100 protein-coding genes and 9 pseudogenes (2 of these 109 only partly in view) are annotated in these 115,343 nt (G+C 48.8%); 39 read left to right on the forward strand and 70 right to left on the reverse strand.

Going from position 1 to position 115,343, the window contains the following annotated elements:
• The 8 genes in view from RS889_RS17905 to RS889_RS17940 are tightly spaced (at most 22 nt apart) and all read right to left on the reverse strand, a layout consistent with a single transcriptional unit that may run on beyond the window.
• On the reverse strand, positions 1 to 602 hold the 5' portion of the coding sequence (locus tag RS889_RS17905; protein WP_315708208.1) for a DUF2817 domain-containing protein. Its footprint begins 451 nt before the window's first position; only the first 602 of its 1,053 coding nucleotides appear in the window; it begins with the start codon at positions 600 to 602; its stop codon lies off the left edge, out of view.
• Positions 603 to 616: 14 nt separating this feature from the next.
• A complete protein-coding gene (locus RS889_RS17910; RefSeq protein ID WP_315708209.1) occupies positions 617 to 1,327 on the reverse strand; it encodes a heme oxygenase-like domain-containing protein in 711 nt (236 codons plus the stop codon).
• On the reverse strand, positions 1,324 to 2,382 hold the full coding sequence (locus RS889_RS17915; protein ID WP_315708210.1) for a hypothetical protein: 1,059 nt from the start codon (positions 2,380 to 2,382) through the stop codon (positions 1,324 to 1,326). The genes RS889_RS17910 and RS889_RS17915 overlap by 4 nt, the downstream gene beginning before the upstream one ends.
• A gap of 3 nt (positions 2,383 to 2,385) precedes the next feature.
• Complete coding sequence (locus RS889_RS17920) at positions 2,386 to 3,537, reverse strand: pyridoxal phosphate-dependent aminotransferase (protein ID WP_315708211.1); 1,152 nt, start codon at positions 3,535 to 3,537, stop codon at positions 2,386 to 2,388.
• Entirely contained in the window at positions 3,534 to 4,496 is a 963-nt protein-coding gene (locus RS889_RS17925; protein WP_315708212.1) for an NAD(P)-dependent oxidoreductase, read from the reverse strand. The genes RS889_RS17920 and RS889_RS17925 overlap by 4 nt, the downstream gene beginning before the upstream one ends.
• Positions 4,497 to 4,509: 13 nt before the next feature.
• Entirely contained in the window at positions 4,510 to 5,286 is a 777-nt protein-coding gene (locus RS889_RS17930) for a hypothetical protein (RefSeq protein ID WP_315708213.1), read from the reverse strand.
• Positions 5,287 to 5,299: 13 nt separating this feature from the next.
• On the reverse strand, positions 5,300 to 6,238 hold the full coding sequence (locus RS889_RS17935; protein ID WP_315708214.1) for a U32 family peptidase: 939 nt from the start codon (positions 6,236 to 6,238) through the stop codon (positions 5,300 to 5,302).
• Positions 6,239 to 6,260: 22 nt separating this feature from the next.
• On the reverse strand, positions 6,261 to 7,316 hold the full coding sequence (locus RS889_RS17940; RefSeq protein ID WP_315708215.1) for a phosphotransferase family protein: 1,056 nt from the start codon (positions 7,314 to 7,316) through the stop codon (positions 6,261 to 6,263).
• Positions 7,317 to 7,716: 400 nt separating this feature from the next.
• Here RS889_RS17940 and RS889_RS17945 point away from each other — a divergent pair, with 400 nt between their 5' ends.
• Entirely contained in the window at positions 7,717 to 8,997 is a 1,281-nt protein-coding gene (locus RS889_RS17945) for an enolase-like domain-containing protein (RefSeq protein ID WP_315708216.1), read from the forward strand.
• 264 nt (positions 8,998 to 9,261) lie between these two features.
• Here RS889_RS17945 and RS889_RS17950 read toward each other — a convergent pair.
• Both RS889_RS17950 and RS889_RS17955 read right to left on the reverse strand, forming a co-directional pair.
• Positions 9,262 to 10,370 (reverse strand): IS3 family transposase gene (locus RS889_RS17950; protein WP_315708217.1). Its coding sequence is split into 2 segments (ribosomal slippage): positions 9,262 to 10,118 and positions 10,118 to 10,370, totalling 1,110 coding nucleotides; the frame shifts between segments, so codons are not numbered across the junction.
• Positions 10,371 to 10,429: 59 nt separating this feature from the next.
• Entirely contained in the window at positions 10,430 to 10,753 is a 324-nt protein-coding gene (locus RS889_RS17955; protein ID WP_315708218.1) for a DUF4145 domain-containing protein, read from the reverse strand.
• Positions 10,754 to 10,800: 47 nt separating this feature from the next.
• Between RS889_RS17955 and tnpA the strand changes: the two genes are divergently transcribed.
• The 3 genes from tnpA (at position 10,801) to tnpC (ending at position 13,062) form a co-directional block, all read left to right on the forward strand.
• Complete coding sequence (gene tnpA, locus RS889_RS17960; RefSeq protein ID WP_315707916.1) at positions 10,801 to 11,106, forward strand: IS66 family insertion sequence element accessory protein TnpA; 306 nt, start codon at positions 10,801 to 10,803, stop codon at positions 11,104 to 11,106.
• 41 nt (positions 11,107 to 11,147) lie between these two features.
• A complete protein-coding gene (gene tnpB / locus RS889_RS17965; RefSeq protein WP_315707917.1) occupies positions 11,148 to 11,447 on the forward strand; it encodes an IS66 family insertion sequence element accessory protein TnpB in 300 nt (99 codons plus the stop codon).
• Positions 11,448 to 11,532: 85 nt separating this feature from the next.
• Positions 11,533 to 13,062 (forward strand): IS66 family transposase, encoded by a 1,530-nt coding sequence (gene tnpC, locus RS889_RS17970; RefSeq protein ID WP_315708219.1) that lies wholly within the window; start codon positions 11,533 to 11,535, stop codon positions 13,060 to 13,062.
• A 4-nt stretch (positions 13,063 to 13,066) separates the two neighbouring features.
• Here the strand turns inward: tnpC and RS889_RS17975 are convergent, their stop codons facing one another.
• The gene (locus tag RS889_RS17975; RefSeq protein WP_315708220.1) at positions 13,067 to 14,128 is read right to left on the reverse strand and encodes a ParB/Srx family N-terminal domain-containing protein; all 1,062 of its coding nucleotides are present in this window, start codon (positions 14,126 to 14,128) and stop codon (positions 13,067 to 13,069) included.
• Between the two features lie 389 nt (positions 14,129 to 14,517).
• A complete protein-coding gene (locus tag RS889_RS17980; RefSeq protein ID WP_315708221.1) occupies positions 14,518 to 14,910 on the reverse strand; it encodes a hypothetical protein in 393 nt (130 codons plus the stop codon).
• Positions 14,911 to 15,166: 256 nt separating this feature from the next.
• On the opposite strand from RS889_RS17980, the gene RS889_RS17985 reads away from it, so the two are divergent.
• The 3 genes and pseudogenes from RS889_RS17985 to RS889_RS17995 form a co-directional block, all read left to right on the forward strand.
• The gene (locus RS889_RS17985; protein WP_315708222.1) at positions 15,167 to 16,132 is read left to right on the forward strand and encodes an Abi family protein; all 966 of its coding nucleotides are present in this window, start codon (positions 15,167 to 15,169) and stop codon (positions 16,130 to 16,132) included.
• Positions 16,133 to 16,617: 485 nt separating this feature from the next.
• Positions 16,618 to 16,929, forward strand: a complete 312-nt coding sequence (locus RS889_RS17990; RefSeq protein ID WP_315708223.1) for a hypothetical protein — start codon at positions 16,618 to 16,620, stop codon at positions 16,927 to 16,929.
• Positions 16,930 to 16,993: 64 nt separating this feature from the next.
• Positions 16,994 to 17,077 (forward strand): annotated as a pseudogene (locus tag RS889_RS17995) (hypothetical protein); the annotation flags it as partial.
• Positions 17,078 to 17,418: 341 nt separating this feature from the next.
• Here RS889_RS17995 and RS889_RS18000 read toward each other — a convergent pair.
• The 6 genes and pseudogenes from RS889_RS18000 to RS889_RS18025 form a co-directional block, all read right to left on the reverse strand.
• A complete protein-coding gene (locus RS889_RS18000; RefSeq protein ID WP_315708224.1) occupies positions 17,419 to 17,925 on the reverse strand; it encodes a site-2 protease family protein in 507 nt (168 codons plus the stop codon).
• Between the two features lie 500 nt (positions 17,926 to 18,425).
• Positions 18,426 to 18,652: pseudogene (locus RS889_RS18005) on the reverse strand (transposase); the annotation flags it as partial.
• A 654-nt stretch (positions 18,653 to 19,306) separates the two neighbouring features.
• Positions 19,307 to 20,131, reverse strand: a complete 825-nt coding sequence (locus RS889_RS18010) for an alpha/beta hydrolase (protein WP_315708225.1) — start codon at positions 20,129 to 20,131, stop codon at positions 19,307 to 19,309.
• A gap of 334 nt (positions 20,132 to 20,465) precedes the next feature.
• Positions 20,466 to 20,663: pseudogene (locus RS889_RS18015) on the reverse strand (transposase); the annotation flags it as partial.
• A 58-nt stretch (positions 20,664 to 20,721) separates the two neighbouring features.
• Positions 20,722 to 20,937, reverse strand: a pseudogene (locus RS889_RS18020) (IS3 family transposase); the annotation flags it as partial.
• Positions 20,938 to 21,349: 412 nt separating this feature from the next.
• Positions 21,350 to 21,787 carry a bifunctional diaminohydroxyphosphoribosylaminopyrimidine deaminase/5-amino-6-(5-phosphoribosylamino)uracil reductase RibD gene (locus RS889_RS18025; RefSeq protein WP_290181884.1) on the reverse strand — a complete coding sequence of 146 codons (438 nt, stop codon included), beginning with the start codon at positions 21,785 to 21,787 and terminating at the stop codon, positions 21,350 to 21,352.
• Positions 21,788 to 21,903: 116 nt separating this feature from the next.
• Between RS889_RS18025 and RS889_RS18030 the strand changes: the two genes are divergently transcribed.
• Positions 21,904 to 22,290: a hypothetical protein gene (locus RS889_RS18030; RefSeq protein ID WP_315708227.1), complete on the forward strand. Its 387-nt coding sequence runs from the start codon at positions 21,904 to 21,906 to the stop codon at positions 22,288 to 22,290.
• 38 nt (positions 22,291 to 22,328) lie between these two features.
• Here the strand turns inward: RS889_RS18030 and RS889_RS18035 are convergent, their stop codons facing one another.
• The 5 genes from RS889_RS18035 to RS889_RS18055 are packed head-to-tail and all read right to left on the reverse strand — an operon-like array spanning position 22,329 to position 27,024.
• The gene (locus RS889_RS18035) at positions 22,329 to 23,858 is read right to left on the reverse strand and encodes a conjugal transfer protein TraG N-terminal domain-containing protein (protein WP_315708228.1); all 1,530 of its coding nucleotides are present in this window, start codon (positions 23,856 to 23,858) and stop codon (positions 22,329 to 22,331) included.
• Positions 23,859 to 23,869: 11 nt separating this feature from the next.
• Positions 23,870 to 24,223 (reverse strand): hypothetical protein, encoded by a 354-nt coding sequence (locus RS889_RS18040; RefSeq protein ID WP_315708229.1) that lies wholly within the window; start codon positions 24,221 to 24,223, stop codon positions 23,870 to 23,872.
• Positions 24,223 to 25,638 carry an integrating conjugative element protein gene (locus RS889_RS18045; protein ID WP_315708230.1) on the reverse strand — a complete coding sequence of 472 codons (1,416 nt, stop codon included), beginning with the start codon at positions 25,636 to 25,638 and terminating at the stop codon, positions 24,223 to 24,225. The genes RS889_RS18040 and RS889_RS18045 overlap by 1 nt, the downstream gene beginning before the upstream one ends.
• Positions 25,639 to 25,651: 13 nt before the next feature.
• Positions 25,652 to 26,623: a TIGR03756 family integrating conjugative element protein gene (locus RS889_RS18050; protein ID WP_315708231.1), complete on the reverse strand. Its 972-nt coding sequence runs from the start codon at positions 26,621 to 26,623 to the stop codon at positions 25,652 to 25,654.
• Positions 26,620 to 27,024: a TIGR03757 family integrating conjugative element protein gene (locus tag RS889_RS18055; RefSeq protein ID WP_315708232.1), complete on the reverse strand. Its 405-nt coding sequence runs from the start codon at positions 27,022 to 27,024 to the stop codon at positions 26,620 to 26,622. Before RS889_RS18055 ends, RS889_RS18050 begins: the two co-directional genes overlap by 4 nt.
• A gap of 301 nt (positions 27,025 to 27,325) precedes the next feature.
• Between RS889_RS18055 and RS889_RS18060 the strand changes: the two genes are divergently transcribed.
• Both RS889_RS18060 and RS889_RS18065 read left to right on the forward strand, forming a co-directional pair.
• Positions 27,326 to 27,577: a type II toxin-antitoxin system Phd/YefM family antitoxin gene (locus tag RS889_RS18060; protein WP_315708233.1), complete on the forward strand. Its 252-nt coding sequence runs from the start codon at positions 27,326 to 27,328 to the stop codon at positions 27,575 to 27,577.
• Complete coding sequence (locus tag RS889_RS18065; protein ID WP_315708234.1) at positions 27,574 to 27,861, forward strand: type II toxin-antitoxin system RelE family toxin; 288 nt, start codon at positions 27,574 to 27,576, stop codon at positions 27,859 to 27,861. The genes RS889_RS18060 and RS889_RS18065 overlap by 4 nt, the downstream gene beginning before the upstream one ends.
• Before the next feature lie 376 nt (positions 27,862 to 28,237).
• Here RS889_RS18065 and RS889_RS23870 read toward each other — a convergent pair whose 3' ends face one another.
• The 3 genes and pseudogenes from RS889_RS23870 to RS889_RS18080 all read right to left on the reverse strand — a co-directional run bounded on the left by RS889_RS23870 (position 28,238) and on the right by RS889_RS18080 (position 30,732).
• Positions 28,238 to 28,726 carry a DUF2976 domain-containing protein gene (locus tag RS889_RS23870; RefSeq protein ID WP_425475160.1) on the reverse strand — a complete coding sequence of 163 codons (489 nt, stop codon included), beginning with the start codon at positions 28,724 to 28,726 and terminating at the stop codon, positions 28,238 to 28,240.
• A 622-nt stretch (positions 28,727 to 29,348) separates the two neighbouring features.
• Positions 29,349 to 29,651: a putative quinol monooxygenase gene (locus tag RS889_RS18075; RefSeq protein WP_315708235.1), complete on the reverse strand. Its 303-nt coding sequence runs from the start codon at positions 29,649 to 29,651 to the stop codon at positions 29,349 to 29,351.
• Between the two features lie 64 nt (positions 29,652 to 29,715).
• A pseudogene (locus tag RS889_RS18080) lies at positions 29,716 to 30,732 on the reverse strand (NADP-dependent oxidoreductase).
• A 91-nt stretch (positions 30,733 to 30,823) separates the two neighbouring features.
• Here RS889_RS18080 and RS889_RS18085 point away from each other — a divergent pair.
• Complete coding sequence (locus tag RS889_RS18085) at positions 30,824 to 31,726, forward strand: LysR family transcriptional regulator (RefSeq protein WP_315708236.1); 903 nt, start codon at positions 30,824 to 30,826, stop codon at positions 31,724 to 31,726.
• Between the two features lie 185 nt (positions 31,727 to 31,911).
• Here RS889_RS18085 and RS889_RS18090 read toward each other — a convergent pair whose 3' ends face one another.
• Entirely contained in the window at positions 31,912 to 32,043 is a 132-nt protein-coding gene (locus RS889_RS18090; RefSeq protein WP_315708237.1) for a PerC family transcriptional regulator, read from the reverse strand.
• A 115-nt stretch (positions 32,044 to 32,158) separates the two neighbouring features.
• Positions 32,159 to 32,320 (reverse strand): HNH endonuclease, encoded by a 162-nt coding sequence (locus tag RS889_RS23700; RefSeq protein WP_345785305.1) that lies wholly within the window; start codon positions 32,318 to 32,320, stop codon positions 32,159 to 32,161.
• 431 nt (positions 32,321 to 32,751) lie between these two features.
• On the opposite strand from RS889_RS23700, the gene RS889_RS18100 reads away from it, so the two are divergent.
• From RS889_RS18100 to RS889_RS18110, 3 genes and pseudogenes are all read left to right on the forward strand, one after another.
• Complete coding sequence (locus RS889_RS18100; protein ID WP_315708238.1) at positions 32,752 to 33,183, forward strand: DUF29 domain-containing protein; 432 nt, start codon at positions 32,752 to 32,754, stop codon at positions 33,181 to 33,183.
• A gap of 202 nt (positions 33,184 to 33,385) precedes the next feature.
• Positions 33,386 to 33,538 carry a hypothetical protein gene (locus RS889_RS18105; RefSeq protein ID WP_315708239.1) on the forward strand — a complete coding sequence of 51 codons (153 nt, stop codon included), beginning with the start codon at positions 33,386 to 33,388 and terminating at the stop codon, positions 33,536 to 33,538.
• Positions 33,507 to 33,692 (forward strand): annotated as a pseudogene (locus RS889_RS18110) (multidrug transporter subunit MdtN); the annotation flags it as partial. The gene RS889_RS18105 and the pseudogene RS889_RS18110, both read left to right, overlap by 32 nt.
• On the opposite strand, the gene RS889_RS18115 reads toward RS889_RS18110, so the two are convergent.
• The 5 genes from RS889_RS18115 to RS889_RS18135 form a co-directional block, all read right to left on the reverse strand.
• A complete protein-coding gene (locus tag RS889_RS18115) occupies positions 33,671 to 34,366 on the reverse strand; it encodes a hypothetical protein (RefSeq protein ID WP_315708240.1) in 696 nt (231 codons plus the stop codon). The pseudogene RS889_RS18110 and the gene RS889_RS18115 sit on opposite strands and share 22 nt — an antisense overlap.
• A gap of 615 nt (positions 34,367 to 34,981) precedes the next feature.
• Positions 34,982 to 35,980, reverse strand: a complete 999-nt coding sequence (locus RS889_RS18120) for a fimbrial protein (protein WP_315708241.1) — start codon at positions 35,978 to 35,980, stop codon at positions 34,982 to 34,984.
• 11 nt (positions 35,981 to 35,991) lie between these two features.
• On the reverse strand, positions 35,992 to 38,517 hold the full coding sequence (locus RS889_RS18125; protein ID WP_315708242.1) for a fimbria/pilus outer membrane usher protein: 2,526 nt from the start codon (positions 38,515 to 38,517) through the stop codon (positions 35,992 to 35,994).
• A gap of 19 nt (positions 38,518 to 38,536) precedes the next feature.
• Positions 38,537 to 39,214, reverse strand: coding sequence for a fimbrial biogenesis chaperone (locus RS889_RS18130; protein ID WP_315708243.1), 678 nt, complete (start codon positions 39,212 to 39,214; stop codon positions 38,537 to 38,539).
• A 57-nt stretch (positions 39,215 to 39,271) separates the two neighbouring features.
• Entirely contained in the window at positions 39,272 to 39,784 is a 513-nt protein-coding gene (locus tag RS889_RS18135; protein WP_315708244.1) for a fimbrial protein, read from the reverse strand.
• 331 nt (positions 39,785 to 40,115) lie between these two features.
• Between RS889_RS18135 and RS889_RS18140 the strand changes: the two genes are divergently transcribed.
• The 4 genes from RS889_RS18140 to RS889_RS18155 all read left to right on the forward strand — a co-directional run bounded on the left by RS889_RS18140 (position 40,116) and on the right by RS889_RS18155 (position 48,093).
• Complete coding sequence (locus RS889_RS18140; protein ID WP_315708245.1) at positions 40,116 to 42,938, forward strand: ATP-binding protein; 2,823 nt, start codon at positions 40,116 to 40,118, stop codon at positions 42,936 to 42,938.
• Positions 42,939 to 42,942: 4 nt separating this feature from the next.
• Positions 42,943 to 44,166, forward strand: a complete 1,224-nt coding sequence (locus tag RS889_RS18145) for an EAL domain-containing response regulator (RefSeq protein WP_315708246.1) — start codon at positions 42,943 to 42,945, stop codon at positions 44,164 to 44,166.
• A gap of 115 nt (positions 44,167 to 44,281) precedes the next feature.
• Entirely contained in the window at positions 44,282 to 47,431 is a 3,150-nt protein-coding gene (locus RS889_RS18150; protein WP_315708248.1) for a response regulator, read from the forward strand.
• On the forward strand, positions 47,431 to 48,093 hold the full coding sequence (locus tag RS889_RS18155; RefSeq protein WP_315708249.1) for a response regulator transcription factor: 663 nt from the start codon (positions 47,431 to 47,433) through the stop codon (positions 48,091 to 48,093). Before RS889_RS18150 ends, RS889_RS18155 begins: the two co-directional genes overlap by 1 nt.
• 66 nt (positions 48,094 to 48,159) lie before the next feature.
• On the opposite strand, the pseudogene RS889_RS18160 reads toward RS889_RS18155, so the two are convergent.
• Positions 48,160 to 48,386, reverse strand: a pseudogene (locus tag RS889_RS18160) (IS66 family transposase); the annotation flags it as partial.
• A gap of 303 nt (positions 48,387 to 48,689) precedes the next feature.
• Between RS889_RS18160 and RS889_RS18165 the strand changes: the two are divergent.
• Positions 48,690 to 49,394 (forward strand): acyl-homoserine-lactone synthase, encoded by a 705-nt coding sequence (locus RS889_RS18165; protein ID WP_315708250.1) that lies wholly within the window; start codon positions 48,690 to 48,692, stop codon positions 49,392 to 49,394.
• On the opposite strand, the gene RS889_RS18170 is transcribed toward RS889_RS18165, so the two are convergent.
• The gene (locus RS889_RS18170; protein ID WP_315708251.1) at positions 49,311 to 50,054 is read right to left on the reverse strand and encodes a helix-turn-helix transcriptional regulator; all 744 of its coding nucleotides are present in this window, start codon (positions 50,052 to 50,054) and stop codon (positions 49,311 to 49,313) included. The genes RS889_RS18165 and RS889_RS18170 overlap by 84 nt on opposite strands.
• A 779-nt stretch (positions 50,055 to 50,833) precedes the next feature.
• Here RS889_RS18170 and RS889_RS18175 point away from each other — a divergent pair.
• Entirely contained in the window at positions 50,834 to 51,028 is a 195-nt protein-coding gene (locus tag RS889_RS18175) for a transposase (RefSeq protein WP_315708252.1), read from the forward strand.
• A gap of 64 nt (positions 51,029 to 51,092) precedes the next feature.
• Here RS889_RS18175 and RS889_RS18180 read toward each other — a convergent pair whose 3' ends face one another.
• The 4 genes from RS889_RS18180 to RS889_RS18195 all read right to left on the reverse strand — a co-directional run bounded on the left by RS889_RS18180 (position 51,093) and on the right by RS889_RS18195 (position 54,030).
• Positions 51,093 to 51,398, reverse strand: coding sequence for a hypothetical protein (locus tag RS889_RS18180; protein ID WP_315708253.1), 306 nt, complete (start codon positions 51,396 to 51,398; stop codon positions 51,093 to 51,095).
• Between the two features lie 447 nt (positions 51,399 to 51,845).
• Positions 51,846 to 52,640, reverse strand: a complete 795-nt coding sequence (locus RS889_RS18185) for a molybdopterin-dependent oxidoreductase (protein WP_315708254.1) — start codon at positions 52,638 to 52,640, stop codon at positions 51,846 to 51,848.
• Entirely contained in the window at positions 52,633 to 53,226 is a 594-nt protein-coding gene (locus RS889_RS18190; protein WP_315708255.1) for a cytochrome b/b6 domain-containing protein, read from the reverse strand. Before RS889_RS18190 ends, RS889_RS18185 begins: the two co-directional genes overlap by 8 nt.
• A gap of 177 nt (positions 53,227 to 53,403) precedes the next feature.
• Complete coding sequence (locus RS889_RS18195; RefSeq protein ID WP_315708256.1) at positions 53,404 to 54,030, reverse strand: hypothetical protein; 627 nt, start codon at positions 54,028 to 54,030, stop codon at positions 53,404 to 53,406.
• Positions 54,031 to 54,278: 248 nt separating this feature from the next.
• On the opposite strand from RS889_RS18195, the gene RS889_RS18200 reads away from it, so the two are divergent.
• From RS889_RS18200 to RS889_RS18210, 3 genes are all read left to right on the forward strand, one after another.
• A complete protein-coding gene (locus tag RS889_RS18200; RefSeq protein WP_315708257.1) occupies positions 54,279 to 54,950 on the forward strand; it encodes a heavy metal response regulator transcription factor in 672 nt (223 codons plus the stop codon).
• On the forward strand, positions 54,947 to 56,374 hold the full coding sequence (locus RS889_RS18205) for a heavy metal sensor histidine kinase (protein WP_315708258.1): 1,428 nt from the start codon (positions 54,947 to 54,949) through the stop codon (positions 56,372 to 56,374). The genes RS889_RS18200 and RS889_RS18205 overlap by 4 nt, the downstream gene beginning before the upstream one ends.
• Before the next feature lie 209 nt (positions 56,375 to 56,583).
• Positions 56,584 to 57,204, forward strand: a complete 621-nt coding sequence (locus tag RS889_RS18210) for an FMN-binding negative transcriptional regulator (RefSeq protein WP_315708259.1) — start codon at positions 56,584 to 56,586, stop codon at positions 57,202 to 57,204.
• A 317-nt stretch (positions 57,205 to 57,521) separates the two neighbouring features.
• On the opposite strand, the gene RS889_RS18215 is transcribed toward RS889_RS18210, so the two are convergent.
• The 4 genes from RS889_RS18215 to RS889_RS18230 all read right to left on the reverse strand — a co-directional run bounded on the left by RS889_RS18215 (position 57,522) and on the right by RS889_RS18230 (position 63,732).
• Positions 57,522 to 59,453, reverse strand: a complete 1,932-nt coding sequence (locus RS889_RS18215; protein WP_315708260.1) for an FAD-binding monooxygenase — start codon at positions 59,451 to 59,453, stop codon at positions 57,522 to 57,524.
• Positions 59,454 to 59,582: 129 nt separating this feature from the next.
• Positions 59,583 to 60,848 carry a gallate dioxygenase gene (locus tag RS889_RS18220; RefSeq protein ID WP_315708261.1) on the reverse strand — a complete coding sequence of 422 codons (1,266 nt, stop codon included), beginning with the start codon at positions 60,846 to 60,848 and terminating at the stop codon, positions 59,583 to 59,585.
• A 17-nt stretch (positions 60,849 to 60,865) separates the two neighbouring features.
• The gene (locus tag RS889_RS18225) at positions 60,866 to 62,242 is read right to left on the reverse strand and encodes an MFS transporter (protein WP_315708262.1); all 1,377 of its coding nucleotides are present in this window, start codon (positions 62,240 to 62,242) and stop codon (positions 60,866 to 60,868) included.
• A gap of 263 nt (positions 62,243 to 62,505) precedes the next feature.
• Positions 62,506 to 63,732 (reverse strand): LysR family transcriptional regulator, encoded by a 1,227-nt coding sequence (locus tag RS889_RS18230; RefSeq protein ID WP_315708263.1) that lies wholly within the window; start codon positions 63,730 to 63,732, stop codon positions 62,506 to 62,508.
• Between the two features lie 135 nt (positions 63,733 to 63,867).
• Between RS889_RS18230 and RS889_RS18235 the strand changes: the two genes are divergently transcribed.
• From RS889_RS18235 to RS889_RS18245, 3 genes are read left to right on the forward strand one after another with little or no spacing between them, the layout of a single operon-like run.
• Positions 63,868 to 64,611 carry a PIG-L deacetylase family protein gene (locus RS889_RS18235; RefSeq protein ID WP_021014688.1) on the forward strand — a complete coding sequence of 248 codons (744 nt, stop codon included), beginning with the start codon at positions 63,868 to 63,870 and terminating at the stop codon, positions 64,609 to 64,611.
• Positions 64,608 to 65,327, forward strand: a complete 720-nt coding sequence (locus RS889_RS18240) for a 4-carboxy-4-hydroxy-2-oxoadipate aldolase/oxaloacetate decarboxylase (RefSeq protein WP_021014687.1) — start codon at positions 64,608 to 64,610, stop codon at positions 65,325 to 65,327. Before RS889_RS18235 ends, RS889_RS18240 begins: the two co-directional genes overlap by 4 nt.
• On the forward strand, positions 65,327 to 66,409 hold the full coding sequence (locus RS889_RS18245; RefSeq protein ID WP_315711110.1) for a 4-oxalomesaconate tautomerase: 1,083 nt from the start codon (positions 65,327 to 65,329) through the stop codon (positions 66,407 to 66,409). The genes RS889_RS18240 and RS889_RS18245 overlap by 1 nt, the downstream gene beginning before the upstream one ends.
• A 204-nt stretch (positions 66,410 to 66,613) precedes the next feature.
• Here RS889_RS18245 and idi read toward each other — a convergent pair whose 3' ends face one another.
• The 4 genes from idi to RS889_RS18265 are packed head-to-tail and all read right to left on the reverse strand — an operon-like array spanning position 66,614 to position 69,482.
• On the reverse strand, positions 66,614 to 67,159 hold the full coding sequence (idi, locus tag RS889_RS18250; RefSeq protein ID WP_315708264.1) for an isopentenyl-diphosphate Delta-isomerase: 546 nt from the start codon (positions 67,157 to 67,159) through the stop codon (positions 66,614 to 66,616).
• 51 nt (positions 67,160 to 67,210) lie between these two features.
• A complete protein-coding gene (locus tag RS889_RS18255) occupies positions 67,211 to 67,441 on the reverse strand; it encodes a non-oxidative hydroxyarylic acid decarboxylases subunit D (protein WP_315708265.1) in 231 nt (76 codons plus the stop codon).
• Positions 67,442 to 67,452: 11 nt separating this feature from the next.
• Positions 67,453 to 68,880, reverse strand: coding sequence for a non-oxidative hydroxyarylic acid decarboxylases subunit C (locus tag RS889_RS18260; RefSeq protein WP_315708266.1), 1,428 nt, complete (start codon positions 68,878 to 68,880; stop codon positions 67,453 to 67,455).
• Between the two features lie 2 nt (positions 68,881 to 68,882).
• Positions 68,883 to 69,482: a non-oxidative hydroxyarylic acid decarboxylases subunit B gene (locus tag RS889_RS18265; protein ID WP_315708267.1), complete on the reverse strand. Its 600-nt coding sequence runs from the start codon at positions 69,480 to 69,482 to the stop codon at positions 68,883 to 68,885.
• Positions 69,483 to 69,694: 212 nt separating this feature from the next.
• Here RS889_RS18265 and RS889_RS18270 point away from each other — a divergent pair, with 212 nt between their 5' ends.
• The 4 genes and pseudogenes from RS889_RS18270 to RS889_RS18285 form a co-directional block, all read left to right on the forward strand.
• Positions 69,695 to 70,108 (forward strand): MarR family winged helix-turn-helix transcriptional regulator, encoded by a 414-nt coding sequence (locus tag RS889_RS18270; protein WP_315708268.1) that lies wholly within the window; start codon positions 69,695 to 69,697, stop codon positions 70,106 to 70,108.
• A gap of 249 nt (positions 70,109 to 70,357) precedes the next feature.
• Positions 70,358 to 72,685 carry an alpha-xylosidase gene (gene yicI, locus RS889_RS18275; protein ID WP_315708269.1) on the forward strand — a complete coding sequence of 776 codons (2,328 nt, stop codon included), beginning with the start codon at positions 70,358 to 70,360 and terminating at the stop codon, positions 72,683 to 72,685.
• Between the two features lie 13 nt (positions 72,686 to 72,698).
• A complete protein-coding gene (locus RS889_RS18280) occupies positions 72,699 to 74,126 on the forward strand; it encodes a glycoside-pentoside-hexuronide (GPH):cation symporter (protein WP_315708270.1) in 1,428 nt (475 codons plus the stop codon).
• Between the two features lie 64 nt (positions 74,127 to 74,190).
• Positions 74,191 to 74,310: pseudogene (locus RS889_RS18285) on the forward strand (integrase core domain-containing protein); the annotation flags it as partial.
• 92 nt (positions 74,311 to 74,402) lie between these two features.
• On the opposite strand, the gene RS889_RS18290 reads toward RS889_RS18285, so the two are convergent.
• From RS889_RS18290 to RS889_RS18300, 3 genes are read right to left on the reverse strand one after another with little or no spacing between them, the layout of a single operon-like run.
• Complete coding sequence (locus RS889_RS18290; protein WP_315708271.1) at positions 74,403 to 75,254, reverse strand: MBL fold metallo-hydrolase; 852 nt, start codon at positions 75,252 to 75,254, stop codon at positions 74,403 to 74,405.
• A gap of 25 nt (positions 75,255 to 75,279) precedes the next feature.
• Complete coding sequence (locus RS889_RS18295; RefSeq protein WP_315708272.1) at positions 75,280 to 75,606, reverse strand: hypothetical protein; 327 nt, start codon at positions 75,604 to 75,606, stop codon at positions 75,280 to 75,282.
• A 7-nt stretch (positions 75,607 to 75,613) separates the two neighbouring features.
• Positions 75,614 to 76,153 (reverse strand): sugar ABC transporter, encoded by a 540-nt coding sequence (locus tag RS889_RS18300; protein ID WP_315708273.1) that lies wholly within the window; start codon positions 76,151 to 76,153, stop codon positions 75,614 to 75,616.
• Positions 76,154 to 76,310: 157 nt separating this feature from the next.
• On the opposite strand from RS889_RS18300, the gene RS889_RS18305 reads away from it, so the two are divergent.
• Positions 76,311 to 77,195 carry a LysR substrate-binding domain-containing protein gene (locus RS889_RS18305; RefSeq protein WP_315708274.1) on the forward strand — a complete coding sequence of 295 codons (885 nt, stop codon included), beginning with the start codon at positions 76,311 to 76,313 and terminating at the stop codon, positions 77,193 to 77,195.
• Positions 77,196 to 77,415: 220 nt separating this feature from the next.
• On the opposite strand, the gene malM is transcribed toward RS889_RS18305, so the two are convergent.
• From malM to malK, 3 genes are all read right to left on the reverse strand, one after another.
• Positions 77,416 to 78,315: a maltose operon protein MalM gene (gene malM / locus RS889_RS18310; protein WP_315708275.1), complete on the reverse strand. Its 900-nt coding sequence runs from the start codon at positions 78,313 to 78,315 to the stop codon at positions 77,416 to 77,418.
• Between the two features lie 228 nt (positions 78,316 to 78,543).
• Positions 78,544 to 79,839 carry a maltoporin gene (locus RS889_RS18315; RefSeq protein WP_021014673.1) on the reverse strand — a complete coding sequence of 432 codons (1,296 nt, stop codon included), beginning with the start codon at positions 79,837 to 79,839 and terminating at the stop codon, positions 78,544 to 78,546.
• 32 nt (positions 79,840 to 79,871) lie between these two features.
• Entirely contained in the window at positions 79,872 to 80,981 is a 1,110-nt protein-coding gene (gene malK, locus RS889_RS18320) for a maltose/maltodextrin ABC transporter ATP-binding protein MalK (protein WP_315708276.1), read from the reverse strand.
• A 441-nt stretch (positions 80,982 to 81,422) separates the two neighbouring features.
• Here malK and malE point away from each other — a divergent pair, with 441 nt between their 5' ends.
• The 3 genes from malE to malG all read left to right on the forward strand — a co-directional run bounded on the left by malE (position 81,423) and on the right by malG (position 85,185).
• Positions 81,423 to 82,637, forward strand: coding sequence for a maltose/maltodextrin ABC transporter substrate-binding protein MalE (malE, locus tag RS889_RS18325; RefSeq protein ID WP_315708277.1), 1,215 nt, complete (start codon positions 81,423 to 81,425; stop codon positions 82,635 to 82,637).
• Positions 82,638 to 82,698: 61 nt separating this feature from the next.
• A complete protein-coding gene (gene malF, locus RS889_RS18330) occupies positions 82,699 to 84,273 on the forward strand; it encodes a maltose ABC transporter permease MalF (RefSeq protein ID WP_315708278.1) in 1,575 nt (524 codons plus the stop codon).
• Positions 84,274 to 84,294: 21 nt separating this feature from the next.
• On the forward strand, positions 84,295 to 85,185 hold the full coding sequence (gene malG, locus RS889_RS18335) for a maltose ABC transporter permease MalG (RefSeq protein WP_315708279.1): 891 nt from the start codon (positions 84,295 to 84,297) through the stop codon (positions 85,183 to 85,185).
• A 306-nt stretch (positions 85,186 to 85,491) separates the two neighbouring features.
• Here the strand turns inward: malG and malQ are convergent, their stop codons facing one another.
• On the reverse strand, positions 85,492 to 87,582 hold the full coding sequence (malQ, locus tag RS889_RS18340; RefSeq protein ID WP_315708280.1) for a 4-alpha-glucanotransferase: 2,091 nt from the start codon (positions 87,580 to 87,582) through the stop codon (positions 85,492 to 85,494).
• A gap of 10 nt (positions 87,583 to 87,592) precedes the next feature.
• Positions 87,593 to 89,998 carry a maltodextrin phosphorylase gene (gene malP / locus RS889_RS18345; RefSeq protein WP_021014666.1) on the reverse strand — a complete coding sequence of 802 codons (2,406 nt, stop codon included), beginning with the start codon at positions 89,996 to 89,998 and terminating at the stop codon, positions 87,593 to 87,595.
• 296 nt (positions 89,999 to 90,294) lie between these two features.
• On the opposite strand from malP, the gene malT reads away from it, so the two are divergent.
• Together malT and katG are read left to right on the forward strand one after the other, a co-directional pair.
• Complete coding sequence (gene malT, locus RS889_RS18350) at positions 90,295 to 93,018, forward strand: HTH-type transcriptional regulator MalT (RefSeq protein ID WP_315708281.1); 2,724 nt, start codon at positions 90,295 to 90,297, stop codon at positions 93,016 to 93,018.
• Positions 93,019 to 93,395: 377 nt separating this feature from the next.
• The gene (gene katG / locus RS889_RS18355; RefSeq protein WP_315708282.1) at positions 93,396 to 95,570 is read left to right on the forward strand and encodes a catalase/peroxidase HPI; all 2,175 of its coding nucleotides are present in this window, start codon (positions 93,396 to 93,398) and stop codon (positions 95,568 to 95,570) included.
• Positions 95,571 to 95,822: 252 nt separating this feature from the next.
• Here the strand turns inward: katG and RS889_RS18360 are convergent, their stop codons facing one another.
• The gene (locus tag RS889_RS18360; RefSeq protein ID WP_315708283.1) at positions 95,823 to 97,721 is read right to left on the reverse strand and encodes an aspartate:alanine exchanger family transporter; all 1,899 of its coding nucleotides are present in this window, start codon (positions 97,719 to 97,721) and stop codon (positions 95,823 to 95,825) included.
• Positions 97,714 to 99,096 carry a glutamate decarboxylase gene (gene gad, locus RS889_RS18365; protein ID WP_315708284.1) on the reverse strand — a complete coding sequence of 461 codons (1,383 nt, stop codon included), beginning with the start codon at positions 99,094 to 99,096 and terminating at the stop codon, positions 97,714 to 97,716. Before gad ends, RS889_RS18360 begins: the two co-directional genes overlap by 8 nt.
• Before the next feature lie 557 nt (positions 99,097 to 99,653).
• On the opposite strand from gad, the gene RS889_RS18370 reads away from it, so the two are divergent.
• Positions 99,654 to 100,301 carry a pentapeptide repeat-containing protein gene (locus RS889_RS18370; RefSeq protein ID WP_315708285.1) on the forward strand — a complete coding sequence of 216 codons (648 nt, stop codon included), beginning with the start codon at positions 99,654 to 99,656 and terminating at the stop codon, positions 100,299 to 100,301.
• A gap of 474 nt (positions 100,302 to 100,775) precedes the next feature.
• Here the strand turns inward: RS889_RS18370 and RS889_RS18375 are convergent, their stop codons facing one another.
• From RS889_RS18375 to RS889_RS18395, 5 genes are all read right to left on the reverse strand, one after another.
• On the reverse strand, positions 100,776 to 101,435 hold the full coding sequence (locus RS889_RS18375) for an O-methyltransferase (protein ID WP_315708286.1): 660 nt from the start codon (positions 101,433 to 101,435) through the stop codon (positions 100,776 to 100,778).
• Between the two features lie 74 nt (positions 101,436 to 101,509).
• Positions 101,510 to 102,139 carry a LysE family translocator gene (locus RS889_RS18380; RefSeq protein ID WP_315708287.1) on the reverse strand — a complete coding sequence of 210 codons (630 nt, stop codon included), beginning with the start codon at positions 102,137 to 102,139 and terminating at the stop codon, positions 101,510 to 101,512.
• A 183-nt stretch (positions 102,140 to 102,322) separates the two neighbouring features.
• Positions 102,323 to 103,612 carry a chloride channel protein gene (locus RS889_RS18385; RefSeq protein WP_315708288.1) on the reverse strand — a complete coding sequence of 430 codons (1,290 nt, stop codon included), beginning with the start codon at positions 103,610 to 103,612 and terminating at the stop codon, positions 102,323 to 102,325.
• Positions 103,613 to 103,806: 194 nt separating this feature from the next.
• Positions 103,807 to 105,123: a type II toxin-antitoxin system HipA family toxin gene (locus tag RS889_RS18390; protein ID WP_315708289.1), complete on the reverse strand. Its 1,317-nt coding sequence runs from the start codon at positions 105,121 to 105,123 to the stop codon at positions 103,807 to 103,809.
• The gene (locus RS889_RS18395) at positions 105,117 to 105,446 is read right to left on the reverse strand and encodes a helix-turn-helix transcriptional regulator (protein WP_315708290.1); all 330 of its coding nucleotides are present in this window, start codon (positions 105,444 to 105,446) and stop codon (positions 105,117 to 105,119) included. The genes RS889_RS18390 and RS889_RS18395 overlap by 7 nt, the downstream gene beginning before the upstream one ends.
• 453 nt (positions 105,447 to 105,899) lie before the next feature.
• Here RS889_RS18395 and RS889_RS23875 point away from each other — a divergent pair.
• Positions 105,900 to 106,145, forward strand: a pseudogene (locus RS889_RS23875) (EamA family transporter); the annotation flags it as partial.
• A 51-nt stretch (positions 106,146 to 106,196) separates the two neighbouring features.
• Here the strand turns inward: RS889_RS23875 and RS889_RS18405 are convergent.
• Positions 106,197 to 107,441: an aromatic amino acid transport family protein gene (locus RS889_RS18405; RefSeq protein ID WP_315708291.1), complete on the reverse strand. Its 1,245-nt coding sequence runs from the start codon at positions 107,439 to 107,441 to the stop codon at positions 106,197 to 106,199.
• A 991-nt stretch (positions 107,442 to 108,432) separates the two neighbouring features.
• On the opposite strand from RS889_RS18405, the gene RS889_RS18410 reads away from it, so the two are divergent.
• Positions 108,433 to 109,332 carry a Rossmann-like domain-containing protein gene (locus RS889_RS18410; RefSeq protein WP_315708292.1) on the forward strand — a complete coding sequence of 300 codons (900 nt, stop codon included), beginning with the start codon at positions 108,433 to 108,435 and terminating at the stop codon, positions 109,330 to 109,332.
• A gap of 90 nt (positions 109,333 to 109,422) precedes the next feature.
• Here RS889_RS18410 and tsaA read toward each other — a convergent pair whose 3' ends face one another.
• The 7 genes from tsaA to RS889_RS18445 all read right to left on the reverse strand — a co-directional run.
• Positions 109,423 to 109,896: a tRNA (N6-threonylcarbamoyladenosine(37)-N6)-methyltransferase TrmO gene (gene tsaA / locus RS889_RS18415; protein WP_021014653.1), complete on the reverse strand. Its 474-nt coding sequence runs from the start codon at positions 109,894 to 109,896 to the stop codon at positions 109,423 to 109,425.
• 126 nt (positions 109,897 to 110,022) lie between these two features.
• The gene (locus tag RS889_RS18420; RefSeq protein WP_315708293.1) at positions 110,023 to 110,751 is read right to left on the reverse strand and encodes a DUF1295 domain-containing protein; all 729 of its coding nucleotides are present in this window, start codon (positions 110,749 to 110,751) and stop codon (positions 110,023 to 110,025) included.
• 18 nt (positions 110,752 to 110,769) lie between these two features.
• A complete protein-coding gene (locus RS889_RS18425; protein ID WP_315708294.1) occupies positions 110,770 to 111,849 on the reverse strand; it encodes a prodigiosin biosynthesis protein PigM in 1,080 nt (359 codons plus the stop codon).
• A complete protein-coding gene (locus RS889_RS18430) occupies positions 111,839 to 112,546 on the reverse strand; it encodes a 4'-phosphopantetheinyl transferase superfamily protein (protein ID WP_315708295.1) in 708 nt (235 codons plus the stop codon). The genes RS889_RS18425 and RS889_RS18430 overlap by 11 nt, the downstream gene beginning before the upstream one ends.
• On the reverse strand, positions 112,515 to 112,829 hold the full coding sequence (locus RS889_RS18435; RefSeq protein WP_021014649.1) for an REDY-like protein HapK: 315 nt from the start codon (positions 112,827 to 112,829) through the stop codon (positions 112,515 to 112,517). The genes RS889_RS18430 and RS889_RS18435 overlap by 32 nt, the downstream gene beginning before the upstream one ends.
• A 13-nt stretch (positions 112,830 to 112,842) precedes the next feature.
• The gene (gene pigJ / locus RS889_RS18440) at positions 112,843 to 115,155 is read right to left on the reverse strand and encodes a prodigiosin MBC biosynthesis protein PigJ (RefSeq protein WP_315708296.1); all 2,313 of its coding nucleotides are present in this window, start codon (positions 115,153 to 115,155) and stop codon (positions 112,843 to 112,845) included.
• On the reverse strand, positions 115,152 to 115,343 hold the final stretch of the coding sequence (locus RS889_RS18445; RefSeq protein WP_315708297.1) for an AMP-binding protein. The gene runs 1,284 nt beyond the window's last position; 192 of the gene's 1,476 nt are visible here — the last part of the coding sequence; the start codon falls outside the window, past its right edge; it ends in the stop codon at positions 115,152 to 115,154. The genes pigJ and RS889_RS18445 overlap by 4 nt, the downstream gene beginning before the upstream one ends.

The following is a 115,343-nucleotide window of genomic DNA, read 5'->3' on the forward strand; positions in this document are numbered from 1 at the left end:
AATTGTAGGGCTAACGTCTGGAATATCTCCCGAACCGCGAGATTGCTTTGCGAAGGTTGTACTCCTCCATAAAAGAGGCCTTCAGCATGATGATACTGTCCGCTGGTAATCACAGACTGCACGTGAGAAAGGCCATCTTGTCCAATCCATTGCATTAATGCTTTGGCGAGTTTTGATTTATCTGGGAGTTTCTGCCAGTCAGGACAGATGATATTGCGCGCTCGCTCGTAACCCGCATTACGTTGTATAGAATTACCACCAATAAAATTTCTATTGAGATCAATATTGATCTCATTGACGCGCCGCATTTCATGCATTCCCCAAGGATTAACAGCATGCACGAGACAAATTGCCAATTGTTGTGGCGTCGGGAAATCTCTCAGGATCGCCTCCTGAATAAGCGATCCCGCCCCCCCCTCAATGCCATGTACACCTGAAAGAATGACGATACAGGTACTAGCTTGCAGATTCCCGAGCAGTGTATACGTTAAATTCAAAGCACAGCCGTCTTGTCCTTGGACAATAGGTATATGTTTTAAGGCCAACCCGCGTTGCTCTGCTATACGGCAAAACTCATCTCTGCGTGCGGTATACATGCTCATTTCAAATCACTCCATCAAGCTACGTTAACAATATTGGCTTTATCAAACGTCAGCTGATAAAGCTCTTCGTAATACATTACGAATAATTTGTAGACATTATCGATATGAGTCAAAATCTTTTCTTCATCTTCAGGAAGAGTCGCGGTTTTTACTAAAACATCCCAGACAAAATCGATATGATCGTCTTCAGCATCATGATCAACATGAGCTCGTTGACCTCTGACATATTCTTTTCCCATTACTTTTTCAATATTATTTATAATGTCAGGCTGTGTTTTTTCAGAAGCTGATTCAATAAAATAGGAGCTACACAAAGATGCCAGCGGACGGCCTTCATGTTCAAACCCATAATAAAAATAACCTTGAAGTAATTTGGTGGATAAAAGTGGTTCAGTAGAATAAACCTCATTTTTAGAGACTCCGACTTTCTTCAGATCCGAAGCAAACAGGGCATCATGAAGCATTTCATCGCCTGTATATTCACACCAGCGCTTCGCAAGCGGAGGATTATGTTTAGTGAAATAGTGAATAGTTAGTCCATCAATGGTACGTTTCATGCGTAAACGTAGAATGATCTCAATAAGATTACGTTTGTAATATTCAATATTAATTTCTTTCCCATCTTTCTGATGGCAAGCACCCGATACCGTCTCTAAAAAAGTATTTATAAGGCTAGCAATCAAACTATCTACTCGAGATCTAAATTCACTATGATTATTACTCATACTACCCCCTCAATAGAGTTAATATCTGATTTGTTGAATGAAAAGTACTTACCTTTACCAGCAAGCCAATCGTCGAGTCCATCACCACGCATTAATGCAAACTCCAGTGCATAGCTATGATGAATCAGATTAGTACAAATAATCATAAAAGCTTCGTTGCTAATATAAGTTTCTAACTGAGCAAGCTGGATCTCTAGCTCTTGTGCCGATAAAACCTGCCCGTTTGGAATTCCTTGATTCAACCACTGTGAAATATCATTAAATAATACCTCAGCAGCAGATGGATAAGGACTTTTCTTAACAGCCATCCTGAGTTCTTCTAATGCAGGAGGCCAGCTAAAATCACACAACGCAAAGCGTGCAGTTTTTTCCTGTAAATAATTAGCTAGTTGTGCAGAGTTATCATACTGAAAATTACGTGCTATATCCTGAAAAAGGCTTTGACGTTCCTGTTTACTAAAAATAATACCAGACTCACGGATAATATCTGCAGGTTCATCTGCCGTATGCACGAATTTAAATAAACGATTATGGCTTTTTAAAATCGCACGTAGCTGCTCAGGCTTATGCAATTCTGGTAATGAACTACCTTTAAGCGACTGAAGACGTACTGTTCCCGGTAACTCACATTTACTGCTGTTATCGCGAAAAATAACTATTGTACAGTCCTCACTGGTAAGTAGTTTTTCATTAAGAAAAATACGGTCCAATGAAAATTGATTTAATTGATAACGCCAGTCCTCTCGCATAGTCCAGTGATTATAGCGAAATTCTCTCCAGACGATAGGGATGAAATTATGTTTTATTAAATAATCCAAAGCAAGTTGAGATTTACGCGCCATAAATGAGTCTGGTTTAAATACCAGCACAGCTATATTTTGCAAAATCCCTACTGTATTTTCATTGAATGTGATATTTGCATCCCTCCATGCCTCTCTAAAATACACATCGCGAGAGTAGAATTCCTTTTTCTCTGGCATTACAGTTAAACCATGCCATTGATCATGACCGACTTCATTAACGATATCATCTGAGGTGCAGTAAATTAGTGACATTGCCTACCTTCGATTAAACCATGGTATAATTACTTCTGATGCCGATATAATCGTAGACAAATCAGCAGCAAATGAGAATCGGATGAAATTATTACCATTGTAAGGATCAAAATCCACCCCAGGGGTGATAGCCACACCGGTTTCCTCAAGCATTTTTTTACAAAATGATACACTGTCGTTTGTTAAATGTGAAACATCAGCATATATATAGAACGCACCCTGCGGATAGGTAATATTATTTAAGCCACACTTCCTCAGCGCGGTGTATAATATATCTCGCTTCTGCTTATAACCCGCTACGTATTCGTCCATTTGCTGGTATGCATCAAACGCTTTTGTAGCACCTACCTGACTAAGCGTAGAAGTAGATATAAACAAGTTTTGAATTAACCGCTCAACTGTTCTAATCCAGTTATCCGGTACAATCATCCAGCCAATACGCCAGCCTGTCATAGAGAAATATTTTGAAAAACTGTTTACTACAATTACATTTTCTGAATATTTCCGAGCACTAGTCGCTTTTTCTTTGTATGTAATCCCATGGTAAATTTCGTCTGAAACTAGACATATGTCCCGCTGATCGCAATACGTCACCAACTCGCTGAGAACCGCAGAGTCATACATCGTGCCTGTAGGATTGTTTGGCGATGAAACGATGACACCAACAACTGATTGTGCCAGATCGTCGAGGTGCTGCGAGGTTATCAAATAATCGCTATCCGCATTGACATTAATATCTACCGGCACGAGCTCCAGAGCTAGTAAGATATTACGATAGCAAGGATAACCTGGCACGGGTACAGCAACACGATCACCTTTATTAAACCCAGTTAAAAAAGCCAGGATAAAACCTGCAGATGACCCTGATGTTACGATAATATTGTGCGCAGGAACTGATAAGTCGTAAAAATCTGTATAATGCTTAGAGATACTTTCGCGCAGTGCAGTAAGCCCTGCAGCTACCGTGTAACCTAGTTTTTCTTGCGGCAATGCAGTCATTAGTGCATCGATAACAGGCAATGGCGCCGGTGTGCCTGGCTGACCAACTTCAAGATGCCAAACGACTTCTTCGCGAGCTTCGCGCTCAGCAGCAGCCTGCATAACATCCATTACGACAAAAGGTGAAATGTCAGACCGCAAAGATAATGGTTTCACGCTTTACTCTCCTGTATTGATTGAACGGTAGTAGCCTCATGGATATAACGTCTTAACGTATCGCCCCGACGAGCTATAACAGTCTGGGTCCAAGCTGAAATATGTGGAGTCATTATCACGTTATTGAGTAGGCTGAAGTCCTGCCACGCTGGGCTGGAAGTCTCATGTGCCTCTGCGGGGTAGAATTGCCATACATCAATCACTGCGCGACCAATTACTCGCTTGCGGCAAGCATCAGCTAGTGCGTCATAGTCAACACACTCGGATCTGGCTACATTAATGAGCAGCGAATCCGATGACATCAAACTCAAAGCACGGTAATCAATCATATTTCGGGTTTGTTCATCAACGCTACATGCCACAATCACAACATCACATCCATTGAGAAAAGCGTCCCGTTCAGCCCGTGGGAAAAATTCAACAGAACCAGCACCTTCAAATTTAAATCTTGTCAGGCAACGACACTTCGAACCGAAAAGCGTAAAAATCTCAGAAACCTTACGTCCAATTAGGCCGCCGCCAATTACCCCTACAGTGAGCTCACTAAGCTGTTTGCGAGCTTTTCCTCCCAACCGAGAGCAATCCGTCCAGTCATAGTGGGATTTGAAATTTTCGCCAATACTGTCCAAATCTCGAAAATAGGTAATAACATGGCTCAAAATATATTCTGTTACCGCCATTTCATGTGCTGCACAGGTTAATACCTTCACATTTTTTGGTACTTGTGAAAAATTTATCCTATCAACACCAACTCCAGGCACCAAAATTCTTTTCAGACTACTGCTTGCAAAGCGGTCATCAAATACCATCGATACTAAAATATCAGCACACTCACAATGAGATATAATATCTTCATCGCTTGTAGATTCATTTATAAATATTAGCTGATGTTGTTCTGAGCTTAAATTAATTTTTTGGCCAAAATAGCATGCCATGAAACCAAAAAAAACTATTTTCACACAAACCTCATCATTAAGTAACTTTAAATCGACTATATAACTGAGTGCGCGCATTTGCATCGGGGAGGTATAATATACAGATCATCCTGTCAACAAGCGTCATATTATTTAAAAAAAAGACATTTATGGTATTATCCCGACATAGCGGCATCTCCTGGTAAAAGTCACTAGGAACCAAACCGCTTGCATTGTAGACAATACCATTATCTTTATTGTACTCATAACCGGGATGAAGATAGTTCGCCAACTCTGTCGAAAACTTACTTAACTCATAGTCATTACCCAATGATATTCGTGGGAAAAAGACAGCATTATCTATATCTGAGAACGAAGATATTATCTTGAATGAACGAGGGTTGACCGTCTTTAATATAATATACTTATAGTCCAAGCCCACCTTTTTCGATAGCACAGAAAATAAACTTTGTAATATACAAAAAGTGACACGTGTTCCATGGCAACGTTCTGATATCAACAAAGTGTAAAGCATAACGCACGTTTTCCCGGCCACTGTTATTATATTACAACTCAAAAATCCACAACAATTATTAGTTTTTTTATCATAACAGAATAAGCAAAAATCAGTATTTGAAATAGTTTCTGGTTTTGCCATAAAGTAGTTTGTAACTTTATACTGAGGCATAGCCAGCGCAAGTTGTGTAATTGCCTGCTCCACATAATTTGCATCTGGTCTTGTTGCACCGAAAATATCTACATAAACCGATCCTGCTTGTACCATCTCTTGAAGACCAGTACATCTGAGTGGTTCGTTAAAAACGTTCTCATTCATCGTAAGAGGGCCATTACATTTGCTGAGGCAAACAAACTGTTGTGTCTGTGCTATCGATTTTTTGTAGTTCAGGCGCAACCTGTTTGAGATGGTCGAGTACAAGCCCTAAACGGCGAACGCGTTCTTTGGCAACAGGAGCCCCAACACTGTCGTACGGATGAGATTGTGCACTAGCTCCGACTTTAAGATACATTGGAGCGGCAATCTGAGCCAATTCGCCCACCTCATAAAAACGTAAATATCCACCTTTTGAAGCATACACATCAATAGGAATGTCGATAACTAGGTCGGGGTTGAATCGGCGAATTTCATACATAGTCGCAAGTGATAGATCATGCGCTGTAGTAATGCTATCAGCACCGGCATCATCCATCAGGCGAGCGATTAAAGCATTCGTTACCATGCAATGTGAAGATGTTTTAAACTTCATATTGGCAGGTAGAATTTCTTTATTTCGTAGATCGTTGAGGATAAATAATACGCCAGGATCGTAAACTATTAATCCGCGGCAACCCAACTCGCTTAGACGTAAAGCCTCCTCAATTGAGTGGGCAATTGCATCATTGTTGTTAAGTTGACGTCCTTGCTCCATACCAAATTGAGTTCGATAAAATGATGATTTAACGTCATATTCGGGACGTGGCCCCAAACCAAATAGCATGCCATATTTATTTTCATAACACAGATGAAGCATCTCTTGAATTTCCTGATCGGATAATAAAAAAGAGCCATGTGTTTCATTAAACCTAGTGCAATATGTTTCATTCTCATGAAGTGCCGAAACTATAGTATCGAGCATCATCATATTATTCACTGCGGGTATTTCAACGCCATACTGCCCACCTTTAGGAAACGAGCGACCTGAAGGTTCTAATGTAATATCGTCAGAAAAAGGGAAACCATTTTCTCGCAGAATGCTCCGCGCTCTATCAGCACTTCTTTTTAAGCTCATATTTAATCCTTTAGACAAAAAACTACATTGATGATGAAATTTCATTAAGGACAAAATCAATAGTAAATAAGTTCTTAGATAATAGGGTTAGCGCTTGCTTTCGGATTAATTTTTTATGGTGATCATTCAGATAAGTAAGCGTCGATTTTCCATCAATTCTAGCTAGCATCATTACTGGAATTAGGGTTGCAATACGCCTCTCCAGTTTATTACGGTTTTCCCAATTCACTTCACGCAAGTATGTTTCGGTAAGCACTCTGGCAAGCAGTATAAATTTAATATCCCCCAATCGATAAAATTTTATCAAAAGGTGGTTTAGACAAAATGCTATATCAAAAGCAGGGTCGGCATAGCACGCGCATTCTGCATCTAAAAAAATCGGTGTTGCATTACGACATAGAATATTTTTAGGACTTAGATCACCATGTATCACTGCGATGCGATTGGAAATTACTGACTCACCAATTTCGGTAAGACGCTCAGTCATTTCTGGATAAATATCAATAAGCGAAAAAATATACGGTTCAATACGAGTAGCACGTAGAATACCTGAACTGTCAAACTGTTTTTCGTAAAATTCATTAAAGGCCGTATATTGGTGAAAACGAGCAATTTCATGGCCTAGTTTTTTTACAAATGAAAGATCAAAACATGCTGAAAAAAGCTGCCTTTGCCAAACACTAGCATCTGAAATGTCAATATAATGGGTGATTAACAGTGGTTTGCTCTCATCAAAATAACACACTTTTGGAACACACTGCGGTGAGACCTGAGCAGCCATATTCAGCCATAAATATTCATATTTAGCTCGTTTTAATGGCGCTGACCAGTTTTTTCTAACACGCAATGTGGCCAATGGTTGTTTTATTACATAGCGATTACTGCTATTTTCCTGCGGGCAGTCAAGGAGCCACACATCTGAAGATATACCACCAATAATTCTCTTAACGGTCCCATTTATATGAGGCTCGATGCCTGAATGTGAGACCAAGTCCAACACATATTCAGCTTCTTTGTTATCCACTTCTACAACTTCCCCAGTTTGGGGAAATGAAAAATCTGTATCCATTAGAGCCATAGAATCATCCATATGAGATCAGAAGCTAGTTATTTAATGACCACATTCACATTGATTTTTTGAATCTATCCGATGCCGTTTAACAAGTAAATATCTTTTTTGTAATTTTTTTGCAAAAAAAATTGATTAGCCCCAAATAAATTCACAAAAAAGCAACACAAACAGTATCTACATGTTTTTTATTAGTTTTTTATGAATGTAATGACATTTTATTACAAATATCCCTCCATTTAATCTAAAAAAAAGTGCTTTCTTCCTTTTTTTTACAAGAAAAACCCTCGACAACACTCATTTGTAACATTAGATTTACTAATGAAAATTTTCTTCTAGCATTCCTTCAATCATTTTTCTCTTTCGAAGTTGTTAATCAATCAGCATGTGAAAACGAGAAGATTTGTCTATGGCTCAGAATAGAATCACAGCATTAACGGCTCGCCGAGTGTGGAGTTCTGCGGGTTTACCTGCACTTGAAGTCGAAGTTTTTATAAGCAAGCATATGTCGGCTAGAGCAATAACTCAGTCAGGTCTTTCTGGCGGCTACGTTGATCCGATATTTAATAGCGAGAATGTATGTAAACAGTTATATAAAATTTTGCACTCGAAAGTAGAATATATCATTAAGGAGCTAGCACCACTTGTAGTGGGTCAGTGTGTGGATAATCAAACATTAATCGACACCATATTGTGTCAGTGCTGGCAAAATAATACTCTCTCTCATGCCGACACATCAGCAATTTCTCTAGCAATTGCCGATTTGGCTGCAAAGAGCTATGCCATTCCATTATGGAAATACATCCAACCTGAACACGGTTGCTCACTTTTACCTTTACCAGAAATTGAGATTTTCGGTGGTGGAGCCCATGCCAGTCATGCTTCAACAGTGCAGGATATTATGATCATTTCCCCTGGAGCTGAAAATTATGAACATGCACTTTATCTCGGTGCCGAAGTCTTTCAACGTGTAAAAGCCAGTTTAGTTCAGAAAGGTAGATCAACCGGATTATGTGAAAAAGGTGGACTTTGGCCCAGCTATGATAACTTTCGCCATGCCCTGGATATGGTGACTGAAGCAATAGCGTATTCAGGTCTTACGGTAGGGCGGGATATTGGCATTGCTATTGATTTCGCTTCCGATGGTTTTTATGACTCAGGGAAATACTGGCTCAATGGAATTAAGGAGGTAGGGCAAGACTCACAGCAGTATATGGATACACTGAATTCACTTGTTGAAGAGTTTCCAATTCTGTCGCTTGAAGACCCTATGGCGACACATGATAAAACTGGTTACTGCGAATTGATGAGTGCTTTGGGCAATCGGATACAGATAATTAGTGATGATCTTCTAGATTCCGATCCATTACTAGTTGCATCCCCTCAAACCAAAATGCTATGTAACGCTATTATGATTAAACCAGCGAAGTCAGGTACATTGACCCATACGATTTCGGCGTTACATCATGCTCGCAGCAATGGCTGGGGAGCAATCATGGCGGGAAGATCCATTGATAGTGAAGATGTGGGTGTAATGCATCTTGCTGTTGGTCTGGGAATCGGCCAGTTCAAGATCGGTTCGCTGGCACGTTCAGAGCGCAGTGCGAAATTCAATGAAGGTATTCGTATTGCCGAAGCTGCACATGGACTAACGTTTGGCGGTCATACCGAGCTTCCGCGAAAAGTTTAAACTAAAGAGTGTGATTCTGACCTGCCCCCAGGATTAGATACAACGCTCAGTGAATAGACCCCAGTTTCCTAGACGGTTCCGTGCCTCATGAACCAGGCACTTTCATAAACTGCAGGGGATTGACCCTCACAGGCACTGTGGAGAAGATAATGCCCTGCTGAAGCAGCGTGATGACCTGTACCGGACGGCGCAGAAAGCCCATCCTGAGCGGTGGTCAGGGAGAACGAGAAACTGGCAGGCCCGGTAATGTAGTCCCTCCCGTTTTTAGTACCACCGCCAATGAGGATCTCCGGCCAGTTTTTGCCTCGCATAGATAACGGGTGGCATATCACCCAGTGAGCTATGCGGACGTTCTTCGTTATATTCTGCGCGCCAGTCTTCTGTTAGCACACGGACTTCTGACAGTGTTCTGAACAGATACATATCGAGTATTTCTGTTCGTAACGTTTTGTTAAATCGCTCAATAAATCCGTTTTGCATTGGCCTGCCTGGCTGAATAAAATCGAGTATCACGCCGTGCAACTCTGCCCATTCGGCTAAAGCAGCGGCTGTAAGTTCTGGCCCGTTATCGCTGCGTATAAATGCCGGATAGCCTCTTTCAGCACTTAACCGCTCCAGGATGCGTACAACGCGATGAGCCGGTATATTCAAATCAACCTCGATTGCCAGCGCTTCCCGATTAAAATCATCGACGACGTTAAATAACCTGAATCGCCGCCCGTCGATCAAGGCATCACTCATAAAATCAACTGACCAACAGTGGTTCATTTTATGCGGAATAACCAACGGCTGTGGATGCCTATTAGGTAAGCGTTTTTTTCCTTTACGCCGAAGGTTCAGTTTTAATAATCGGTAGACCCGGTAAACCCGTTTTGCATTCCACAGTAATCCTGCTTGGCGTAACTTATTGAACATGAGGCCAAAACCATAAGCCGGATACTGATGCACCAATTTTTGCAGTGCCTCGACCACGGGCAGATCCCGTGCCGTGTTCGGAGAATAATGCAACAGGCTTCGACTTATACCGATAATCCGGCACCCGCGTCGTTCGCTGGTCTGATGTTCCGTCATGACGTAACGCACCCACTCACGCTTTTCGGGTACCGCTAAAGTTTTTTTGAAACAACATCCTTAAGAATTTCATGATCTAAGATCAAGGAGGCATACATCTGCTTTAATCGGCGGTTTTCCTCTTCCAGCTCTTTCATTCGTTTGATATCAGAAGACTCCATACCGCCGTATTTAGATTTCCAGTTGTAATAGCTGGCTTCCGACACGCCGTTTTCGCGGCACACATCCTTAACATGCCGACCCCCTTCAACTTCTTTTAGAACTCGCAGGATCTGAGTTTCAGTGAAACGCGCTTTCTTCATGATGAGCCTCCTTTGGTTGTATTTTAACCAGAGAACTCTATCAAGCAGTAAGACTAAATTCAGGGGGGACTACAAGTTAGCGCACCTTTTTCTTCTAACCGATTGATAACAGATAATATTTTTACAGACAATTTATCTTCGTCTTTCAATCGCTGGTTGTTATCATGCCTAGTTACTGGGTTTCCCGATTTCTTTTCACGTTCAACATAATCATCACAACTAATTTCAAGGAATACCCTAAACATTATTGCAGCAGCATTTGGGCATTGATTAACCAATATTTCCTTACGCAGCTCACGGTATATTTCATTTATTTGGCTATTGGAAATACTCAAAGGCCATGGACAGAGAAACGTAAGCGCCAATTTAACCCCACCTACCAATAATACCACCCTCGCGGCATAGTGCTCCTAACCACAAGGAGCACATTATGACATCTCACGAAAAACAGCAATACTGGTCTCAACTCTTTGTACAACAAGCTCAAAGTGACCTCTCCATTACCAATTTTTGTAAAGCCCACCAGATTAATATCGGCACCTATTATTACTGGAAACAAAAACTCAGCGACCACTCATCCACACTGCGGATTCACCCAGTACGCGTACAAGAATACCGCGACTTATCGCCTCATGGGGTGGTGATACTCTCACTGCCTTCCGGACTGTCGGTCGAACTGCCCGCCGACTTACCCGCTCACCACATCCAGAGCTGGGTTAACGCGCTGCTATGTTAGTCCCCCATTCGGGTATTTACCTCGTCTCCGGTTCTACCGACATGCGCAAATCAATTGATGGATTGTCTCTGATCGTCGCCGATGTGCTGGAGATGGATCCACTGAGCCAAGCCTGGTTCATCTTCTGCAATCGCGCGCGCGATAAAATCAAAATCCTCTTCTGGGATACCAACGGCTTCTGGCTCTATTATCGACGCCTGGAAAAAGGCCGCTTCAAATGGCCAGCACCCAAACCCGATAATGCGATACACATCAGCCAGGCTCAGCTCCATTGGCTCTTGTCGGGGCTCACTATCGAGCATGCTCAAGCGCATAAGCCGCTGCATCACTTAAACGTGTGACCGGTAAAACTGATCGTCATTTGTCACTTGAACGATCCTTTTAGGCTGTCACACTTGACTCATCTTATTACGATGAGCCTTGACCATGACTGACTTGCCCGATGATGTTGACCAACTGAAAGCCATGTTGCTGCAACTTCAGGCCGAAAATGGCTCGCTCAAAGAGGCACTTCATACGCAAGCAGAAGCGGTGGTTGAACTTGAAAATCGGCTTCAACTGCTTATTGAGCAACTCAACCTAAGCACATCCAGACGCTTCTCGGCCCAAAGTGAGCACGTGCCTAAAGGCACCTTCAACGAAGCCGAGCAACAACATGCCATCAGCAAACCTGCGCCAGCACACCACAAAAAAGGTCGTAAACCGCTACCCAAAGCGCTTGAGCGTGACGTCCACACTCACACGCTGAATGCGCCGCACTGCGAATGTTGTGGTCATGAGCTGCATCCCTGTGGCGTCGAAACGTCTGAGCAGTTAAAAATCATCCCACAACACGTCAGCGTCATTCGTCACGAACGTACCAAATACGCATGCCGCCACTGTGAGTCCACCGAAATGCGCAGCAAAATCGTCACCGCGCCCAAGCCACCGAGCATGATCCCCAAAAGCATCGGCTGTCCAGAAACCTTTGCCGCCGTGGTCACCGCTAAATATGTTGATGCGTTGCCGCTCTATCGCCAGGAAGAGATATTAAAACGCAGTGACATTGAACTGAGCCGCACAACATTGGCCAACTGGTGCGTGCAACTGGGCAGTAAAGTTGGGGTCATCATTGAAGCAATGAAAGGTCACTTGCTGGCTGAGCCTCTCATCTGCGCCGATGAAACCACCGTGCAAGTGCTCAATGAACCGGATAGAAAAGCCCAGAGCCAATCGTACATGTGGGTTTATCGCAGCGGTGAGTTCGAAGCGGATCCGGTGGTGATTTACGATTATCAACCGAGTCGTGCGGGTCTGTGTGTCCAACACTTTTTAGGTGACTACGCCGGGTATTTACTCACCGACGGTTACGCTGGATACGACACATTGAAAACCGTCACTCAAGCAGGATGCTGGGCTCATGCCCGGCGTTACTTCGTTGATGCGCAAAAGTCGCAGCCGAAAAAGAAAGCCGGGCGAGTAGAAAAAGCGCTCAATTACCTCGGCAAATTATATGGAGTGGAGCGAGAAGCTAAAGCCCTCAGTCCGGACGAGCGACAGGCGCTGCGCCAGAAAAAAGCGGTGCCGGTACTGAATGAATTTTATCAATGGCTCGTTGAAACGCAGCCTGGTGTGGTGCCGAAAAGTACGCTAGGCAAAGCCGTTAACTACACGCTGAACCAGTGGATGAAACTGCAAACCTACCTTGAAGATGGGCGACTGAGCATTGATAATAACGTGACCGAGCGAGATGTCCGCCCGTTCACCACGGGCCGCAAAAACTGGATGTTCTCCCAATCGGTGGGCGGTGCCATCGCGAGCGCGAATCTGTACAGCCTGGTGATGACCTGCCGCGCCAACGATCTCAATCCGTATTACTACTTCATGCATCTGTTCCGCGAACTGCCTAAACGGACATCGAACGATGATCTGAATGATTTACTGCCGTGGAATGTGGTGATCAGCGAAGCTGAATAAGGCTTCACCGGGTAACTCGGCGCTTACAGAGAAACTTCCTTGCTCTTGATGACGGTTTGGCTCTCGGTTTATTAATTGTCTCTTGAGAGCCACTGTTTTGGTCTTCATTTGCCGTGTTCTTTCCGACCTCAGTACCATCATCGTTGCGTGCTCCCTCTGCTGATTTTGGCTCTTTAGTATCATTTTCTCCTTTGTTTTCTGAAGATACATCAGGCAATTCTTTCTGGGATTTTTGTTCAAGTTTCAGAGGGGCTAATTCAGGGGGAAGGTGGGATAAAAATGTTTCACGTTCTGAATCACCACGAATGTCATTGACATTATACCCTTCATTTTTAAAGAGACTTATAGCAAATTCTAAGCTTGGTGCTATGAATTGAAGTGGTAACGAGGGATGAATGAGGTGACTAATTATTTTTATTTGAAAAGCCGTCTGCGCTCTCTTCGAAGAAAATAATCGCGTCAAAGTAGTTACAGGAATAGAGAAAACGTCACTTATCGTGCATGTAGAGAAAAACTTTGGGTTGTCACGTATCATGTTTCTAATCTGTCTTCCTACAGATTCTATGCCAGTCTGACGTGCTCTTCTCTCATCACGAATATCACTATCCCAGTTAACACGACCCACACCATTGTTTTGACCCGTATGCTTCAGTTCTATCCAGAGATCGCCAGCTTCCCTGGACTCCACAACGCTAAATTCGACATCAGTAGGTAGCTGCTGGCTGTGAGTTGCATTCAAAGCTATAAAACTTTTAACAAGCCTTTCATCTGGACACAGGTCGGGTTTGAGTAAAAGCTTCATTGCTGTCAAACGCCTGTTACCTTCTAGCACAACATAACCCCCACTCCCATCAGTATCTGGAGTGACAAGCTGAAGTTCGGTAGGATCTAATCCATTTTTAGCTATATGTTCTGCAAGCCTTAAAATTTTACGAGCATCTTCAGGATCAGCCATCAGTAGCTCTATAGCTTCCCTTTGATTTTGAGCAATATCGCCACCAAACCTAACATTCTCTTGATCAAGTTTAACCAAATCAAGGGTGATAAGCTGAATCGTTCTTCTCATATTTATTTACCCAAAGATAAAAAAGTAAGGCACACTGATGCCATTGTGTTTTTTATGAATTGCTGGTGATTTTTGTCATATTAAGCTCATAAACCCTGCAGTTGCAATGTCAACATATTAGTTTCCTTACTCTAAAAACACATTACAATAATTCGCCAGCCGTAAGAGACCAGCATGTGCTTGAGTGCTAATAAACGTTATGAAATCAGTGGTAGCAGAACGAGCCACCCGGTCGCCAGATCAAAAAGCAGACCGGGACGTTCGTTGCTTATCCAGCTCCGTGTATATAAAAGACGGGTAAGTCGAAATGTCCAGGGCCAGACAAATTTCACTGCTAGACATAGCTTCGGCAATAAATTATCGTGACGCATCACGATAATTGATAATTATCAGTCTTCAACCATCCTGTAGCTGTAACGCGACGTGCCAACCGATTCGGCCAGTTTATCTAACCTGGCTTCTGCTGTTGATCTGGACAGCCCTTTTTCGACTGTTTGCCACCGAGCATTAGCCTTACGCTCCTGGATAGACCAGGATTTGCCAGAGTCATCATTTTTCGTGACGAACATTCGGGCCAGTTGCTCCTGGAGTGCCTGAATTTCATCGCGGGCGGTGGCCAGTTGCTCCCGGAGTTCGGTTATAGTGTCCGTTTCACTTTTTAGTGATGGCTTGATAGCTAGCTTTTTCCGTTCACGATAACGCCGGGCACGTTCTGCGTCCGATTGGGCGGTTCCGGTTCGTGGACGTCCACGAGTTGGCTGTGTAGTTCTTGTGGTTGGCATCGGATGGCACCGGGAAGATAAGTTGGTGTTATTTATTTTACGTGACGCGTCACGATAAATCAATAAATGGACAGAATGCCCTGACTGTCCAAGTGGTGCGGGGGAATTACGGGTGTCTGTCTAAGGTGAACACCGATGAAGTCTAGTGATTGACGACCCCGTCAAAATAGCATAGTATTTATGTCAATGACGCCTGCAACAACCCTTCGGGGAAGTTAGTAGGCTTTTTTTTTGCCTATTCAGGGATGATGCCGAGATGCCGACAACCCTTTACAGCAAGCTCTACCGTGCACCTTACGATCTTATCAAGGACTTAAAGCGTAAAAAGCTTGAATTTCTCGACGAGGCTGAAGCAGAGAAGACCCTGAGCCAGATCAGCTATTATCATTTCAAAATATATCTTCATCCGCTGTTAGATCCGGCAAGTCCGGGAGGAAAACATTACAGGAAGGATGAATATTTTGAATATGGACTTGAGTTGTATCGATTTGACGAAAAACTCAGGGCATTGTTGTTTGGCATGATTGCACGTCTGGAGGTAAAGCTTAGAAGCAGGCTCGATCATGCGCTTTCTGCCTATTCAAATAATCCGTTCTGGTATCTGGATGACACATTTTTCTATACGGGAGGTGGAGGTCATGCCTATATAGATAAAACACGCAGTAACATTCAGTACGACTTCTCTCAGGAACAGGAACTGTACGCCAGAAATTATCGCCAAAAATACCATAATAACGTTCATGCGCAATTCTCTGACCTCCCGCCCTTCTGGATTGCCAGCGAATTAATTACTATCGGGTGCCTGTTTAGAATATTTGACGCTATCGATCATGGTTATTTTCGACGTCTGGCTGCACCAGATAACGCTCTACTAGACAATCTGGCGAAAGAGTTTGGTGCGAATAATTTTAAGGTACTGACAAACTGGGTTCGACGTTTGCGTGACGTGAGAAACCGTTGTGCACATCACAGTCGCCTTTGGAATGCAAAACTAGCTACGCCGAGCCAGATCGTCGGGGAGCTGAAAATTACTGAGACACATCAGAAACGACCATACCTGACCGTCTGCGTAATGCATAAAATGATAAAGACTCTTGGGCTGAACGGTATAGATCTCAAGGGGGATATTTTGCGCCTTTTTGCTAACAACCATGCTGCTCAGCTATATATGCCTGAAACAGGCTTTCCATCAAACTGGGAAACAGATCCATTCTGGAATTAGACACGGCAGCGCAAAGGCCGTGAATCAACAGGCATCCTGGACAAAATTACCTAACTGTCCAGGGCGCGGAGAAATTAACAAAACTGGCTAAAACCCGTTTGTTATAGACTAATAGCAAGGCCGTTTGCACGTAAATAGGATGGTGAAATATTAGGAGAAGATTCAATTATTCAAACGGCTGATTCTGATACAAAGATAAAATTTCATGATAATTCGATTAACATTACTATACCCAAAGGACGGGCCATTAATGTCCGTTCGGTTCGCTTTGCTGTTTCAGAAAAAAAAGTGCTAATAATTATGGTTGATGATAGCCCCGTTATCATCAAATTTAATAAATGAGGTACTAAATGGGATTTGAAGTCCAATGGAACGAAAATGAACGGCCAGTTTTGAACGATAAATGCATCGAACCACCTGACCAGTCTGACTTGGATTTAAACTGATTTTGTCAAAATGCTCATTACAGAATCACAGAGGGAAAAATGATTAGTTCGATACTTACAATACTAAAACCTGTTATTTCAATACTGAAACCTGTTTTTAAAACAGTAAGTTACATTAAATATTACTTTGATCTCAAAAAAGCGGAGCCATGGACATTTACCATTGCCACCAAAACAAATGTTGGATCAATGCTCTATACGACAGGCCGAGTAGTCTCAATTAATCTGTGGCAGGTTGTGATTGACGGATATCAGGTCAACAACCCGCTGTCTACTTATGGTGAATTCGCCATCAAACTGTATTCAATTTGCGGAATTACACCTTCGGATCAATCCGTTGTAGGGGTCTGAAGCCCAACCGTACGAAAACGCACGCCAAGTATATCGGTCATTGGACTATGTTAATGCCATCCGGTATAAAATGACCTGTGCTCTGGCAAACAAGCTGGCCAGAATAGCCTGGGCACTGGCGGCACGACAACAGACGTCCCATGCCTAAAGTCAACAAGAATAATGATTTTAAACAGCCGCTTATCTGGTTTTGCAAATACTGATTATTGATAATACGAACGGCCAACCGACCTGTTAAGGAACCTGTAAAACGGAAAGGCTCATCTGAAGCCGTATATTTTCTAGAGGTTCATCAGGCGCGGAACTCATCGAGGCGCGGACAATTAAGCTCATTTAGACGCCGCTGGTCACTGGCACCAATACTGAAATACCATCACTCATGCCCATGTCCTTATTCTTGTCCCACAGCCGTGTTGCTGCAGCTCGACTCTTGTCCGGGAGATCCCGTTTCTAAAAACGCTCCACGAATCCGGATGATGCGCAATACGGTCAGGCGTCAAGGGTACGCCTGCCCTGACGCATGGCCAGCAGATGCTTGATAATTTTGTGGCCGTCGGTCCTGCAGGACAGCGGGTTGAAGTTACACAGCGTATTCATGCCCACCATGGCGAGATAGAGCCAGGTTTCGGGCCGGTCTCCTGCCAGCAGGTACACGCCAATTCCCCCCGCGAGTTCGGCCAGCGGACCGCTGAGGGTGGCTATTGTCACTTTCCAACGCGGCGCGTCGTCCGCGTAGGCGTAGGTTACCTGCCCACCAGGTACCGGACCCAGCATGAACCGAGTATGCCCCAGCGAGAAGGACAGTAAGCACGGCCGACCCAGCACAAAGGCGATCACCTTAGTCCCCAGCGTGCGGGCCATCAGCGCATGGCCAGACTCATGAAACAGCGAGGTTAACATTATCATCGCATACAGCAGCGCCGCGAATGTCAGCGGGGTGTTTAATACCGTATACCCCAGCAGGGTTAAGAAATCATGCAAGAACGTCTCGAGCATCAATTGTTTTCCTATCGTGTTTTACTCGGCGCGATGCCGTGTTTGCTGCTTCACATGGGACCCTCGAAGAGAACCAAGTCCGCCTCCGTGCTTTCTTTGTCAGCCAGGTCTAGGTGCAATGCTCTGCCTGGCCACGGAAACAACGACGCTCAGCTTGGCCCCATTATTTCCCCGCCGGATAGTTATTTTTTCATCACACGCGCACGAAGGTTCCGCGCCACGTTATCTCCACATGTAATTACCGACGGACCACCGCCTCGCTTCCGACTTTTACTATAGGCAGGTCTTCGGAAGTGCACCAGTCAAAAACGGGCCGTTTTGCCCCCGCCCCCCTCCGTCCGGGCATTACGTAGGCAGTGATACTACATCTAGTAGCTAGATTAAGTTTATAAACTACTACATGTAGTAATTGGCACCAAATTCAGTAAACCACTTCAATCTCCGAGAGCCATGGATTGCTGAAACAATCCGCAGTCCCCATTCTGACCATGACGGTAAACCTGGGCGGACTGACGGCGGGAATAATGAACGTTAACGCTTTCGCATTCTGATGATGTCATAAGCTGCTGTTGTTTGCTGCGCCAGGCAAAAGCTGTGATTCATACAGGCTGAGTTTCCGGGCAGCGACGACGACACCGATGCGCTCTGCCAGTTTCAGTGCTTCGTTGCGAAATTCAGGCGAATGTTGCTTACGGGGCTTTTTGCTGGTTAGTGGTGGTTTTGTCATGAGTCATCTCTGGTTGAAAGTTTACTCACTTAGCCGCGTGTCCACTATTGCTGGGTAGGATCAGTGAGCTTCGACAATGGCTCAATTCTGAAATTGTTGCAGGATGGAGTGCACAGCCGGATTGGCCAACGGCTGAGACCAAAACGATATGGACTGATTTTGTGCAAAGTTTTAGCCCAACAGAAAACCGTACTTGGGAAGAGCGTAGATACTGGGCAAACGTAGCTTGGTTCGGTGTTCCGCCGCCGCGGAGACGCCAGTGCAAATTTATCATGAGGTGGGGCAGCCACGTGTCTTGGCTGCAGATGGCAAACCTCTTGGTTCTATACCGGCAGCACTCAATTCCGCGAGAAGTGGGCCGTTGCGTGCCCAAGTGGCTCAAGACTTCACACGGATCGACCTTACTTACTTAGGACCTGCGGATTTATTACAGGAATAAATAACAAAGAGATCTCCTTCCTGAAAATAGCCCCAGTCTAAACTGAGGTATTCAGTCTTTCTTTTCTCTTACAAAGAGGAATATCACCATGAAAAAGACTCGTTATACCGAAGTAAAAATTAATTTTTCGCTTCAAAGGTGCATTATTGGTGGATGAAAAAGCTTATGCCAAACAGGTTTTTTGTTGAATGCTACCGATTTTAATAAAAATAAAATTACAGTAAATTAATAAATTCTTTCATTTGATAACCATCTGGATGCGAAAGATCATTAAGTATTGTAAAGTGATTAGTCCCAGGTACAATGATTTTTTTTACGTGCTCGCCTATTTCTTTACATGCCGCTAAGTATTCTTGTGAATGTCGTTTTAGTTCCATTAACTCATTGTTTCCTATTGATATTAATGTTTTTGCTCCTTTGTTTGCATTGAATAAAGGGCTATATTTCATAACTTCTTTTGAAGACAGTTTTAATTTTTTCTGTAGCCAGCTTAGACTAATTGGTTCTAGGTCAACGATAGCGCTTAACATGTGAACGCCACTTATAGCAGGGTGTGAACGATACATTGCTGCCAAGTGACCACCGGCAGAATGCCCGCTAAGGTACAAAGGGCATCCTGCAATACCTAATTTGTTTTCGTCTGCAGCAAGATGATGAATTAATCTTCCAATTTCTTCAACTATCTCGGTCATTGTTGCATGTGGCGCTAGCGAATATTCGGCAAGGACAACATTCATGTGATGTGCATGAGGGCCTTCAGCTATAAATGCAGTTTCTTCTTTATTGCTACTGCTCCAGTAGCCTCCGTGAATAAATACGTAGGTTGGAGCATCTGGTATACCACAGGTAAGGAAATCGTAGCGTTCGCGGGGGCGAGTACCATAGTTGAGGTCGCGAAGCCAGTTTTGACTGCTATATGAGTGACGGCTCCGCTGCTCAAAATCGGTTAAGACAGCAGAAAAGTTCACGGTAGCACCAGCTACATCATAGGCTGCATCGAGTTGCGAGCGATCCATTCCTTTGTACAATATTGCATTCATAATTATGGCCTTTAAAAGCAAACAGCAGGAGGTAAATTGTTCTGCTTGGTGTTTTTACCTTTCTGGAAGTCGACAGTGACGTAGTTATAAATTGTTAATGCTTATAACCATAAGTAGTTAAAAACATTTGGATTATGAACACTATTTACTACTTTTGCGCACTATGTCATCTCATTAGTGCTACTCTGGGAGATACGGAAAAATTCCTTGATCGATATTAACGTAAATGGTGCTCACCGGATGGTCAATAAATGGTTCTGAGTGATAAGTAAAAGACCACCTCCTAAGGAGGTGGCTTTACACGACGCCTTCTGGAAGGGGGGCAATATCCGAGTTAATTCTGTAACAACTCCATTTGTTGTTCGATCTCTTGCTCCTTCTTATCCAGATGCCTCACGTATCGCCTGATAATCTCTTCGCTTACTCCAACCGTATCGACAAAGTATACCTTTGCCCAAAAATGATTGCCCCATAGTTTCTTTCGTATATGGGAAAAACGGTTGTAAAGACGAATATCGCTCCGTCCCTTTAAGTGTCGCTACCCATGTAATTATGACCCACCGGGGGTGTGGATGTTTTCCTGGATTGCTTTATTGTGCGATCCCGAGTTGCCGACGGTACATTTCCGGGCTGACTGCGCCCAACGATAATTTAATACGCCGTTCGTTATACCACCTGATGTAAGCATCTACATGCTGCATGAAGATTTCAGGTGTTATGCCCAACCATTCGCGACCATAATACATTTCATTTTTTAACCTGCCGAAGAACCCTTCACATGCAGAATTATCTGGCGAACATCCTTTACCATGTCAGATGAGCGGGATAGAATCGTTAGTGAATGGCTCAAAGAGCATCCGAGGAAGGGACTCCCTGTACCTTGGGTAGCAGAAAAATGGCGAGATAGTGATTGGGCTATTGCTCAAATTTGTGGCCGCGATGACAGATTATCGATTGAGCAGGTACGATCGATATGCGAACTTGCCAAAGAATATTCAGCCGAGGAAATTTTCGCTCATATTGGTGCAAAGGACGTTGCTCAGGTTAATCGTGGACTTGAAGGCAAAACATATTCACGGATTGAGTAGCGTGGAGCATTACCAGAGCAGAAAATCAATCAGCTAACAATATCGTCAACTCAGGCGCATTTTCCGTTCGCTGCTGGCTAACAAGCAGCGTATGCCCTTCGGCTTTATGGGCGTTTTACCGAACAGGCCGCTAACATAGCGTTTCGGAGCTGATAAGGTAGGGAGAAAGCCACGCTTTTACATCTTCGGCTAGTATGCCCGTTTCGACATCTATACCAGCACTTTTTAAAATTTGTATACCAGCACCCTGATTACGAGGATCGGTATCGAGGATACCGACTACAACTCTCTTGGGTCTCTGATTCGATAATGCTATTGCACATGAGGGGGTCCTCCCGGCAAATGAGCAGGGTTCAAGGGTGACATACACGTCACACTCGCTGAGATCGCCTGTGAAAAGCGATAACGCATCAGCTTCTGCATGATATCCTCCGGGCTCACGCGTATATCCCTCCGCCACAATTTCGCCATGACGAACTATCACACACCCTACCGGTGGGTTAGGCAGACAATTTGGCAGAGCTTGTTGTGAAATACAGAGCGCCTTTGCCATAAATTTCTTATCCATTTCACCTATTCTCTCTATGTCCCGAAGTAGAACAAACTACAGCAGTTTTGGCACAATGCGTACAGAGCATTGTCTCTTATTAGGTTAATAAAACTGGCATTGCTAAAAAGCTGAGTATGAGTAAAGAAACTTCATATCGTTATCTCAGAGCAAGGATTGAAAACGGTCGCTTTTCAAGCATAATTATATTAACCTGTAAGAATAATTACTTTTTTAAAAAGGATATTATTTTGAAAAGTAAGCAAAATTTTTTGAAAGATGAAAAATCCGACTGGGACATCGAGCTGGGTTTACTTGAGCAAAATTCTTACTCCGCTGATTTGAAAGAAGCTGCAAGCGCTACTTTCAAAGTAGCAAGTACTGTGCTTTCTTTTTTACCAGATAAGAAACGCCGCAGTTCTTCTCTCACTGACGGGTTGTATGAAAATACCTCAAACGATGGCTGGCAACACGGCTCTCAAGGGTATGGTTTTTACATGAATGGTATGAAGGATAAAGATTAAAAACCGGCAACACCGGCTTTTAATCTCAAATTGATAACTTATCCTTTGCCTTTAGTAGCTGCAGTTTTAACAGCGCCGACCGCAACTTTACCTCCTTCACCACCTGCTTGCTGTGGCATTTTCGCTCCAGTGTTCATTGCGGAGTCAACCATGTTACCTATATGAGCTCCCGCCCATCCAAGTGATCCAATCCAAAATGCCGGGAAAACAACATACATCATCCCCAACACCATATTCATGATCCAGCCATCACGCGGTGAACTCATAAATTCCACAAGAGGGGCACTAAGATTTAACATCCCCTGTTCTGCCATGGTTTGGTAGAGAATGGTAATGAGTCTGTCATCGAGCCACCCTGCCAGTTCCCACCAAAACGTGATAAACATCAGAGCAAACAGTGCAAACGAAATGGTCACCACCGTCTTCGGCTCATAGGCGCTGAACATCATCAGCACCGGGATCACGATGATGATCATCATTTCCAGGAGTGCTTGGATCATCGGCAATGCCTGCTTCAGCGCATCAAAGCCGGGTAAGGCTTCCGCCTGCTTTAGCCCTAAACCTATTGAAGAGACAAGCCGGGTGACGTTGCCAGTCAACCCGGAGGCCGTATCACTACTACCAACGGCGTAAGTTTCTCCGCTACCCGATAAACCGACATTACGGGGACTCACCAGCCAACGCAGCGCCATCTCTTCCCACTGCGTTTTACTGAATTGCCGTTGCAGCCCTGCCTTTGTTGAATCATCGATATTGGCCAATACCCTTGTTTTGAGACCGTTGATACTGTCAGACCACCACTGTTTACAGGTCGGATAGCCGCCTTTTCCCACATCGGGATAACCGCTGTCCCTGACGTTGTCATAGGGCCACTGACTGCGTGGTTCAATAGACGTGTAGTAGTCATAATAACCGGCTGTATTAAGAAAATAGCTGCTGCCAATCCACCCCACGGCGTTGATGGTGGCATCACTCAGCTGGCTGTTGCTGTTCTTAAGCTTAAAGTACGAACGGGAGTAGCACTGGTCGGCAAAATCCTGCACTTCCTGTAGCACGATGGGGTCCCGAATTTTGGTATTCTGCACGTCAAAACGCAACTGGCGGAGCTGGTCGCCACAGGGGATTGACGCAATCATCGCCTGCGTGATGCCTTTGGAAATCAAATGCAGAAGGTACCACCACACTGGCACCTCGGCCGTCTTTCCGGCGAAATCGTTGACCAGCCCTTTATAACCGGAGTTCTGTGGTGTGGGTACGCTAACCCCACACTGTTTCGCCCGCGAACTGTCAAATTTAATGGTGTTGATATCAACGGGCAGCAGCGGAATGCAGCAGAACAACATCACGCAAAATGACACGTAGAGTGCATGCTCAACCCGCGGCAATGCCAGAACACCTTTATTACCCTCATCGGCCCCCTCTTCCCGCACCTTCAGCCAGATACCCAGCACTTTGAAAACCAGAGGAAGGGCGAACAACCCCGTACTGAGAAGAATGTTCCACAGTGCGTTGTTCAGCATCCAGCCGAACAACACCAGAAAATACTCCAGAAAACTATTAGCCGTCATGACATCCCCCCTTATGCCAGTATGGAACGCCAGGCGGCGAGTTCGAGAACCACGATAAACCCCACTGCCGTCCACTCCAGACGTCGAAGTGATCCCCCCAGAGACTTTTTAACGACCGCTGGGCGCACGAGACAAAACCAGACCCAACCCAGCACGACATACAGCGTCAGCCGCCACACAAACAGACCGTAGCGGCTGGCACTCAGCCAGTGCCGTACTTTTTGCCCATCCGGGTCAAATTCAAACAGCACTGAGGCGAACAGAAACAGACCGGTGGTCAGTGCCACCATCACCAGAAAAATCAGCACGAACTGGCCCGTCCGACCCAAACGACGCTGCTGTTTTTGTGACGTCGGTGTCCTCATTATTGCGCTCCTGATTTTTGGCTCATGTTGCTAAAACCCTGGTCCTGGCTTCCGCTGTGCTGCTGCAGACGACTGTCCTGATTGCGTGCGCCCTGGCGTTCCAGGGTAGTGAGCAAGCTGTTATTGCTGATAGATTTCCGCAGCGCCATTTCGTTACTCAGTGCAGCAAGCTCCCGGTCCAGCGCATCGATACGACGGTCACCTTCCGCCAGTGCTTCTGGCTGGTCAGCCGCATTCGGTTCAGACTGACCGGTGGTCAACATGCGGCGCATGGTCAACGCCTGCTCCACGGTGTCAGACATGGCCAGCTCTCCTGCGAGGCGCTGTACCAGTGCGGCGCTGTCCGGGTCGTCTTTCAGAGACTGGATGACCCCGCGGGTCACCACCAGGCTGCCCGTTTTCAGTTTGGCCAGGTTATCGGCGGTGGGCGCTTCTGAGCCGCCGACCAGTTTGTCTAACTGCTCGAGGTTCTCTTTGGTGGCATCTTCAAGCATGGGGGAGAAACCTGTGCCGGCGACAGTGCTGCCGGCGGCGTTTTCATCTCCTCCGCTGCCGCATTCACTGGCCTCACGGCACGTCCGGATAGACCGGTCGCCCAGCACTTTCACCACGGCTGCCGCCGCGTCCTCCGAGTTTGAGTAGCGCTGGCATACCGAACCGTTGCAACTGGATGTTCCCACGGTGCTGTTACTGGTGACCGGCAGATTGTTCATCATGTTGTAGCCGGCTTTGGCGAGGTCATGCGTCGGCTTAATCGACGGTTGCCCTTTGCCACCGCGTTTCTGTCCCCCAATCCAGGTAGCCCCGTCCTCACCGGTCGCTTTCTGCAGTTTCTGGTCACTGCTGACCGCATCACCGTCACTTGAGGCGACGATGTCCTTGTACTCCTCGGTCACGGCCGCCTGCGTCCACTTGTTTCCCATCGTGTAGTCAGCCATTTTATTGGCCAGGTTCTGACAGTTCAGTTTGGCTTTATCAAAACTCAGGCCAGCCTGAAGCACACCGTTGGTCAGCATTTCATACAGACCCGGATTAGCACGCTGTATCACCATCGCCGGCATGCTGGCCACCGCACCGGTGGCGCCCTGAATAACTGTACCCATCAGGTCTTTAAACCCGCTGGTCACACCATTAAGCTGGTTACCCACTGTCGTTTTAATGTCGAAGTTGCCGCACATCAGGTCACTGCTCAGACCACCGCTCATCCCCAGGCGCGTCATGCTGTTGCGGGACGCGGGCGGAGATATCACCGAGCCCCCGCCAATCGAGTAAAACAGGCCATCACTGATAGCCCCGTTGGCGGAGACGCCACTTGCAGAGGCGGTGACCTCGGCATATGCAGACGAAACGCCGCCGGTCAAGATAACCAACAACGTCAGTGGCAGAAGCGGATGGGTTTGTTTTTTCTTTTTCATAGCGTAAATCTCACTAAAAGTCGGTGCTAAAGAGGAAAGTCTGCCCACGACGTTTGCAGCAGCTATAGGGTTGCCAAAGCGTCCAGGCGTAGTTACCGTCCTCGGCCACAATTGCGCCGGTATCAGGGAAAACGGCACAGGTGGTCGACAGCGCCGGAGAAAGGCGTTGCCATTTATGGTTCTGAGTACCGGTATTCTCTTTTACCGGCTCCGGGGGCCAGTAACCTGGTGACCGCTGACCAACGAGCGGCTGATAAACGTGAAGCTGGCCGGTGCGGGTGATCACATCGGCCACGCGCTGAGCGACAACGGCCGCAGATTTATAGCTGTCTTCCTGCGTGACAAAACCACTGCGCGGGTAAATATTGCCCCACATGTTGGCGCTTGCCTGACTGCCGAGTTCACGTTGACCAGGGATGAGTGCTTCCGGGTACAGGGCTTCAGGCAGACCACTGCGCCATACCAGAGCATCCAGCGAACTGACAAAGTAAGGAACAAAAGGTGTGGCGGCAGATTTGCAGGAATACCCGGCAATCTGTCCCCCGATAAGCGTGGTAGCCGGATGTCCATAGGCATCGGCATAATGAAAATGCAGATTTTGTTTGCGCAGCCCGGGCGCTTTCATTTCCTGCTGGCCGCCACCAGCGCTGACGCCGCCAAGCGCGCCAATAATGCCACTTTCCCCGCTGCCGGCCGCATCACTGACGGTGGCCATTTCTGTCCAGGGATTATCCCCCGGGCCGGAATACGCAGATACCACGGCTTCCGGGATAAAATGCTCAACTTTTACCGACGTTTTGACAGAACAACCAAAGGGAGTACACAGCAACCAATAGCAGATCCCCTTCACCTTCCAGCTGATGCAGGATACGCTGGCCGCGCTGGAAATCAGGCTGGCGGTATTGACGCTGGCCATACACAGCCCGCTGCCGGTCAGCAGTGTGACCAATAACAGCCGACGCGAACGCCACGCGGAGTGTGTCATTGGTTTGCCCCCCGCCAGTCCGTCATGTGCCGCATGGCCACATTGACGTCAGTGGTCCCGTAGACCACCCATTTATCGTCAAAAACAACCGCAGGGTATTTGGTCAGCCCCAGTGACCAGGCTTTCATCAGCCCCTGATACGCGCTGGCCAGTTGCTGTTGTTGCGATTTGAACGCTGGTGAGCTCAGAACATCGCGGGCCTGCTTTTCGGCAAGGGCGGGATTTGCCGGTAAGGTGCCAAAGATACCCGTCTGCACACGCTCAGGCGCATCGAGGTACACCACAGGAATATCAGGAGAAGAAGAGGTAACGGGATGGGTGCTATCAGTATAAATGACCGTGCTGGCACAAGCACCCGCAGACAGGCACAGTGCCGGCAAACAGCCGATGAGTCTTTTCATGGTGAACACTCCTTAAGCGGATAACCCGCCTAAGGTGCGTCGATACGGTATTCACGTCAGTAAACAACTCAATATCTGACAGTGAAAATTTATTCGGATTACTCGACCGCTTCCTGGGGGGTAAGCCAGAACCCCAGTTACCGAACTGAAGCCTCACAGCGGCTTTTTTGCCTCCCGTTTAATTTCCGCCGTACCTGGATGTTCAGGTAATTCTATCCATACTCAAACATCAAAAAGACTTGTTAACAGGTCCTTTTGGTTATATTGTAAAGACCTGTTAAACGGTCTTTACAGGTGTTATATGCCAAATATCATCCTAAGTGATACGAGTGCTAGTGTCAGCGAACTCAAGAAAAACCCTATGGAGACAGTCAACGCCGGGGATGGTTTTCCAGTTGCCATACTTAATCGCAACCAACCTGCTTTTTATTGCGTCCCTGCCGAACTGTACGAGAAGATACTTAATGCACTCGACGATCAGGAACTGGTCAAGCTGGTAGCCGAACGCAGCCACCAACCCCTGCTTGATGTGGATCTGGATAGCTATCTATGAGCTACGCGGTCAAATTCAGGGAAGATGCGCTGAAAGAATGGCAGAAACTGGATAAAGCCATTCAGCAACAGTTTGCAAAAAAACTGAAAAAATGCTGTGAAAATCCACATATTCCTTCAGCTAAACTGCGTGGAATAAAAGACTGCTACAAAATAAAACTTCGAATGTCTGGTTTTCGCCTGGTTTACCAAGTGATTGACGATAAAGTAATTATCGCTGTTGTCGCTGTGGGTAAACGGGAACGAAACGATGTTTATAATCTGGCTAGCGAACGGATGAGGTAATGTTCCTGCCAGAGCGCTAACTATTGGGCCACTATGATGACATTTGAACAACTCACCGCGCAGACCACCGCCAAAATCGCTGTGGTTGAATATGGCCGTTGCTTTACAAAAAATAACCGATATTCATAAGGTAAGGGAGTTTAACTGTAAGGTTGATAAATACGTCGCACGGTTTGATGACAAGTCAGCCATGAAAATGTTCCATTACTAAAAAGTAAACCGGACGCTTAATCCTGCCGAAGGCTTCCTCGCCTCCCTTTAAAAACAAGCTAACGCGCCTGCGGCCTGTTCAACTGGCGTCGTCTGCCCAAAAGATTTGAGCAGCCGTCGCCAGTTTCCGATCACCTCTCTTTTATCGTGACAACGTCCAGCGATTTCAGCAGCCACACATGTCGGTGGCATCCGGCACATTGATATACCACCGGGCCCCCCTGGCATATTCATTATCATCTGGCCAGACCGTGTTACCAGCGAGGGTGATCAACAGATCCAGCGTGGTACCGGCCTTATCCCCCAGATGGATGGAAAGGCAATTGAGCATACCCACTCGGTGCGGCCGTATGGAGAGAGTCACCGGTGAATGCAGGCGCTGACGGATATTATCTTTCAGCTTCATCAGCTGACGGTGATCACTTTCACCAATATACGCATCCCCTTGCGGTGGCACATCAAACATGACGGCAAGACTCATTTCATTATCGTTGACCACCTTCGTCATATACGGTGAGAGCAGAGGATTTGTGGTCACAATACCCTGACGGACGTGATGGAAACAGCTGATGGCCGAATTGGCGACCACAATGAAAGCAACTGCCGCTATCACCAGACCACCCAAGGTCAGACCATCACGCAGATAACCTTTGATGGTGGCATATGTACCGCTCCCGCCGCCGGAGGTCGGCTACTCGATTGACGGCAGGTCAGCCAGGGCATTGCCGACATAAAACAGGGTACTGCCTGCCAGCAACGCAAACCTGTTTCGAAAGAAAGTCATTAACTTCATTGAATTATCCTTACTTCAGTGGAAAAAGAAGAAGAGTGTCAGGAGCAGCAGCACAATCAGACGAATAGCCGTCTCCGCAGCTTGCTCATGGGAATGGATTTATCAGAGACGACGCGGTAGGCGGCCACCAGCACCCAGGCAACAAACAGAAAAATCTCCTGTGTGTTTAAAGTTGCGGGGAAAGACTGACGCAACCGAACAGGGAGAGCAGCAGGAAACTGTTTATGGCAGGATGAAAATTAAAATGAAAAAGTCAGATTCCAGAACGAATGTGGTTATACCAACACTTTGGGAATATGTGTTTCTTAACCGGGTGTGAAAAAGCAACTACCCCTGTCACTTTCTACTTCTACTTCTGCTATTGGAACAGTGCAACTCCCTACAGCCCCAAAGGGCAGTTACGAGCGTGAAGCGAACCTTGATAGTACAAATAGTACAAAAAACCAACAATAACAAAGTAAGATCAATTAACATCTAATTGTAATTACAATTCCATAAGCCCCCTTTCATTAAATACGTCATATTTCAGGATTGCTCCTTTCATTGAATTCTGCCATCGCTCAACAAACGCTACAGTATCGGCAGATTCAAGGTGGGCACTCAGTGCAACTTGATCTTTCCAACGCTCAGATATCAGCAATTTCCCTGCTAGACGATCCTCTACAGCGGCGTCGTACGAAATGTTTCCATCGCGCCTCCGCACGGATTTAGCCAGTAATTTTATATCGTCCATAAATTGCCCCAACACAGAAGGCTGGACGTAAACATAACCTAGAATAATTAGCATGTTATACCTTCATTTTCCTGCCACGCATATAACCTCAATGAATAGCAAGTCGGAGAAGTGAGAATCAAAAGTTCGTGAGCACAATCTTGCCCTGAATGCTTCCCAACGCAACGCGCTTATGAGCATCTGATGCCCTGGCTAAGGGATAGGTGCTATCAACAACCACCCGGATAATCCCTTTTTCCAGAAGATTACCGGCTTCAACGAGTTGCGCACCACTTGAACGAACTTGCGTTGATGACACAGTAATATTCTTTCTAACGGCCTCATTCTGGCCGGAAAAACCCAAAGGATTAACAAGAAATAATGCTCCGCCCTGTTTTATACAGCTTAGGAAGCGCTCCATGTTTGAACCACCAACAGCATCCAGAACGAGATCGACATTTTTTACTACGGTCTCGGCTGCTGTAAGGGTGTAATCGATGAACTCATCCGCGCCCAGGTTGCGTAAAAGTTCCTCATTTCGGGACGATGCCACGGCAATGACTCGCGCTCCTTTCCACTTAGCTATCTGTACGGCAAGATGCCCCACGCCACCACCGGCACCATTTACCAGCACTGTCTGGCCTTCCAATGGAACAGATGTATGCTAAAATCGCTGGAATGGATTTGGTGCGTCGTGACCCAGTTCAACAAGGAATTGCCAGGCCGTAAGAAGAGACATCGGCGCACCAGCAGCCTGAACATGTGTGATCCCCTGAGGTTTTAACGCCAGCTGTGATGCAGGAATGCTCACATAGTCTGCATAGGCACCGCTGCCATTCATTACCCCCTCCGGAAAACGCACCATTGAATAGACCTCATCTCCAGGGCTGAATGCAGAAACATTTTCACCGGCCTCTGCAACTACTCCTGATACATCAGTTCCCGGGATGAGCGGGAATGTTGGGTTTGGCCACCATTCAGGCGGAAGCGTCCGATAACCGTTCCGCAGATACCAGTCAGGCGGATTAAGGCTGGCTGCATGCACTTGAACAAGTACTTCGTCGCTTTCCACAAATGGCCGTGCCGCGTCTTCATACAACAGGTTCTCTGGCCCGCCAAAAGCATGCAGTTGTACTGCTTTCATTACGTCAGTCATCATAATCTCACTCTAAAAAGAACTCAGGTGACAAATAATATAACTACCCTCTAAGATTGATAATCAGGCTGAATTTCGCTTTAATTATGCCATGAAGGAACAAATAGGTTTTGAAAGACTCACGGGTCTTATTGCATTCGCTCGTGCTGGGTCTCTCGGCAGCTATACTGCTGCCGCCCGCTCGCTGTCAGTTTCACCATCAGCGGTAAGTAAGAGTATCCAGCGACTGGAGCAGCGTCTTGGTGTCACTTTATTTGCCCGAACCACACGCTCTCTGGTTTTGACTTCTGAAGGCAGTGAACTGCACGAGCGAGCATTACGGTTGTTGCGCGATGCTGAGGAGATTGAGCAGATAGCGAAGCGCGCACGTGCGAAGCCCTCAGGAACATTGAAAATTGCGGCCTCTTTTCCGATCGGTATTCATATGATCGCCCCGGTTATTCCGCAGTTCTGCGCACGTTATCCAAAAGTGACGATTGACTTACGGCTAAGCGATCGCGTGATAAGTATCGTTGATGAGAGTATTGATATTGCCATCCGACTCGGCGACCTCGCGGATTCAAATCTCCTGTCACGTCGCCTTTCTCCATATCAGATGGGTTGTTATGCTTCGCCTGAATATTTGGCCAAGTACCCAGCTCCAAGACACCCGAATGAACTAATAGGGCATAAAACGGTCAATCTGCGTTATCAAAATACTGGGCAGATTTTTCGCTGGCCGTTCCGGTTTGGAGAGCAGGAGATCGAAATTGTGCCTTCATCTAATGTCATCGTTGATGCAAGTGAAGCCGTTATAGCGGCAGTTGCTGCCGGTGCTGGAATAGGAATGGCCACGAGCTTTATGGCTGATTCGTTGGTAAAGAATAAAAAATTAGTTCCCCTGCTGACGGATTTTACCGTAGAGCGGCATAATATTTCGGCACTATGGCATGAAAGTCGTCGTTCTAATCCTGCTGTTCGGGCATTCCTGGATCATCTGTTTGGACATTTCTAAATGTTTTTAACCTGCGTGAGGATTTTCAGGGCATCAAGATGATGAAGGTCCGCTGGCACTTAGCGAACTGTCACATTTATTCTCCACAGATAAACAATGGCTTTAAGTCACTAATAACCTTCACTATATCGTAGCTGTTGTTTGTAGCGTTCACGATTTTCCCGACGACGCTGGCCGGGTGCTATCTACCCAGACATGTTCAAACAATGTTCGCGTCGCCTGACAATCGCCTCACGAGCAGAATCATCAACGGTGAGATCGAGCACGTCCAGCCAACGGCGTGCTGCCCGACGCCACCATCCACGCTTTTCAAGCATCTCAGCCTGATTATCCTTTAACGTCATGTTCATCGTCGAGTAGCGAGCACGTATTACTACGCGCCCGCCCGCTAAGAACCGTACGTGCGACTTTCACCGCATACGTCTCAAGCCTTTATAAACCTGCTTCGCAGGCCAGCTTGTTGACAGAAAGTTCGCGCTCATGAACCTCATGATGGCAAGAAGGATGGAGCAATACTCTATTTTCGACGACATCTCGACCACCCCGATGACGAGGAAGCAGGTTATGTTCCTGCCAGCCCGTTTCCTGAATGATTGGCGTTTACAGACTCGTAAGTGGACAGATAACGCCGGTGTCGAACGCTGGACGACTGAAATTATGGTCAAACAGCAAGGCACCATGCAGATGTTGGGCAGCAGTAGCCGCACCAACACAAGTGGAAACGGTCAGGTAATTATAACCGTTCCTTGGGCTCGGTTATGGCGTCTGTCGCAACGCGATTTATGCCATTTCCTGATGATGACGTATTAACCTTAACTATCCACCTTGTGGGGAGAATTTTCCCCTCAGGGTGGTTCTCCTTCTTTTTTGGCGTCAGCATTGTGATGTTTTGCTGCACGTTGTTGGCACCAACATCTGGATGTTCAGATGCTTTGCGCAAACTAATCTGCCAGTTTTGACTGGCGTTCGATTCTCTGACAGACTCACCTTACTAAAGGTAAGGTGCGCTGTTAGCAGAGGACACTATGACTAACCGTTATGATACTGATTTTTATGGCTGGACCAGGGAACAGGCAGATCTGCTGCGTTCTGGTCGCCTGAGTCAGTTAGACACCCCAAACCTTCTGGAGGAAATCGAGAGCATGGGCAATAGCCAACGAAGCGAGCTGGAGTCACGCCTTGAGGTATTGTTCCTTCACCTCCTGAAGTGGGCTTTCCAGCCTTCGCACCGTGGCCGTAGCTGGCAACTGACCATTGCAGAACAGCGTCGTAAAGTTGCCCGTCGCCTTTCTAAAAGTCCAAGCTTACAGCGTGAACTTGATGAGATGACAACAGATGCTTACGGTGATGCGATTTTGTCTGCCGCCAGAGAGACGGGAATGGATGAGAAAACTTTCCCTAAATCCTGTCCGTGGACGTTTGACCAGGTCATGGATAGCGAATTTTATCCTGATTAACGCAATGAATATCTCGCCGGCTTGTCCGGCGTTTTTCTCTATATTCTCCCTTAGAAAAGCCCGCCTCCAGCCAGCGTGTGTCCGCCCAAATTTCGATGACACTTTTTTTCTTGAGTTCCCGGAAAGAGTTTAGCGTTGTTCCATTTTGTGCCGCCGTCAGAATATCCGCCACTTATTAGGAATACTCTCACGGTGAACATTGATGGCACGACTGACCCTGAATCCTGGGCACAAACTGGCATGGCTAACGCTGTCATTGCTAACCGCCGGGTGCGCCAATAACGGCATTTCTGCTGCTGACGCACTGCCGCGTATCCCCACTAGACGCTCTGTTCAGCAGCACGGCTGCGTCTGAAGCGTTGGTCACAGCTCGCCGTGCTGCGCTTGCTATCGCGCAGAAGGAAATGGAAAATACTCAAATTCTGACTCCGTACAATGGCCTGGTGGTGAGCCTAAACGTCTCATCAGGAGAGTTTGTTATACTCGATCAGGCTATATTCACGCTTATTTGACGCGGTAACAGATTGGTCAGATATGGAAACTGGTCAGTCAGTTTACGTAAACCAGATATACGTCGAGAATACAACGTCTTACAGCTAACTCCAAGACGCTTTTCCTGTGTTATGATGTTTTCACCAAGCAGCTGGTTCAGTATAACATCCAGCTCCCGGGAAGTTATCCCCTCTCCCCGGATGCTATTCCGCTCCTGTTCAGCCAGCAGAGGGATCTGGCTCCATGTCTTCAACATACGGGCTAAAGACTGTAAGGAAATTTCCGGAGACGCTATCCGCATGGCTGCCAATGAAGCTCCTCCGCCAGTGAGTGCGCGCAGGGTACTGTACAACCACTCCGGCCGTGCCGTACTTAGGATAAGCACCGACAAAGGGTGGGAGTATAACCGACAGAGCAATGACAGTTCCTGCAAGGTGGTCAGCATGGATATCAGTTCATTCGGGAGGTAGACCACCACACGGCTGTCGGACGTCATTTTACAAAGCCTGTCAGCAAACCCATCTCTGTTACCCGTCATAATGATGATACAGCAACGTTTTTCAGCGTTCAGCAGCGTTTCAACGCCGCGTGCGGCACATGGGCAAGCAGTCAGCATATAATCTACAGTGGGACTGCGTATGTCATTAGCCAGGGAACTCTCTCCCGGACGGCAATGGCTTTCTGTCAACATATGACCTCCGGTTGCAGCATGTTCTGCCGCACTTTAAAGCAACCCTGGCGGGCAGGGTTGCATATGACATTTAGATAATGGTCCCGATCTGGATTTAAGACGGGAACATCTTGCTGTTGCGGTGCACCAAATATTATGACCAATCTGTTGTTTTAGCTTGTCATTGAATAATTAACTTAACTTTGCCTAATAATAAGGCGGTAACTTTATTTACGCTTTATTTATCCATTTATAAATAACAATACTATAGGAACCGAAACAAGAATTATTGAGAATGAACTTATAGAAACATCTTAAATAACATATTATCACTATCCAATATCAATTAAGTACATGGCCACAAATTATGAAAATAGCAACTCTAGCCCTAATAGATAATTTGCAATTAAGGAAACAATAAAATATAAAAATCGCCTGATTACAAAACATCATGGTGGATGTAATAGTTATCCATCCAGGCACCAAAAAAAATCATTCTTTCGCTATAAATCATCGTGCAAATATTTTATCCTCCAGTTCGAAATCAGACCAAAAAGTTCCGCCATGGCTTCCTAGCGTGGTGAACATATTTGCGTCCCGCAAGAATAACTGTCAATAATGAACCAAAATATGTTTTTACTGGTAAGTCATCGTAAAAGTCGCAACACTATTCGCAAAACCAGACTTAATCGTGCTTGATGTCTGGTAGTAACGAGCCTGTAGTGGAATGGTCAGCGTTGTGGAAGCTTCATTAATAAACAGGCGAGAGCCTAATACTAATGGGTCGTTTTTATAAAGGAGCTGGACAGCAACGCCTGTTGCGGTTCCTTCTATATTACTCAATTTAAGAAGCCCTTTTGACGCATTCTCTATATTCCCGTCAACCTGTAAACTGACCAACGTATTTGCCAGACAGGCTAACTCAATATTCACATTTTTCGTATTACTACTGGCGGGAGTAGTGTCAGTACCGTTAAATTCACTCTTTTTAACGGTGCCCATAGCGACGCTGATGCTGCTGTTGCTGACAGAACAACCTGTCGACTGGATATTAAAACTGTGAAAGCCAAAAGTTGATTCCGGAGATTGCCAGGAAGACTGATTGTTTCTCAATACCAGCCCCCCAGTTGTTTTCCCGATCACCGTTCCTGGGTTAGTAATCGGACCTGTTTTGTAAAAAACTATCCCCGACGTGGTGGATAAGCTTCCATTAATCATTCCGCTTGCGCTACACAGCAGCCGTGTATTGATATCACCACCAATCGTATTTGAACCATCCACACTCAATGCAAAAGAGTTACCATTACAGCCAGCAGCAAGTCCATAGATCGCATAACCAACCCCCGAAATGTTCGTACTGTAAACCCGGCGTCCGCCTATCGTCATCACATAACTGCCGTATGCTTTAACGCCAAGCTCCTGATAAGTCAGCTCTGGAGAAGTGTTCACACATGAAAAAGGTATTGTTTCTGGTAATGCCGCCCCCAGAATAGCCCCGACCGATGCATCACGGGCGACAGTTATAGTTGGGATCGACCTGATATTACTCGGGGACGGTGTTGAGCAGGTGTACGCCGCCGCCATTTTTGAAAACGACATCAGTAATGAAACACTCAAAAAAAGAATAATACGCATAATATCTCCTGTCATTGACAGACAACCGTCACACCAGGGACAGATGCCGAATTTGCTGTTAACCGGTAAGGGGCGCTGCATTGCCCGCCTTGCCATTTCACCTGAACCGTTCCCTGCTCAGGCACACCTGTCAGCCAGACTCGCCTCTGTTCATCCACAATACCTGCCACCGTACGCTTTTCATTCTGTACGCTGGCCGTAGCCCCAAAGGGGATACTGGCGCCCTGCAGGGTAAACATCGCCTTTTTCCCGGATGCCGTCGGAAAATCCGCCAGCGCCAGCGCGCCATTTGTCGGCACGATGGTGCGCGTATCGCCCAGTACGTCGATGTCCTCTCCCAACGACGCGGTATCCAGCGTTAATCGGGTTCGCTGATAAGGACTGACATAAGGCACGACGGCGTAACCCTGGTTGTTGGTGTATACCCCAGTGTTATTGAGTAGTTTCAGGTCAGCGGCATCTTCAGCCCGTACTAGCGCTGTTGTTTCGCCTAATGGTTGCGTCAATGTCAGTCCATAAGGATGGAGAACAATGCCCCCCTGTGCGCCATACGTGAACTGCTGGCTCTGCTGCGAATAGTTATAACCTGCCTGATATTCCCCCGTTCGCCCCTTGTAATTCATGGCAACATTACCCATAGTATCCGCATGCTGGCTGTTGTAACCCTGCTGCGCGCTCCATGAGAGGTTCTTACCGGCGAGAGCCGTTCCCGACAGACCAGTCATCATCGTCGTATCCCCCCGTTTATTACTGGTACCTGACATACTTAACCAACTGTCAGACAAGAACCTGCTCAGCGGAATTTGTACGGACAGCGAGAACGTCTGGTCACTGCTGTTAAAACGCGATGCCTGCGAATAGCCATAGTTCAGGGCATAATTGATCCCGTTATAATTGCTGCTATAACCCATATTAATTGTCCGGTCTTTATCGCCACCCCAGTAATGCTGCTCATAGGCTGACAGATACAGGTTGCCATAATCCCCCAGACTCTGATTGATGTTAGCCTGTGTTCGGCTACGCCTAGTATGGGTATCACGCCAGTTTTTATACGCTCGCTGTTCGTCTTTAGTCTGATAATCCGCTGGCATGCTGTCATAGAAATCACCATTGGCCTCGTTAAAATCATGGTAACCCGGAGTCGAGTAGCGATAGCCAAGGATGGTAAACGTCGTGCCGCTGGTGACCAGATCTTTCGAATACTGGAAACGGAAAGAACCACCTGTGTCCGTATCATAGGCAAACTGACTGCGAGAGAATGTTCCATCCAGCGATACCGATCCTAAGTCCCCAAGGCCTTTTCCTACCCCTAAAGCCACAGAGGCATAGTTATCAGAGAAAATGCCGCCGCCATAAACCGTTGTGGTCCACGGCAGGCCATATATGCCTGTTCCCTGAATAAAAGATGGTTCTTTGCCAGCGGCATCGCCTGAATGATATTTTCCGGCCGCTAGTGCATATTTAAAGCGCCCTTCACGCTGCATCACAGGCACAGCAGAAAATGGCTGCATCGATCGTCGTTCTGTTCCATCCGACTCGCGAATGATGATCTCCAGTTCCCCAGATGAGGAAGTAGGATATAAATCATCAATCGCAAAGGGGCCGGGTGGTACATATGACTGCCAGATAGTGCTCCCGCCCTGACGTATGGTGACCTGCGCATTGCTACGTGCTATTCCCCTGACAATCGGCGCAAACCCACGCTGACTCTCTGGCAGCATATTGTCATCGGAATAGAGTTGCAGACCGCGAAAGGTAAAGCTGTCGAAGACATTCGACTGCGTTTGTCCTTCCCCCATCACAAACTGACTTTTCAGCATTTTGATATCCCGCTGCAAAGAGGTACTGATATTGTCCCACTGACTACCGCCATGGCTGCTGCTGTAAGCACTGTAATTGCGCAGACGCCAGGCCCCTAAGTTAGCGCCAGATCTCAGGTTAAGATAATCACTACTGGCTGTTGCCGACGTGTTAGTGTTGCGTGTCGTCGCGCCTGAATAGCTGTAATTGAGAAACAGCATATTCAAACCATCATCCCATTCCGTTTCAGGAACATATCCCTGTGGGTTGCTGGCCACATATTGTTGTGGAACAGTAATGTTGAGCCGTCGCTGAGGAAAATCAAAATCAGTGTAGCTTTCAGGTAATAGCTGCTCAATCCCGGTGATATTACTGTTCATATCAGCCTGCATAAATTCGGGTGTTGCATGCTTAGCAACCCCCCACTGCAGCAGATCCCCGGCTGTTATCGCTGGCGTCAGTTTCGCATTCTGTAATGTAAACGTAATATCACGTTCAGCGACATAGCTTCCGTTAAGGTAAACGGATACAGCATAAACACCCGGAGCCTGCCCCCCTGCACGGCTGAATTGTGAAAGATCGATTCTCTGAGACGTATTACCACGGATCTCAATCGCATCCGGGGAAAAATAATCTTCCGCGCTAGCATTGGCTGCATAGAGATTAAGTAAAATCGCTGCAACAGACAGGACACGCTCTGGTTTCGGAAGTTTTTCATTATAATTAAATTGTCTCATAGGAATATCTTTTAAATTATTATAATGTGACTTCATGCTCAGCAGTTACACCGCCAAAGTCATTTATTGCACTCCACCTAATTTTATTTCCCGGCGTAGCGTTCTGGCCTAGCGATATTTCCTGTCCTGGCAATACCATAGGTGTGTTTTTTATTTCTTTACCGTTCACTTTTATATCGTAAAATGAAACGCTATAAGGTGTTGGATTAGAAACAACAAGCACGCCATTCTTTCGGGAAAATATCATTTTTTTCCATGCCGTTGCTGGATCCCCATTCAGACCAGCCGGTCGGTAAATGAGTTTCATCTTGGTTTTCACTGCAATAAGCAGTTCATTGCTGACATTACTGTTCTTGGCAGGAATACTTTTAATATTCAGCCAGTAAACCGACTCTTTATCCTGAGGAAGTTGGTTATGACTTAAAACCACCCGCACTGAATTTTGGGTACGAGGCTCCAGGCGAAAGAGAGGAGGTGTTGTCACAAACGTTTCATCATTATCATCTCCGTTCTCTTTCTTATTCACCCATGATTGAATAAGAAAAGGTCTGTCGCCAGGGTTACTGACACTAATGGACGTCTGCTTGCTGTCACCATTATAAATAACGCGAGTACCACCGATCTCCACGCCGGCATAAATAAACATTGGGAATAAAAATAGAAATGATAAAAGCGTATTTCGGGAAAATCGGAACATTTATAAATCCTGTGTTAAACAACACAGGGCCGTCACCAGCCCTGTGGTATTACAATATTATGGATATGCAATTGTGAAGGATGCTGTTGCGTTGGCACCGCCAGCGGTAACAGTATCCCCCGTAGCCATATATTTTGCGATATATGCCAATTCATTTGTACCAGTCGGTGACAGCGTTTTGGCGGCTGAAGCGGTACTAACCGGGATCAGTGTGCTACTGTCATCTTCATAGATAGCCACCCCAACACCTGCTGCTGTCTGTCCGTCATTAAGGCGTAGAATCGAGGAGTTACCCAGAGCGGTTGGACCATCGAAACGCACTTTTGCGGTAGTGTCAGGACAAGCAGTCAGTGAAATAGTAAAGCGAGTTGGTGATGCTGTTGACCCTGCACCATTAAAAGCACTACTTGACACCGTTCCCATTTCCACGGTCTGATTGGCGGAAGAAGTATCTACGGTACACGCTGTATCTGTAATGCTCCCATTAAAATTAATCGTTCCGTCAGCTGCACTGGCATATTGCGTCGAAAACAATGCCGCGATCGTGGCGATTAATAAAACTTTCTTCATGACATTTCCTTGGGAAAAAAATTAATAAACGATTGGTTGCATAACTTAACCGATATAAAACGGCTGCAACGCGTTACATATAGTGACGTGGTCAGTCCTATCTGTGTGCAGATTTAAGGCTGATAAGTCTGGTATGATTGATAGCAGGTGCTCATTGCCATCCGTTCACGAGGTGTATTATGAGGAATTTAGTTTAGGAATATATAAGGAATACCTTAAAAACTTATTTTTTATATTTCCATTCAGGAATCCTTAACAATCTTTACATTTAAATAAAAAGAATAAGGATTTCCTTATATAAAACTCTTTCCGCCATTTATATTATGGTGAAATGTCAAAGATTAAATATGATACTCGCTTATACTCATCACATCAGGCCCCGCGTCTGCCAAAGACATTGCTGTATTTATTTGCGATGGCGCTACTGTTTTGCATAGCTGTCGCGTCTATTTTTTATCTTTATTACACCGTCAACAATACGGTCTCAGACTATCGACGTCAGATGAATTCCGCTGCTTATAGCGCACAGTATTTCTTTAATAAACGCGAGTCCATGTTGCAATCAATGGCGACAGCTATAGTACTTTTACCGAAAGGATTTCAGGCTGAAAAAGTGCAAGACTCCATTACATTTCCAGAAGTTACCGTTCACCCGCTAAGTGGTAGCGGAAGTCCAAAAAACCATGGTGTAATGTTGACCTACAAAGACCAGGTTGAATTTGCACGGAGTAAAACCCAGCTTATTTATACGTCGGCTAAGACTGGCAAAACGACTACGGTATTATCGTCACAAAGTGACATGCTCAGAATAACGCCGGAAAGCGAACGCGAAATAGTGTCGTTTCTGTCAGATCAGAAATGGCTGACGGGGAATAATGGTGCGCTGCCTATCGCCTGGTTTAATCCCACCGGGGATGAAGATGACCGGCTTTACCTTTATACACCGGTGGATGTCACAGACCCAACGTCAGGTTGGTTGGGGCTCACTTTTAGCGGTATTACTTCCAGCATCGACTTTTCACCGCTACAGGGTGGCAAATACGACCTCATTGATCCGCAAGGGTTGCTGGCTTTACATGGAAACCATATACCCGGTCAGAATGTGTATTGGGTTGGAAGGTCCATTGCCGATACATTCGGTGTAGCCGGTGGACGATGGTTTCCAGAGTATCTGATATTACGTAAATCAGTAGGTCACGGTGGTTGGAGCTTGGCCTACTCCGTGCCCGTTTCTCAGTTAATTAAAACGAATCTGCCTGCTTTCCAGGCCGTAGGATTCATGGCTTTAATGCTCACGATATTTGTCGTGTTGAGTATTTGGTATCTGTCACGGCGAGTTTTACAACCGGCACTTAGCCAGTATTCCGCACTGATCGATAGCGAAGCGCTGAATCGAAAACTGATAGCGACAGCCCCGGTAGGTTTAGCTCTGGTGCGTTACAGAGACGCAGAACTTCTGTTTTTCAACGAGCTGACGCAAGTGTGGATAGAAAGCGACCGGGCGTGGTTTACCCGCATCTCAGAGAATAGTGAACCATCTATCACTCACGAAATTGTTCTGCAAGATGGACGCACAATTCAGCTGAGTTGTACGCCGACATTCTGGGGAGGAGAGGATGCCATTCTCTGTGTGCTCAGTGATATTTCCCGGTTAAAAGATACCGAACGCTCTCTGGTCGAAGCCAAAAGCGCGGCGGAATCGGCAAACCGGGCGAAAACCCTTTTTCTCACAACAATGAGTCACGAAATACGTACACCGCTCTATGGGATCCTGGGAACGCTTGAGTTATTCACACTCAGTGGATTACGCGGGCAACAGCGCGAGTATATGAAAACGCTGTTGCATTCATCATCGAGCTTGCTGCGCATTGTTAACGATAGTCTGGATCTGTCCAGTATTGAGGCCGGTCAGTTAACGCTGGAAAGCACGCCCTTCTCGCCCATGGAGCTTGCTGAGTTGGTAATTGAAACGTATGCGGCAAAAGCCGAGAACAAAGGTCTGCAGATCTACGCTATCTCTGATACCAGCGTCCCGCATCTGTTGACGGGTGATGCTACCCGGATACGCCAGGTACTGGATAACCTTATTAATAACGCGATCAAATTTACACTATCAGGCCATGTAGTGTTGAGGGTTTATGTCTCACAGCACCTTGGCGATAACGTCAGTATGGTCTTTCAGGTGGTGGATAGTGGTATAGGTATTTCATCCGAGCATTTGCCCCGATTGTTTGATCCCTATTTTCGCCCGGCAAACAAACTCTCCGGACAAGAGTCTGGTTCCGGTCTGGGGTTGTCTATTTGCTCGCGCCTGGCTCAGCTTATGCAGGGCAGGCTGTGGGCAATCAGTGAACGTAACCTGGGCAGCCGTTTTACCTTTGAGGTGACATTGCCCCTGGCGAATGACAACAACATACCGCCATTACCTAATCTGCTGCCAAAGCCTGTTTACGTCGATGGTGCAGTGCCTGAAATCGTCTACAACCTTTGCGAATGGTTACGCTACTGGGGAGCTCAGGCACTGCCTTTTCGCAACGTGACAGCCAGCGATTGCGCAAGGGGAATACTGATTCAGGCCTGGCCACCACCTGTTCATACATCAAACTGGCGGGGTAAGCGGATTATCGCGCTGCCGCCAACGTTAGGCCATGAACGCAAAAGTGAACATGACACCATTATTACTGGGGCTTACAGCGTGACCGCAATAGGACGCATAGTGCAGTCAATGCAGCACAGCATGATTCCCGAGGCACCGGTAGCAACCCCGTTTATTGCAGAAAAGTTTGGTTTACGTCTGCTGATCGTTGATGACAGCCCGATAAGTCACATGATTTTACGCGAGCAGCTTGAGCTGCTCGGGTGCACTGTCGCCCTGGCCAGTAATGGTCATGAAGCTATTGATTTCTCTGGTATTTCAACATTTAACGCCGTGATAACAGATTTGCGCATGCCTGATCTGGACGGATATGAAGTCGCCCGCAGGCTCCGGGAAAAGGGATATGCAGGGCAGATAATCGGCCTAACTGGTAACGCCTGCCAGAAGGAAGAAAAAGAAAGGGGATACGCGGCAGGGATGGACTACCAGTTGCGTAAGCCTCTGTCGCTATCACAGTTACGTGCGTTGTTGCGCACAATGAACAAAAGCAGGAGCTGACGTTATGCTGTCGAATTACAAAGTACTGGTTCTGGATGAGCAACCGCATAACATAATACACATCCATAGGATGTTACATGCAACTGGCCTCTTTGATGTCCACATTGCCAGCAATGCATCCGGGGCCCTGTCCCTGCTGGAAAATCACCATTTCCATCTGGCAATCATTGATATGAGTACGCCTGGAATGGATGGCCTTCAGTTTATTAGCGAAATCAGTAAACGGCAGATGAATACAATGCTGATGCTGGTCAGCTCGCATTCACGAAGCCTGATGAATAGCGTCAGTCTGGTGGCCAAAGAGCATGGTCTGGCCGTTATTGGTACCTTTCAGAAACCTTTTAGTGATGAGGCACTGCGACTCCTCCTGCAACAGATCAGGTCCACGGTGGGTGAAATCCCGACGAAAAACCGTGGTGATATAAGTACTCAACGCATATTCGATCAGCATATGGTTGAGAATGGCCTTAAGATGGGGGAGATAAAGGCCTGGTTCCAGCCAAAAATTGATTTAGACAATGGCAAAATTGTCGGTGCTGAAGCCCTGACCCGCTGGGATCATCCGGAGTATGGTTTCATGATGGCGGGCTCGTTTCTCGACGCGATACGCCGCTATACGCTCCAGAAAACGCTTTTATTCAGAATGTTGAATGATGCGCTTGATGCACATTTGCTGTGGCAACACAATGGATACACTGTGCAGGTATCTGTCAATCTTCCCGTTCCGTTGCTTAACGATCCACAACTTTCCGAGGAGTTGTTTCAACAGGTTGCCGCCCGAGAGGTTGAGCCAAAGAATATATGCTTTGAACTGCTGGAAGATGAGGCAATTTCTCAGCCTGTAAATTATTATATGGGGACCAGCAGGTTGCGTTTAAAAGGGTTCGGCCTGGCACAGGATGATTTCGGACGTGACTACAGCTCAATGTATAGCTTGATCTCCACCCCATTTACTGAACTGAAGATCGATAAGTCGTTTGTGAAGGGGGTTGCTGATGATGAGATCCGAAAAACAGCGTTGATCACGTCGGTACTACTGGGCAAACAACTGGGCCTGACCGTCACCGCAGAAGGCGTTGAAACCACACGTGACTTGCAGTTTCTTCGCGGTATCGGGTGTGACTGTGCTCAGGGATTTTTGATCTCGGCGGCCATTAGCGCGGAGGATTTTGGGCTGCTGCTGATCTCTGAAAGCAGTGATTTGTATTCGTTATCTTCGTTCGCTTAATAGGTTAATATTGGCTATGCAGGTGACCCCATTCAGTAAAATCACGCACAGCTCGCGTAGGCAGCACTGGGTTTTTTTTACCTTAATTCCTATAGTGATACTGCTGGCTGTCGGCATGTATTGGGGTACTCAGCGTGCCGTTGAACAGGAGCAACGTCGTTTTACGTTGGATTTTTCGACGCTGCTTGGCTACATCAACGAGCAGGAAACGTTCTTACGCCAGTTGCAAAAACAAAACGAACAACTGGCAACCCTGCCCTTCCTGCGGGTTGCCAGTTTTCATGAAGTATCATCCCCGGCTGACTGGAACAGCCGGTTGTTCGAAGGCCGGGAATCAGCCGTAGACATGCCATTTTCTCTGGCCTGCCAGGGGCAGAGGGACTGTCCTAATGTGCCAGGCTCTCTCTTTGCCATAGGTAGCTACCTGGCCGATTTCTACTCCTCTTTCTGGGCCTCTTCCTATTTTCCAGCAGCCGCTGTTTTCTTTGTTAATGAAGGTGACAGCGTCAGTATTGGTGTTCCTGCCGTGAATGCCAATGCGGGTTACGAGCCGATTAACGTGCAGACATATCGCGCAGTTACCGTTGCAGTACGTCAAAGGCTGCGAAGCACTCCCCATCAGGGCTGTCAGAATACAGGCAGTACAGATGATATTGTCTGGTTTAGATCCCCATCGCTTCCCGAGGGAATTATTGGTCTTATTCAGGCGGGTTTTCCCTCCGGCGTCTGGAGCAATTCTTCCCATCATCCCACTTGTATCTACGCCGCGACGCTGCTGAATCGCTCGCGGATCGGCGTGCTGGAGCGGACCGTGAATCCAGCACCCAAGCATTTGTTCTGGTTACAGCACCGGGACAATAACTGGCTATCCCATAAAGAACACAGCCTGTTAATAGGCAACGGTGAACTACCACAGCTTCCACGCCCGGGGTTGCACTATACTCTTCATGGGTTGGTGCTAAAAGTGACCGATCAGACGGAAAGCTGGACAGGTATCTATCGGATGAACTATTCCAGTTTTTTCAAAGATAACCTCTGGTTACCGTTAGGTACTCTGTTGATGTTATTACTCAGCACGCTGGGATACGTGTTCTATATGCGCTGGTATAACCGCCGCGTGATACTGCCCGCGCAGGAGGCTCAACGAGAAATACTGGAAAGCGACGCCTTCAACCGAACGCTAATCCAGACCGCCCCTGTGGCTCTGTGCCTCATTGCCCAAGACAATGGACACCTAGTTTTTGCGAATACTCTGGCACTGGACTGGCTGGGTGCAACGCAGGGAGAACCGCTACAAAATACGGAAGCAATGTTGACCTTGCTCAGCCAAGTTCAGCACGCGGTTCAGGATGGGTCGATTAAACGGCTTGCTATTTCCAGTGAACTAACACTTTATGTTGCTTATGCACCCACACGCTATATGCAACAGGATGTCACGCTCTGTGCATTTACGGATGTAAGTTCGCATGCGGAAATGGAACGCAACCTGACCCGAGCCAGGAAAGCGGCGGATGAAGCTAATGAAGCAAAATCCACATTTCTGGCCACTATGAGTCACGAAATCCGCACACCGCTTTATGGTGTGCTCGGTACGCTGGAACTGCTTTCCCTGACGCAACTGAACCATCAACAACGTCAGTATGTGGATCGCATTGAGGACGCCTCGCAGATACTGTTGCAGATTATCAGCGATATTCTGGACATCAGTAAGATTGAAGCCGGGCAGCTTCAGTTGGAACAGACTACGTTCAGCCCACGAGAATTAGTACAACGCTGCACTGGGACGTATGCGGGAATGGCTTCCCGTAAAGGGCTGCTGCTTTTTTCAGTCATAGCGACAGATATTCCCGCGAAGGTCAAAGGTGACCCGACACGGCTGCGCCAGATCCTGAGTAACCTCATCAGCAATGCCATCAAATTTACTGAGGCAGGGTTTGTCATTGTACGCCTGAGCCAGGTGAACAGCGCACCTTCAGGCACACGTATGTTAATGGAAGTATGCGACAGCGGCGTGGGCATCAGTAAACCCCGTCAGGAAAAACTCTTTACACCGTTCTACCTTGCTGACACTGAGCACAATATTTCAGGAGGGGCCGGTCTGGGGCTCTCTATCTGCGCACGCCTGGCCGAGTTGATGAACACCACAATTCAAATCAGAAGCGAATCTATGATGGGCAGTAAGTTTTTCTTCGAGTTAGAGCTCGAAACTGCGCCTGAAGAGGATCCGGTCAAACCTGAACTTAATCAGGCAAGAGTCTGGGTACGCACGCCTCACCCGGAGCTAACAGAAAATATCTGTGCCTGGTTAACCCACTGGGGCGCGAAAGCGATGGCAGTAGATGAGATACCAGAAACAGCTGATTCGTCTGCAGTGATGCTGGACGTCATACGCAGACCACATCACCTGACTGTCGACTGGCAGGGACACTACCTGCCGCTCTCTTTATCTGGTGATACCGGGACATCAGGAATAGATGCATACAGTATCAGCAGTATCGGATTTGGGGTTGACCACCTGTTACGCGACCAAACACATGTTCCCGCCGATGAATCAGAGTTGCCGCGTTTTCATCTGCGAATTTTGGTGGCGGAAGATAATCTGCTGAACCGGATTACACTACAGGAACAACTGGAAAGACTAGGGTGCGAAGTCACGCTTGCAGAAGATGGCGAAGAAGCGTTAGCGCTGTGGGATATTGACCCGCATGACATAGTGTTAACCGATGTAAACATGCCCTATATGAACGGCTATGAACTGGCCCGTAAACTTAGGTCAGAAGGCGTTAGCCTGCCCATTATTGGCGTGACTGCTAATGCCATGAGGGATGAAGAACAACGATGCCTTGAAGCGGGTATGAACGCCTGGTTGGTGAAACCGATTGGATTACGTGAGTTGGTTTCACTTTTACGCCTGTATCTTCCATACGGACAAATTGCTCCCCTGAGCGATGCTTACGGGATTGAGCTGAAAGAGCCCAATGTCCTTGAGAAGCATCGACGGCTTTTTTTGCAAAATATGTGGGATGACTGGCACGCTTTAGCATCCGGAGTCTCCCAGAAAAATGTGGAGGTGGTCATAATGATCCTGCACCGTATGCGTGGCGCCCTCGTCCTGGCGCAACAGCGGGAACTGGCGTCACGGATAGAGCAGCTTGAACTGCAAATGCAAACATCCGGACTGGATAAAGCCTGTATGGCTGAGGTGGTTACGATAGCAGAAGACATTAACATCCTGCTCGTTCATATCGAAACAGAATCACTATAATGAGAAAAGAAATAAAAAAACTACACGTTGTTCTGCTGGATGATCACCAAGTTGTCCTGGCAGGAATGAAGGACTTCCTGGATCAGGTGCCTAATGTGTGCGTCGACGCCACCTTTGCCACATCCGCCGCGTTAATAGAACATGTTCGTCAGAACAAACCTGACGTCATTATTACCGATTACAACATGCCGAAGGATGAGGTCCATACCGATGGTCTAAAATTGATCGCTTATCTTTTACGCACGTTCCCGGGGGTCAAAATACTGGTACTGACCATGATTACTAATCAGATGATCATCTCGGCACTCTACGACACGGGGGTCTCGGGTGTCTTACTCAAACAAGACCCACTGAGCGAAGTTTTGTCTGCGCTTCTCGCAGTGCGCGCTAACATCAGATACTACCCACCGTCATTTCAACAAGATATGCTTCGTGCTGAGCGTGAGATTTTTCTGCGCGAACGCGTAAATAGCCTGTCGCCCAGGGAATACGAAGTGTTACGCTATTATGTTGCCGGCGAATCGCTTTCCCAAATTGCCGAAAAACTGCATCGCAGTGCCAAAACAGTCAGCATTCAAAAGAACTCGGCAATGCGAAAACTGAATGTCACGTCAAATCAAGAATTAATCCGATTTTGCGTAGAAAATCATATTTTTGATTAATTTTTAATTTTAGCATGATGCAAAAATAATTACGCCATGCTGAAACAGGGGATGGAAGTTTTTTCATCCCAGACTGATCATCCGCAGAGCGTTTTCCGCAAGGTTATTATCTGCTTCTGTCCGGCCATCTTCTGCATAGTAAATCCGCGCTGCCCACTGGTTCAGCGCATAAACGAACGCCTTCGCCAGCGCTAAGTCCAGGGACAGAGTTTTCACCTTTCACGCTGCCAGTTTTCCAGTGATTTAAGAAGCGTTTTCGTTTTCATCTGGTGTTTGGCAAGCCGCTGCTCTGCCTTGTGCCTCTTTTTAGAAATGTCCGCAGTAACGGGGGCCCCCTGGGCAAAGCTAATCATTAACGATGACGTTAACGGTATGAAAATTGTTAATGAAGTATTGCTTCCTTTTCCAAATTTCATCTCTGGTTTTAATTATTTACTCTAAGAATAAAGAATGGGAGTTATTTATTTCAAATGAGTCTCGTTATGAAAACATTCTTGTCATGGGTTTTAAATTTACTTGTCACATAGGCTCTGATACAATTACTCGCCGTGCCCTATGACAACGTTGAAATATATTTTTATTATGGGAACGCTATAATGATAGACTTTTTTGATTTAGATTATGATTCATTATCCAAAAAGAGATCATCCGAGCTATTTTCGCTTAGAAAAAAAACGTTTAAAGATCGCCTTAACTGGAGAGTGAGTTGTGAGCAAAACATGGAATTTGATGTGTATGATAATAAAAATACCACGTATATCTTTGGTGTTTTTGAAGGGAGTATTATTTGCAGTTTGCGGTTTATAGAAACAAGATTCCCTAACATGATAATCGATACATTCAAACCCTATTTTACTCAATTGCATTTACCGGAGGGTAATCATATTGAAGCCAGCCGTTTATTTATTGATAAAGAGCGTATTAGAGCGCTTCACCTGCAACAACACCCGATCAGTTTACTTCTTTTTTTATCGATGATTAATTATGCAAGAAGTCTGGGCTATGAAGGTATTTACGCAATTGTCAGTCATCCGATGCTGATTATATTCCAACGCTCCGGTTGGCAAGTTTCTGTTGTTGAAAAGGGGCTTTCAGAGAAGCATCAGAATATTTATCTGATCCATATGCCTGTGGATGAGCATAACCAGCATCTATTGATAAAACACATCAACAAGAAATCACCCCTCTTGAATAACGCATTAAACGCGTGGCCATTATCATTCTGTGTCAGGGAGAATCGGTCTGATCAGTTTCAGCTCGACCCCAAGCCTTATGGCATGTTTGGCATTGGTAACACCTAGTTTTTTGACAGCATTACCCACATGATATTTTACTGTGGTGAGTTTAATCCCCAAGATAAGGGCGATTTCTTGATAAGATTTCCCCATGCTTGCCCAGTAAAGTATTTCATTTTCACGCTTGGAAAGTATTTCTTTTTGGTTTTTTTTATTAAATTGATGGGTGTCATTGATTTCTTGATAAAGTGCTATCAGTTTTTCATGCGTTGTTAATAACAACATTTGCAGGTCATTTTTCTTGTCGACTATTATCTTTTCTATATCATCATCGCAGGACTTGTCCATGATGATAGACAGAACAACCAGGTTGTGATTGTGGTCGTGAAGTACAAAGGTATACCCATTAATGACATCATAGTTTTTAGCCATATTAAAAATCTTGGGCATTTTTAATCCTGAGCTGATCATGATGTTTTCATCCCATAAAAAGGGGGTAAAACAGCATGATGCCGTGATTAGAACGGGATCGATAAATTGAAGATTATTTTTAGTATAAAAATCAAACCATTTCATTCTGTTGGAAATGATGGCGAAATCATTCGGATTCTTTTTATTCATTATGGCATAAGCGTATTTGATATTGTTAAATACTTTTAAATTTTTCTCCAAATAGTTTTTTATGGATATATTAATAGACGTATTATTAAAGAATGAATTAGACACCCAATTATCTCCTTGATAAAAACATATCGCAATCGTCATAGTATACCATAAGATCCTACTGTAGGATAATTGTCTGACAAGCATGAATGCCTATCAGAAAGTTACTCGGATATTTTATTCTGTAAAAATGAGCGTAATATGCTGATTACGATTGTATCATAATACACGATTCCGCCTAACTAACATCAATCAATAAATACCAGAAAGAAAAGAAAACTGGACAATCTGAATACGTCAGTATTCTACTTTATCAAGACTGAATTAAATAAAATCGTTAGCGTGTTATGTTATTTCTTTCTTTTTGAAGGCCATCATTGTTTGAATGCATGTGCATTTTTACCTGGTAAATAACAACAATATAGTTTATTTATAAAACGGCAGGGATGTAGGAAGAGTCTCACTCGTTTATCACAAAGTGAGACTAAAATTGACAGATTATTGACTATTCGTAATAATGGTAAAAATTTTCCCTGGTGTTGGCCAAAATGGCACCTGATCCTTTAAACGGGATCAGTTTTTTTTCACATTCAAAACACTTTATTCTTGTGCAGGAACAATAAAGTTTTTTATCAATGAATGATAGATAGACTAAAGTACAGTCTCACACTGTACTTTATTGGTAAAAGGTCTTCATTTCATCTTCTTCTATGGATTAATAGCTCGCTAATTCAGTGTAACCACCCGGCCACAGGGGGAGACTTCCTTCTTGTCAGATACTGATCTGTCCTTGATTTAATGCCCACCTTGTTTTCAAAGCAGTCAACGAAAGCGAGGTCCCTATGGCAAGACAACAATATACCCTGGAGTTCAAGCGCCGAGCCGTAGCATTACTGTTCGAAAGCGACAAGTCCGTAACCCGCGTGACGCAGCAACCTGATACCAAAGAGAATACACTCCATAACTGGAAAAATGCGGTTAGTGATTTTGAACTTTTGTTTTTGCCAAGGGATACCGCGATATCATCAGGAATATAATGATCTGATCCTGATTGCGGCCAAAAGTTCGATTTATTCACAAAACCCCTTTTTTTACGAGATATCAAAAAAGCGTGGTTTCAAGACTGATTTCTTCCACACGGATGATCCCGGATATGTCAAATCCTTCCATATCAGCCTTGAACTCCTCACTACGCATATATTCCTGATTCAGAGTATGGAGATCACATCCGTCAGGAAGAGTAACAATCGCTATAACCTGACAGGCCTGATCATCTGTGCCAAGATACACGTTGTTAATAAATATACCAAATTTAGGTAGACTTATCAGATGTTTGGGCCAGTGGTGATAAAAGTAGGTCTCCGCAGTACTCTTGTCTTTCAGTGTATAGATTCTGAGTTGTTTCATCGTTAGCGCCTTAAAATTATCTGTTCAGCAGGATGCCAAACCAGCATACAGATACAAAGTTAAGTTGTTTTAACAAAAAATCACACATGACAGGATGAGAATGGGCAGAATTCTCCTATTGTCCAACGCGCGAAGAATAAAAAACGTCCCAAGGTGGTGAAAAATCGTTCACACCAGGATCGTAGATCACCGTCGCCATGCTTAGGTTGTACAGCCAGATTAACCACTGAGGTATCGATTTGCGTGATCAGTACAGCGGGGCAATGCGTGATGAATACCGCTTTTGAACTAGAGGATTTCGAAGCCTGCCCTTCTACCAAAGGGTTGATTTGATGATTCGGCATTGCATTGGTGGTTATCTTTAGCATTTTCAGAAGTATCGCCCCTGCGCTTTATCAAGCCAAGCGTCAAGGACGAGACTACATTTGCGTAGCATAAGATGCCAGGTTAGAGACCGCTGAACCAGTTATACCCCTGATCTTCCCAATATCCTCCCGGATAAGTGTTACTTACCGAGATGGCGACAATATGCTTGGCATTTTTAAAACCCAGCTTGGTGGGAAGGCGCAAACGCAGCGGAAAACCGTAGGAATCCGGCAAAGTTTTACCGCTAAAGTCCAATGCCAGCGTGGTCTGCGGATGCAGCGCGGTGGCCATATCAATACTCGAATAGTAGCGATCGGCACAGCGAAAACCGACAAATGCGGCGTGAAGGTCTGCGCCTATGCGTTGTAAAAAGGTACTTAGCGGTACGCCACTCCACTGACCAATGGCGCTCCAGCCTTCAATGCAAATCAGTCGGGTAATTTGACTTTGTTGTGGCAGCGCTCGCAGTTTCTCCAGGGTCCAGGGTTGTTTGTCAGCAACCCGGCCAGAGACCTCCAGACGGTAGCTCGACAAATCAATCTCCGGCACATTGTCCTCTGGGTAAAAGGCATTGAATGGAAACGGATGGGTTATCTGATCGGCCGCGTAGGTCTGTGCCAACCGCCTACCCCCGAACAACCACCCCTGAACCCGATCGTTCCAGCGGGACATCGCCCAAAGTACTTTGTCCACCTGGTCGCCGTCTTGCATATTGCAGCCGCTAAGCAGGGTCAACGCACCGAGCGTCAGGCCGGAACGCAACAGCAAACGGCGTTGCAAGCAATGCAACTGCTTTTGTTGCGCGGGTTCCAGTTGGAGTTGGGTTCGTGGTGCCGCCGGATGATCATTGCTGCGGTTCTTTTCAAGCTCAGTCATGATTGATTTCCTGTCGTCCACGCTTAGCGTTCGGCTTCGCGGAGCCGGTGATCATTGGCAGCAAGGTCGAGGGAACCATTATCACCATCGCCATATGCACGATGACGAACAGCCCGATGCCGGCCATGGCGAAAAAATGGACATAACGCGCCCGATCAAACCCGCCAAACACCATTACCAAATAGGATAGCTGTACTGGTTTCCAAATCGACAAACCGGACAAAACCAGCACCAGACCACATAGCAGCACCAACAGATAAAGCGCCTTTTGCACCGTGTTATAGCGCCCAAGCCGGTGTTCTAAACGCAGCGTCAAAGCCAGTTTGATATCCACCAGCAACGAACACGGCGTCACCGGTAAAAAATCGTGGCGAAAATGGCCGCTGCACAGTCCCCATAACAGATAAAGCAGACCATTGGCTACCAAGGCCCACATTACCGCCAAATGCCAGGCAATCGCCCCACCCAACCAGCCCCCGAGTGTCAGCGCAGGAGGGAAAGTGAAGCCAAACAGCGGAGACGCATTATAAATTTCCCACCCGCTCATCAACATCGCACCGATAATGGGCACGTTTAACCAGTGCATAATCCGCACCGGCGCGCGATGAATTCGGATTTTAGGCAACTTGGCGGATTTTCCCACAAGACCTCCATAAACCAGACCTTCGTGAACAACACCTGCATGCACCACACTTCGGTGAACCGGCCGAAAAAGCTGTTGGGCATCCCGGCCTGAATGGATATGGCCTCAAGTCGGATTGGATTACATCGGCGGTATAATACCGTTGACGCCGACAATCATCCGCCCCGCAACGATAGGCTTCGAGTCGCCGGCGGCCGGGAATAGAATCACATGGGCGCCCATTTTAAGCAGCGATGAGTCTCCAGATGACAACAACACAACTGGCACATCCTCCGGCACAACGATCTTTTTCTCACCATGTTGATACTTAACGGTCATTGTTCGGCCATTAGCATTCACCAACTGCCCCACCGTGCCGTTGGTCATGGTGCCAACCTTGCCATCCGCGCCTTGCCAGGGTCTGAACCCCTCACCCGAACCACGCAGCACCGGATCAAACACATGGACCTCCAGCGCTTTTAACGTACCATCCGGCTGAGGCGCCGCCGCAGTGCCAATAAAGCTGTCGGGTTTAATGTCGCTGATTTTACCCTGTGTCACTGCGATAAAGCTGGTTTTACTGGTGAATGTCACCTCATGGTTCCCCCCTTTTCGATCGGTTACCTGTAGATGATCGCCACTTATCTTGGTTAGGGTACCGCGTAAAATGGCCATCGATTTGCCCGGTGCATCTGCCGCCATCGCCGCAAAGCTACCTAGCGTTAGGGCTCCCAATAAGATACCTGTTAACATCTTCTGTCTGGTCATTTCCACTCCTGTTATCAGTCTGGCCGAACGCCTGGGCGCCAGGTACAACACTTATACAATGCCGCTCTATCCTGAATCGTAGTTAACATCGTTAGCTTGGCAAACCGACCCGCTCCCCCAGATGACCATTTGATGACAATATTGTCATCAAATAACCGAGGACGAACTGCTACACTGGTCGCTCGGCTGCCATGGGCCGATGATAAACGGCCTGGTTTGCCGGGTGTGGAACGACGAGGACCCCGTGGATGCGTATATTGATAGTCGAAGATGATCACAGCACCGGAGAATATTTGCGCAAAGGACTGGGTGAGGCGGGTTATGGTGTGGATTTGGCTCGCAACGGTACCGACGGACTGTTTATGGCGCTGGAACAAACCTATGATCTGATCGTACTGGACGTCATGTTGCCCGGGCTGGACGGCTGGCAACTTATGGAAATTATCCGTAAAAAAAACGATGTGCCGGTATTATTTCTAACCGCCCGCGACGGGGTGCAGGACAGGATCCATGGTCTCGAATTAGGCGCGGATGACTATTTGATAAAGCCCTTTTCATTTACCGAGTTGGTATTGCGTATCCGAACCCTGCTCCGGCGCGGCGTCACCCGCGAAGAGAATGACTATTGGTTGGCGGATCTGCATCTTGATGTATTACGGCGTAAAGTAACCCGGCGAGATCTGGCGGTTGTGCTAACTAACAAAGAGTTTGCCCTGCTCGCGCTATTTGTTCAGCGCCAGGGTGAGGTTTTATCCCGTACCCAGATAGCGTCTCAAGTGTGGGATATGAATTTTGACAGTGATACCAACGTGGTTGACGTCGCGGTTAAACGCTTACGCGCTAAAATAGACCGTCCGTTTGAATTAAAATTGATCCATACAGTACGCGGTATCGGTTATGTCTGCGAGCCTCGGCAATGAAAACGCCGCCAATGCCATTGCTTTCCCTGACACTGCGTTCGGCACTGCTGTTCGCTGCTGTTGCCGCGCTAGTGGTGAGCATCGTGGGGTTTTACCTGTATGGTGACATCGCCCATTCCATGCGGCGCATGGCCGGCATACATACGTCCGGTCGAGTAGAGTATTTCCGCAATTTGCTCAGTAATCAATTCCCGCTATCCAGACTCAGTGAAAACCCGCACTTATTTGAAAATATGCTGGGCAACGAGTGGGATATTCTGGTTTTCCAGCGGCCCGGACAGCCCCCTTTGATTAATGTCAATCCACGCGGTTATGTCTTGCCTGCTGTCACGCCGGTGCCCGCCGACCAGCCGCTGAACCTGGCAACCGTCCATCTGGCGACAACACCCGACGGCGTGCCGATCCGTTTTGTCAGCGCGCTGGTGGATAATGATGATCAAGAAACAATACAAATTACCGCCGGTCACGTGATGGTCAACGAGACCCGGATGCTGGAACAATACCGTAATCGCATTATTGAGGCGACGATTGGCGCATTTATACTGATAGCAGTAATGGGATATTTGGTTTTGCGTCAAGGTCTCAAGCCATTGCGTCGTATGGCGGCTCAAGCGCGGGGTATTCATCCGGATACGCTTGATACCCGGCTATCGGAGCAGGGTGCGCCCCCTGAACTGCACCAGCTTATCGGATCATTTAACCAGATGCTCGATCGGTTAGCGGACGGCTATCAACGCTTAAGCCAATTCTCGGCTGATTTAGCCCATGAAATACGCACGCCGATCAATGCATTGATGGGGCATTGTCAAGTGGCGCTTTATCAGCACCGTTCTGCGCAGGAGTACAAGAGCGTACTGGTGCGCAACAGTGAGGAGCTAGAGCGTATATCGCGCCTGGTGGAAAATATCCTGTTTCTGGCACGAGCCGGGGAAGCGCATTCGGCGATTCAACCGACGCTGTTATCACTTAACGCCGAGATCACAAGAGTAGCGGACTATTTTGAAGGTCTGGCAGAAGAGCGCGAGCTTTTATTGGATTGCCAGGGCCACGGCCAAGTGTGGGCAGATGCCATACTATTACGCAGGGCACTGAGCAATTTAGTGGATAACGCCATCCGATATGCCAATCAACATAGCCAGATTATCCTGTGCGGCCGCCGTACTGCCGGCGGCTGGCTAATCGAGGTGACTAACCAGGGGCCGGTTATTCCGACACAAAGTATGGACAGGTTGTTCGACCGTTTTTACCGTGCCGATAATGCCCGCACCCGTAGCGGCAATTCCACTGGTTTAGGCTTGTCTATTGTCCAGGCGATTATGACGTTGCATCAAGGCTATGCAACGGCCCGTTGCGATGCTGACGGCACCCTGTGTTTCAGCCTTTACTTCCCTGATCGCCCCCCGCAAACTTGCCCGGTGGAATAGCAATATAATAATGGCCGTATCATTAAAACAGTGTCCCACTAAGGTCCCATCCGAAAAGGCCCTGTCTTTGTAATGTTTGTCACGAAAAAACTGTTATTTTAATGGGTTGTAGCGTCGTTATGTCTGAAGTAACCCCTCCGGTCGCCAGAAATCCCTGTGATGAAGATTATATAACTTTCGCACTCTGAAGAAATACAAGGAGATATTGGATGAAAAATCATAAAGATACCGTCATGAGTGCCGAGGAATGCAAATATTTTCTCAGACGATATTCCTTTGGAACCCTGGTTACCCCCGATCTCCAGATCAGTCACATTCCTTTTATTTTTTCCGGTGAAAATCTGATTGAGACTCATCTGGCGTCAGGCAATCCACAATTGACCTCACTGGACAGTCAAGTCTGCCTGCTAAATGTTCTTGGTCCACATGCGTTTATTTCTACAAGCCATTATCTGGTTCGCCCGGCCGTTCCCACCTGGAACTATGCCTCGGTCAGCCTAAAAGGGATCAGTACACTGATGGCGCCACATGATCTCAGTTTATCGCTGGATAAAATGCTGGCGTTTTTTCAACCGGAACTGATGCAGGATAAGGAGATGCTTCCGGATGAGTTCAGAAAGAAGCTCATGCTTGGAATAACAGGGATAAAAATTGAAGTAACAGAAATGAAAGGTAAGTTAAAGCTGGGTCAGCACCGCAACCAGGCTGACCAGCTTAATGTGTTTAAGCAGTTGGCGGGAAGTCACGAAGAAAATGCCTTATATGCCCATTTTGCACAGCAGTGGCTGAAAAAATTCCGGCCGTCTGTTTTGGATGGTGCCTCTTCATAATGACAGGAATATTCATGGTTTTGAGGGCGGTCCAAGCGAGCAGCTAAGTAAGGTGCGATCTTTATGGGCCGGGCAAAACATACCCTTGAATTAAGGCTGGCAGTGGTAAAGCATTATCGTTCCGGCAAAGACGGGCCGGTATGCTCTCTCTTTTTATTCGGGTTTCACGCAGCGTTTCGGTCGCTATCTAATTCCTGCACATAAGCGGGAGCCATTTTCACTGTCCCCGTTCGAAAATGGCTCCACAGTCTGTTAATAATGACGTTTCAACTTACGTATCGCGCCACCTCGGCCTCTACAGGGGTAGATTAACGTTGTCAGCGCTTGTTCGCCGGCAGCATAAAGCCAGCAAAAAACGCTGACAATTCGTCAAACGCCTGCAACGGCAGGACATGAGCCACATACTGGTCGGGACGTACCACCACAATGGCGCCCGATGTGCGATCTATTCCCCGTACGGAAAAAATATCCTCCCCGGACTTCAGGTCAGGGCAAAATATTTTTTCATAATCAATTAACCCATATTGACCTTTCCGGGGGAGTAAATAGGGAGGCAGATGGTCTATTTTAAGCTCGCTGGCCGGCTGCTGAAAAATAACTCGGATATCAAACACATCATCACAATCGCCGCCCGGTGGGGTGAAACGATTAATCGGGGAACCAATATCCTTATAAAGGAATGAGCAAAGCTGATTGACGGCTGATGACGCCTGATAAGGATCCTCATCAGAGGCAAAGATAAACAAACGCCAGCGAGCATCGCTTTTAATGACATGACCAAGCTGTACCGGTTTGATATCCGCCAGACGAAGGACCGGGGCCGAGTGGAAACGGCTGCCAATGATGAATCCAGAGGCGAGATCCTGCCAGGCGGCTATCCCGGTCAGCCTGGAGGGCTGATAAGTCACCGACATCCCCGCGGTATAGCGACCATGCTGAATAAAATAGCGTTGAAATTTGGGCTCATTACCCTGACTGTCGTCATTAAGTTCTGGTCGTTCACTCATAATTCTCGACCATTCACGATCAAAATTAATCAGATCCTGCGCCACGCTCTGCCGCTCTTCTGAGTAGGTGTGCAGAATCTCCGGCGGACTGATGCCTTTCATCACGGCGATCAGCTTCCAGCCGAGATTAAACGCATCGCCCATGGAAACGTTCATTCCCTGTCCAGCTTTCGGGCTGTGGGTGTGGCAGGCATCGCCACAGATAAAAATGTGGGGCAGTTGATGCGCCACCGCCGTCTGCGGCACCTCATCAAACTTATCGGTCAGCCGCTGTCCGATTTCATACACTGACCACCAGACCACCTCTTTGACGTCAAAGTGATAGGGCTGAAAAATACGCTGTGCCGCGCCAGTCAAATCATCAATGGTGATATGGCGATTGCGGATCCGCTCACCCTCAGTCAGTTTATCCAGTTCGATATAGAGTCGAGTCAGATAACCGCCCTCGCGTGGAATAATAATAATGTTGCCCTCGAAGGCTGACTGAATCAGCGACTTACAGCGTATGTCCGGAAAATCCGTAACGGCCAGGACATCCATCACCCCCCAGGCCTGGTTCGCCGAATCGCCAACCAGCTCGCGGCCAATCGTCTTACGCACCGTACTGCGCGCACCATCACACCCCACCACATATCGAGCGCGAATGGTTATCCGCTCGCCCGTCGGCATGTCGTCAACCAGCCGGGCCAGGGTAACTTCAACAGGGTACGTCGGGTCTGCTTCCGGCGTCAGCACGATGTCGGTCACGCTGATGGAGTAAACTGGCTCCAGACGGGATGGGGATTTACGCATCAACTCCAGGTACATATCGTGAATGCGGGCCTGATTAAGAATCACATGCGGCATCTCTGATAACCCGTCGGCAACGTCCTGGATACGTCCATTGCGGGTAATGGTGGTAGGCGCATTATGGTCAGGTTTCCAGAAGGTAGTCTCATTCACCCAGCAGGCCTGTTTCAATATCTGTCCGGCAAATCCAAACGCATTGAACATCTCCATTGAACGACAGGAAATGCCATCCGCCTGCCCCTTTTGCAGCGGCCCTGGTTTTCTTTCCACAATCAGCGTTTCTATCTCGGGAAAAGCGGCCAGTTGCGCGGCCAGGGTTAAGCCTGCCGGGCCGCAACCGACGATCAGCACATCGGTTTTGTCAGGTAACGTATCCGGTGCTCGTACGTTTTTCCTGCCATCTTTGAACCACTCCGGATCGCCGGGCTGAAAACCATTAAGATGATATTGCATACTCTTTTCTCCATTTAGCGGGCTACAGGCTAGCTATACCGCCGTTCGACCAAAGCAATAATTGAGGGTGTATCGCGCAAGAGAACCAAGGCACTGTGCCCTGAGAAAGCAGGGCCGATCGCCATGCGATCATGCCGTTGGCTCTTTTCCCGCCACTGAATAGATGACCTGCTGATTACGGGTTTTCATAAACTCATCCAGTGGCACGCCTTTCATGGCCGCATAGATATCCAGGTTTGACGCACCGGTTACCGCACCAAACTTCTCCAGTAGGAAAAAACTGGCGCCGTATTGGATCAGCTTGCGCCAGTCGCGTTGGCGTATCATTTCGCATTCCTGTTCGCTCAACTTCGCTTCGGCGAACATTGTCTGCGCATCGTGGCGAAAACGTTCACGCAGTGCAGGCTTAATCAACTGGTATAAAAAACGGTTCAGTCGCAATGCCTCCAGACTGCGCGCCTGGGTAAACGGATAGGAACCCGATAGTTTTTCTATCCCCGCCAGCTGTTCCGCCATCTTGGCCTGATGGCGTTTCACCGTATTCACCGGGAGCGTACCTGACTGATTTTCCAGGATTAATGTGGCAATACCCGTCATGGACGGCAAATAATAGGCCTGATGCTTTTTCACCACATTAGCCGAAAGCGCACCGCGCATGACTAGCCACATAATCTCCTCGGCACCTTCCACTCCACTGAGTTCGGCATACTCTGCAATTGTCATTTCTGTTAAACGTTGTGGGTCATTTACCAACAACTCCATAAACTGCGCGTCCCATTCCACGTTATTAAAACCGCAGCGTTCACCATGTACCTGATGTGATAACCCTCCGGTAGCCACAATCGCCACATTGATATCCTCCGGGTAACTCTCGATAGCGCGACGTAACGCCTGGCCCAGTTTGTAACAGCGTTTTGCGGAGGGAATGGGGAATTGCAACACGCCAACCTGTAGCGGGACGACACGGGTTGGCCAGCCGTCCTTGAATGGCATCAGCGCTGAAAGGGGGGAGAATAATCCGTGATCCAGTGGCTTATCCATAAAGAACGACATATCGAACTCATCGCTCATCAGGCTGGTGCCAATATGGCGAGATAACGCGGCGTCACCTTTCACCGCCGGCAACGCACGCGGACCGCCACCTTCATCAGCGACGTGATACTCATGGTCGATTCCCAGTGAAAAAGCGGAGTAGTGATCAAAAAAAAATGAAGTGACATGATCATTGAAGATATAGACCAGCGCATCCGGCTTTTTCTCGGCCAGCCATTGCTGCATAGGGCCGAAGCCATCAAAAATCCGCTCCCAGGCTCCTTCTTTCTGTTTATCGTGATCAACGGCAAAGCCGATGGTTGGGGTATGAGACACGGCCAGGCCGCCTATGATATTTGCCATAACGATAACTCCACTTATCAGTTATTTAACGTTTGTGACAGCGTAGGGATTTCACCGAGTCCGGCGTCCTTTACTTTTCTGACCCGAGTAATGTTTTTATGCAAAATAATGCTCAGTGCGGCAAAAAACGCCGACAAGGCAAGCACGAAGAAAATCGCTGATTGCCCGGGAAACGCCCCCATCAACAGGCCGCCTAACGATGAACTGGTGATAGCGCCAATGCGGCCAATACCGTGCATCCAGCTCACGCCGGTGGCGCGGATTTCCGTTGGATAATAGCCAGGTGAGTAAACTTGTAGACCGTTCTGCGCGCCATTAATGCATACACCGGTAATAAAAATGATCACGCCCAGCGCCACGCTGCTAAACCCGAGGATCCCTTGCATCAACAGGCAAACAAAACCCATCAGGTAGAACAGACCAATGACATATTTTGTCCGCAGTTTATCCATCAGGATACCGACGATAATGCCACCCAACGGCCCCCCCAACTGAAACAGTCCGGCGATGATGGCGGCCTGTTCAAGTGAAATGCCGCCGGAGTGCATGATGGTCGGCAGCCAGCCGTTAAGCAGATAAATGACAAACAATCCCATAAAGTAGGTCAGCCAGAGGGCGATGGTGCCGCGAGCGTACCCATGGTGGAACAGCTCGGTAATCGAGCTGTTCCGTTTCACGTCAGACTCAGGAATCGTAAACTCGGTGTCGGCAGAAAAGGTGCCACCCATGCGATTGAGCAGCGAGACGATTTTTTTAGGTGCCGTTTGGCGCGATACCAGATTAAGTGCTGACTCGGGTAACAACCAGGTGAACAGCGGCAACATCAGCAAAGGTACCGCCCCACCCAGGATCAACACAGATTGCCAATGATAACGCGCTAGCAAACCTGCCGCGATAAACCCGCCGAGACCAGAACCGATATTAAATCCGCTGAACATCAGCGTTATCATCAACCCTTTACGACGCTCCGGTATATATTCCGCCAGCAGCGTTACGCAGTTGGGCATCACGGCCCCCAGGCCAAGCCCGGCGATAAAGCGTAACAGCGCCATCTGAAGCGGTGAGGCGGCAAAGGCACAGGCAAGACTAAAGGTGGAAAATATCAGTATAGAAAACAAGATAGTACCCTTGCGACCATAGCGATCGGAGAGCGGCCCGGCGATCAGCGCGCCAAGCGCTACGCCAAACATCGCGGCACCCAGGATGGGGCCCATAGCAGCACGGCTCATCCCCCAGTGCTCGATCAAGGCCGGGGCGATAAATCCCATTACCGCCGCATCATAACCATCAAACATAATGATAATCAGGCATAGCACCAGCACACGCCACTGGAAGGCAGTGATAGGCTGTGCGTCAATCCAAGATTTCACGTTGATCAAGTTGTTTGTTTTCATCGGGTACGCTCTCTGTCATGCCGCTAATGGCAGCTATTGGTGTAGTGAGAGAAACTTAACAATCCTGCAAAACGTTAAGCGTACCGGCGAAAAGTGTCTGTCAAAAAAGACTTTTAGAGGTATGAGTTAGGTTTATATTGTGATAGAGATGGCAAAGTTTCAGTCAGGAAAAACCCGGTAACAAACTCTCTATGCGGGCATTTAGTCGAAGGTTTTCAATAAAGGCCATATGAATTTTGTTTAGTCTGCCAAGACAGAGGGGATCAGATTGGCCGCACTACCTCACTGATGCACTGTAACAGCGCCGTCGCGGCTGGCGAATGCAGAGCTCCCTGACGAAACGTCAGGCCTATTTGCCGCCGCGTATCGGGCAGATTCAAACGTAGGGGTTTCAGTATCCCGGCACTGAGTTCATATTCCAACTGGTGAGATGACACCGCCGCCACCATATCCGAATTAAGCAGCAGGCCACGCACGATGGCTAAATCGCCACTTTCCACCACCGGCAAGGGAACGTCCATCCCCAGGGCCTGAAACGCGCGGTCGAGCAGATGGCGCGAAGGGGAGTTATCGCGCGGCAAGATCCACTGCGTGGCATGCAGATCAGTGGAGACCAGCGGGTGTCCCGCCAGCGGATGCTGAGGCCGCGCCAGCAAGATCAGCTCTTCGTCGAACAGCACCTGATTGTGAATATCCAGCACGGCTTCATCCTGCCGCAACGCGCCCAGAATAAAATCAATATCACCCGCGCGTAACTCGGTCACCAATGCACTAAAAGCGCTTTCATTGGTTACCACCTTAACGCCAGGATAGCGCGCCATCAGTAGGCAGATGGCGCGGGGAAGCAAACTGCTGCGGCACAACGGCAGAGCGCCGACGTGTACCGTACCGGTCAGCACCCCCTGATAAGCGGCAATGTCTTCCGGGATGCGGCGTATCTCATTCAGGGCGCGGCTGATGAAGGGAGCGATTTCGCGTCCAGCCGGGGAAGGCATCATGCCTTTAGGCGTTCGCTGAAACAGCAGCATACCAGCCCCTTTTTCCAGCACCTTCAATGCGGCGCTAACCGCTGGTTGGCTGATGCCCAACGCACTCGCTACGCTCTGGGTATGGTGCAAATGGTAGAGCGCCAAAAAAATCTGCAAACGTCGCAAGTTGAATAACCAAATCGGCTCGGCATCGTTACGCCGAGCGGTGTCGTGTTGTCTTAGCCGATGCAACATCTGCGGTGCCTGGTGTAATTCCTGAACGGCGCGCCGGGCGCGTGGCAATACGCATTTCCCCATTTCCGTCAATAACATGCCGCTGGCATGACGTTCAAACAAGAGAACGGACAGCGTAAGCTCCAGATCGCGGATTGAACGGGTAATAGCTGATTGGGTACGAAATAAATTATTGGCAGCAGCGGAAACTGTGCCGCGATCAGCAATCATGCAAAAAGCCCGTATTTGCATGATTTTTATTGGATTATCATCATTTTTATTTTTCATTTCCATACCGTGCAACAGACGAGGGGAAGATCACAACATAAATAAAAATCATAGCCTGCGCAATGAAAGGCATTATCCGCCATTGCTGACTCCATGCCACGATGAAACAAATGGTCAAATCGGGAGTGGACAGTGATGAATAACACAGAAAAAACAGGAAAAAGTGCCCTGGTGGTCAGTGCACATTCTGCTGACTTTGTCTGGCGTGCCGGCGGCGCTATCGCCCTGCATGTGGCGCAAGGCTACAAGGTGCACGTGGTGTGTCTCTCTTTTGGCGAGCGTGGCGAATCAGCGAAGCTGTGGCGCAAGGGCAATATGAGCGAAGAGACGGTTAAACAGACGCGGCGCATTGAAGCGCAGGCCGCAGCAGAGATCCTCGGTGCCAGCATTGAGTTTTTTGACCTGGGTGACTATCCGTTGCGCGCCGATAAAGAGGTCCTGTTTCGTTTGGCCGATGTTTTCCGGCGCATACAGCCGCATTTTGTATTAACCCATTCGGTTAATGATCCCTACAACTATGATCATCCACTGGCGGCCAGCCTGGCCCAGGAGGCGCGCATTATCGCGCAGGCCGAAGGATATCGCCCAGGAGAAACTATCATTGGCGCGCCACCGGTATATTGCTTCGAGCCACACCAGCCCGAACAATGCCAATGGAAACCAGACGTGCTGTTGGACATCACCACCGTGTGGGATAAGAAATACGCGGCGATTCAGTGCATGAACGGTCAGGAGCATCTGTGGGAATACTACACCCGGGTGGCATTGCAACGCGGAGTACAGGCAAAACGTAATGTAGGTATCGCCAGCTCGCGCGTTATCAGCCACGGCGAGGGGTATCAGAGCCTGTTCCCTCGCGTCACGGAGGACCTGTCATGAGCATAACGGGTAAAAAAGGCGTGGTGGTACGCCATATTGAGCGCGCCGATGCGGCGCTAATGCCGCGCTTCGCCAGTTATGGCGTGGCAACGGTACACGAAGCCCAGCAACGCCAGGGTTTACTGAACGTGCGTATCCGTCCCGTGCAACAAGGGAAGAGCATCGCGGGCAGCGCGGTAACGGTTCTGGTTTCACCGGGTGATAACTGGATGTTTCATGTCGCCGTCGAGCAGTGCCAGCCAGGCGACGTTCTGCTGGTTACGCCGACCTCCGAGTGTCACGATGGTTTTTTCGGCGACCTGCTGGCAACGTCCCTGCAGGCGCGCGGCGTGGTGGCACTGGTGGGCGATATTGGTATTCGCGATAGCCAAACGCTGCGCAACATGAATTTTCCCGTCTGGTCGCGCGCAGTTTATGCCCAGGGCACCGTTAAAGCCACGCTGGGCTCGGTGAACATTCCCCTCATCTGCGCCGGACAGTTAATCTATCCCGGTGATGTCGTGGTGGCGGATGACGATGGTGTCGTGATTGTCTCTCGCGAACAGGCCGCTGCGGTTGCGCTGGCGGCGCAGAAACGGGTTGAACTGGAAGAGGGCAAGCGGCGGCGGCTGGCGTCGGGTGAACTGGGGCTGGATATCTATCAGATGCGATCGCAATTGGCGGAAAAAGGCCTGCGCTACGTGGATTCTCTTGAGCAACTACAGAGTGAACAATGATGAAACAGACGCTGCTTCCCTGTGTATTGATGCGTGGTGGAACCTCAAAGGCCGCCTGCTTTTTAGCCACCGATCTGCCTGACGACGGCACCCTGCGCGACCGGGTTTTGCTGGCGGTCATGGGTTCGCCGGATGTCCGACAGATTGATGGCATTGGTGGTGCCGATCCACTGACCAGTAAAGTCGCTATTATCTCGCCGTCGTCACGTCCTGAGGTTGATGTCGATTATCTGTTTGCCCAAGTCAATGTTGATAAGGCGGTGGTGGACTATGGCCAAAACTGCGGCAATATTCTTGCCGCCATTGCCCCTTATGCCATTGAAAAGGGGCTGGTGACAGCACAACGCACGACAACGATAGTGCGTATTTTTATGGTAAACACCGGCCAAATCGCCGAAGCGGTGGTCGCCACACCGGATGGGGTAATAGAGTATGAAGGGGATGCCCGGATTGACGGCGTACCGGGATACGGTGCTGAGCAAATCCTGAACTTCGAAGATACCGCAGGTTCCAGTTGTGGTGCCCTGTTACCCACCGGCCAGGCGCGTGACTGTTTTGATGGCATTGAGGTTACCTGCATCGACAATGGGATGCCGGTAGTGTTGCTGAGGGCGGCCGATCTTGATCGAACGGGCTATGAAAGCCGTGACGCGCTGGATAAAGACGAAGAACTGAAAACCCGTCTGGAATCCATTCGTCTACAGGCTGGAGAGAAAATGCATCTCGGTGATGTGCGCCAGCGAACCGTACCAAAAATGACGCTGATTGCGCCCCCGACTCAAGGCGGCACCTTGGCTACCCGCACGTTTATCCCGCATCGCTGTCACGCCTCTATCGGCGTGCTCGGGGCGGTAAGCGTGGCGACTGCGTGTCTGATTACCGGCAGCGTCGCGGCGGGCCTGGCGCAGGTCGGCACAGAAGAGAAACAACGCCTGGCGATCGAACACCCCAGCGGAGAATTCGGCGTGATGTTGCAGTGTGACGCGAACGGCGATGTCGTGAGCAGCGGATTGATCCGTACCGCTCGTTTGCTGTTTGACGGCAAGGTGGCTATTCCGGGATCGCTTTGGGACGGCAGATGAAGAAGAGAGAATTCCCCCCCGTCAAGAGTTGGGGGGAATCAGGATGTGGATGTATTGTAGAAACGAATAGCACTGCGTCTTCTCAGGACGCCCATTAGCGTTGAAATTGGGATCAACGACGCGTAACCGGCGGCATTTTCCCCGGCCTCCCCCGCTTAAGTGGAATTATTACCTGTAAGTTGCTAGTTGCTAGTTGCTAGTTGCTTATTTTAGAAAGTTCAGAAGGTTATCACGAATAGACGACTTATTTAGCTGTTTCACTATCCAAGGACTGAATACAAAAGGAGTGAGCTTTATTACCGTCAGGAGATCCGGCAAGGCTATCCACTGATGTTCCATTACCTCGTCGGGATTGGGATGAACATCTGATGCGGCATGAGCAGCGAACACCGGGCAATATTCATTTTCAACAATTCCCGAGGCATCCCGAAACATGTAGTGAAAATTATCGTCGATGATAGTTACATTGCTGACTTGCATATTCAGTTCATCACCGGTGCGACGTCGCACCGCCTCCACTGGCCTTTCCCCTGGTAGCGGATGGCCACACACGGAATTCGTCCAGACACCTGGCCAGGTTTGTTTATCTATTGCTCTGCGGGTGATGAGTAATTGGCGCTGCTCATTGAATATATAGCTTGAAAAACCCAGGTGTAGCGGCGTTGCCATGCTATGCACCTCGGCTTTCGCCATTTCTCCAATTACGTTGAAAGATGCGTCCAACAGTACGACATTTTCTCTGTGAAGCATTCCAGTTACTCCTGTATAAGAACAGTGAGCATAATGCCCACTGGGAAATAATTATGACTTCGCCAAAAGAGGAGGAATGACCGGCACTTCAGGTGCGTTATCAATATCCTTCTGCGTCATACGAAAAGCCTCCGGATAATGTTCGCGCTGAGTCCGGCGCTCAGGTTCGGTATCGCGCCAGGTATACAAACAATGCTGGCATTGATATACCGTCCAAATGCCGGTTACTGGCGATTTGGCCATGACTTCAATCTGTTCATCTGTACAACGTGGACATATCATACTTATTCTCCTTAATTACGATTGGCCAGAAGAGCGGTCAATTTCTCCACCCAACGCACTGTTTCAGGCAGGTCTTTTACCGGCTGGCTGTAATGTCCACGCATATCGGGTGCGACAGGTGTGGTAGCGTCAATGATCAACTTGTCGGTGATGCCTGCGGGGCTTGAGCCAGGATCGAGTTCCAACACCGACATGTTGGGTAGTTGCACCAAATCGCCCGCCGGATTCACTTTTGACGAGAGTGCCCACATGACCTGCGGCAGATTAAACGGATCGACATCCTCATCCACCATGATTACCATTTTCACATAACCCAGACCATGCGGCGTGGTCATCGCACGCAGTCCTACCGCCCGGGCAAAACCGCCATAGCGTTTTTTGGTGGAGATAATCGCCAATAGACCGTGGGTATACATGGCATTAACTGCTTGTACTTCGGGAAATTCCGCTTTTAATTGCTGATAAAGAGGCACACAGGTCGCCGGCCCTATCAGATAATCAATTTCAGTCCAGGGCATGCCAAGATAAAGAGATTCAAAAATCGGCTTGGTGCGATATGAAACTTTATCGATACGCACCACCGCCATATTGCGTCCCCCCGAGTAGTGGCCGGTGAATTCTCCAAAAGGCCCTTCAATTTCACGTTTACGCCCTTCGATCACGCCTTCAAGAATGACTTCCGACCCCCAGGGCACATCGAAACCGGTCAGCGGAGCGGTAGCGATAGGATACGGGCGTTCACGTAACGCGCCGGCCATTTCATACTCCGACTGATCATATTTAAGGGGGGTGGCGCCCATCAGCGTGATAATGGGGTCATTGCCCAAAGTAATCACAATGGGCAAATCTTCACCCCGCTCTTCCGCTTTATGCAGATGCAAAGCGATGTCATGCATCGGCACCGGCTGCAAACCCAGCTTACGTTTGCCTTTGACTTCCATGCGGTAGATACCCACATTCTGTTTGCCGAAGTGATTCGGATCGAGCGGATCACGGCTAACCACGCAGGCTTTGTCGAGATAGAAGCCACCATCGCCATCGTTCAATCGAAATAGCGGCAGAATGTCGAACAGATTAATGTCTTCACCGTCCATCACATTTTCCGCCCAAGCTGGGTTCTCGCGACGCTCCGGTGCCACTGGAAAATTATCCCAGCGACGGATGAATTCATCAATTTGCTGCTTCACTGGTGTGTTAAGGGGCAACCCCAGTGCGATAGCATGGTTTTGCCACGAGCCAATGGTATTCATGACAACATGTGCATCCCTGAATCCACTGATGTTAGTGAACGAAAGTGCCGGCGCGCCTTCGCCGATACGTCCGGTGGAGTTCGCCGCCGCCGCGATATCGGGCTCGGCCTGCACCTCTTCGCTGATGTTGAGCAATTGTCCCTGCTCATCCAGCGCCTTTAAATAACTACGCAGATCATCAAATGCCATTTTTAATCCTCATGTCTCAGGTCATTATTCAGTTTTGAATCTCGCAACCCTTGCCAGCGTCGCGCCTTGGGATAATCAAGGCCGAACTGATCGAGAACGCGTGCAACAATGTGGTCTGTCACATCCTCAATGGTTTCGGGATGGTTATAAAAAGCCGGCATAGGAGGGACTATCGCCACCCCCATGCGTGACAAGGCCAGCATGTTTTCCAGATGAAGGGTGCTGAGAGGCGTTTCGCGGGGGACCAGGACAAGCTTACGTCCCTCTTTCAATACCACATCTGCAGCGCGCCCGATGAGGCCGTCGGCATAACCGGCACGGATACCGGCCAGGGTTTTCATACTGCAAGGAATAATGATCATACCGTCGGTATGAAAAGAGCCTGAAGAGATCGACGCAGCCTGGTTTGCCGGGCCGTGCACCACATTCGCCATATCGGCTACATCGCGGGTAGTGTAAGGTGTCTCAAGCTCAATAGTAGTTTTGGCCCACCTCGATATGACAAGATGGGTTTCAACCTCAGATATCAATTTAAGCGCCTTTAGCAAGGCAATGCCTAAGGGCGCACCTGTCGCGCCAGTGATCCCAATAATTAGCCTCATGGCATTTCCCCTACATATTGTTCGTATAAGAACAATAATTCACGATACCCTGTTATCTCGCGACAAACAAGCTAGCCATAAAAAAAGTTCTTACACGAACCTGATGGCAATATTTTACTCACTCACAGATTACTCAATCAGGCGGGTATTGCTGTAGCCACCACTTTTTGCGATGGTACGGCCACAGTTTGAATTGATGAAATCACGTTACAATGACAAAAGTTCTCAGAAATATCCCATTTCACCTGATGCGACAGCTTTTCCAGGAACATACCTCGCTATGGCAAAAATTGCTGCCTGAACTCACTAAGCAACAATATGTCGTGCTCTGCGTCGTCGCCGAGCAGCCGGGAATTGAACAGATGGATTTGATTGATGCGGCGCTCAGCACCAAGGCCACGCTGGCTGAAATGCTAAAGAGGATGGAAAAAAAAGGCCTGTTAGTAAGACATCAACGTGACGATGACAAGCGCCGACGCTTTATCTTTCTGACCGACAAAGGGCTACAGGTATTGCAACGCGCCCGTCCGGTGGCCAACGATATTGACACTGCGTTTCTGTCACGAATTTCTGCCAATCAACGCGATGACCTGGTGTGTCTGCTGAAGGCCATGTTGGATACTTAAGGATCTTCGCATATCCTCGTAGCGAGTTGATTCCCTGGCCTGTGTTAGATCACCAGCTTCCATAGCGCTGACCCACATCCTGAAGACTAACCTGTTGAGCCCATATAATATAAGGATTCGCGGAGACCCAGGTCACATTTAAAAAATATCGTAACTGGAATATGAATTTAAACAATTTTATTTCCATTCAAAAATCATAAATATGTAGTTAAAAATAGGACTATTTTATTCTGGAATAAGGGGTTCTGTATGAAAATTAGTGATGGCAACTGGTTAATCCAGGATCACTTAAATCTGATATCGCCTGTTCACCTCTTTGAGTACCAACGTACCAGAAATAATGAAATTACCGTGTACGCTTCGCCTGTCGACGGAAAAATCAGAGAGAATCAAATTGGCTCTCCCCTTTTTACTATCACGCTAACAGCACCGATAACTAATGTAATTGGCGTTCGTTATGCGCACTTCAAAGGTAAAAAAGACAAAGGCCCACACTTTGAACTAGCGGAAAAACATGTCCAATTTGAAGTAACAGAAACCGATGATGTGCTGATCGCTCAAAACGGTACCTTAGAAGTTCATATAGAAAAAAGCAGTTGGGGAATTAGCTTTTATCATAATGGTGTTGAAGTTACTAAATCCACGACGACATCATCAGGCTATGCAATGGATAAGCAAGCCGGCAAGAACTACTTTTTTGAACGTCTAGATCTTGGTGTTGGTGAACTGGTTTACGGATTAGGTGAGCGTTTTACTGCCCTGGTCAAAAATGGTCAACAAGTTGAAACCTGGAATAAAGATGGTGGCACCAGTACAGAGCAGGCTTACAAAAACATCCCATTTTATATGACAAACAAAGGTTACGGTGTTTTTGTTGACCACCCAGAAAATGTCTCCTTCGAAGTCGCATCAGAAAAAGTATCCAAAGTTCAGTTTAGCGTTGAAGGTGAATCACTTTCATATTACGTGATTGATGGCCCTACGGGTAAAGACGTATTAAATAACTATACCCAATTAACCGGCCGTCCAGGTTTACCACCAGCCTGGACATTTGGTCTTTGGTTAACGACCTCATTCACAACCAATTACGATGAAGCTACTGTAAACTCATTTATCGATGGCATGATCGAACGTGATATACCTCTTCACGTATTTCACTTCGATTGTTTCTGGATGAAACCATATCAGTGGTGTGATTTTCAGTGGGATGACAAAACATTTCCAGATCCAGAAGCAATGCTCGCTCGCCTAAAAACAAAAGGCTTGAAAATTTGTGTTTGGATCAACTCTTACTTAGGTCAAAAATCACCATTATTTGAAGAAGCGGCACAAAAAGGTTATTTGCTTAAGAACCTTGAGGGTGACATATGGCAGTGGGATCACTGGCAAGCAGGAATGGGTATTGTAGATTTCACTAACCCAGAAGCATGCAAATGGTATGAATCCCATTTAGAACGACTCATCGACATGGGCGTCGATAGCTTCAAGACCGACTTTGGTGAACGTATACCAACAGACGTTCAATGGTTTAGTGGCGCATGCCCTCAAAAAATGCACAACTACTATACCTTCTTATACAACGCATTAGTGTATCGAGTTCTAGAAAGAAAATTAGGCCAATATCAAGCAGCACTATTTGCTCGCTCAGCAACTGCCGGTAGTCAACAATTCCCTGTCCATTGGGGAGGGGACTGTTATGCCACGTATGAATCAATGGCTGAAAGCTTACGAGGTGGCCTATCACTCGGTCTCTCAGGGTTCGGCTTCTGGAGTCATGATATTGGTGGATTTGAAAATACCGCCCCAGCGCATCTATATAAACGTTGGTGTGCATTTGGTTTGCTATCAAGTCATAGTCGTTTACATGGTAGTAAATCTTACCGTGTGCCCTGGGCATATGACGAAGAGTCTTGTGATGTAGTAAGAAGCTTTACCAAGCTGAAAGCTAATTTAATGCCCTACCTGTACTCTATGGCTCATAAAGCAAAAGAGACTGGCACCCCAATGATGCGTGCTATGTGGCTTGATTTCGAACAAGATCTAACTACGCACAACCTTGATCTTCAATACATGCTAGGTGATAACCTGCTAGTCGCTCCAGTATTTAGCGAAAAAGGAGATGTAAATTACTATCTGCCACAAGGTAAATGGACGCATCTTCTAACGGGTGAAGTGGTTGAAGGTGGTAAATGGTATCAAGAAACTTACGATTTCATGAGCCTGCCTCTATATATTCGCCCTAATACCTTGTTAGCTTCTAGTGTTGATCAAACAGCAGTGGATTATGACTTTATTGCTAATGCTCAATTCCACTTGTACCAACTGTCTGATGGTCATACCTCTCATGCTCGAATCATCAATCCTGATAATAAAACAGAAGCCACTGTTTATGTGACCCGTAATTCAACGGACTTAGATGTGACGGTTGAAGGTCAAATAACAAATCTAACGCTACAACTACATGGGCTGAAACCACACAGCTTAAGTGTGTCTGGCACAATTCAAAATGAGCGGGTTTCTATTGAAGCAATAACTGAGGCTGAAATACATCGCTTCCAAATTAAATTGGAAGCATAAAGGAAATAATCTGATGACTAGTTCAACTCAACCTACACAACTAACTGAAAAAATATCTTCAAAGGAGAAAATTGGCTACGGCATGGGGGATGCTGCCAGCCATATAGTATTCGACTCCTGTGTCGCTATCTTAGCTTATTTCTATACTGATATTTATGGGTTATCCCCGGCAATCATGGGTACTATTTTTTTAGCAGTACGCTTATTGGATGCTTTTACTGACCCAATTATGGGCGCCATTGCAGATAATACTGTTACTCGCTGGGGACGTTTCCGCCCATATTTATTAATCATCAGTATTCCATTTGCTGTTAGTACAATATTGGTATACACAGTTCCAGATTATGGCGAAACGGGGAAAATCATCTTTGCTGTCGCAACCTATGTCTTCATGACGTTAATGTATACTGCGATTAATATCCCTTATTGTTCTTTAGGTGCAGTTATTACGGCTGATCCAAAAGAGAATATGTCGCTTCAATCATATCGCTTCGCTATTGCTCCAATTGGTGGCGCTTTAGGTACAGCGGCAATTCTTCCGCTAGCCGACTACTTGTCTCCCGGGGATAGAGCTGCGGGCATCCAGATGGCAATGGCTATTTTCGGTGTGCTTGGCTGCTTAATGTTCTTATTCTGCTTTTCATTTACAAAAGAACGTGTTCAGCCCCTAAGCGAAGAAAACATGGATATTATTCGTGACTTGAAACTCTTGGTTAAAAACGACCAGTGGAGGATTCTTGCAGTCTATAACTTCACCATGTTGGTATCCTTGGTCATTCGTGCCGGTATGATTTTGTATTATGTTACTTACATATTGAATAAAGATACTGATATAGCCTCATATTTCCTATTAGGCACAACGATATTCAGCATGTTGGGCAGCCTCATTGCCAAACCATTTAGCGACCGTTTCTGTAAAATCCAATTATCTATCTGGAACAATATATTACTAGGTTTAGCCGGATTACTATTCTTCGTGATTCCTGGAGACGACTGGATAGTAGCACTATGTTTATACCTATTCTTACAAACACTACAAGGTGCAAATGGCCCACTACAGTGGTCAATGATTACAGATGCTAACAACTATGGTGAATGGAAAACGGGCCGTCGTATTACAGGGATGAATATTGCAGCTAATATTTTTACCATTAAACTTGGTGTTGCCGTTGGTGGTGCTCTAATTGGATGGGGGCTTGCATGGTTTGGTTTTCAAAGCGCGGTTGACGGCAAACCAATACAGCAGACACAAGAAACTCTGAATGGTATTTTGATTATCTTCACGGTATTCCCAGCGATTTTATACTTAATTACAGGTCTATACCTGAAATTCAAACGCTATGATTTAACAGAAGGTAAAGTGAAAAACATCATACATGACTTAGAGCATGGACGTTTTTCTAATAAAGTAAACGAGCCAGTTCCCCCGGAGCCAAAGTAGTTGAGAAGATCCCCTTTCCGGGATTTCATCCTTAATTTAGGAAGCTGGAGCCTCTCCATGTCGCAATGAAACACTGAGAACAGAAATACTGGATATGTATCTATTTAAGGCATTGTCAGAGATGTGATATTTAATAGAAAACTGGCGTACAGAATATAACGCAGAGCGGCTACACAGCCCATTCTGAAATCTGCCGCCGGTTATTTATGCACGACAAAAACAGATCGCTTCTCTTTGATCAACCAGGCCGAAATTGTAATGTCACCAGCTAAATAACTATATGGACGTTGCCGGTACATATTCAATACAGTGTCCATCCTGAAAAGCGCCGATATGAGCAAATGCGGCTTCTCCAAAGTGCATCCCGGCAACCAAGAGTTTCTCTCTGGCGGCTGATTCCAGAATCATTTTACGTGTTTTTACCGCCTGCCCGGGGTCGTAATCAAAGGCGATGGTGACATCCGGATGTAAAACCTGAATATAGGGAAAATGAACGATATCGCCCCAGATCAGCAGGCTCTCTCCACCCGAATCAATGCGGTATCCTGTATGCCCTGGAGTATGTCCGGGTAACAGAATGGCCCGGAGGCCGGGAACCACGTCATCCTCATCCAAGAGGTGCAGATTCTGACGGTATACGTCAAGAACACGCCGGGCCAGCGAAAAATTACCCTTTGCCCTTTCACTCGCCCCATATAAATTATCGTCATTCAGCCAGTATGCAGCTTCACGCGGATGAATGCAGAGTTTCGCGTCGGTAAACACGCTGTTGCCATCAGAATCGATCAGGCCGCCAATATGATCAGGATGCCCGTGAGTCAGAAGGACGGTATCAATATCCTGTGGGTTAACTCCTGCGGCAAGCAGGTTATTTACCAGTCTACCGCCCTTCTGGTTCGGGCCTCCGGTGCCGGAATCTATAAGGATAGTTCTCCCCATACCACGAACAAGATAACAATTAATATGAATATTACCAGGAACTGCAATACTGGCAGATCGCTGTATATGTTCAGCTTTATCAGACTCAATGCCGGATAACATATTCAGGTCTATGGCCATGTCACCATCACTGATTGCCATAACGGAAAAACTACCAATACTTTTTGTCACCAAGGGGAAATTGCTCATCGTCAGGTCTCCTGAATGCTGAGTGTTAATTGCGCGAATATATCTGCGATGGTGCAGATCCAAAGCAGCGGATCCGCGCCATCAGGCCGATCTCCTGCTGAATTACAGCCTCCAGGTCGCTCATGAAAGATGCCATAACTTCCGGTGTACGGTGCGGTTCAAGGCGGTAGCGGACTTCTGCATAAACCGGATGCCCACGTCCGTGCCGGATGGCAATGTATATGATGTGTACTTTATCCGGTTCAGCTTGCAGTATGCCCGTGCAGAGCTCTGCGCACCGATGAGTTAGCGCAGGAAGTCCGGTTAATTCATCGAATTTATCGTCAGAGATATAGAAAGAAATATTTGGCATCAGGAATCTACTCTATAGGAGAAACAGAACCGTTTTTCAGTTGCTTCGTCATCGGTTCGTAACGGTAAATACCTGCGGAAGAACCAGAAATAAGTCCTGAATCTTTCTGTGACAACACGTAGAGCCAACGTTGTGCCGGTGATTTTTCGAGCCCCACTGCCCGTAATTCAAGCGGCATCACCCCTATTTCACATTCAAGAAAGTCAACAGGGGATAGGCTAAGTACCATAATCTCATTTTCCGCAACAGCTGGCGCGGCATTCACGCCATCATAGAGATTCCGGTGCCAGTCTGAAATATGCCGCTGCCAGCGGGAAAAATTTCCGCCACCTTTTTGTCGGTATTCCTCACTGTCAAGCACACCAGGATCCCGAACAGTATGGATAGCCAGATACACAGGACATCCGTCGGTAATAGCCCTAAACCGTTGAGATGTACTGAATCCGGTTACTGAGACAAGCGCCGGTAACTTCTCTGAACTATAAAATTCATTCCATCCGGTTTCACTGTCCGGGTCGGTATAAGTGCATTCCACCGTATAAAACATTAACTGACCTCTTCTCTTACTCGTGAGCCATACGCTGACTCATATTGCATAATGATGTTTAGTCATGCTACATGTCAGAATACACGGCAGAAATCGATTTAATCTCATCCTTCAGTGACATTATGTCAATGTAGGACATCATTACCCGGAGGCAGAAATGCGTCGTAAAATACCCAGTACGTCAGCTCTCATGGCCTTCGAAGCGGCAGCAAGGCACGGCAGCTTTGCACGCGCAGCCGGGGAGCTGGCCCTGACCGAAGGCGCTATCAGCCGGCAGATTGCACGGCTCGAAGAGTTCCTGGCATGTAAACTGTTTGACCGGGCGGGGAACAGAGTTAGTCTGAGTTCCAACGGCGCCAGGTATGCCCTACAGGTGCGTGAAATTCTTGAACGTCTGGACAGGGATAGCCAGTATCTGAGAGGCTTACCTTCAAGCAGCGCAAGCCTTGAAATTGCTGTAATTCCGACATTTGCTAGCCGGTGGCTTATTCCCCGCCTGGGCCGCTTCCAGGATAAGCACCCTGGAATTACTCTCCATCTTGCTGAACGAACCGAACCGTTTGTGCTTCCCGGAAGTGGTTTTGATGCAGCGGTTCATTTTGAACACCCCGCCTGGGCAGGCATGAGTATATTCCGCCTATTTCAGGAGGTACTGGTACCGGTCTGCCATCCGACACTCCTGACAGGAAAAGATGTCAACGTTTTACTGAATACACTGCCACGCATACACCGACGCCAGAACCCGGACGCATGGGAAAATTACGCACATGAGACAGGCATTGTGCTGGAAAACCCTTCAGCTGGCGTCCGCTACGATCTGCACACCATGTCAATTGCATCAGCTCTGGCTGGACTGGGCGTCGCACTTGTTCCTCGGATCTACATCGAAGCGGAAATTCATGAGGGAAAGCTGGTTGCTCCGTGGCCGGAAGCAAAAACAGTAACGAAAAACTTCTGTCTCGTTCTTCCAGGAACCGCGGCTCAGAATGAAGGAGCGCTAATCACTTTCCGGGAATGGCTATTGGAAGAGGCGAGAAACTGATGAAAAATGCCTCTGCCAGACAACGTAATGGAAGACGTAAAATCAAAATAAATTCATATCTAACTACGAGTTAAAAACGTGGATTTCACACGGTTGGCGAACTACCCAACATCGCTCCTGACGCGATGCCGAGATTGAAAGCCGGGATTCCGTTCGGTATTAAGGAGCATGAATACCTTTGCTCCTCCCCTTGGCAAAGGAGGAACAAAGCATAACGATTTTAGTGCTTAACGCTTTCAATAAACGTCTTGCGGGCAGTTTTCGACCCCAGACGTTCAGCTTCATCAAGTAATTTCAGCGCCTTATCAACGTCCCCGGCTTTCACGGCTTTCTTAATTGCGTTGTTGTAGTAGTTTTCAGAATCCGACAGCATCGGTTGAGACGGTTTAGCTGGCGTCGCAGAAAGTGCTGGTTGCTGGCCAACGACGACGGGTCCAACAGCCGACGCATCTGTGGCGCTGTTAACGTTCAGAGCCTGGCCGATCATGATGTTTCCGGATTTCTGCTCGGCACGGACTTTAATGCTCAGGATGCCGGACGACGTATGACGGGCCACCGGATCCGGAATATCCGGCACGGCGTTACCGACACCGGCAGCATAGGCTTTCGCCGGGTTAGTCATCTGGGTGGTTTCAGCCAGATCTTTTTTAGTGGTGTACACCAGCAGGTAAATTTGTTTTTGACCCAGCGCTGGCGTCAGTTTCAAGGTGCCTTCCAGGCGATCGCTGGAGACAATGCCTGGTTTTTCATACGGGAAGTAGCTTGACGGGTAATAAGCCGCCGGGCGCATCTGTTCGTCCAGAACCAACACATTAGGTGCGTAGACGGTTTTACCGTTCGCGATGCTGGTCAGGGTTATTTCCAGCGACCCACGGTCCGCAGGCAATGCAAACGCACCTACTGCCCCCTGAATATCCCCCTGATTAATTTGTACACCTGTGGTACTCAGCGTGACATCCTGTGTTACTGGCGGAACCAGCGGCGTCCAGGGTAAATGATGTAAAGTCTGAGCAGAGATCATTGGCGCAATTGACGCATCATTTTGCGCCGCATTCACTCCCGCAGGTACAGTAGCCAACAGGCTCAGCGACAGACACAGTGACAGCAGATTTTTTTTCATCGTTATTTCCTTTTGAATCACCATGAAGGCTAGCGGTCAGCCTAAACATCCCGCCAGCCAGCACATCTAGTTACTGCGAATTATTTGTAGAGGTTTCCACTTTTTTTCCTAACTCATTCGTGTTGCTGGAAGGCGGCAACCGGCCAAGTCCCCGGGAGCGTACATCAGTACATGACCGGGGCGAGACGGGCAGCCAACGCACCAGCGGCGCGAAGGAGGACAGAAAAATTACCACCAGATTTCCATCTGGGCTCCGAAGGTAACTTCACTGTCTTTACCACGGCTGAAAGTCTGTAAACTGGTGTCGCTCATGGCCAGGCCGTTATTTATACCGCTGTCGGTGTCATAACCCCATTTTTCATCCCATTTTGCGTACGTGGCGAAGACGCGGATGGCCGGGCGAGACCAGATGCTATCGCCTGCCTGCCACTGTTGCGCCAGCGTGACTTTATATTGTCCGTTGGTATCGCTGGTGCGCTGAGATTTCACATTGTCGTAACCGACTTCCAGCAAGGTGCTCATGACTGGCGTCCATTTGTACATCGGACGGACACCCACGGTATACCAGGTGGTGCCGTTATTGTTGTCACGGTTGACATCCTGATACATCGCTACGTACATCAGGCCCCAGGTATCGTTGAAGTCAATCGCACCATGGTCGATTACACGCACCATATGGCCATTATTATTGATGCTGGCACCATTGGAGTGACCGGTTGCCGCCCCCGTCGTCGGGTCAGTCATTGAATCAGTGGCGTATTGCAGTACAAACTTGTTGTAGCCGTTATAGATGCTTTGCGTGTGTTCTGCGGTCAGCATCACGCCATCTTTGGTCGCATCATTAGCAAGGGAATAGCCGTCACGTGCATTGGCACGCCCGTAATCCACCCCCAGTTCAAGTACACCACCGGGGTTTAGGTTCAGACCGGCCAGGCGCGCATCGAAAACGTCGTTTGACGTCGGCACTTCGTTACGCTGGTTAGCGATATAGCCATAAGATCCGCCGCTTTCGGTGTTACGCGTCGCCGCTAAAGACAATTTACCAAAGCCCAGATCCACATCTTCCAGACCAGCACCCGGGCCGGAGATATCCCAGTAGTAGAAATCGATCATGTGGATGTCATGGCGCTGGTAGAAACGTTTGCCGGCCCAGATTGTCGATCCCGGTAGCCATTCGATCAGGTTTTTACCCTTAACGTTCGCTTCGCGGAAAGCCGGACTGGTTGATTCCCAATCGTTCTGTTGTGAAACGGAATACGCCACGTTGGTGTCAAAATAGAAGCTCTTATCCCCTTCTTTCCACACTTCCTGCCCAAGCTTTAACTCGGCATAAGTCTCACATTCGTTACCCAGACGGTATTTGCTGTCAGCCCCTGTCGTTTTGAAACACTGCTGCTCACCACCGCTGCCGGTCCAGCCGATGCCAGAACGTGCGTAACCAGTGAAGTCCACTGCCATGGCTTGTGTAGAAAAAATGCCTGCCGCAATAGCCAGCGGCAGAGAGTATTTACGCAGAGTTATCATCATCATTATTCTCCTGTAGGGGGATGCGTGCTTTAAACGCCAGGCTCCGGGTGTAGCCGTCGGCACGCAGTCCCGTCCTCGCGGAACAAGTGACAGCGATGTGGCGGCAAGCCAATAGCGAATGTTGCACCTTCTTCTACCAGCACTACGTCGTTCTGGCGGTACACCAGGTTTTGACGGATAGCCGGGATCTGGATATGAATCTGAGTTTCGTTGCCGAGCTGTTCGACTACCTGCACCAAACCGGACAGCGCCACTTCGGCGAGATCGCTCGGTAATAAGTGTTCGGGACGGATCCCCAGAGACAGATTGGAACCAACCGTGACATCGAGGCCTTCTACCGGCAGCCAGACGCGCTGGCGATCTGGCAATTCGATTTGCACACGCTCAGGTTCAGCACCGGTGACTTTCACCGGCAGGAAATTCATTTTTGGCGAGCCAATAAATCCGGCAACAAAGCGGTTGGCTGGATAGTGGTAAAGCGTGAGGGGCTTACCGATTTGCGCCACGCGACCGGCATCAAGCACCACGATCTTATCGGCTAGCGTCATGGCTTCGATCTGATCGTGGGTGACGTAAATCATTGTGCGTTTCAGACGCTTATGCAGGCGAGAGATCTCAATACGCATCTGTACGCGCAGGGCAGCATCGAGGTTGGACAGTGGTTCATCGAGTAAAAATACGTTGGGTTCAGCCACTAGCGTGCGACCAATCGCCACACGCTGACGCTGTCCACCGGAGAGCGCTTTGGGGCGGCGGTCAAGCAGATGAGCCAGTTGCAGAATCTCGGCCACCTGATTCACCCGCTGGGCGATCTCCACTTTTTTGCTACCGGCCAGCTTTAGGCCGAAAGACATGTTTTCCGCCACCGACATATGGGGATAAAGGGCATATGACTGAAACACCATACCGATGCCGCGTTCCGCCGGAGGAACTTCATTCATACGCTTGTCGCCAATCAGCAACTCGCCGGAGGTAATGTCTTCAAGACCAGCAATCATGCGTAACAGGGTGGATTTCCCGCAACCGGATGGCCCGACAAACACCACGAACTCGCCCTCTTCAATCTCAATGTTTACGTCTTTTGAAATAACTGTTTCGCCAAAGGCCTTATAGAGATTACGAAGTGATACGCCTGCCATACCCGACTCCTGAACTGACTGGTAAAAAGTCCTGTGAAGCAAGGCAAGTGTGAGGTGATGAGCCTTGTCAGCAAGGAAACTGAATGTCAGCGAATAGCGTGAGGGAAATAGCGAATTGGGTAATCATCCGTAACAAAGTTTTTCATGGGGGAGGACAAAGGAGGATGAGCCTTTTGCATAACAGGCTGAAAGTTCACACCAAAAGTCAAATTCGTGATCTTAACGGCAAAATGCCACCCCGGTTTTTGAGTGTTCCTCCACAGAAAGCGCGGCAGTGTTAACTGGATCACACAACCAGAGCCGGGGGCGTAGAGCTGGGGATGATGAAGCCATACGGCCTTATCGCCGACACTAGTCCGGTACGCTTTTCTTCATCTTTGATAAGCATCCAAACTTCATGTAAAAACCCGACTCCCTACAGAAACTCAAAAGGATTGGATTATGACTATCAGCATTAAGACTTTTCACATAAAGAAATTGGTCAAACGCACTCTGGCACTGTCAGCGCTGGCTACGCTGGTACTGTCCTCCTCTGCCTTTGCCAAAATAGAAGAAGGCAAACTGGTTATCTGGATCAACGGTGACAAGGGCTATAACGGGCTGGCGGAAGTCGGTAAAAAATTCGAGAAAGACACCGGCATTCCGGTCTTGGTGGAACATCCAGATAAACTGGAGGAGAAGTATCCGCAGGTGGCCGCCACCGGCGATGGCCCGGACATTATCTTCTGGGCCCATGACCGCTTTGGTGGCTACGCACAGTCAGGTCTGCTGGCTGAGATCAACCCGGACCAGGCCTTCAAGGACAAACTCTTTCCTTTCACCTGGGATGCCGTAACCTTCAACGGCAAGCTGATTGGCTATCCGATCGCCGTTGAAGCGCTATCGCTGATTTATAACAAAGACATTATCAAGACCCCCCCGAAAACCTGGGAAGAGATCCCGGCATTGGATACGGCGCTGCGCGCCAAAGGTAAAAGCGCCATCATGTGGAACCTACAGGAACCCTACTTCACCTGGCCAATCATCGCCGCTGACGGCGGTTACGCATACAAGTACGAAAACGGCAAATACAACATTAAAGACACGGGTGTGAACAACGCAGGTTCACAGGCAGGTCTGCAATTCATCATCGATATGGTGAAGAACAAGCACATCAACGCCGACACCGACTACTCCATTGCTGAAGCGGCCTTCAACAAGGGGCAGACCGCAATGACCATCGACGGTCCGTGGGCGTGGTCAAACATCGACAAGAGCAAAATCAACTACGGCGTTACCCTGCTGCCAACCTTCCACGGGAAACCGTCCAAACCGTTTGTCGGCGTACTGTCCGCTGGCATTAACGCAGCCAGCCCGAACAAAGATCTCGCGAAAGAGTTTCTCGAACACTATCTGATAACCGATGAAGGTCTGGCCGCCGTCAATAAAGATAAACCGCTGGGTGCCGTGGCGCTGAAGTCTTATCAGGAAAAGCTAGAGAAAGATCCGCGGATTGCCGCTACCATGGCTAACGCAAAAATGGGTGAAATTATGCCGAACATCCCGCAGATGAGCGCCTTCTGGTACGCCGAGCGCAGTGCGATTATCAATGCCATTAATGGCCGTCAGACCGTGAAACAGGCGCTGAAAGAAGCAGAAACACGCATCATCAAATAATACGTAAATAAAACGGCGGGAAACGTCTTCCCGCCACAGCAACCTGAAGGATGAGAACCCTATGCAAGCAGCTCAAACCGGACTGCCTATTCGCAAAAAACGGCAGATAAGCGATGTTCTGAAGGGGCTGATTATTGGCCTGTTCGCACTGATCACCGGTTACCTGATCGTACTGATGTATGCGCAGGGAGAATATTTGTTTGCCATGCTGACGCTGCTGCTCTCCTCCGTCGGCCTCTATATTTACACTAACCGCCGCGCTTATTCATGGCGCTACGTGTATCCCGGTCTGGCCGGCATGTCGTTATTCGTGTTGTTTCCGCTGGTATGTACCATTTTTATCGCCTTTACCAATTACAGCAGTACTAACCAGCTGACCTTTGAACGCGCCCAGTCAGTACTGATGGATCGCCAGTTTCAGGCCGAAAAAACCTATCCATTTGGCCTGTATCCGGCAGGTGAAAAGACGGATCGCTGGCGCCTGGTGCTGAAGGCGCCTGATAGCGGCGCTATATTGGTGTCCGCACCGTTTGATTTCAACGCCACCACACCGCAGACCCTGACGCTGGCACCCGCGCCGATGCCGCAGGGTGAAAAAGCCGGGCTGCGGGTGATTACCCAAAACCGCCAGGCGCTGGGAGAACTGACAGCACAGCTTCCCGATGGAGAAACCCTGCGCATGAGTTCACTGCGCCAATTTTCTGCCAGTCAGCCGCTGTATAAAAAATCCGCCGATGGCAAACAGCTGACCAATGTGAAAACCGGCGTCACTTACCGTCCCAACATGAAGAGCGGTTTTTATCAGGCGGTGAACGCCAACGGCGAATGGCAAGCCGAAAAACTCAGCCCCGGATTTACCGTCAACATCGGCTGGGCCAACTTCCTGCGCGTACTGCATGACGACGGCATACAGAAGCCGTTCTTGTCGATCTTCATCTGGACCATTATTTTCTCGCTGCTGACCGTGGTCCTGACCGTGGCCGTCGGCATGGTGCTGGCCTGCGTGGTGCAGTGGGAGGAACTGAAAGGCAAAGCGGTTTATCGGGTGCTGCTGATCCTGCCCTACGCGGTACCGGCGTTTATTTCCATTCTCATTTTCAAAGGATTGTTCAACCAGAGTTTCGGGGAAATCAATTTGATGCTCAGCAGCCTGTTCGGCATCAGACCGGCGTGGTTCAGTGACCCGCTGACCGCCAAAACCATGATTATCATCGTCAATACCTGGCTGGGTTATCCGTACATGATGATCCTGTGTATGGGCCTGCTGAAAGCCGTTCCCGAGGATCTCTATGAGGCCTCCGCCATGGACGGCGCAACGCCAATGCAGAACTTTTTTCGCATCACGCTACCGCTGCTTATCAAACCGCTGACGCCGCTGATGATCGCCAGTTTTGCCTTTAACTTTAACAACTTCGTGCTCATTCAGTTGCTGACCAATGGTGGCCCGGATATGCTCGGCACTACCACACCCGCCGGCTACACCGACCTGCTGGTCAGCTACACCTACCGCATCGCCTTTGAAGGCGGAGGCGGGCAGGACTTCGGGCTGGCTGCGGCCATTGCGACGCTGATTTTCATTCTGGTGGGTGCGCTGGCGATTGTGAATCTGAAAGCCAGCCGAATGAAGTTCGACTAGCCGACCAAGGAGAAAGAAGAAATGCCCATGGTTAAACCGAAGTCGCAAAAAATCAGACTGTTCGTGACGCATCTGCTGTTACTGTGCTTTGTGGCGCTGATCCTCTTCCCGCTGCTAATGGTGTTTGCTATCTCGCTGCGGCCCGGCAACTTCGCCACCGGGAGTATTATTCCCGATCACGTGTCGTGGGATCACTGGAAGCTGGCACTCGGCATGGCAGTGACCAACGCCGATGGCAGCGTCACCCCGCCGCCGTTTCCGGTGATGCTGTGGCTGTGGAACTCAATCAAAATTGCGGTGATTACCGCGATAGGTATTGTGTCGCTCTCTACCACCTGCGCTTATGCCTTTGCCCGCATGCGCTTTCGCGGCAAAAGTACTCTGCTGAAAAGCATGTTGATATTCCAGATGTTCCCGGCGGTACTTTCACTGGTGGCGCTTTACGCCCTGTTCGACCGCCTCGGCCAGTATGTGCCGTTCCTTGGGCTGAACACCCACGGCGGAGTAATTTTTGCCTACATGGGAGGAATTGCGCTACACGTATGGACCATCAAAGGCTATTTCGAAACCATAGATAATTCGCTGGAAGAAGCCGCGTCACTCGACGGCGTCACGCCGTGGCAGGCGTTCAGGCTGGTACTGTTGCCGCTGTCCGTGCCGATCCTGGCGGTAGTATTTATTCTGTCGTTTATCGCCGCCATCACCGAAGTTCCGGTCGCTTCGCTGCTGCTGCGTGACGTCAACAGCTACACACTGGCAGTCGGTATGCAGCAATACCTTAACCCGCAAAACTACTTGTGGGGCGACTTTGCCGCCGCCGCGATTTTATCGGCAATACCCATCACCGCCGTGTTCCTGGTGGCCCAACGCTGGCTGGTTGGAGGCTTAACAGCCGGTGGTGTGAAAGGATAGATTTATACCCTGAATCACTCGGGTTGCAGGAGGGTGGCAAACTCAAGGCTCGTCCAGGCGCATGACCGTATCCTGTGACCGGGATGAGTGAGTACTGCCAAGCATCGGTGACATGAAGTATGACGGGTAGAGTGCAAGGCCCTCGTTGTTTTTTTGGTAGTACCTCTGTGTCTGACGTTCTTTCGGCGGCCTGAACAGGCCGCTTTTTTTATATTTTCAATCAGGATAGCGAAAAAAAAAGGGTTTCCATTTAATCCCGGAAACCCTTTCCCATTTCGATAAAGCATTTGATCAACGCGACAAAACCTAACTCACTGACACTTTCCTGCGCCGTTTATCCAGGTCCTTGATCAACTTATTGACGTCATCGTTGGCAAACATCGCTTCCAGCGTGCAGGTCAGTTTGCGCCGCCAGTTGGGGTACTCGTCTATGGTGCCGGGAATATTGACCGGCTCGTGCATATCCAGCCAGTCTTCCGGCTGAAGTCCCAGCAAGGCGCAGGCACTGTCAGCCATATAACGTTGCAGGCCACGGCTAAGCGTCGGGGTCATGCCCATCGCATCGGCTTTGTGTCCGATATTCTTTGGCACACAGCCATAATTGTGCAAGCCGTCGAGCAAGCCCTGGCGCGCACGCGCACGGTCGACGAACAGCTCATCCAGCACCGCTTCATCAGGATACAGACCGAGTTTTTTACCCAGCGTCAAATCGTCGGCTTGCCAGTAACCACGCAGCGTTGGCAGGTCATGGGTGGTGATAGTCGCTATCGCCTGTACCGGATAGGACTGTGGCGCACGGAAATTGTTATCGGTATCGCGCTCGAAGTACAATACCTTGTAGGAGTAAACCCCGCTTTCACGCAATTTGCTGACGATCTCCGCCGGCACCGTACCGAGATCTTCGCCGATCACCATGCAGCGATGACGCTGGCTCTCAAGCGCGAGGATCGCCAGCAGATCATCCACCGGATACTGCACATAGGCGCCGTTATCCGCCGTTTCCCCGCAAGGGATCCACCACAACCGCAATAATGTCATCACATGATCAATACGCATTGCGCCACAGTTGGTCATATTGGAACGCAGCAGATCGATAAACGGCTGATAGGCACGCTTGACCATAACGTGTGGATCCATTGGCCGCAGATCCCAGTTTTGACCGAGAGGGCCGAGAATATCCGGTGGCGCACCCACCGAGGCTTTCAAGCAATAGACATCGCGATCGCCCCAGGTTTCCGCGCCACCTTCTACCACGCCCACCGCCAGATCTCGGTACAAGCCGATCGGCATGTCAGCCTGCTGGCTATCGTGGTAACAATGGGCAAATTGCCATTCGGCCAGCCACTGCAACCAGAGATAGAAATCAACCTCGCTTTCGTACTGTTCACAATAGGCTTTCACCGCAGCACTTTGCGCGCTGCGATACTTCTGCGGCCAGTGCGTCCAGCCACCCGGTTCATCACCCTGCTTCGCCAGATGAGCATACAACGCATCAAAAACCGCTTGCTGATAGAGGCTTTCCCCACCTTCACGGACAAACCGCTGATATGCCTTTTGCATAGGATCGCTGGCGCGGCGTGTCATAAATCGCTGATGTGCCAGATGCAATCCAGTCAGTTTTAGCAGAATGACGCGGACATAATCCACCCAGGCACTATCGCGGACTTCGTTAAGGATTTTCTGCGTTTGCGGCTCATACCACCAACGCTGAGCCTCTTCACTCAGTTGGAAATCCTCAACCGCGTTGACATCAATATAAATCACGTTCAGCCAGCGCCGCGAGGACGGGCTATAAGGACTAGCGGCCACCGGGTTACCAGGGTAGAGCGAATGAATCGGATTGAGGCCGACGAAGGCGCCACCGCGACGGCCTATCTCATTGACCAACTGACGAAGATCGCCGAAATCACCAATGCCCCAGTTATTTTCCGAACGCAGCGTATAAAGCTGCACACAGACACCCCAGAGCTTTTTGCCCGCCAGCAGTGCATCAGGTTCATAGCAGCGCTTCGGCGCAACAATGATCCGACACACCCAGTTTTGGCTCTTCTGGGTCAACGTCAGTTGGTGATAGCCGGTCGGAATTTTACCAGGCAGCGCCAGCGTCATTTTTGCACTGGTGCGGCCCTGCTGAACCACGCCGTTTTCCAGCTGCAATTGCCACTGAAATTCACCTTCACCAGCGATCGGCAACGCCAGACGGTTGCCTTTGATAAACACCTTCACTACCGGTACCGGCGAGGAAACGGCCTGTTGCTGACCGGGTTGCCAACCCATCGCCTCGAGTAATTCCCGTTTGGTGGCAGCAGCAATGGCCTGTTGTTTACCGTGAGCGTTGATGTATCCGGCAACGATCCCCGCTTCGATTGCCGCCTGTTCGAGTTGCTTGTTCTTCATTCCTGCTCCTTTAGCGCTTCGCCTGCCAGATCCGCTGTTGATAATCGCGGATCGCGCGATCTGAACTGAACATGCCGACACGAGCGGTATTGAGAATAGTACGTCGTGTCCATTGCGCTTTATCACGGTACAACGCATCAACCTGCTGTTGCGCCTGGCAGTATTGGGCAAAGTCGGCCAACACCAGATAGGGATCGCCCCCCGTCAGCAGACTGTCGATCATCAGGCTGAAAGCACTCTCGTCACCGTCACTGAACATACCGCTTTCCAGATCTTTCAGCGCCGCATCAAGGTGTCTATCTTTTTTGCGCCACTCCAGCGGATCATAACCGTCCGCTTTGAGGGCTTTAACCTGATCGACCGTATTACCGAAGATGAAGATATTCTCTTCACCGACCTGCTCAGCGATTTCGACGTTGGCACCATCGAGTGTGCCGACGGTTAGCGCGCCGTTCAGGGCCAGTTTCATGTTGCCGGTGCCGGAAGCTTCCGTCCCGGCGGTCGAGATCTGCTCAGAGATATCCGCCGCGGGGATCATCAGCTCAGCCACCGATACGCGGTAGTCAGGAATAAATACCACTTTGAGACGATCGGCGACGATTGGATCGTTGTTGACCTTTTCCGCCACCTTGTTGATCGCATGAATAATATTTTTTGCCAGGTAGTAGCCCGGCGCCGCCTTGGCACCGAACAGGAATACACGTGGCGCCCTATCCATCTGCGGGTTCTCGCGTAACTGGCGATAGAGTGAGACGATATGCAGCAAATTGAGATGCTGACGTTTGTACTCATGCAGGCGCTTGATCTGTACATCGAAAATCGCCTCCGGGTTCAGAGTGATGCCCATGCGTTGCTGAACGTAGGCGGCCAGACGTACTTTGTTGTCGTATTTGATCTGCTGATAACGCTCGCAGAAGGCCGCGTCATCGGCGAATTTTTCCAACCCTTTGAGCACATCAAGATGAGTGATCCATTCGCTTTTCAGGCTCTCATCAATCAGCGCAGAAAGCGCCGGATTACACTGTTTCAGCCAACGGCGCGGCGTGATGCCGTTGGTCACGTTATGGAATTTATTCGGCCAAAGCTGGTGATATTCAGGGAACAGATCTTTCACGACCAAATCAGAATGCAATGCTGCCACACCGTTGACCGCAAACCCGCTGACCACGCACAGATTAGCCATATGCACCTGCTTGTTCTGATGCACCGACAGCTTCTCCCATACCGCGTTGTCGCCCGGCCACTGTTTTTCCACCAACTTTTTAAAGCGCGCGTTGATCTGCTTAATCAGCGAAAAGTGGCGCGGTAACAAGCTACGAACCAGTTTCTCATCCCAGCACTCCAGCGCCTCCGGCATCAGTGTGTGGTTGGTGTAAGCGAAGGTTTTGCTGGTAATAGTCCAGGCGACGTCCCAGGTCAATTGATGTTCGTCGATCAGAATGCGCAGCAACTCGGGAATAGCAATAGTCGGGTGAGTGTCATTAAGCTGGATAACCTCAAAAGCAGGCAGATCTTCAATCTTACGGCCAAGGAAGTGATGGCGACGCAAAATATCTCGCACCGAACAGGCGCACTGGAAATATTGCTGCATCAGACGCAGGCGTTTGCCCTGCTGATGATTGTCATTCGGGTAGAGCACCTTGGTAAGTTTGGCGGCATCAATGCCCTTTTGCTCAGCCTTCAGGAATTGTCCGTCGTTGAACAGCGTCAGGTCGAACGGGTGGAGATCCGTTGCCTGCCAGAGGCGCAGCGGCTGACTGACGCCGTTACGGTAGCCGACCACCGGCAGATCCCAGGCTTCGCCACGCAGGCTGAACGCGGGCTGCCACTGCTCCACTCCGGCGCTGTTTTTCGTCAGTTTCCCACCAAAGGAGACATCCACCGCCAAGCGGCTGTTGTGGCTGAACCACGGATAGCTTTCGCGATACCAGTCATCCGGCGCTTCCTGCTGTTTGCCCTCGTCAAATGACTGACGGAATAAACCATACTGGTAGTTCAGCCCGTAACCGGTAGCAGGCTGGCCGACCGTCGCCATTGAATCAAGGAAACAGGCAGCCAGGCGTCCCAGCCCGCCGTTGCCCAGCGCCGGATCGGTCTCCTGTTCCAGCACATCAGCCAGTTCTACGCCTTGCTCAGACAGTACTTCACGCACGCTGTCGTACCAGCCGAGGTTAATCAAATTGTTGGCAGTCAGGCGGCCAATTAAAAATTCCATCGAAATGTAATTTACGTGACGCTGATCCTGTTTCTGATCCTGCACCAGAGGTCTCGCCGCGAGCTGTTCGGACAGCGCGCTGCTGACTGCCTGCCACCACTGATGCGGTGTCATATCCTGTGCGCTTTGCAGACCAAAGCCTTGCCACTGGCGGGTCAGGGCATCCTGAAACTGTGTTTTTTCTAAGGTGAGTTGTGACATAGATCCTCTCTGAGCAGGTAATTTTGCAGACGATAACGGTATGCTGAAGGGAAGCCTACTGAGCGGCATCATCCCGCCGGGGATTAGAGAGGGAGGAGATAAAGGGCGTAGTACAGACGGAATTAAGTAGTGTAAAAACAAATAGTAAAACTGTGATGCAGTGCAACTTACCAACACGTAAAAACGTAACAATATTGTTATACCCGCTGCATTGAAAGACCTTGGTAATACTATTAATTACGCATTGTAAAACAAATATACCTCCCGTTAGTTTATCGTCATAAGAATGGATAACCATGCTAATCCCTTCGAAACTCAGCCGCCCGGTGCGGCTACAAAATACCGTAGTGCGCGAGCGCCTGTTAGCCAAACTTGCCTCTGCACAAAATTACCGTCTAGTGCTGGTCGCCTCGCCTGCCGGTTACGGAAAAACCACGCTGGTTGCCCACTGGGCAGCCGGAAAAAACGATCTTGGCTGGTATTCGCTGGACGAAAGCGACAATAAACTGGAGCGTTTTGCCAGCTATCTGGTGGCCGCCATCCAACAGGCCACCGGCGGGCACTGCGTCAAAAGTGAAGCACTTAGCCAGAAACATCAGTACGCGAACCTGTCGGCGCTGTTTGCGCAATTATTTGTCGAGCTGTCTGACTGGTACCGCCCGCTGCTGCTAGTGATTGACGATTATCATCTGATTTCCAATGACACCATCCACGAAGGGATGCGTTTTTTCCTGCGCCATCAGCCGGAAAATATCACTCTGATGGTGCTGTCACGCACCCTGCCACCGTTAGGCATCGCCAATCTGCGTGTGCGAGATCAACTGCTGGAGCTGGATGCCGCGCAACTGGCCTTCAATCATGCCGAAGCCCAACAATTCTTTGACTGCCGTCTGTCAGAGCCGATTGAACGGGCTGAAAGCGGCCGCCTGTGTGACGACGTCGCAGGATGGGCCACTGCGCTGCAACTGATTGCACTCTCAGCACGCCAGTCCAGCGCATCTACTGCGTCAGCGCAGCAGTCAGCTAAAAAACTGGCCGGACTGAACGCCAGCCATCTTTCAGAATATCTGGGAGATGAAGTGTTGGACCGCGTCGATGCGCCAACCCGTAACTTCCTGTTGCGCTGTTCACTGCTGCGCTCGATGAATGATTCGTTGATCGTCAAACTGACCGGCGAAGACAACGGCCAGCAGCGACTGGAGGAGCTTGAACGTCAGGGGTTGTTTATTCACCGTATGGACGACAGCGGCGAGTGGTTCAACTTCCACCCGTTGTTCGCCACGTTCCTGCGCCAGCGCTGCCAGAGGGAACTGCCGGCCGAGTTACCAGCTATTCACCGCCTCGCGGCAGAGGGATGGCTCGCGCTGGACTTCCCGACAGAGGCTATCCATCACGCACTCGGCGCAGATGACACCCATTTACTACGCGATATACTGCTGCAACACGCATGGTCGCTGTTCAATCAGAGCGAACTGACGTTGCTGGAAGAGTGCTTGAATGCACTGCCGTATGAATGGCTGATTCAGGCTCCGAAACTGGCGCTACTACAAGCCTGGTTGGCCCAAAGCCAGCATCGTTACAGTGAAGTAGAAATGCTGCTGGAACGCGCCGAAAACGAGATGCAACGCCGACATATCGAGATGGATAAAACCCTCAACGCCGAATTTGATGCGCTGCGGGCACAGGCCGCCATTAATGACGGCAAGCAGGATGAAGCCGAGAAACTGGCGACGCATGCGCTGCGGTATCTGCCCTATTCCAGCTATTACAGCCGCATTGTCGCCACCTCGGTGACCGGTGAGATTCAGCACTGCAAGGGCGATTTAAGCCGCGCGTTGCCGCTGATGCAGCAAACAGAACAGATTGCCCGCCGCCACGAAGCTTGCCACTATGCCCTGTGGGCACTGTTGCAACAGAGTGAAATTCTGATTGCACAGGGGTTTTTGCAGGCCGCTTATGAAACACAGGACAAGGCGTTTGAACTGGTACGTGAACAGCATCTGCAGCAATTGCCGATGCACGAATTTCTGCTGCGGCTGCGCTCACAGCTTTTGTGGTCATGGGCACATCTCGACGATGCTGAAAACGCCGCCCGTGACGGACTGAAAGTGCTGGCTAACTTCCACCCCCAGCAGCAGTTGCAGTGCCTGGCCATGCTGGCCAAATGCTCACTGGCCCGCGGACATCTCGATAATGCGCACCATTACTTACAGCGCTGCGAAAGCCTGCTACAAAACGGCCAGTACCACACTGACTGGCTGACCAATGCCGACAAACCCAGGGTGATTTACTGGCAAATGGTCGGCGATAAAACCTCGGCGCGCAGTTGGCTTAACCAGACGGCCAAGCCTGGCATGGCCGACAATCACTTCCTGCAAGGCCAGTGGCGCAACATTGCCCGCATGCAAATTCTGCTGGAACAGTTCGACGAAGCCGAAGTCGTGATGGATGAACTTAATACCAATGCCCGTCAATTGAAGCTGGTAAGCGACCTCAATCGCAACCTGATCCTCTGCAACCTGCTCTACTGGAACACCGGACGTAAAAATGAAGCCCAGCGTGTATTGATTGAAGCGCTGGAACTCGCCAACCGCACCGGGTTCATCAGCCATTTTGTGATTGAAAGCGAGATGATGGCGCAGCAGTTGCGCCAACTTATTCAGCTCAATTTACTGCCGGACATGGCACAGCGCCGGGCGCAGCAAATCCTGCGCGATATCAATCAGCATCATCGGCATAAATTCGCCCATTTTGACGAAAGCTTTGTGAATAAGTTACTGACCCATCCGCAGGTGCCAGAACTGATCCGCACCAGTCCGTTGACCCAGCGTGAATGGCAGGTACTGGGGCTGATTTACTCCGGTTACAGTAATGAGCAGATTGCCGGTGAGCTGACGGTGGCCGCCACCACGATAAAAACCCACATTCGCAATTTGTATCAGAAGCTCGGCGTCACGCACCGTCAAGATGCGGTGCAACAGGCCCAACACCTGTTGCAGGTGATGGGCTACGGCGCCTGAACCCAATCAACACCAACGCACCTCATAATCAAGCCGCCAGCCACTGGCGGTTTGATCCGAAACATATTGTGCAGACTGTTGGCTTGGGAACGGTGACATTCAAGTAGAAATTATGGGTCATCAGGTACAGCGTGTCACTGTCAACCAGGAGCTTCGATAGGCCACTTTATCTTTCTTTTCCTTCATTCATTGTTTTTACCTATTACAATAATTAAGCCATTCTGGTCAGAAACCCCCCTTCATCCATTTCAAAATGGCACATGCGAGCCTATAGTTGCTGTAGCTTTTTTTTAAAAGCATCTGCAAGGATATTCCGAGTAGATGCGGGCCTACATCGCTTTTTAGTCAAAAATATCAACAAATAACAGGAGTGCTCGATGGAAGATAAAAATGCAAGTTCCGCTGGTAAGTGCCCAGTCATGCACGGCGGTGCCACATCTGCGGGCATGTCCAACATGGAGTGGTGGCCTAAGGCCCTGAACCTGGACATCCTTCACCAGCACGACAGCAAGACCAACCCGATGGGTGCGGCCTTCAACTACCGGGAAGAAGTCAAAAAGCTCGATGTCGACGCGTTGAAACGAGACCTGAAGGCATTGATGACCAGCAGCCAGGAATGGTGGCCGGCGGACTGGGGGCACTACGGTGGCCTGATGATCCGTATGGCCTGGCACTCGGCAGGAACCTACCGCATCGCTGATGGTCGTGGCGGTGGTGGCAAGGGCAATCAGCGCTTTGCACCGATCAACTCCTGGCCCGACAACGTCAACCTGGATAAGGCTCGTCGTCTGCTGTGGCCGATCAAGAAGAAATACGGCAACAAGATCAGCTGGGCTGACCTGATCATCCTGGCTGGCACTATTGCTTATGAATCGATGGGTCTGAAAACCTTTGGTTTCGCCTTTGGCCGGGAAGATATCTGGCACCCCGAGAAAGATACCTACTGGGGTTCAGAAAAAGAGTGGCTGGCCCCCAGTGGCAGTGCTAACAGCCGCTACTCTGGCGAGCGCGATCTGGAGAACCCACTCGCCGCTGTGATGATGGGACTGATCTACGTGAACCCGGAAGGCGTAGATGGCAAACCCGACCCGATCAAGACCGCCCACGACGTGCGTGTCACTTTCCAGCGCATGGCCATGAACGACGAAGAAACCGTGGCCCTGACCGCTGGCGGCCACACGGTGGGCAAGTGCCATGGTAACGGTGATGCGAAGCAACTGGGCCCCGATCCCGAAGCCGCTGATGTAGAAGATCAAGGCCTGGGCTGGATCAACAAGACCAGCCGAGGCATTGGCCGTAACACGGTGACCAGCGGTCTCGAAGGCGCGTGGACCACCCACCCCACTCAGTGGGACAACGGCTTTTTTCACCTGTTATTGAACTACGACTGGGAACTGAAGAAGAGCCCGGCAGGTGCATGGCAGTGGGAGCCAATCAACATCAAGGAAGAAGACAAGCCGGCCGATGTCGAGGACCCTTCTATCCGCCATAACCCGATCATGACCGATGCCGATATGGCCCTGAAGATGGACCCTGAGTATCGGAAGATTTCGGAACGCTTCGCCCGAGACCAAGCCTACTTCTCTGAAACCTTTGCTCGCGCCTGGTTCAAACTGACCCACCGCGACATGGGGCCGAAGGCACGCTACATTGGCCCAGATGTTCCGAAAGAAGATCTGATCTGGCAAGATCCGGTGACTGGCGGTCGCAAGGATTACGATGTGGCCGACGTCAAGGCAAAAATCGCAGCCAGCGGGCTGAGCATCAGTGAAATGGTGTCCACGGCCTGGGACAGCGCCCGCACCTTCCGTGGTTCGGACAAGCGTGGTGGCGCCAACGGCGCACGCATCCGTCTGGCCCCACAAAAGAACTGGGAAGGCAATGAACCAGCCAGGCTGGTCAAGGTGCTGGCCGTACTGGAAGGTATTGCGGCGCAGACCAAGGTCAGTGTGGCCGATGTCATCGTCCTGGCTGGGAATGTCGGGGTCGAGCAGGCTGCCAAAGCGGCGGGTTTCGACGTCGTCGTACCTTTCGCACCTGGCCGTGGCGATGCCACACCGGACATGACGGATGCCGAGTCGTTCGATGTGCTGGAACCGTTGGCCGATGGTTACCGTAACTGGATGAAGAAGGACTACGTCGTCAAAGCCGAAGAGTTGTTGCTTGACCGCACTCAACTGCTGGGCCTGACCGCGCACGAGATGACGGTTCTGGTAGGTGGTATGCGCGTCCTCGACACCAATCACGGCGGCACCAGGCATGGGGTGTTCACTGATCGCGCGGGTGTTCTGACAAACGACTTCTTCGTCAACCTGACCGACATGGCTTACACCTGGAAGCCTGCGGGGCGCAACCTGTACGAAATTCGCGACCGCAAGACAGGCGCCGTGAAATGGACCGCCACGCGTGTCGATCTGGTTTTCGGCTCGAACTCGATACTGCGTTCCTACGCTGAGGTCTACGCACAAGACGACAATAAGGGCAAGTTTGTGCAGGACTTCGTTGCGGCATGGACTAAGGTTATGAACGCCGACCGTTTCGATCTGGCCTAATGTCGACGGCGGACTAACCCGCCAACACTCAGTCGCAGAAAGACCGAATAGCATAATTGCTTTTCGGTCTTTTTTTGCACTGTTGAACTTGCTGATCTGTCTTTGATTTAGCCCTCACCTTGTTTTCAAATCAACCAACGAAAGCAAGGCCACGATGACAAGACAACAATATACCCTGGAGTTCAAGCACAGAGTCGTTTAACGATCTCCCGGTTTGCCATCAACGGAGATCGCTATATGTACCGAGCACCATCAAGACAATATCATTGAGAAGTAGCCACCAATCAGAGCAAGCACTGTCGTCAACGCATAGCCAACCGGATAGGGTACGGCAGCGATGGAACTACCAGACTCCTCGATGATCGCGTTCAAGCCCGGTGTGCTGTTGCGGGCTCCCGTGGCGGCACCGTCGGCAATGATCGAGTTCAGACCGAACACCTTGATCCCAATCCAGAAAGCAACGAACGGCGGCACTAGTGCTCCGATAACACCGATCAGCGCAAGCCACAGGATCGTGTCGCCGCCAAGAGCGGTAATAACCTTGGGACCGACATTGGCTGAAAGGACGGCGACAAAGGCATTCAGACCGAAATCCTGAAGGAAGCTCCGCGCGCCTTCGTGTACAGGGCCACCGAAGTCAGGATTTCGGCTTCGGAAATAACTCACGCCCACACCCGCCATGATTACCCCGGCTGATGTTCCGAACGCAAAGGGGATACCCGAAATAGTAACCGTAACAATACCCACGAGATAGCCCACCAACATGGCCAGCGCGAGATAAAGCACCTCTGACTTCATGGTCGGCAGGATGGCATGTCCGCCCAGTCGCTTTGCCGTTTTCTGTAGTGCCACGTCTGGACCACTCAGTCGCAGTACGTCACCGAACCGGACATCACTCTTTGGCCCGAGAGGCAGTTCAGTACCGCCACGAAACAGGGCCCGCACGGCAACGCCGCCCGGCATAATCCGCCCAAGATCCGATAAACTCTGCCCTGATAGTTTGTGCGAGCTAATGTGTACATCGGCAACCTCTATCGGGACGTTCCGAGCCAGCGGGTCGTCGGATTCCGGGCCAATCAACTCGCCCTCTTCCAGGATAAGGTTGTCCACATCCGCACGCACCGTGACGATGTCATTCTTTTCCACAGTCGGGTCGCTGTCCAGGTCAACAATCTCGCCGTCCCGTACGACGCGCAGGATGGGCGCTTCGGGAAAGTCTTCGGCCAGTTGCGATACTGTGCGGCCGATGAACTTTTCATGTGTGACGGTAAAGGCGCGGACGCCGAAGGGAGAAAACCCCATAACCAACGCACCGGGGGCACCTGGCACAGGATGCGTAGCACCACCGCTGAACTCGGCCTCCGCCAGTTTCGCGTCGGCGACAGCGTTTCGACCGAAGAGGCGTGGAAGATAGCGGATCAACAGTATGATGCCCACCGTAGACAGAACATAGCTGATCGCATAAGCGGCCGCCATATTGGCACCGACTTCCGCGACCGTCATGCCCGCCGGCGGCGTATACGCGCCGCTGGCCAGTGCACCCTGACCGACGCCCAGGATCGCCGTGATGGTATAGCTTCCCGAGATCAACCCGGTCGCATAGCCCGGTGCGAGACCTACCAGCTTTGCCCCGAAATAGCAGATGACCCAGTTCAGACTCCAGACGATCAGTCCGATACAGACGAACGCCAGGCCACCCTTTCGCAGACCTGAAAAGAACTGCGGTCCCACCTTCAGCCCGAGGGCATACATGAAGAGCAGCAGCATAAAGGACGACAAGATGCCCGGAATCGCATAGGTAATGCCATACGCGGCTTCGGCGATCATCGAGAGCACGATCCCCACCAAAAGGGTGCCTGCCGTAGACCCGAGAGAAATAGTCTTGAAGCTGAACTTTCCGAGCAGCGTGCCAAGGGCAAGTGCGAGCAGGACAAACGCAATCGGCTGGTTGCCCAACAGTTGGAAAAAACCGTGAATTCCCGTCTCCGTCACAGGACGGATCGTGTCGAACACCTGCCCGATAACGCCACTGGCCGATGGAGTCGCATCGCCCTGGGCTACAGCAGACCTGGTGACGAAAAACAGCGGCAATCCTACGCTATTGATGGCGGATTTCAGGATCGTCCTGTCGCCGCGTTCAAGATCAGCCATGATGGAACCCCGGCTTCGCCGTAGAGCTCAGAATCGGGTTCTTCGTGAGGTGATCGATCGCTCGCTTGATATCGTCGAGAAGCAGTTGCGCCAGATCCCGACTAACCCCATGGCGGATCAGGATGCGTTGAACGACCGTTTCCTGACGGTTCATTGGCAGTGGATAGGAGGCAATCTGCCATCCGCCCATCCGTACCCGTTCCGACAGATCGTAAAGCGTAAAACCTTGAACCGTATCGGTTAGCTTGTAGGCAACCGCGGGAAGACCGCCATGACCATCATAGACCATCTCAAAACACTCGAGCGCCGCCAACTTTTCACCCAGCCATTGGGCGGTATCAGAGCAGGCTTGCTGGACCGCGGTATAGCCCTCGCGACCAAGGCGCAGAAAGTTGTAATATTGCGCGATGATCTCGCCGCCGGGGCGCGAGAAGTTCAACGCGAATGTGGCCATGTTGCCACCGAGGTAATCCACGTAGAAGATCAGCTCTTCTGGCAGGTCTTCCTGGGATGCCCAGATCACCCAGCCCACACCAAGGGGGGCCAGGCCATATTTGTGGCCAGAAGCGTTAATAGATTTGACGCGTTCTAACTGGAAATCCCATACAAGATCGCGCTGAATGAAAGGAGCGATGAATCCGCCGGACGCCGCATCCACGTGGATAGGAATATCGAGCCCGAGGTCACGCTGCATTGCATCGAGTTCCTTCGCCAGGGCCTCAACGGGTTCATAGATACCGGTGAAAGTGACACCCAGCGTCGCCACAACACCGATCGTGTTTTCGTCGCAATACTGGCGCAGGTCTTCAGGTTTCAGGCCAAGGGCGTTGCCCTCCAGTGGCACTTCACGGATCTCAACATCGAAATACCGAGCGAATTTCTTCCAGCAGATCTGTACCGGACCCGTCACGATGTTTGGCTTGCTCGTATCCTTACCTGCCGCTTCCCGGCGCTTGCGCCATGCCCACTTGAGCGCCAGACCGCCCAGCATGGCCGCCTCGCTTGATCCGGTCGTTGAACACCCCACCGTTTTCCGAGATTTATTCGCGTGCCAGAGATCAGCAATGATGTGAACACAGCGATTTTCGATTTCGGCCGTTTGAGGATACTCATCTTTGTCGATCATGTTTTTGTCGATCGAGTCGGTCATGAGTTGCTTGACCTCGTCCTCCACCCAGGTGGTGCAGAAGGTTGCGAGGTTCTGGCGGGCATTCCCATCCAGCAAAAGTTCATCCCGAACGAGCGCATAGGCGGCGCGAGGTTCAGTACGACCTTTTGGAAGCTGATACTTGGGGAGGCTGTCTTGTGAGGCTTTCGTGGCATAAATATCCAACCGACTGGACTGGTTATTTAAATCAACGTGATGGATAGGCATTTCATCGCTCCTCTGGAGAGATACTTACTGCTAGCGGAGAAAGCGCCGCCTCGCTCTTGTTTGCGAACGCAACCGTAATTACAAGCTATACCCAATAGATTTCAAGATGCAGGAAGGCGGCAAGAGAGCGTCCCGATGAGCTTACTCAGGTAAGTGATTCGGGTAAGCGAACACAGCCAACACACCTGCAACTTGAAAGATGACGGGTATAAACACGCAGTACCACCTAGAGCGCATAGCGCCCTCCTGCGTTCGATTCAGTTGCATCCCTGAGTGGTACACGCCGGAGCGTCTTTCACCGCTTGCCGGGACCGATTTACCAATATAAATAGAGTAGTACATGACATCAGTCTCTGTGGCAGCAGCCACCAAATCTAAGTCACGGACATACCGTTCGGATGTCAGGCACGCCTTGTCGTGGCGCGCTGAATCTGGCTTCCTGAATAGAGATAATATTCTTGAACTTGTAGCAAAATTTGGTCAGGAGTTAGTAATCTATTACACTCAGCGAATGGAATTACCAAAATATTGTAATAAGAATAAAACTGGATAATCGGGTGGTAGCCTTGAAAACCTTACATTTTAATAATGAAAATTTCCCTGTTATTACCGGAGAAACATTTGAGTTAGCCGATTTTTCCGAATGTGAATTTACACGGATAAATCTAAGTGGAGCTACCTTTATTTCATGCGATTTCTATGATAAAGAAAGGAATATGGGATGTTCATTCCATCATGGAAATATAAGAGAAACCAGATTTATTAACTGTGATTTATCATTAAGCTCTTTTAGCTACACAGATGCTTTTGGCGCAGAATTTCTGAACTGTAGATTGATAGGTGCAGATTTTGAAAACGCCAGCTTTGCAAATTTCATTGCCAAAAATAAATTTTTCTGCTCGGGCAAAATAGAGAATTGCAATCTCAGCAATGCAAACCTGGCAGGTATCATTATGGAGAACTGTATTCTGAGGGAAAACAAATGGTTTGAAACAGATATTACGAAAGCTATATTTAAAGGCTCGGATCTCTCTAATGGCGAGTTTTCGGGTATCCGATGGACCGATGCCGATTTCACCGAAAGCGACTTAAGAGGCTCATCGCTACATGGACTTGATTTAAGAAAAGTCAACCTTACAGGGGTTAAATTGGATGCATGGCAGATTTCCTTTTTGATTTCAGAATTAGGTATTATTATTTCTTGAGCAAGTGAACCATAATTTGTGGCACTTTCTTATTTTTAATATAAAAATCACAGATAAACCGAGTATTGCCCGAGGCAATAATTCCACTCAAGATAATATTCACTAATACAGTCACCACTCCCTGAACTAAAATTAATCTCACGCTTATTGGTGTCATATTATTTGAGTGAACAATAACGCCGAACAGAATTATTGCATAGAAGACAGTAATAACGCCTTACTTAAAAGTAACCGCAACATCGCGCTATCCGCGCTCGAACTCCGGGGTGTATTGATGTCTTGCCACAGTGACCTCACTTTCGTTGGTTGTGTTGAAAACAGAGTGAGCACAAAATCAAGGGCAGATGGCTTCAACCCGATTGACTCCGGCCCCATATATTCACCTAATCGTATAATTTAAATCAGCGCATCTGCACCAATGGTTCAAGACTGAACGCAACCTTCGTCTCAGGGACATGACATAGCAAAGAAGGGTTATCGATTTTGTACGCGAAACAGGGCAAAACCATCCCAGCCTTTACTTCCAACGGTCTGCAATGCGGTGCCGGTTAGCGCCGGTAACCCCTTCACCGCGGTCAGCATCTGGCAAATTCCTTCGGCATGCACGTCACGCTGCACATCAACAATAGCGCCGCCGCGGATAACATTATCCATAATGATTACGCTTCCGACACAACTGAGCTTGATAGCCCATTCCAGATAAAGCAGACTGTTCTGTTTATCGGCATCGATAAAGATCAGATCAAATGGCGGCTGATGCTGTAAAGTTGGTAACGACTGAGCCGCTTCGCCGACAATAATTGTCACCTGATCCTGCAAACCGGCCCGCATCAGATTCTCACGCGCCACCTGCGCATTGACGGCTTCTTTCTCCAACGTGACCAGACTGCCGTTCGGCGGCAGCGCCCGCGCCATATATTGAGTACTGAAGCCCCCCAACGTGCCGATTTCCAGTACCCGCCGTGCACCACTGATCTGTACCATTAGCATCAGAAATTGCCCTTGCAGAGAGGACACATCGTGTGGCGGCAAGCCCCGCTCAGCATTTAGCGCCAGGGTTTGCGCCAGATTAGCATTCTTCGGAAGTAAACTACGTTCCAGGTACGCATCTACATCCTGCCATTTCTGCTGCATACTGATCCTCCGGTGAATACGAAAATAACAATATAGCGAGAATATCAATTCAGCCCGACAGTTCCAGGCGTAAGTCATTTATTATCAATTATCATTTTTGTCGCCAAGCCAAACAATACCGTTCCCATCAGGTAACGTTGTACCTGCAACCAGGTGGGACGGTTGGCAAGATATACGGCAATTGTGCCGGCACTGATCGCAATAATGGCATTGACAGTAACACTGATAATAATTTGCATAAAACCAAGAAATAGAGATTGATATAAAACAGAGCCATGTTCAGGTGAAATAAACTGTGGCAATAAAGAGAGATACATAACAACAGCTTTAGGGTTAAGCAGGTTGGTAATCAATCCCATCGTAAACAATTTTCTATTACTATCTGGCGGTAATGCTTTTACCTTGAATGGAGATTTACCACCTGGTTTCACCGCTTGCCATGCAAGATAGATTAAATAGCAAGCACCGGCAATTCTTAATGTGTCATAGGCAAAGGGCACCATCATCAAAAACGTGGTGATGCCAAAGGCGGCACACAACATATAAAAAACAAAACCAACTGCCACACCAAGTAATGAAACTAATCCAGCCATTCGCCCCTGACAAATCGAGCGAGAAATCAGATAAATCATATTCGGGCCAGGTGTTAGTACCAGACCCAAGGCAATGAAAGCAAAACCAACCACATTATGAATTTCTGGCATAACGCATCCCTCATCATCCCACGGTTTCAGTGCGCGAAATCTACAAAATTACAACATAGTTAAACTAAACCATCAAACTCATTAATGACTCCGAAAACAAGCCAAAGGCATTGCTAACTAAATGATATATGTATATTTTTTGGTGATAAGTTCACTGTATTGATGTTTTAAACTTCGTGATTTTCATGGCGTTTGCTTTTCGCCGGTGCGCACAAGAGTGACCTTATCCTGTTTATGCAGATAACGCCCGGTTAGCGTTGCACCCGCCGTCGCGACGATCAATGGTATCAAGAAATCAGGCTCGACATGCGTAAACTCCACGATCAGCACAATGCTGGTGAAAGGCATGTTCATTGCGGCACCCAGAAATGCGGTGGCTCCCACAAGAGCGAAAGCGCCTGGCGCGTACTCCGGGAACCACAGGTTCCACACGGCTCCGGTAATATACCCAAGCAGCGCACCACAGCTCAGGCTGGGGGTCAATAATCCACCTCGGGAGCCGGCTTTCAGCGAGCCCCACACCACTCCTGTTTTGCAGATTAACAGCAGTAGCGCCAAGCTTATCGACAACTGGCTGGTAAAGCTCATTTCGGCAATACCTTTCCCGTTGCCAAGCAATTCCGGCAGCCAGAGAACCAGTACGCCCATCAACGTGAAATTAATCAGGTTGAAAATAAGCAGGCGCTTATTCTGCGGTATCGATTGCTTGGCAGAGTGCATCATACGAGAAAATAGCCAGGCTGCCGCACCGAAAATGGGGCCGACCAGGAGTGCCCAGATAACCAGGCTACTCGATATATGGAATGTAGCATTGAGAGGATACTGATAATTGTCGCCCAGTACATAACGGGCGGTGAGTGTGGCAAGAACACTGGTGAGCAGCGCACAGAAGGTCAGTTTCAGTCCGGTTTTTTTTAACAAAACCTCCATGGAAAACACTGCGCCAGCGAGCGGCACATTATAGACTGCGGCTAAACCGCTGCCGGCGCCACAGGCTATCAGGACACGCGCCTGTTCAGGGAGTAAGGACCACCGCTGGCTTAAGTGAGATGCGAATAACGAGCCTAGCTCGCGAGGCGCGGTTTCTCGCCCCAGCGGCGAGCCTAACCCCACGGTCACTATCTGCAAAACAATATGGATCAGCGTCTCCCTGATCGGCATGCTGACGGCGCAGTTCTGTAGTGCTGCGGAGATGCTGACCAGCCTGCGTCCATAACGATACAGCAGCATCCATCCCGCGCCAGCTACCACGCCGCACATCATCATGGCCAGAAAGCGACGTGAGGGAACAGCCGCAGTGACGCCATCGAGAAAATGTTGTTGACCCAAAATATGATTCAGGCTGTAGCCATAGGCCAGATGCTGAACAGCATGCAGTAGCAACGTCAAGAGAATGCCGCCTATTCCCGCCACAATCCCGGTCAACACCAGTCCAGTGATGAAGCGCCAGTTGAAAGGGGGGGAATATGACATAGTTCACCATCGTGGATTAGCCGTTACTGGTATACGATATACTCGCGATATTACAGGAGGAAGGTGTTCACCTTACTCACTGAATCATCTACGTTTCCGTCGATTCGCGCGCCGCTTTCCTCGTAGCTTAAATTATTTATACTATAAATAATTGACGTGTATCATGTGTTTGTGGCGCTGCTCTTGTGTTTAAACTACATTTTTAACCTTAAATTTGATTCAACCTCATCTATCAATGATGTTGGAACCTCTTGTATATCAGCGAGTTTTCTCCAACCAGATACCGTCTCGATGGTTTCATCAATGATGTTGTTGATGCGCCCTTTGGTAAAAAGCGGGCTCAACTTTTCAAGTGCATAAAAATCCTGGCGAACAAAATCATCCCGTTTGCCATTCAAGCTCATCCAGTGACAGTTTATCCATTGGCTTCCCGGTTTATAGCTGTAGGCTAAGTCGTAGGCTGGAGCCAACGACCACGTATCTCCGGTTAAAATGAAAGCCACGTTTTTGGAGTGATCGTCATGGTTTCGAGCAACAATATTGAATGTCATTCTTCTTAACAACTGCTCGGCATCAGTTGCTGACAATTTAAGTTGCCTTGCCACACTAAAAAGCTCTGAGTAGGAAAATGAACCCGGCTTTTTATAATCGACGTGTGCAATGCCATTCAGTGTTTGAACATGGACTTTTTTATTCCCGAGGCGGTCGAATCGTTGTGTGATGAAATGTCTGCGATTTCCTTCAGGTAATAACCGACACGGCATCATGTTAATGCCACAGCCTTTAGCCATTAGATAATAAACATATTCCATCGCACAGAATCCCAAAGGATCACCGAAAGTCTCCTGGTTCTTATTGTGTTCGCTTACACCGTCAAATTTCATTAAGTAATGGGTAAACCCAGCGGGAACACTGGATTGGCCTGAACGAGCCTGAGTAAAGTCTGCATTAAAAGCTAAAACGGCTTTCGGTCTTGCACCACCGGCACTCATACCGACGGAAAGCAAAGACAGCATGGCTTCTCTGTCTTCCTGACCATCCTTGTTAAGCTCAATGTCGAAGTTGCTTCGAGAATCCAATATTTCCTGTGCGATAGAAATCAGGGCGTTAATCTCAACCTGTTTCGTTGCATTTAGCCCCTTCATTCTGGTTGCGGGCATATACTCAAGCGCCCCCATACCACGCTTCCCGGTATATTGGAGCCTTTGAAGTGGTGTAATTGTGCTGGGAGATTTACCTTGTGTGGCGACCCATGCATTAAGTACCGCGTTGCCAAAATCATCAGGCAGTGAATCTGCGATTAAACCGGGTAACCCTTTAAAAGTATTAAAATTCAGCTCTGGGAAACTATAGATGCGTTTTGCTAAAGGCATTTTCAGAGGAGCGAGTTCTATGCCTTTCTTGATGAAACCAGGATCGTATTCGAAAGCACCAAGCCCGCTGTCCGTATCAAAACTTACGGCGCCGACTACATGGTCTTTATAGCTGACATTAATAACTTCCATCACCATTCTGGTACATCCTCTTCATTGCTTTTTCGCTGTCCTGAGGCGCGTTGACGCTTTTTACCCTGTAGCCTGGATAGCTGGAGCGGCGAAATCTGTTGCTTAGGAAGAAAACGCTCTAATTGCTCTGTTAAATTAAGCGCAGCCATGATGGCAACAAAAACGTCTAGCTGAACTCTCCCTTTTTCCGCATTAAGGACTGACTTTCGCGTGATCCCGGCACGTTCAGCTACTTCTGCCTGGGTCAGATCATTGTTCAGTCGAGCCTGTTTTAAACGCTCGCCTAGCTCTTCAGCAATCGAAGATGCCGACCTTTCAAGTAAAGTCATAATGCTCCTTAAATGGCACTTTATATCTTAAAATTATAGTTAATGAGCCAATTGTAGCACATAAACAGAATTTTATTTTATTACTAGTTAAGGTTCAAAATTAAGCACACAATACGAAAAAAACCGCTTAAAGTAACAAATATAGGACATTAAAATATAATACCGCTAATACCAACGACAAAAACCGGCGTGATGGCACCCGATGTAGGCGTAATGGAAAGGCCATAACCTTGAGAATCTATTGATCATCAACATTAATAAAATTGGTACGGCAGAGTATGTTTTTTTCACGCCCATGACAGAAGAACACATGATGCCTTACGTGCTACTGACACTCGCTGCCATGTTCCGGGGAGGAAACTATGTGGTGGGCCATATTCTGGTCAAAGGGGCAAACCCTGTCGTTATGACCGAAGCACGCTGGGCGCTTACAGCTGCGCTGCTGATGGGGATTTGGCACTTTTCCCATCCTGGCTGTCTTATTTGTTTTGGAATCGTGGTATTGCTGAAATTGGTGCCACCCGAGGAGAAATCTATACCCATATTATTCCACTGTCTGGAGGCATTTTTAGTGTCGTGTTTCTGGGAACCAAATTTGAATCATTCCACCTTATCAGTGCCGGGCTCATCATGGTCGGGATCTGGTTGTGCTCAAAAACGCTGGCTAAGTCGTCACCTAAGGCAGCGCTTTCAGAATAAATAAGGTCTTATCCGTTACTATTTTTAGCACCTACTCAAATTCATTGAGCATCACCAGCCAGCGGGCAGATAGTCCAACAGTGACGCGATGGCATACACTGCGCTGGACAGATACAGCAACACAATACTGACCTGCAACAGTGGGTGGGTGATCCAACTACACTGCCAGCGCGGTACTTTGTCACCATGCTTACGCGCCCCTCGCAGAATCAACATCGGCATAACCGACAAGATCACCCCACTGAATACGCCGGCAAAATACAGTGCGTTGACGAATGACACCAAACCGCTGTAAGCCAGGACGAACGGTGGCAACACCACTAACAGCAGTACGCTGAAACGACGTAGCGGTTGCTCATCACGACCCAGTTTGAACTGATCGAAAATATTGCTCAGAAAACTGCCGCCCAGCCCCCAGTAAGAGGTCAACATCGCGCACAACGCAAAGATGTTAGCGGAGAAAAACGCCCACTGCCCCAGCGCCTGGCCCCACGAAATAGTTGCTACGTCGGAGATACTATTCAGTCCGCCAAGTGCAATCACCGACATCGGCACCGCCGTCAGCAGCACAAAGGTCATCACCATGCCAACGATAATCGCCTTTGGCAACTGCTCAGGCTTGTCCGTAAAGCCGCGTGCCATTTCCGGCACGATATATTGTGCCGAAAAACAGAACACCACTACGTTGAATACCGGCACCATAAAACGCCAGTCACCGTCCAACAGATTGTGCATCTGGGTCGTGTCTTTCAATAGCGTCGCGACTACCAGGACGCTCAGCATCACAACCATGCCGATACTGATAAATTTCTCACCGCGACCAATCGCTTTTAGCCCAAGATACAGCACCCCTGCGGCAGGAGCGAAGAACAGTAGACTACCGATCGCTGGGGAAATACCGAACAAAGACTGCAACAGCTTGCCACTGCCGGTCATATAAGCGGTGAGCGCTCCCACACTATTGACGCAAACCGAGGCAAACATCAGCCAGGAGCCCATGCCACCGACATAACGCTTTGCCAATCCGCTCAGTTGCAGATGGGCATGCGTACGCAATGTGGATTCAGCGACATACAGCATGGTAATGGTGGTCAGCACACCGACCAACACCAACCAGAACAACAATGGTAAAAAGCCGGATTTGCTGGAGGCGTAGGCAATAGAGAGGACACCAGCGCCAATGTTGGTGCCGACGATCATCGCCACCCCTTCGAGAAAGCTCAGAGGTTTGGCCGGTGCAGGTGTTCGTGCCACGGTGGTAATCGCCGAAGAAATATAGGTATTATCAGAAGACATATGTATCATCCTTTCTTCCCCGGTAGCGCCGGCTAGCGGGATAAGTTAATTTGCCAGTGGTTAACAGCCACATCGCTATACCCGATAAATTTCAGGACGGGTATGCGCAGGCATTTCAGCTCCAGATACACCTAAATTCTGTAGCGCGATCCATCACACCTGGTCCTGACGGTTTCATATCGCCAAAGGGTACCAGTTACACCATTCATTCACATTTCTGAAACAATAAGTTTTATTTATGCAGAATGTGGCCCTGTAATCTAGAGCCAGTTGCAAATAATTGAAGGATCCAATTTCGATCATGAGATGATGATCTGTTGTTGCACATCTTGATGGAATAGCTAATAAATTCATGAATAATAAGTGATATAACAAATACATCATCAGTATTACGATGTACTAGCTGTCACCTTTCAGCTGTCAATCATCTTGCGGGGCATAATGCGACAGCCAGGCCATCACGCAACACAACGTTAACTATCCGTGAACAATTATCAGAAGGGGAAGGGAAATAAAAGTACGATAACAGAGCAAAATCGTTTCCAGACAAGACGGCGGGTAGCCGGCCTAACCACGTCAGAGTAAAGCGTACTTCAGATCGACCAGATTAGGGAGAGGTTCTTCTTGCTTAAATATAGCATATGCCATATTGTTCTATATGTAGCACCTGCTCTTTTGATTGATCAGCAGGATCGTTTCCAAACCTTAAAATAAAGAGAAACTTTGCGACCAGGCAGCCTGCCGAAGCGTTAAACTGAATCAAAGCTCGGATCTCTGCGTCATTATGCAGATGAGCTCGAATAGTCGACATAGCCGATTTACCCGAGGATGTAACAACGACGGGCTACGATATCAACAGGGGCTTCACGCCGGACATTAGCCAACACGCTAGAAACCGTCTGATGTACAGTGATTGACTGTCTGACTCACGGGAAAACACATGTCTGGACAAGCCCGCAGCTCATCCGGACCAGAGTATAAAGAGATATCTATGAATTACCATGACCTCAGAAAGATCATCACATTGCGTAAATTGGGCCTAAAAAAGCGTAGCATTTGGAAGATGATGTGGTCTTCTGACGCAACAAAACTAAATTACCCGCAATTTATACAACAGCTACAACAACTCGAATCATCCTATCAGCACAACAAGCTGCATTCAGATAACGAAATCAACAAGCTGTATGCGCTTCTCAAAAAGGATTTTCTTGAGCAAGTTAACAAATTCGATCTTCAGCGGGAAACGTTGCAAATCCGCTGTCAGGCGCTCAGCTCGGTTGAAGCTATTGGTCATCCTCAACATCAGGACTACCCCATTATTCGAGGTCATGAAAAGATGATCGAGGCGGATTTTATGGGGAGCCGGGGCCAGGCGTTTACCGATCACTATCACAACAGCGAGTATTCACTACAGCAGATCCTTGAACTGCCACTGGAGAATGACCAGCAGCGGGCTGATTTTATTGCCGCACTCAATGCAGTTTATCGACACCTGAAACTATGCGATAAGACCGTACATTGTAAAAACGATGAAATCGTCCTGTGCGGCAAACAGGTAGATAGTGCGGTGATGGCAGATCAAAAAATTTTACTGATCGGTCTACAGCCGAGGATTCTGGAAAACTTGTCGAGCAAACAGCCTATTCGGGTAATCGATCTTGATCCGAGCAATATAGGCCAGCACAAATATGGCGTCACTATCGAAGATGAATCGCAGACCGAGACAGCCATCGATTGGTGTGACCAGATCCTGGCAACCGGATCGACGTTGGTTAATGGCACCATCTGCCAGTTTTTACAATCTCAAAAACCGGTTACCTTTTTTGGTGTCACGATCTCAGCAGCAGCAAAGATCTTGAATCTGGATCACTACTGCTTTTGTGGGCGCTGACACCATACACAACATAGCCACAAAACCAACCGGCGGCATCTTAACTTCGGCAATAACAATGAAAACAGCAACCGGTAACGAATTCATGTTCTATTTAAAACGCTCGTCAGATAGCGTCTGATGTGGATTCATCCCCTGCAAATACCAGCCATCACGGGTTCCCTGAACATTATCGAAAGCTTGAATATAAGGTTTGATATCAATAATGGGTGTGCCGTTCAGCAGATCCAGACCTCGAACATGCAAGACATTTCCCTCCCGGCGTTCTAATTGCACAATAGTGAGACCAAGTGGATTAGGCCGTCTTGGTGAGCGAGTAGCAAAAACGCCTCGCTCCTGAGTATCCAGGAACGGTTTTACCTTAAGACTATGGTTATTAGAACGATGCAGATGAAACAGCAAATAAAGGTGGGAGAACCCCTCAATATCTTGTAATCCTTCGGCGTAATCATCAAAAAGCACGATCGTCCCACGAGAGTCGGAGATACCATATCCTTGTAATGGAACGCCATCGACGGATTCGAACTCTGTCATAGCCTTGCCGATTTCAGAAAACTTAATCATTTGATGCTCATTAACAGTAGATGGTGGCAATATTTTACCGCTTGAATAGAGCATATGCCATGAAAGAGTGACCTTGATGCCCCAAGCTATTGTTAATCAAACCGCTACTGTTCCCTGAGCTATCCACTAAAAGATAAAGGGGATAAAGCACTTCACTTTCCTTTTATAGTCAAGCCAGGCGTTACCATAGCGCTGTTCGGCCATTTTCTCACTTTTGGGAATCGCATCAGCGAAGTATTGGACAATATTGGTCAGCGGCGCAATTACCCCAAACCAGTTGCCCGCCAGCAGTCCGAAACTGGCAAAAATCAGAAAGTCGCCAAAATAATTGGGATGACGAGACGTCGCCCAAAACCCGGAGCAGAGGATCTGGCCTTTATTGTGCGGATTTTGTTTGAAGCGGCGCTTTTGGTAGTCGCCGCCAAAGTGATAGAGGGTGCCGAGACTATAAACCACGATGGCTACCCATTGAACTGTGCCAAATGGCCCTTGCAATTGGCTGGCCCAGTAAAAAGGCAGGCAATACAACCACCCGAAGATGTTCACCATCATCACCGCTAACAACGGCACCTGTTGTGTGGGTAACACATCCTTGAGTTTGGATGCAGCAGTATTGCCGTACCATAGTGTCAGCACAATATTCATATGAAGCAGATAAATACCGACAAAGGCCAGGATCAGGACTTTATGGTTTATATCACCCTCACCAAAATAGCAAAATACCAAGGCAACCGGCCCCATCGCATTGAATCCCCACAAAAACATCGGCCGGGTATCCCGTGCCTTTTGGCTCGTCACGAAGGCCAGAACAGACATGACTAATAATACGGCAACCACTGCAATCCAAACGTCCATTATCGATTCCTTATCCGGTTAGGGTTGTTTTACATCAGCCCCGTTTTCAGGGGAGAAACTATGCTGTGTTGTGGTTAAAATACGCTGCCAGGCGCGTCTTGGGGTGGGTATTCCTGACTGACGGTGCTGACCAAAACGCGCAAAAAAAACCGGTAATCCGGTGAGCCGGGCAGTGTCAGCCAAAGCGCGCCGCGCAGTGGCGTGCTGCACCAGTACACTGATCGGATGCAAGCTCCACCCCCACGACTGTAACATCAGCCACAGTTGGCCAAGCTTCATTCCGGCGATAAACAGATTTTCGTCGCTCTCATGTTCAAGGCTCAACGCCAGGTATTGCGGGCCTTCCACCACCAGTTCGGCCAGCCCTTTCGCCATGGAAGCAGGCAATCGCAATCGTTTTGCCAGCCAACTTAGCCTGGGATGAAACGCAATCCGGAAAAACCACCTGAATCCGCATGACACCGGCCCAAACAGATGATGCAGATAAAATCCATCTTCGGCGGCCTGCTGCTCATTGAACCGAATATAGTGATAGGTTTCCCGCCAGGCCTGTTGATCGGCAAAATCAAGCGATGCATAGTTTGCCGTGAGAAAAGCGACGTCATGACGCGTTGCTTCGCCATATTTGATATTGCAAGTCACCGGTGAGCGGTCAAATAACGCGTATAGTTGTGCCTGTTGTTGTTCATTCACCTGTGTCGGCTGATAGGCCGTTCTGACCGTATGCCGATCGCTGATCCTTTGCACCCATTGCTGATAAGCCGCCAGATCAGCGACACATGGCGCACCCGGCGCAAACGATATCAACATGTCGGTCGAGCCGTTCTGCTGCGCCCCCACCCACTGCCAGTCAAGCGGATAGCCCGAATATTTGAGCAACGTACTCAAGTATTCAAAGAAGATCCCACAACTCATCAGCATCTCGCGCTCCAGAGAAGGTAATCCCTTGAGGGCGCGCTGCCGATCAATCGCGACGCCACCACATCGGGTAACCGCATCGTAGTGAACAGACCAAGGCTGGCAATTATGTGATGATGGTGCTAATCGTGCGATATTGATGGCATTTTGCAATGCTTGTTCAAATGCGTCATTCACCATGATGATATTCCCCTTGTTGCTCGATAGACCCACCGGGAACCACCACAATATCCATGTCAGTCATCAATGATCCCTGTAACGGAAAACACAGTGCGCATACCCAGTCCAGGCTATACCACAGCCAAAACTGCCGGCACTCCAGTTGGCCAGGATGCGATACCAACGCATTATGCCAATCGATCCGGATATCCCTGAGCCGATAGGGAAGTCCACAACCATGACTTTTTAAAAATGCTTCCCGAATGGCCCAGGCCGCACACGCCTGAACCCGGCCCCAATGCTGTTCACCGGCAGCAAAGGCGTAACGCCACGCCGTTGTACCAAAGGTGCGATACTGCTGAAGATCGATTCCCACCGCAGTGTCGCTGGTCGCCCCGGCATACCATGAATGCGAATGGCTGATCGACACCGCATATTCGCCCAACAGGGGATGTTCACCCACCGGCTGACCACTCGGCCGATGGGTCAGTGTAAAACCCGCCATCTGAGAGGCGCCATCCCCGGTTTGCCAAACCCGATTCAACAGCGCTACCGCCAGTTCACGCGCCTGCTGTTTCACCATCCGTTGTTGTAGGGCAACCCCTATCGTGTGGCATTCGGCAACCGAAATGGTAATACCTCGATGATGATGCCCGCGCTTAACCCATGGCGGCACAGCGCCGTCTTTATGATGGATAACCATCGGCGATCCGCTCACCCGCTATCTCCTCAACTACCTCAGCCAGTTGATCAAACTGGCTCACCAGTCTTTGAAAAAGCGGGGTTTGCATCTCTTGTGCAAAGGCGTCCATTGAGCTTATGTGAATAATCTCAATAAAGTGAAATGGCGCTTCCGCCACCTGACTGACCTCAACCACTTCAAAGGCCAATACGGCGTCAAGGCTCTCGCAAGCGCAATAATCCGTGGTTTCAACCCAATGACGAAATGCCGAACGCTGAGTAATATCTTTCAGGCGAATTTTATGGACGATAACCTTCATCTACACTTCCTTTTTAAGACGATTGTCTGATGACAAGGTGATAGTTAATACCGCCAGTGCCAAAGGCGTTGATCGCCGCCTTGCGCTGACCATCCTCAGACAGCCGCCAGGGTATGGCCTGTTGTGGCACCTCCGCCGGGATATCGCCCAAGGGTAAATCAACATTGAGTTCAGACACTGGCGTGGGGGGGATCCGCTCATGTTCGAATGCGCTCAACACTTTACACAAACTGAGCGCACCAGCACCGGCGAAACAGTGACCAAAGTTGTACTTCGCCGACCCGATATACAGCGGTGAATGCTTGTCACGGTGATAACTGTACTTCAGTGACATCACTTCCGATCGATCCCCAAGTTCAGTGCCTGTACCGTGTGCTTCAAGGTACTGCACTGTTTGGGCATCAATGGCGGTCAGACTCAGGGTTTTCTTGATCGCCAGCGCCTGTCCCAGTGGATCTGGCGCCGTCATGGAATAGCTATCGCAAGAACCCGATATCGCTTCAATGGTGGCAATCGCCCGAGGTACAGGGTGATGGGTCAGCATAACAAAACCACCACCATCTCCCGGCGTAAACCCGTCAGCGCCTTGTGAAAACGGGCGAATGCGCGAGACCGAAAGCATCATTTGCGCGCTGCACAGCACCAGATCCCGCTCTAATGTCGCCGTTTCAATGCCGCCAACAATCACCGCGTCATAACGTCCCGCTTGCAGTGCCCTGACCGCATCATGCACTGCGGCCAGCGAACTGGCACAAGCGGCTTCCACCGCATAGCAATCAGCGCTAATGCCAAAATATTGCGCCAAAAGCTGTGCTGTCCCGATGCCGCAGGCACCGTACCAACTCCAGTGGTTAATCGAAGGCAGCTCAGGCAGAGGGATTGCTCCTTCTGAACCCGGCAGGCCGGACCATAATGCCCTCATAGCCTGTAACCGATCCGCGCTTAACGACAAATTACTGGCAATGATGATCGCCACACGCTCGAATTGGCGGATTTTTTCAGACCAGGAATGGCAGCTATTCAGCGCATACAATTGCGTCACATCCAGACGCTGTTTTTTGGCCGGCATCATCGGTTTTTCCAGCGCCACGTCACTGGGTGAATGCGCAGGAAAACTCATCGTACGATGAATATAGGTACTGAGTTTTTGTTGGGTGGTGCGCACAAACGCCTCAGCATTAAGCTGCGCCGCACTATGCTCCCGCAGCGCATCTTCACCCTGCTCCAGCGTCTGCCAAAACTGCGTTTTGTCCAATCCCTGACCGGTAATCGGCTGATAGTCGACAATCGCGACACGGTCATCCACGGCGGGAATCAATGACTGCGTTTGCGCTACGTTGACCTGCCAACGCCCGCCAGTAAAGGACCGGCCTTCACAACGCTGATGCTGACGCAGCACCATCTCAACGATCTGGCAAAAAACCTGGTTGGCTCCGGCAAAGTATAACGCGGCCGGATGGTCTGCCTCAGGTTGCGGTGACCCATCATGGGTGGTCACAATATCCCCGAGTTGGGTCAGCACTGGCCACCCTTGCTCATGCGCCACCGCGAGGGGACACACCACCAGGCTAATCGCGCCTTCCAGCCAACAGGCATCCTGCGATACCCCTTGTTCGAGCAGCATGTACGCCTGGGGACGATGGTGAAAGCATTGAACAGAAGTCAACACCGCCATCTGGCTATCATGATAGCGAAAGCAGTCCTGAGCCAGTTGCAATAAACGTAGCCCGCCCTTGTCAGCACCGTCGAGGGTCTGACATTTACCGCGCGTATGAGCAAAGTGAGCGATTCGCGCAGGAATGCTGGAGGCCATTTCCCCCACCCGATCATGAGATGAACACCCAAGCGACTCCGCCAGCGGTTGTTTATAGTCGTCAAGCCGACGCCTCACCTCCGCCGCCGGGCAACCTTGCGCCTGAAGTTTTTCGGCTAATGCCCGTAACGCGCCCACTTTCGTCGCATTGCGGTAGGCAGCATCACTGCCCAGGTGAATGGCACAAAACTGATCGCAGCAGTCACGCAGTGATTCCGGCAACACCAGCCCGGCCAGAGCATCTTCGGCAGCCCGCAGTGCCAAACGGGTTTCCCGGCTAACGGCTTTCCTGAATAAAGGCGGAATAGAAAACTTTTTAAAATCAAACCCGGAATCATCCACCTGCCGACCTTGAATTGGTCGGGATGTCTCGCTCCACGCCAGCGGAGACGCCGACTGAAACACCGTTTCCCAATCCGCAATAGTGTCTAGCGCCCGAAAATGGTCAACACCGGGCAACACGCACCCCATGCTGACCACCGCCAGTGGTGAGATGTGTTTATCATTACTCATACCGCAACCACCCCGGCTAACTGCTTACGATCAACCTTGCCATTGGCGTTAACCGGCAAACTTTCGGTGATCACCAGCTTATTGGGGATCATATAAGAGGGAAGTTTCTGTTGCAGGAACTGTTTTAGTTCCAGCAGACCCGGCGGCACCGCGCCAGTCTGTAGACTGATCACCATGATTAATGTCTG

The sequence above is a fragment of the Brenneria uluponensis genome (assembly GCF_032395385.1).
GTDB lineage: Bacteria > Pseudomonadota > Gammaproteobacteria > Enterobacterales > Enterobacteriaceae > Prodigiosinella > Prodigiosinella aquatilis.

Bases quoted from the DNA above. Each gene is read 5' to 3' on its own strand.
- RS889_RS18085 (WP_315708236.1), top strand. From the start codon at position 30,824: ATGAAGGAACAAATAGGTTTTGAAAGACTCACGGGTCTTATTGCATTC.
- malK (WP_315708276.1), bottom strand. From the start codon at position 80,981: ATGGCAGGCGTATCACTTCGTAATCTCTATAAGGCCTTTGGCGAAACA.
- RS889_RS18360 (WP_315708283.1), bottom strand. From the start codon at position 97,721: ATGGCTGATCTTGAACGCGGCGACAGGACGATCCTGAAATCCGCCATC.
- RS889_RS18245 (WP_315711110.1), top strand. From the start codon at position 65,327: ATGAAACAGACGCTGCTTCCCTGTGTATTGATGCGTGGTGGAACCTCA.
- RS889_RS18035 (WP_315708228.1), bottom strand. From the start codon at position 23,858: ATGACGGCTAATAGTTTTCTGGAGTATTTTCTGGTGTTGTTCGGCTGG.
- RS889_RS18075 (WP_315708235.1), bottom strand. From the start codon at position 29,651: ATGCTAATTATTCTAGGTTATGTTTACGTCCAGCCTTCTGTGTTGGGG.
- RS889_RS18145 (WP_315708246.1), top strand. From the start codon at position 42,943: ATGCTGTCGAATTACAAAGTACTGGTTCTGGATGAGCAACCGCATAAC.
- RS889_RS18420 (WP_315708293.1), bottom strand. From the start codon at position 110,751: ATGGACGTTTGGATTGCAGTGGTTGCCGTATTATTAGTCATGTCTGTT.
- RS889_RS18130 (WP_315708243.1), bottom strand. From the start codon at position 39,214: ATGTTCCGATTTTCCCGAAATACGCTTTTATCATTTCTATTTTTATTC.
- RS889_RS18025 (WP_290181884.1), bottom strand. From the start codon at position 21,787: ATGGATAAGAAATTTATGGCAAAGGCGCTCTGTATTTCACAACAAGCT.
- RS889_RS18290 (WP_315708271.1), bottom strand. From the start codon at position 75,254: ATGAGCAATTTCCCCTTGGTGACAAAAAGTATTGGTAGTTTTTCCGTT.
- RS889_RS17945 (WP_315708216.1), top strand. From the start codon at position 7,717: ATGGCTCAGAATAGAATCACAGCATTAACGGCTCGCCGAGTGTGGAGT.
- malP (WP_021014666.1), bottom strand. From the start codon at position 89,998: ATGTCACAACTCACCTTAGAAAAAACACAGTTTCAGGATGCCCTGACC.
- RS889_RS18385 (WP_315708288.1), bottom strand. From the start codon at position 103,612: ATGTCATATTCCCCCCCTTTCAACTGGCGCTTCATCACTGGACTGGTG.
- RS889_RS18315 (WP_021014673.1), bottom strand. From the start codon at position 79,839: ATGATAACTCTGCGTAAATACTCTCTGCCGCTGGCTATTGCGGCAGGC.
- RS889_RS18225 (WP_315708262.1), bottom strand. From the start codon at position 62,242: ATGAAAACAAACAACTTGATCAACGTGAAATCTTGGATTGACGCACAG.
- RS889_RS18065 (WP_315708234.1), top strand. From the start codon at position 27,574: ATGAGCTACGCGGTCAAATTCAGGGAAGATGCGCTGAAAGAATGGCAG.
- RS889_RS18305 (WP_315708274.1), top strand. From the start codon at position 76,311: ATGCGTCGTAAAATACCCAGTACGTCAGCTCTCATGGCCTTCGAAGCG.
- RS889_RS17990 (WP_315708223.1), top strand. From the start codon at position 16,618: ATGATTAGTTCGATACTTACAATACTAAAACCTGTTATTTCAATACTG.
- tnpC (WP_315708219.1), top strand. From the start codon at position 11,533: ATGACTGACTTGCCCGATGATGTTGACCAACTGAAAGCCATGTTGCTG.
- RS889_RS17975 (WP_315708220.1), bottom strand. From the start codon at position 14,128: ATGAGAAGAACGATTCAGCTTATCACCCTTGATTTGGTTAAACTTGAT.
- RS889_RS18230 (WP_315708263.1), bottom strand. From the start codon at position 63,732: ATGAAAAATAAAAATGATGATAATCCAATAAAAATCATGCAAATACGG.
- yicI (WP_315708269.1), top strand. From the start codon at position 70,358: ATGAAAATTAGTGATGGCAACTGGTTAATCCAGGATCACTTAAATCTG.
- RS889_RS18300 (WP_315708273.1), bottom strand. From the start codon at position 76,153: ATGTTTTATACGGTGGAATGCACTTATACCGACCCGGACAGTGAAACC.
- RS889_RS17980 (WP_315708221.1), bottom strand. From the start codon at position 14,910: ATGCCAACCACAAGAACTACACAGCCAACTCGTGGACGTCCACGAACC.
- tsaA (WP_021014653.1), bottom strand. From the start codon at position 109,896: ATGATTAAGTTTTCTGAAATCGGCAAGGCTATGACAGAGTTCGAATCC.
- malE (WP_315708277.1), top strand. From the start codon at position 81,423: ATGACTATCAGCATTAAGACTTTTCACATAAAGAAATTGGTCAAACGC.
- RS889_RS18215 (WP_315708260.1), bottom strand. From the start codon at position 59,453: ATGCAATATCATCTTAATGGTTTTCAGCCCGGCGATCCGGAGTGGTTC.
- gad (WP_315708284.1), bottom strand. From the start codon at position 99,096: ATGCCTATCCATCACGTTGATTTAAATAACCAGTCCAGTCGGTTGGAT.
- RS889_RS18235 (WP_021014688.1), top strand. From the start codon at position 63,868: ATGAATAACACAGAAAAAACAGGAAAAAGTGCCCTGGTGGTCAGTGCA.
- RS889_RS18185 (WP_315708254.1), bottom strand. From the start codon at position 52,640: ATGACTGAGCTTGAAAAGAACCGCAGCAATGATCATCCGGCGGCACCA.
- malT (WP_315708281.1), top strand. From the start codon at position 90,295: ATGCTAATCCCTTCGAAACTCAGCCGCCCGGTGCGGCTACAAAATACC.
- RS889_RS18240 (WP_021014687.1), top strand. From the start codon at position 64,608: ATGAGCATAACGGGTAAAAAAGGCGTGGTGGTACGCCATATTGAGCGC.
- RS889_RS17930 (WP_315708213.1), bottom strand. From the start codon at position 5,286: ATGAATGAGAACGTTTTTAACGAACCACTCAGATGTACTGGTCTTCAA.
- RS889_RS18270 (WP_315708268.1), top strand. From the start codon at position 69,695: ATGACAAAAGTTCTCAGAAATATCCCATTTCACCTGATGCGACAGCTT.
- RS889_RS18055 (WP_315708232.1), bottom strand. From the start codon at position 27,024: ATGAAAAGACTCATCGGCTGTTTGCCGGCACTGTGCCTGTCTGCGGGT.
- RS889_RS18210 (WP_315708259.1), top strand. From the start codon at position 56,584: ATGAAAAATCATAAAGATACCGTCATGAGTGCCGAGGAATGCAAATAT.
- RS889_RS18000 (WP_315708224.1), bottom strand. From the start codon at position 17,925: ATGCTCGAGACGTTCTTGCATGATTTCTTAACCCTGCTGGGGTATACG.
- RS889_RS17985 (WP_315708222.1), top strand. From the start codon at position 15,167: ATGCCGACAACCCTTTACAGCAAGCTCTACCGTGCACCTTACGATCTT.
- RS889_RS18105 (WP_315708239.1), top strand. From the start codon at position 33,386: ATGGCACGACTGACCCTGAATCCTGGGCACAAACTGGCATGGCTAACG.
- RS889_RS18120 (WP_315708241.1), bottom strand. From the start codon at position 35,980: ATGCGTATTATTCTTTTTTTGAGTGTTTCATTACTGATGTCGTTTTCA.
- RS889_RS18265 (WP_315708267.1), bottom strand. From the start codon at position 69,482: ATGAGGCTAATTATTGGGATCACTGGCGCGACAGGTGCGCCCTTAGGC.
- tnpB (WP_315707917.1), top strand. From the start codon at position 11,148: ATGCGCAAATCAATTGATGGATTGTCTCTGATCGTCGCCGATGTGCTG.
- RS889_RS18405 (WP_315708291.1), bottom strand. From the start codon at position 107,441: ATGTCTTCTGATAATACCTATATTTCTTCGGCGATTACCACCGTGGCA.
- RS889_RS18050 (WP_315708231.1), bottom strand. From the start codon at position 26,623: ATGACACACTCCGCGTGGCGTTCGCGTCGGCTGTTATTGGTCACACTG.
- RS889_RS17910 (WP_315708209.1), bottom strand. From the start codon at position 1,327: ATGAGTAATAATCATAGTGAATTTAGATCTCGAGTAGATAGTTTGATT.
- RS889_RS18280 (WP_315708270.1), top strand. From the start codon at position 72,699: ATGACTAGTTCAACTCAACCTACACAACTAACTGAAAAAATATCTTCA.
- RS889_RS18205 (WP_315708258.1), top strand. From the start codon at position 54,947: ATGAAAACGCCGCCAATGCCATTGCTTTCCCTGACACTGCGTTCGGCA.
- malQ (WP_315708280.1), bottom strand. From the start codon at position 87,582: ATGAAGAACAAGCAACTCGAACAGGCGGCAATCGAAGCGGGGATCGTT.
- RS889_RS18425 (WP_315708294.1), bottom strand. From the start codon at position 111,849: ATGGTGAATGACGCATTTGAACAAGCATTGCAAAATGCCATCAATATC.
- RS889_RS18100 (WP_315708238.1), top strand. From the start codon at position 32,752: ATGACTAACCGTTATGATACTGATTTTTATGGCTGGACCAGGGAACAG.
- RS889_RS18375 (WP_315708286.1), bottom strand. From the start codon at position 101,435: ATGCAGCAGAAATGGCAGGATGTAGATGCGTACCTGGAACGTAGTTTA.
- RS889_RS18115 (WP_315708240.1), bottom strand. From the start codon at position 34,366: ATGTTGACAGAAAGCCATTGCCGTCCGGGAGAGAGTTCCCTGGCTAAT.
- RS889_RS18165 (WP_315708250.1), top strand. From the start codon at position 48,690: ATGATAGACTTTTTTGATTTAGATTATGATTCATTATCCAAAAAGAGA.
- RS889_RS18125 (WP_315708242.1), bottom strand. From the start codon at position 38,517: ATGAGACAATTTAATTATAATGAAAAACTTCCGAAACCAGAGCGTGTC.
- RS889_RS18390 (WP_315708289.1), bottom strand. From the start codon at position 105,123: ATGGTGATGGAAGTTATTAATGTCAGCTATAAAGACCATGTAGTCGGC.
- katG (WP_315708282.1), top strand. From the start codon at position 93,396: ATGGAAGATAAAAATGCAAGTTCCGCTGGTAAGTGCCCAGTCATGCAC.
- RS889_RS18030 (WP_315708227.1), top strand. From the start codon at position 21,904: ATGAGTAAAGAAACTTCATATCGTTATCTCAGAGCAAGGATTGAAAAC.
- idi (WP_315708264.1), bottom strand. From the start codon at position 67,159: ATGCTTCACAGAGAAAATGTCGTACTGTTGGACGCATCTTTCAACGTA.
- RS889_RS18380 (WP_315708287.1), bottom strand. From the start codon at position 102,139: ATGCCAGAAATTCATAATGTGGTTGGTTTTGCTTTCATTGCCTTGGGT.
- pigJ (WP_315708296.1), bottom strand. From the start codon at position 115,155: ATGAGTAATGATAAACACATCTCACCACTGGCGGTGGTCAGCATGGGG.
- RS889_RS18260 (WP_315708266.1), bottom strand. From the start codon at position 68,880: ATGGCATTTGATGATCTGCGTAGTTATTTAAAGGCGCTGGATGAGCAG.
- RS889_RS18010 (WP_315708225.1), bottom strand. From the start codon at position 20,131: ATGAATGCAATATTGTACAAAGGAATGGATCGCTCGCAACTCGATGCA.
- RS889_RS18195 (WP_315708256.1), bottom strand. From the start codon at position 54,030: ATGACCAGACAGAAGATGTTAACAGGTATCTTATTGGGAGCCCTAACG.
- RS889_RS18410 (WP_315708292.1), top strand. From the start codon at position 108,433: ATGAATTACCATGACCTCAGAAAGATCATCACATTGCGTAAATTGGGC.
- RS889_RS17935 (WP_315708214.1), bottom strand. From the start codon at position 6,238: ATGAGCTTAAAAAGAAGTGCTGATAGAGCGCGGAGCATTCTGCGAGAA.
- RS889_RS18200 (WP_315708257.1), top strand. From the start codon at position 54,279: ATGCGTATATTGATAGTCGAAGATGATCACAGCACCGGAGAATATTTG.
- RS889_RS18155 (WP_315708249.1), top strand. From the start codon at position 47,431: ATGAGAAAAGAAATAAAAAAACTACACGTTGTTCTGCTGGATGATCAC.
- RS889_RS18140 (WP_315708245.1), top strand. From the start codon at position 40,116: ATGTCAAAGATTAAATATGATACTCGCTTATACTCATCACATCAGGCC.
- RS889_RS18045 (WP_315708230.1), bottom strand. From the start codon at position 25,638: ATGAAAAAGAAAAAACAAACCCATCCGCTTCTGCCACTGACGTTGTTG.
- RS889_RS18190 (WP_315708255.1), bottom strand. From the start codon at position 53,226: ATGCACTGGTTAAACGTGCCCATTATCGGTGCGATGTTGATGAGCGGG.
- RS889_RS18090 (WP_315708237.1), bottom strand. From the start codon at position 32,043: ATGCTTGAAAAGCGTGGATGGTGGCGTCGGGCAGCACGCCGTTGGCTG.
- RS889_RS18175 (WP_315708252.1), top strand. From the start codon at position 50,834: ATGGCAAGACAACAATATACCCTGGAGTTCAAGCGCCGAGCCGTAGCA.
- RS889_RS17915 (WP_315708210.1), bottom strand. From the start codon at position 2,382: ATGTCACTAATTTACTGCACCTCAGATGATATCGTTAATGAAGTCGGT.
- RS889_RS18135 (WP_315708244.1), bottom strand. From the start codon at position 39,784: ATGAAGAAAGTTTTATTAATCGCCACGATCGCGGCATTGTTTTCGACG.
- malF (WP_315708278.1), top strand. From the start codon at position 82,699: ATGCAAGCAGCTCAAACCGGACTGCCTATTCGCAAAAAACGGCAGATA.
- RS889_RS18255 (WP_315708265.1), bottom strand. From the start codon at position 67,441: ATGATATGTCCACGTTGTACAGATGAACAGATTGAAGTCATGGCCAAA.
- RS889_RS18435 (WP_021014649.1), bottom strand. From the start codon at position 112,829: ATGAAGGTTATCGTCCATAAAATTCGCCTGAAAGATATTACTCAGCGT.
- RS889_RS18060 (WP_315708233.1), top strand. From the start codon at position 27,326: ATGCCAAATATCATCCTAAGTGATACGAGTGCTAGTGTCAGCGAACTC.
- RS889_RS17940 (WP_315708215.1), bottom strand. From the start codon at position 7,316: ATGGCTCTAATGGATACAGATTTTTCATTTCCCCAAACTGGGGAAGTT.
- RS889_RS18180 (WP_315708253.1), bottom strand. From the start codon at position 51,398: ATGAAACAACTCAGAATCTATACACTGAAAGACAAGAGTACTGCGGAG.
- RS889_RS18150 (WP_315708248.1), top strand. From the start codon at position 44,282: ATGTATTGGGGTACTCAGCGTGCCGTTGAACAGGAGCAACGTCGTTTT.
- RS889_RS18220 (WP_315708261.1), bottom strand. From the start codon at position 60,848: ATGGCAAATATCATAGGCGGCCTGGCCGTGTCTCATACCCCAACCATC.
- RS889_RS18295 (WP_315708272.1), bottom strand. From the start codon at position 75,606: ATGCCAAATATTTCTTTCTATATCTCTGACGATAAATTCGATGAATTA.
- RS889_RS18040 (WP_315708229.1), bottom strand. From the start codon at position 24,223: ATGAGGACACCGACGTCACAAAAACAGCAGCGTCGTTTGGGTCGGACG.
- tnpA (WP_315707916.1), top strand. From the start codon at position 10,801: ATGACATCTCACGAAAAACAGCAATACTGGTCTCAACTCTTTGTACAA.
- RS889_RS18395 (WP_315708290.1), bottom strand. From the start codon at position 105,446: ATGACTTTACTTGAAAGGTCGGCATCTTCGATTGCTGAAGAGCTAGGC.
- malG (WP_315708279.1), top strand. From the start codon at position 84,295: ATGCCCATGGTTAAACCGAAGTCGCAAAAAATCAGACTGTTCGTGACG.
- malM (WP_315708275.1), bottom strand. From the start codon at position 78,315: ATGAAAAAAAATCTGCTGTCACTGTGTCTGTCGCTGAGCCTGTTGGCT.